General features: G+C 61.0%; 106 protein-coding genes and 3 pseudogenes (2 of these 109 running past the window's edge). 46 read left to right on the forward strand and 63 right to left on the reverse strand.

Translation table 11 applies throughout. The features are described from left to right. A protein-coding gene (locus AB0I14_RS03450) for an acyl-CoA dehydrogenase family protein (RefSeq protein WP_358015843.1) crosses the window boundary here: on the reverse strand, positions 1 to 850 show its 5' portion. It extends 305 nt beyond the left edge of the window; 850 of the gene's 1,155 nt are visible here — the first part of the coding sequence; its start codon is at positions 848 to 850; its stop codon lies beyond the left edge, outside the window. 109 nt (positions 851 to 959) lie between these two features. Next, complete coding sequence (locus AB0I14_RS03455; protein ID WP_358015846.1) at positions 960 to 1,877, reverse strand: SDR family NAD(P)-dependent oxidoreductase; 918 nt, start codon at positions 1,875 to 1,877, stop codon at positions 960 to 962. Between the two features lie 65 nt (positions 1,878 to 1,942). Between AB0I14_RS03455 and AB0I14_RS03460 the strand changes: the two genes are divergently transcribed. Beyond that, a complete protein-coding gene (locus AB0I14_RS03460; RefSeq protein WP_358015849.1) occupies positions 1,943 to 2,716 on the forward strand; it encodes an alpha/beta hydrolase in 774 nt (257 codons plus the stop codon). 19 nt (positions 2,717 to 2,735) lie between these two features. On the opposite strand, the gene AB0I14_RS03465 is transcribed toward AB0I14_RS03460, so the two are convergent. The 8 genes from AB0I14_RS03465 to AB0I14_RS03500 are packed head-to-tail and all read right to left on the reverse strand — an operon-like array spanning position 2,736 to position 11,660. Next, entirely contained in the window at positions 2,736 to 3,326 is a 591-nt protein-coding gene (locus tag AB0I14_RS03465) for a twin-arginine translocation pathway signal (RefSeq protein ID WP_358015852.1), read from the reverse strand. After that, on the reverse strand, positions 3,323 to 4,210 hold the full coding sequence (locus AB0I14_RS03470; protein WP_358015855.1) for a hypothetical protein: 888 nt from the start codon (positions 4,208 to 4,210) through the stop codon (positions 3,323 to 3,325). The genes AB0I14_RS03465 and AB0I14_RS03470 overlap by 4 nt, the downstream gene beginning before the upstream one ends. A gap of 13 nt (positions 4,211 to 4,223) precedes the next feature. Continuing rightward, positions 4,224 to 5,888 carry an MCE family protein gene (locus AB0I14_RS03475; RefSeq protein WP_358015857.1) on the reverse strand — a complete coding sequence of 555 codons (1,665 nt, stop codon included), beginning with the start codon at positions 5,886 to 5,888 and terminating at the stop codon, positions 4,224 to 4,226. Then, complete coding sequence (locus tag AB0I14_RS03480) at positions 5,888 to 7,081, reverse strand: MCE family protein (RefSeq protein WP_358015860.1); 1,194 nt, start codon at positions 7,079 to 7,081, stop codon at positions 5,888 to 5,890. Before AB0I14_RS03480 ends, AB0I14_RS03475 begins: the two co-directional genes overlap by 1 nt. Positions 7,082 to 7,116: 35 nt before the next feature. After that, the gene (locus AB0I14_RS03485) at positions 7,117 to 8,370 is read right to left on the reverse strand and encodes an MCE family protein (protein ID WP_358015863.1); all 1,254 of its coding nucleotides are present in this window, start codon (positions 8,368 to 8,370) and stop codon (positions 7,117 to 7,119) included. Continuing rightward, positions 8,367 to 9,455: an MCE family protein gene (locus tag AB0I14_RS03490; RefSeq protein ID WP_358015866.1), complete on the reverse strand. Its 1,089-nt coding sequence runs from the start codon at positions 9,453 to 9,455 to the stop codon at positions 8,367 to 8,369. The genes AB0I14_RS03485 and AB0I14_RS03490 overlap by 4 nt, the downstream gene beginning before the upstream one ends. Next, a complete protein-coding gene (locus AB0I14_RS03495) occupies positions 9,448 to 10,470 on the reverse strand; it encodes an MCE family protein (protein ID WP_358015869.1) in 1,023 nt (340 codons plus the stop codon). Before AB0I14_RS03495 ends, AB0I14_RS03490 begins: the two co-directional genes overlap by 8 nt. Further along, complete coding sequence (locus AB0I14_RS03500) at positions 10,467 to 11,660, reverse strand: MCE family protein (RefSeq protein WP_358015872.1); 1,194 nt, start codon at positions 11,658 to 11,660, stop codon at positions 10,467 to 10,469. Before AB0I14_RS03500 ends, AB0I14_RS03495 begins: the two co-directional genes overlap by 4 nt. Positions 11,661 to 11,840: 180 nt before the next feature. Here AB0I14_RS03500 and AB0I14_RS03505 point away from each other — a divergent pair, with 180 nt between their 5' ends. Beyond that, complete coding sequence (locus AB0I14_RS03505) at positions 11,841 to 12,512, forward strand: redoxin family protein (protein WP_358015875.1); 672 nt, start codon at positions 11,841 to 11,843, stop codon at positions 12,510 to 12,512. Positions 12,513 to 12,990: 478 nt separating this feature from the next. Then, the gene (locus tag AB0I14_RS03510; protein ID WP_358015878.1) at positions 12,991 to 13,362 is read left to right on the forward strand and encodes a DUF732 domain-containing protein; all 372 of its coding nucleotides are present in this window, start codon (positions 12,991 to 12,993) and stop codon (positions 13,360 to 13,362) included. A 30-nt stretch (positions 13,363 to 13,392) separates the two neighbouring features. On the opposite strand, the gene AB0I14_RS03515 is transcribed toward AB0I14_RS03510, so the two are convergent. Beyond that, a complete protein-coding gene (locus AB0I14_RS03515; RefSeq protein WP_358015881.1) occupies positions 13,393 to 13,803 on the reverse strand; it encodes a hypothetical protein in 411 nt (136 codons plus the stop codon). A 204-nt stretch (positions 13,804 to 14,007) separates the two neighbouring features. On the opposite strand from AB0I14_RS03515, the gene AB0I14_RS03520 reads away from it, so the two are divergent. From AB0I14_RS03520 to AB0I14_RS03540, 5 genes are all read left to right on the forward strand, one after another. Continuing rightward, positions 14,008 to 15,432 carry an aldehyde dehydrogenase family protein gene (locus AB0I14_RS03520; RefSeq protein WP_358015884.1) on the forward strand — a complete coding sequence of 475 codons (1,425 nt, stop codon included), beginning with the start codon at positions 14,008 to 14,010 and terminating at the stop codon, positions 15,430 to 15,432. Between the two features lie 84 nt (positions 15,433 to 15,516). Next, positions 15,517 to 16,323 (forward strand): TauD/TfdA family dioxygenase, encoded by an 807-nt coding sequence (locus AB0I14_RS03525; RefSeq protein WP_301682178.1) that lies wholly within the window; start codon positions 15,517 to 15,519, stop codon positions 16,321 to 16,323. Beyond that, complete coding sequence (gene fabG, locus AB0I14_RS03530; RefSeq protein WP_358015887.1) at positions 16,320 to 17,024, forward strand: 3-oxoacyl-ACP reductase FabG; 705 nt, start codon at positions 16,320 to 16,322, stop codon at positions 17,022 to 17,024. The genes AB0I14_RS03525 and fabG overlap by 4 nt, the downstream gene beginning before the upstream one ends. Before the next feature lie 23 nt (positions 17,025 to 17,047). Further along, positions 17,048 to 17,428, forward strand: coding sequence for a carboxymuconolactone decarboxylase family protein (locus tag AB0I14_RS03535; RefSeq protein ID WP_358015890.1), 381 nt, complete (start codon positions 17,048 to 17,050; stop codon positions 17,426 to 17,428). Between the two features lie 11 nt (positions 17,429 to 17,439). Next, entirely contained in the window at positions 17,440 to 18,336 is an 897-nt protein-coding gene (locus tag AB0I14_RS03540) for an NAD(P)-dependent oxidoreductase (RefSeq protein WP_358015893.1), read from the forward strand. Here AB0I14_RS03540 and AB0I14_RS03545 read toward each other — a convergent pair. Continuing rightward, complete coding sequence (locus AB0I14_RS03545; RefSeq protein ID WP_358015895.1) at positions 18,333 to 18,884, reverse strand: hypothetical protein; 552 nt, start codon at positions 18,882 to 18,884, stop codon at positions 18,333 to 18,335. The two genes, AB0I14_RS03540 and AB0I14_RS03545, sit on opposite strands and share 4 nt — an antisense overlap. 228 nt (positions 18,885 to 19,112) lie before the next feature. Between AB0I14_RS03545 and AB0I14_RS03550 the strand changes: the two genes are divergently transcribed. The 5 genes from AB0I14_RS03550 to AB0I14_RS03570 all read left to right on the forward strand — a co-directional run bounded on the left by AB0I14_RS03550 (position 19,113) and on the right by AB0I14_RS03570 (position 24,066). After that, complete coding sequence (locus AB0I14_RS03550) at positions 19,113 to 20,399, forward strand: aromatic ring-hydroxylating dioxygenase subunit alpha (RefSeq protein WP_358015898.1); 1,287 nt, start codon at positions 19,113 to 19,115, stop codon at positions 20,397 to 20,399. Further along, on the forward strand, positions 20,374 to 20,721 hold the full coding sequence (locus tag AB0I14_RS03555; protein ID WP_358015901.1) for a hypothetical protein: 348 nt from the start codon (positions 20,374 to 20,376) through the stop codon (positions 20,719 to 20,721). The genes AB0I14_RS03550 and AB0I14_RS03555 overlap by 26 nt, the downstream gene beginning before the upstream one ends. Positions 20,722 to 20,724: 3 nt before the next feature. Continuing rightward, entirely contained in the window at positions 20,725 to 21,942 is a 1,218-nt protein-coding gene (locus AB0I14_RS03560) for an amidohydrolase family protein (protein WP_358015904.1), read from the forward strand. 50 nt (positions 21,943 to 21,992) lie between these two features. Then, positions 21,993 to 23,441, forward strand: a complete 1,449-nt coding sequence (locus AB0I14_RS03565) for an aldehyde dehydrogenase (protein ID WP_358016757.1) — start codon at positions 21,993 to 21,995, stop codon at positions 23,439 to 23,441. A 181-nt stretch (positions 23,442 to 23,622) separates the two neighbouring features. Continuing rightward, positions 23,623 to 24,066, forward strand: coding sequence for a carboxymuconolactone decarboxylase family protein (locus AB0I14_RS03570; protein WP_358015907.1), 444 nt, complete (start codon positions 23,623 to 23,625; stop codon positions 24,064 to 24,066). Between the two features lie 29 nt (positions 24,067 to 24,095). Here AB0I14_RS03570 and AB0I14_RS03575 read toward each other — a convergent pair whose 3' ends face one another. From AB0I14_RS03575 to AB0I14_RS03625, 11 genes are all read right to left on the reverse strand, one after another. After that, the gene (locus AB0I14_RS03575) at positions 24,096 to 24,719 is read right to left on the reverse strand and encodes a TetR/AcrR family transcriptional regulator (RefSeq protein ID WP_358015910.1); all 624 of its coding nucleotides are present in this window, start codon (positions 24,717 to 24,719) and stop codon (positions 24,096 to 24,098) included. A gap of 113 nt (positions 24,720 to 24,832) precedes the next feature. Further along, positions 24,833 to 25,675 carry an SDR family oxidoreductase gene (locus AB0I14_RS03580; RefSeq protein WP_358015913.1) on the reverse strand — a complete coding sequence of 281 codons (843 nt, stop codon included), beginning with the start codon at positions 25,673 to 25,675 and terminating at the stop codon, positions 24,833 to 24,835. Continuing rightward, entirely contained in the window at positions 25,672 to 26,628 is a 957-nt protein-coding gene (locus tag AB0I14_RS03585) for a TIGR03564 family F420-dependent LLM class oxidoreductase (RefSeq protein ID WP_358015916.1), read from the reverse strand. The genes AB0I14_RS03580 and AB0I14_RS03585 overlap by 4 nt, the downstream gene beginning before the upstream one ends. 31 nt (positions 26,629 to 26,659) lie before the next feature. Next, positions 26,660 to 27,838 (reverse strand): amidohydrolase family protein, encoded by a 1,179-nt coding sequence (locus AB0I14_RS03590; protein ID WP_358015919.1) that lies wholly within the window; start codon positions 27,836 to 27,838, stop codon positions 26,660 to 26,662. 17 nt (positions 27,839 to 27,855) lie between these two features. Beyond that, positions 27,856 to 29,265 (reverse strand): acyl-CoA reductase, encoded by a 1,410-nt coding sequence (locus tag AB0I14_RS03595; RefSeq protein ID WP_358015922.1) that lies wholly within the window; start codon positions 29,263 to 29,265, stop codon positions 27,856 to 27,858. After that, on the reverse strand, positions 29,262 to 30,677 hold the full coding sequence (locus AB0I14_RS03600; RefSeq protein WP_358015925.1) for a hypothetical protein: 1,416 nt from the start codon (positions 30,675 to 30,677) through the stop codon (positions 29,262 to 29,264). Before AB0I14_RS03600 ends, AB0I14_RS03595 begins: the two co-directional genes overlap by 4 nt. Positions 30,678 to 30,709: 32 nt before the next feature. Further along, a complete protein-coding gene (locus AB0I14_RS03605) occupies positions 30,710 to 31,171 on the reverse strand; it encodes a hypothetical protein (RefSeq protein WP_358015928.1) in 462 nt (153 codons plus the stop codon). A gap of 10 nt (positions 31,172 to 31,181) precedes the next feature. Further along, positions 31,182 to 31,913, reverse strand: a complete 732-nt coding sequence (locus tag AB0I14_RS03610) for a hypothetical protein (protein WP_358015931.1) — start codon at positions 31,911 to 31,913, stop codon at positions 31,182 to 31,184. Between the two features lie 152 nt (positions 31,914 to 32,065). Beyond that, positions 32,066 to 32,866, reverse strand: coding sequence for a CbbQ/NirQ/NorQ/GpvN family protein (locus AB0I14_RS03615; protein WP_358016760.1), 801 nt, complete (start codon positions 32,864 to 32,866; stop codon positions 32,066 to 32,068). Positions 32,867 to 32,886: 20 nt separating this feature from the next. Further along, positions 32,887 to 34,416: a VWA domain-containing protein gene (locus tag AB0I14_RS03620; RefSeq protein ID WP_358015934.1), complete on the reverse strand. Its 1,530-nt coding sequence runs from the start codon at positions 34,414 to 34,416 to the stop codon at positions 32,887 to 32,889. A gap of 205 nt (positions 34,417 to 34,621) precedes the next feature. After that, positions 34,622 to 35,275, reverse strand: coding sequence for a TetR/AcrR family transcriptional regulator (locus AB0I14_RS03625; protein ID WP_358015937.1), 654 nt, complete (start codon positions 35,273 to 35,275; stop codon positions 34,622 to 34,624). Between the two features lie 103 nt (positions 35,276 to 35,378). Here AB0I14_RS03625 and AB0I14_RS03630 point away from each other — a divergent pair, with 103 nt between their 5' ends. Continuing rightward, the gene (locus AB0I14_RS03630; protein WP_358015940.1) at positions 35,379 to 36,053 is read left to right on the forward strand and encodes a DUF427 domain-containing protein; all 675 of its coding nucleotides are present in this window, start codon (positions 35,379 to 35,381) and stop codon (positions 36,051 to 36,053) included. 116 nt (positions 36,054 to 36,169) lie between these two features. After that, positions 36,170 to 36,364 (forward strand): DUF1275 family protein, encoded by a 195-nt coding sequence (locus AB0I14_RS03635; protein WP_358015943.1) that lies wholly within the window; start codon positions 36,170 to 36,172, stop codon positions 36,362 to 36,364. A gap of 615 nt (positions 36,365 to 36,979) precedes the next feature. On the opposite strand, the gene AB0I14_RS03640 is transcribed toward AB0I14_RS03635, so the two are convergent. Next, positions 36,980 to 38,746, reverse strand: a complete 1,767-nt coding sequence (locus AB0I14_RS03640) for an alpha/beta hydrolase fold domain-containing protein (protein ID WP_358015945.1) — start codon at positions 38,744 to 38,746, stop codon at positions 36,980 to 36,982. A gap of 708 nt (positions 38,747 to 39,454) precedes the next feature. On the opposite strand from AB0I14_RS03640, the gene AB0I14_RS03645 reads away from it, so the two are divergent. Beyond that, the gene (locus AB0I14_RS03645) at positions 39,455 to 40,276 is read left to right on the forward strand and encodes a mycofactocin-coupled SDR family oxidoreductase (RefSeq protein ID WP_358015948.1); all 822 of its coding nucleotides are present in this window, start codon (positions 39,455 to 39,457) and stop codon (positions 40,274 to 40,276) included. Positions 40,277 to 40,482: 206 nt separating this feature from the next. Here AB0I14_RS03645 and AB0I14_RS03650 read toward each other — a convergent pair whose 3' ends face one another. Then, complete coding sequence (locus AB0I14_RS03650) at positions 40,483 to 41,085, reverse strand: TetR/AcrR family transcriptional regulator (RefSeq protein ID WP_358015951.1); 603 nt, start codon at positions 41,083 to 41,085, stop codon at positions 40,483 to 40,485. A 182-nt stretch (positions 41,086 to 41,267) separates the two neighbouring features. Between AB0I14_RS03650 and AB0I14_RS03655 the strand changes: the two genes are divergently transcribed. The 6 genes from AB0I14_RS03655 (at position 41,268) to AB0I14_RS03680 (ending at position 46,747) form a co-directional block, all read left to right on the forward strand. Further along, a complete protein-coding gene (locus AB0I14_RS03655; protein WP_358015954.1) occupies positions 41,268 to 42,056 on the forward strand; it encodes an SDR family oxidoreductase in 789 nt (262 codons plus the stop codon). Between the two features lie 16 nt (positions 42,057 to 42,072). Beyond that, a complete protein-coding gene (locus tag AB0I14_RS03660; protein ID WP_358016763.1) occupies positions 42,073 to 43,146 on the forward strand; it encodes a dihydrodipicolinate reductase in 1,074 nt (357 codons plus the stop codon). A 267-nt stretch (positions 43,147 to 43,413) separates the two neighbouring features. Then, positions 43,414 to 44,472, forward strand: coding sequence for a dihydrodipicolinate reductase (locus AB0I14_RS03665; RefSeq protein ID WP_358015956.1), 1,059 nt, complete (start codon positions 43,414 to 43,416; stop codon positions 44,470 to 44,472). Between the two features lie 12 nt (positions 44,473 to 44,484). Continuing rightward, entirely contained in the window at positions 44,485 to 45,540 is a 1,056-nt protein-coding gene (locus tag AB0I14_RS03670) for a dihydrodipicolinate reductase (protein WP_358015959.1), read from the forward strand. Then, positions 45,537 to 45,962 carry a hypothetical protein gene (locus AB0I14_RS03675; protein ID WP_358015961.1) on the forward strand — a complete coding sequence of 142 codons (426 nt, stop codon included), beginning with the start codon at positions 45,537 to 45,539 and terminating at the stop codon, positions 45,960 to 45,962. Before AB0I14_RS03670 ends, AB0I14_RS03675 begins: the two co-directional genes overlap by 4 nt. A gap of 509 nt (positions 45,963 to 46,471) precedes the next feature. After that, complete coding sequence (locus AB0I14_RS03680; RefSeq protein ID WP_358015964.1) at positions 46,472 to 46,747, forward strand: hypothetical protein; 276 nt, start codon at positions 46,472 to 46,474, stop codon at positions 46,745 to 46,747. A 29-nt stretch (positions 46,748 to 46,776) separates the two neighbouring features. Here the strand turns inward: AB0I14_RS03680 and AB0I14_RS03685 are convergent, their stop codons facing one another. From AB0I14_RS03685 to AB0I14_RS03710, 6 genes are all read right to left on the reverse strand, one after another. Beyond that, positions 46,777 to 47,739 (reverse strand): zinc-binding alcohol dehydrogenase family protein, encoded by a 963-nt coding sequence (locus AB0I14_RS03685; RefSeq protein ID WP_358015967.1) that lies wholly within the window; start codon positions 47,737 to 47,739, stop codon positions 46,777 to 46,779. 172 nt (positions 47,740 to 47,911) lie between these two features. After that, positions 47,912 to 48,334 carry a nuclear transport factor 2 family protein gene (locus AB0I14_RS03690; RefSeq protein ID WP_301682141.1) on the reverse strand — a complete coding sequence of 141 codons (423 nt, stop codon included), beginning with the start codon at positions 48,332 to 48,334 and terminating at the stop codon, positions 47,912 to 47,914. Between the two features lie 374 nt (positions 48,335 to 48,708). After that, entirely contained in the window at positions 48,709 to 49,167 is a 459-nt protein-coding gene (locus AB0I14_RS03695) for a VOC family protein (RefSeq protein WP_301682140.1), read from the reverse strand. Then, complete coding sequence (locus AB0I14_RS03700; RefSeq protein ID WP_358015970.1) at positions 49,167 to 50,351, reverse strand: sulfotransferase; 1,185 nt, start codon at positions 50,349 to 50,351, stop codon at positions 49,167 to 49,169. Before AB0I14_RS03700 ends, AB0I14_RS03695 begins: the two co-directional genes overlap by 1 nt. Before the next feature lie 30 nt (positions 50,352 to 50,381). Continuing rightward, positions 50,382 to 51,128: an SDR family oxidoreductase gene (locus tag AB0I14_RS03705; RefSeq protein ID WP_301682138.1), complete on the reverse strand. Its 747-nt coding sequence runs from the start codon at positions 51,126 to 51,128 to the stop codon at positions 50,382 to 50,384. Next, positions 51,125 to 52,369 carry an alkyl sulfatase dimerization domain-containing protein gene (locus AB0I14_RS03710; RefSeq protein WP_358015973.1) on the reverse strand — a complete coding sequence of 415 codons (1,245 nt, stop codon included), beginning with the start codon at positions 52,367 to 52,369 and terminating at the stop codon, positions 51,125 to 51,127. The genes AB0I14_RS03705 and AB0I14_RS03710 overlap by 4 nt, the downstream gene beginning before the upstream one ends. A 483-nt stretch (positions 52,370 to 52,852) precedes the next feature. Here AB0I14_RS03710 and AB0I14_RS03715 point away from each other — a divergent pair, with 483 nt between their 5' ends. Further along, complete coding sequence (locus AB0I14_RS03715; protein ID WP_301685157.1) at positions 52,853 to 53,506, forward strand: TetR/AcrR family transcriptional regulator; 654 nt, start codon at positions 52,853 to 52,855, stop codon at positions 53,504 to 53,506. Positions 53,507 to 53,687: 181 nt separating this feature from the next. Continuing rightward, positions 53,688 to 53,866 (forward strand): annotated as a pseudogene (locus AB0I14_RS03720) (dihydrodipicolinate reductase); the annotation flags it as partial. A gap of 120 nt (positions 53,867 to 53,986) precedes the next feature. Here the strand turns inward: AB0I14_RS03720 and AB0I14_RS03725 are convergent. The 9 genes from AB0I14_RS03725 to AB0I14_RS03765 all read right to left on the reverse strand — a co-directional run bounded on the left by AB0I14_RS03725 (position 53,987) and on the right by AB0I14_RS03765 (position 69,831). Continuing rightward, positions 53,987 to 55,402, reverse strand: coding sequence for an NAD-binding protein (locus AB0I14_RS03725; RefSeq protein ID WP_301682136.1), 1,416 nt, complete (start codon positions 55,400 to 55,402; stop codon positions 53,987 to 53,989). A 749-nt stretch (positions 55,403 to 56,151) separates the two neighbouring features. After that, entirely contained in the window at positions 56,152 to 57,603 is a 1,452-nt protein-coding gene (locus tag AB0I14_RS03730; RefSeq protein WP_358015976.1) for an amino acid permease, read from the reverse strand. 203 nt (positions 57,604 to 57,806) lie between these two features. After that, the gene (locus AB0I14_RS03735) at positions 57,807 to 58,802 is read right to left on the reverse strand and encodes a LysR family transcriptional regulator (RefSeq protein ID WP_301682134.1); all 996 of its coding nucleotides are present in this window, start codon (positions 58,800 to 58,802) and stop codon (positions 57,807 to 57,809) included. A 173-nt stretch (positions 58,803 to 58,975) separates the two neighbouring features. Next, on the reverse strand, positions 58,976 to 60,406 hold the full coding sequence (locus AB0I14_RS03740; RefSeq protein ID WP_358015979.1) for a gamma-aminobutyraldehyde dehydrogenase: 1,431 nt from the start codon (positions 60,404 to 60,406) through the stop codon (positions 58,976 to 58,978). Between the two features lie 30 nt (positions 60,407 to 60,436). After that, on the reverse strand, positions 60,437 to 61,561 hold the full coding sequence (locus AB0I14_RS03745) for a Zn-dependent alcohol dehydrogenase (protein WP_358015982.1): 1,125 nt from the start codon (positions 61,559 to 61,561) through the stop codon (positions 60,437 to 60,439). Positions 61,562 to 61,598: 37 nt separating this feature from the next. Next, a complete protein-coding gene (locus AB0I14_RS03750) occupies positions 61,599 to 63,017 on the reverse strand; it encodes an aspartate ammonia-lyase (RefSeq protein ID WP_358015985.1) in 1,419 nt (472 codons plus the stop codon). Positions 63,018 to 63,019: 2 nt separating this feature from the next. Continuing rightward, on the reverse strand, positions 63,020 to 64,255 hold the full coding sequence (gene hisD / locus AB0I14_RS03755; RefSeq protein WP_358016766.1) for a histidinol dehydrogenase: 1,236 nt from the start codon (positions 64,253 to 64,255) through the stop codon (positions 63,020 to 63,022). A gap of 3,207 nt (positions 64,256 to 67,462) precedes the next feature. Beyond that, the gene (locus tag AB0I14_RS03760; protein WP_358015988.1) at positions 67,463 to 68,065 is read right to left on the reverse strand and encodes a hypothetical protein; all 603 of its coding nucleotides are present in this window, start codon (positions 68,063 to 68,065) and stop codon (positions 67,463 to 67,465) included. Between the two features lie 293 nt (positions 68,066 to 68,358). Beyond that, the gene (locus AB0I14_RS03765) at positions 68,359 to 69,831 is read right to left on the reverse strand and encodes an amino acid permease (protein WP_358015991.1); all 1,473 of its coding nucleotides are present in this window, start codon (positions 69,829 to 69,831) and stop codon (positions 68,359 to 68,361) included. A gap of 391 nt (positions 69,832 to 70,222) precedes the next feature. Here AB0I14_RS03765 and AB0I14_RS03770 point away from each other — a divergent pair, with 391 nt between their 5' ends. Continuing rightward, positions 70,223 to 71,146, forward strand: coding sequence for a LysR substrate-binding domain-containing protein (locus AB0I14_RS03770; RefSeq protein ID WP_301682128.1), 924 nt, complete (start codon positions 70,223 to 70,225; stop codon positions 71,144 to 71,146). Here the strand turns inward: AB0I14_RS03770 and AB0I14_RS03775 are convergent. From AB0I14_RS03775 to AB0I14_RS03810, 8 genes are all read right to left on the reverse strand, one after another. After that, positions 71,118 to 72,620, reverse strand: coding sequence for an NAD-dependent succinate-semialdehyde dehydrogenase (locus AB0I14_RS03775; RefSeq protein WP_358015994.1), 1,503 nt, complete (start codon positions 72,618 to 72,620; stop codon positions 71,118 to 71,120). The two genes, AB0I14_RS03770 and AB0I14_RS03775, sit on opposite strands and share 29 nt — an antisense overlap. A 37-nt stretch (positions 72,621 to 72,657) precedes the next feature. Further along, positions 72,658 to 73,929 (reverse strand): FAD-binding oxidoreductase, encoded by a 1,272-nt coding sequence (locus AB0I14_RS03780; RefSeq protein ID WP_358015997.1) that lies wholly within the window; start codon positions 73,927 to 73,929, stop codon positions 72,658 to 72,660. Beyond that, a complete protein-coding gene (locus tag AB0I14_RS03785; RefSeq protein ID WP_358016000.1) occupies positions 73,926 to 74,417 on the reverse strand; it encodes a type II 3-dehydroquinate dehydratase in 492 nt (163 codons plus the stop codon). The genes AB0I14_RS03780 and AB0I14_RS03785 overlap by 4 nt, the downstream gene beginning before the upstream one ends. A 16-nt stretch (positions 74,418 to 74,433) precedes the next feature. Then, positions 74,434 to 74,940 (reverse strand): type II 3-dehydroquinate dehydratase, encoded by a 507-nt coding sequence (locus AB0I14_RS03790; RefSeq protein ID WP_358016003.1) that lies wholly within the window; start codon positions 74,938 to 74,940, stop codon positions 74,434 to 74,436. A 53-nt stretch (positions 74,941 to 74,993) separates the two neighbouring features. Further along, the gene (locus AB0I14_RS03795) at positions 74,994 to 75,182 is read right to left on the reverse strand and encodes a tautomerase family protein (protein ID WP_065513819.1); all 189 of its coding nucleotides are present in this window, start codon (positions 75,180 to 75,182) and stop codon (positions 74,994 to 74,996) included. Between the two features lie 58 nt (positions 75,183 to 75,240). Then, complete coding sequence (locus tag AB0I14_RS03800) at positions 75,241 to 76,029, reverse strand: SDR family oxidoreductase (protein ID WP_358016006.1); 789 nt, start codon at positions 76,027 to 76,029, stop codon at positions 75,241 to 75,243. A 442-nt stretch (positions 76,030 to 76,471) separates the two neighbouring features. Then, positions 76,472 to 77,668, reverse strand: a complete 1,197-nt coding sequence (locus tag AB0I14_RS03805; protein WP_301682123.1) for an amidohydrolase family protein — start codon at positions 77,666 to 77,668, stop codon at positions 76,472 to 76,474. Next, on the reverse strand, positions 77,665 to 78,252 hold the full coding sequence (locus AB0I14_RS03810) for an amino acid synthesis family protein (RefSeq protein WP_358016010.1): 588 nt from the start codon (positions 78,250 to 78,252) through the stop codon (positions 77,665 to 77,667). Before AB0I14_RS03810 ends, AB0I14_RS03805 begins: the two co-directional genes overlap by 4 nt. A gap of 150 nt (positions 78,253 to 78,402) precedes the next feature. On the opposite strand from AB0I14_RS03810, the gene AB0I14_RS03815 reads away from it, so the two are divergent. After that, positions 78,403 to 79,137 carry a GntR family transcriptional regulator gene (locus AB0I14_RS03815; RefSeq protein WP_358016013.1) on the forward strand — a complete coding sequence of 245 codons (735 nt, stop codon included), beginning with the start codon at positions 78,403 to 78,405 and terminating at the stop codon, positions 79,135 to 79,137. A 126-nt stretch (positions 79,138 to 79,263) separates the two neighbouring features. On the opposite strand, the gene AB0I14_RS03820 is transcribed toward AB0I14_RS03815, so the two are convergent. Together AB0I14_RS03820 and AB0I14_RS03825 are read right to left on the reverse strand one after the other, a co-directional pair. After that, positions 79,264 to 79,830, reverse strand: coding sequence for a CGNR zinc finger domain-containing protein (locus tag AB0I14_RS03820; RefSeq protein ID WP_358016016.1), 567 nt, complete (start codon positions 79,828 to 79,830; stop codon positions 79,264 to 79,266). 638 nt (positions 79,831 to 80,468) lie between these two features. Further along, positions 80,469 to 80,936 carry a MarR family transcriptional regulator gene (locus tag AB0I14_RS03825; RefSeq protein ID WP_358016019.1) on the reverse strand — a complete coding sequence of 156 codons (468 nt, stop codon included), beginning with the start codon at positions 80,934 to 80,936 and terminating at the stop codon, positions 80,469 to 80,471. A gap of 81 nt (positions 80,937 to 81,017) precedes the next feature. Here AB0I14_RS03825 and AB0I14_RS03830 point away from each other — a divergent pair, with 81 nt between their 5' ends. Beyond that, on the forward strand, positions 81,018 to 82,235 hold the full coding sequence (locus AB0I14_RS03830) for an NAD(P)/FAD-dependent oxidoreductase (protein WP_358016022.1): 1,218 nt from the start codon (positions 81,018 to 81,020) through the stop codon (positions 82,233 to 82,235). Positions 82,236 to 82,600: 365 nt separating this feature from the next. Then, positions 82,601 to 83,239 carry a LysE family translocator gene (locus AB0I14_RS03835; protein ID WP_358016025.1) on the forward strand — a complete coding sequence of 213 codons (639 nt, stop codon included), beginning with the start codon at positions 82,601 to 82,603 and terminating at the stop codon, positions 83,237 to 83,239. Position 83,240: 1 nt separating this feature from the next. On the opposite strand, the gene AB0I14_RS03840 is transcribed toward AB0I14_RS03835, so the two are convergent. Continuing rightward, positions 83,241 to 83,780, reverse strand: coding sequence for a hypothetical protein (locus AB0I14_RS03840; RefSeq protein ID WP_358016028.1), 540 nt, complete (start codon positions 83,778 to 83,780; stop codon positions 83,241 to 83,243). Between the two features lie 655 nt (positions 83,781 to 84,435). Then, the gene (locus AB0I14_RS03845) at positions 84,436 to 85,584 is read right to left on the reverse strand and encodes a TniQ family protein (protein ID WP_358016031.1); all 1,149 of its coding nucleotides are present in this window, start codon (positions 85,582 to 85,584) and stop codon (positions 84,436 to 84,438) included. A gap of 85 nt (positions 85,585 to 85,669) precedes the next feature. Between AB0I14_RS03845 and AB0I14_RS03850 the strand changes: the two genes are divergently transcribed. After that, entirely contained in the window at positions 85,670 to 85,933 is a 264-nt protein-coding gene (locus tag AB0I14_RS03850) for a helix-turn-helix transcriptional regulator (protein WP_358016033.1), read from the forward strand. A gap of 333 nt (positions 85,934 to 86,266) precedes the next feature. On the opposite strand, the gene AB0I14_RS03855 is transcribed toward AB0I14_RS03850, so the two are convergent. The 6 genes and pseudogenes from AB0I14_RS03855 to AB0I14_RS03880 all read right to left on the reverse strand — a co-directional run bounded on the left by AB0I14_RS03855 (position 86,267) and on the right by AB0I14_RS03880 (position 93,793). Beyond that, entirely contained in the window at positions 86,267 to 88,261 is a 1,995-nt protein-coding gene (locus AB0I14_RS03855) for a LysR family transcriptional regulator (protein ID WP_358016769.1), read from the reverse strand. A 192-nt stretch (positions 88,262 to 88,453) separates the two neighbouring features. Then, a pseudogene (locus AB0I14_RS03860) lies at positions 88,454 to 88,816 on the reverse strand (TniQ family protein); the annotation flags it as partial. Continuing rightward, positions 88,813 to 89,928 (reverse strand): ATP-binding protein, encoded by a 1,116-nt coding sequence (locus tag AB0I14_RS03865; protein ID WP_358016036.1) that lies wholly within the window; start codon positions 89,926 to 89,928, stop codon positions 88,813 to 88,815. The gene AB0I14_RS03865 and the pseudogene AB0I14_RS03860, both read right to left, overlap by 4 nt. Continuing rightward, positions 89,925 to 92,036 carry a transposase gene (locus AB0I14_RS03870; RefSeq protein ID WP_358016039.1) on the reverse strand — a complete coding sequence of 704 codons (2,112 nt, stop codon included), beginning with the start codon at positions 92,034 to 92,036 and terminating at the stop codon, positions 89,925 to 89,927. The genes AB0I14_RS03865 and AB0I14_RS03870 overlap by 4 nt, the downstream gene beginning before the upstream one ends. Before the next feature lie 23 nt (positions 92,037 to 92,059). After that, positions 92,060 to 92,866 carry a TnsA-like heteromeric transposase endonuclease subunit gene (locus AB0I14_RS03875; RefSeq protein ID WP_358016042.1) on the reverse strand — a complete coding sequence of 269 codons (807 nt, stop codon included), beginning with the start codon at positions 92,864 to 92,866 and terminating at the stop codon, positions 92,060 to 92,062. Between the two features lie 708 nt (positions 92,867 to 93,574). Further along, positions 93,575 to 93,793 (reverse strand): hypothetical protein, encoded by a 219-nt coding sequence (locus AB0I14_RS03880; protein WP_358016045.1) that lies wholly within the window; start codon positions 93,791 to 93,793, stop codon positions 93,575 to 93,577. 185 nt (positions 93,794 to 93,978) lie between these two features. Here AB0I14_RS03880 and AB0I14_RS03885 point away from each other — a divergent pair, with 185 nt between their 5' ends. The 8 genes from AB0I14_RS03885 to AB0I14_RS03920 all read left to right on the forward strand — a co-directional run bounded on the left by AB0I14_RS03885 (position 93,979) and on the right by AB0I14_RS03920 (position 100,332). Beyond that, positions 93,979 to 94,278, forward strand: coding sequence for a type VII secretion target (locus tag AB0I14_RS03885; RefSeq protein WP_358016048.1), 300 nt, complete (start codon positions 93,979 to 93,981; stop codon positions 94,276 to 94,278). 46 nt (positions 94,279 to 94,324) lie between these two features. Continuing rightward, a complete protein-coding gene (locus AB0I14_RS03890) occupies positions 94,325 to 96,157 on the forward strand; it encodes an alpha/beta hydrolase (RefSeq protein ID WP_358016051.1) in 1,833 nt (610 codons plus the stop codon). 114 nt (positions 96,158 to 96,271) lie between these two features. Then, on the forward strand, positions 96,272 to 96,727 hold the full coding sequence (locus tag AB0I14_RS03895; RefSeq protein WP_358016054.1) for a hypothetical protein: 456 nt from the start codon (positions 96,272 to 96,274) through the stop codon (positions 96,725 to 96,727). A 192-nt stretch (positions 96,728 to 96,919) separates the two neighbouring features. After that, the gene (locus AB0I14_RS03900; protein ID WP_358016057.1) at positions 96,920 to 97,195 is read left to right on the forward strand and encodes a hypothetical protein; all 276 of its coding nucleotides are present in this window, start codon (positions 96,920 to 96,922) and stop codon (positions 97,193 to 97,195) included. Between the two features lie 112 nt (positions 97,196 to 97,307). Next, on the forward strand, positions 97,308 to 97,583 hold the full coding sequence (locus tag AB0I14_RS03905) for a type II toxin-antitoxin system prevent-host-death family antitoxin (protein WP_358016060.1): 276 nt from the start codon (positions 97,308 to 97,310) through the stop codon (positions 97,581 to 97,583). Positions 97,584 to 98,133: 550 nt separating this feature from the next. Further along, entirely contained in the window at positions 98,134 to 98,382 is a 249-nt protein-coding gene (locus AB0I14_RS03910) for a DUF2188 domain-containing protein (protein ID WP_358016062.1), read from the forward strand. Between the two features lie 78 nt (positions 98,383 to 98,460). Beyond that, positions 98,461 to 99,000, forward strand: a complete 540-nt coding sequence (locus AB0I14_RS03915) for a hypothetical protein (RefSeq protein WP_358016065.1) — start codon at positions 98,461 to 98,463, stop codon at positions 98,998 to 99,000. A gap of 132 nt (positions 99,001 to 99,132) precedes the next feature. After that, positions 99,133 to 100,332 (forward strand): hypothetical protein, encoded by a 1,200-nt coding sequence (locus AB0I14_RS03920; RefSeq protein ID WP_358016068.1) that lies wholly within the window; start codon positions 99,133 to 99,135, stop codon positions 100,330 to 100,332. Between the two features lie 450 nt (positions 100,333 to 100,782). Here the strand turns inward: AB0I14_RS03920 and AB0I14_RS03925 are convergent, their stop codons facing one another. From AB0I14_RS03925 to AB0I14_RS03940, 4 genes and pseudogenes are all read right to left on the reverse strand, one after another. After that, positions 100,783 to 101,427, reverse strand: a complete 645-nt coding sequence (locus AB0I14_RS03925) for a hypothetical protein (protein ID WP_358016071.1) — start codon at positions 101,425 to 101,427, stop codon at positions 100,783 to 100,785. Between the two features lie 3 nt (positions 101,428 to 101,430). Next, positions 101,431 to 102,014 (reverse strand): annotated as a pseudogene (locus AB0I14_RS03930) (recombinase family protein). 190 nt (positions 102,015 to 102,204) lie between these two features. Beyond that, positions 102,205 to 102,630 carry a hypothetical protein gene (locus AB0I14_RS03935; RefSeq protein WP_358016074.1) on the reverse strand — a complete coding sequence of 142 codons (426 nt, stop codon included), beginning with the start codon at positions 102,628 to 102,630 and terminating at the stop codon, positions 102,205 to 102,207. 28 nt (positions 102,631 to 102,658) lie between these two features. Continuing rightward, complete coding sequence (locus tag AB0I14_RS03940) at positions 102,659 to 103,048, reverse strand: hypothetical protein (RefSeq protein WP_358016077.1); 390 nt, start codon at positions 103,046 to 103,048, stop codon at positions 102,659 to 102,661. Positions 103,049 to 103,127: 79 nt separating this feature from the next. Between AB0I14_RS03940 and AB0I14_RS03945 the strand changes: the two genes are divergently transcribed. The 8 genes from AB0I14_RS03945 to AB0I14_RS03980 all read left to right on the forward strand — a co-directional run bounded on the left by AB0I14_RS03945 (position 103,128) and on the right by AB0I14_RS03980 (position 113,507). Then, a complete protein-coding gene (locus tag AB0I14_RS03945; RefSeq protein ID WP_358016080.1) occupies positions 103,128 to 105,317 on the forward strand; it encodes an FAD-dependent oxidoreductase in 2,190 nt (729 codons plus the stop codon). A gap of 7 nt (positions 105,318 to 105,324) precedes the next feature. After that, on the forward strand, positions 105,325 to 105,603 hold the full coding sequence (locus AB0I14_RS03950; RefSeq protein ID WP_358016083.1) for a DUF3850 domain-containing protein: 279 nt from the start codon (positions 105,325 to 105,327) through the stop codon (positions 105,601 to 105,603). 841 nt (positions 105,604 to 106,444) lie between these two features. Next, positions 106,445 to 107,044: an L-lysine exporter gene (gene lysE / locus AB0I14_RS03955; RefSeq protein WP_358016086.1), complete on the forward strand. Its 600-nt coding sequence runs from the start codon at positions 106,445 to 106,447 to the stop codon at positions 107,042 to 107,044. 92 nt (positions 107,045 to 107,136) lie between these two features. Beyond that, a complete protein-coding gene (locus AB0I14_RS03960; RefSeq protein WP_358016772.1) occupies positions 107,137 to 108,054 on the forward strand; it encodes an alpha/beta hydrolase in 918 nt (305 codons plus the stop codon). A 162-nt stretch (positions 108,055 to 108,216) separates the two neighbouring features. Beyond that, positions 108,217 to 108,570: a hypothetical protein gene (locus AB0I14_RS03965; protein ID WP_358016089.1), complete on the forward strand. Its 354-nt coding sequence runs from the start codon at positions 108,217 to 108,219 to the stop codon at positions 108,568 to 108,570. 329 nt (positions 108,571 to 108,899) lie between these two features. After that, positions 108,900 to 110,930: a toprim domain-containing protein gene (locus AB0I14_RS03970; protein WP_358016775.1), complete on the forward strand. Its 2,031-nt coding sequence runs from the start codon at positions 108,900 to 108,902 to the stop codon at positions 110,928 to 110,930. Between the two features lie 16 nt (positions 110,931 to 110,946). Continuing rightward, the gene (locus AB0I14_RS03975; protein WP_358016092.1) at positions 110,947 to 113,091 is read left to right on the forward strand and encodes a DNA gyrase subunit A; all 2,145 of its coding nucleotides are present in this window, start codon (positions 110,947 to 110,949) and stop codon (positions 113,089 to 113,091) included. An 89-nt stretch (positions 113,092 to 113,180) separates the two neighbouring features. Continuing rightward, on the forward strand, positions 113,181 to 113,507 hold the full coding sequence (locus tag AB0I14_RS03980; RefSeq protein WP_358016095.1) for an MmcQ/YjbR family DNA-binding protein: 327 nt from the start codon (positions 113,181 to 113,183) through the stop codon (positions 113,505 to 113,507). Positions 113,508 to 113,554: 47 nt separating this feature from the next. On the opposite strand, the gene AB0I14_RS03985 is transcribed toward AB0I14_RS03980, so the two are convergent. Continuing rightward, on the reverse strand, positions 113,555 to 115,024 hold the full coding sequence (locus AB0I14_RS03985; RefSeq protein WP_358016097.1) for an amidase family protein: 1,470 nt from the start codon (positions 115,022 to 115,024) through the stop codon (positions 113,555 to 113,557). Positions 115,025 to 115,164: 140 nt separating this feature from the next. On the opposite strand from AB0I14_RS03985, the gene AB0I14_RS03990 reads away from it, so the two are divergent. After that, positions 115,165 to 115,343: the start of a crotonase/enoyl-CoA hydratase family protein gene (locus AB0I14_RS03990; RefSeq protein ID WP_358016100.1), read on the forward strand. 712 nt of this gene lie beyond the right edge of the window; 179 of the gene's 891 nt are visible here — the first part of the coding sequence; the start codon lies at positions 115,165 to 115,167; its stop codon lies beyond the right edge, outside the window.

Below are 115,343 nucleotides of genomic sequence, written 5' to 3' on the forward strand. Positions count from 1 at the left end.
GCAGGTTCCCTACCGATTGGTGTTCCCAGATGGGTTTGCCAAAGCTCTCACGGTCTTGAGCGTATTGGAGGGCGTCATCAAATGCGGCTCGCGCGACCCCGGTGGCACGAGCGGCAACTTGGAGCCGGCCGACCTCCAGCCCCTTCATCATTTGTGAAAAGCCCTTGCCCTCAGCATCACCCAGCAACGCAGTCGTGGGCACATGACAGTCGGCGAAGGTCAATTCGCACGCCTCGACACCCTTATAGCCGAGTTTGGGGAGATCTTTGGAGATGTCGAATCCCGCAAGCTTTTCGACCAGCAGGATCGAGAATCCAGTGTGTGCAGGGCGCGCGGCGGGGTCTGTTTTACAAAGCAGGGCGATAAGGTCTGAACGGCGCGCGTTGGAGATCCACGTCTTGCTGCCGTTGACCACGTATTGATCGCCGGAGCGACGAGCTACAGTCCGCATGCCCTGCAAGTCTGACCCTCCGCCCGGTTCGGTGAGTGCCATCGTCGCGCGTAGTTCTCCGGTCGCCATCCGAGGCAGGTATGTCTGCTTCTGTTCTTCAGTGCCAAAAAGCAGAATGAGCTTGGAAACCACCGAGTGACCGCCCATCGCACCGGCAAGGCTCATCCAACCTCTAGCGAGTTCCTCGGCCACCTGTACATAACAGGGCATGGACACCGAACCGTACCCGTATGGCTCGGGAATGCAAAGACCGAAGACACCGATTTCCTTCATCGTCTCGATCAGTTCGTCGGGGTAGGTGTTGGCATGTTCGAGTGCGCGCGCGTTGGGTTTGACCTGCTTGTCAACGAACTCACGCACCATCTCGACGACGGATCGCTCGTCGGCATCCAACTTCATAATTTGACTCCGATCTTGTTTATTTTCAGGTGTTTTGGCTGTGCGCTAACCCGGTTACACAACGAATGCGGCCCACCTGCACCACATCTGACCTCGGTGTAGTCGAACGTCAGCATGGAAAAGTAACTCCGGTGAGCCTCTCTGACACTTCCCACAGCCGGCGTGCCAGCGGCGCGTCATAAGATCTCGCCGAGGACGTCACCAAGGTGGGATAACCCCGCTGCTGGCCAAGCCCCCTGGGCCCGAAGTACTCACCGCCGGTTACGCCGGCATCGCATGCCGCCCGCAGCGTCGGGAGAGCTCCCATCGATGCCGGCTGGAACACCACGTACTCGGCAATTCGTGCGGTGAGCTTGATCCAGCGGGGCGAATGACGGAAGAGGTCGGTTCGCGCGCTTCCCGGATGGGCGGCTACGGCTATCGTCGATGCAGTCACACAGGCTGCGAGCCGACGCTCCAGTTCGTAGGCGAACAGCAGATTGGCTAGCTTGGACCGACCATAGGCGACCATGGGGTCATAGGTGCGATCACTGTTCAAATCGTCGAAGTCGATATCGGACTTGACGCGATGACCGAGGCTGCTCACTGTCACGACCCGGGAATCAAGCACTGGAAGCATCTGCTCCAGCAGGAGTCCCGTTAATGCGAAGTGCCCGAGGTGATTCGTTCCGAACTGTAATTCGAACCCATCCTCGGTCACGCGTTTCGGCGTGAGCATGACTCCGGCGTTGTTGATTAGCAGGTCAATCTTCGAATAGGCGGCCTTGAGCTCGCTAGCGGCCGAGTGAACTGAACGCATCGATGTGAGATCCAACGACAGAATGTCGATGTCCGCTCGGCTTGTGCGCTCGCGGATCCGCGCCGCTGCCTCGGCCCCCTTGTCGCGATCCCGAACTGCTAGGACCACCCGCGCACCCTTGCCCGCGAGTGCCGCCGCGGTTTCGAAGCCGATACCGGTATTGGCACCGGTGATCACTGCAACTCGACCGGTCTGATCCGGCAGATGTCGCGACGTCCACCTCTGCATACGCACCCTATCCGTCTGATGGAACCAGTCCCATAAATATACTTTGTCGTCTACTTTAGGTTCTTGTGGATGCAGCGCAGCACTCAGACCCCGACGATGCGACCTTCCCAACCCTGGTCCTGATACACGGTGGTGCTCATGCTGCGGACTGCTGGGATCTCACGATCAGAGCGATACGACAGCGGGAGCCACGATTGCGTGTCATCGCGGTCGATCTGCCCGGCCGCGGCCGGCACCCAGGACCCGTCTCGGCGGTGACATTGAGCGACTTCGTCAACTCCGTAATCGGCGATATAGCGCGAGCGAATGTTGGTCACGTGGTGATCGCCGCCCACTCCATGGGAGGCATGACGGCGCCCGGTGTGGCGGCCGAACTCGGGCATCCCCGCATCGCAGAACTGGTCTTCATCGCCGCGTTCGTTGCGCCGCATGGATCCTCGATTCTCGACGCGCTGGGAGCCCCTCTGTCGCTGCTGGCCAAGGCGGCAGTGTCGTTGAAACGATCCTTCCCACTGCCCGTCACGGTGGCTCGCATGCTTTTCTGGAATGGGTTATCGAGAGATCAGATAACGTTCGCTCGCGCTCGCCTGTATACAGAATCCAGACGAGTCTTGACTGACGCTATCGATCTCCACGGGCTGGCCGAGGACATTCCTCGCACTTGGATCTTGACGCTGCGCGACCGAGCTTTACCACCTCGCCGTCAATTCCGATGCATTGCCGACTTGGGTGGCGTTGACTCTGTGTGCGAGATCGACTCCTGTCACGATGCGATGATCGACAAGCCGGATCGGCTAGCCCAGCTACTGATAAGCAGCTGCCACCGCCACCGGCGGTGATCCACTCCGCAGGCAACGGCTACTCAGCGGCATTGGGGTCGAAAGACGAGATCAACCACTTGTTATCGACTTTGGACAGTGTCACGAGAACACTGCTCGCTGTGGTCTTGGGCTGAGGTTTGTCTTTACTCGTCGATTCCTGATTGATGAACACCAGTACTTTGGATTTGTCCGAGGAGATCTCCGAGACGGCTGCCCGCACCACAGTCGCCCTGTTGTTGACTTGCTGCATTTTGGCTGCGGGTTCAACGAACTGACCGGTGAACTCTTCGTAGTAAGTGAGGAATTCGCCTGTCATGTGCGCTTTGGCCGTCTCGATGTCGTTGGCCACCGTAGCCGGTGTATAGGTCAGCATCGCGCTGGTTCCCTCGGTTGCAGCGCTCAACGCGGATTGGACCGCGCCGTCGTCGGTCGACCGATCAGGTAGGGCATACCGAAGACCGACGAAAACGAGCGAGCCCACAGACAACGCGACCAACATGGTCAAGACAGCTGCACTGAGATGACCACGCAGCCGGGACAGGAGTGAACGGGCAACGTTGCGCTGCTCGGATCGCGATTCGCCATCTGTGCCAATCGGGTCATCAGCGATTGAGGGTTTACTGGTCATTTCACGAAGTCAACTTTCGAGATCTTGAGGGCATCTCCATCACGGGTGACGGTGACAGCCAATCGCCACGCTCGGGGAGCATCCTTGGCCTCGTGTGGCCCGGTAATCTGAGAAGTTGCCGCCACCAAGACCACCGCTGTGTCGTCGGTCATCGACTCGACCGCGGTGGCGAATACGTGGCCTTCGCTGACGACCTTGGCCTCTTCGACGATCTTGCGGAAATCCTCAGAGCGCTTCTGGAAATCCTTCCTGAAGTCCCCGGTGGCATTGTTGAGAACACGTTGTACATCGTCGCCCGCCTTGGCGAAATCAAGTGATGTCAAGGCCATCACACCCTGCTTGGCGACTTCTTTGAAGGCCTCGCCCCGCTCAGTCCTTTCCACTGCCTGCTTGTGCTGCCAGTACAGAACCCCCGCGCTAGCAGACGCGCCAACAATCACGAGCGCTACCAGCGCCCGCTTGGCCCAGGACTTATCGACGCGCGGCAACCGCTTGTACCAGGGCGAGCCATTCGACGTTGCGACATCGGCGATCTCGGCCTCACCGGTCTCCAGCTCAGCGATGCTAGGTTCGGCGGTCGGCGACGTTTTGTCGCTGCTGCACTGTGACGTCGCAGCTCCACCGGCTATGTGGCGGCGCAGTCGGATTGCCTCAGCGCGCGCGCGGGCCGCGACGGCTTGGGCTTCTGCGGCGTCGGCATCAGCTTCAGCTTGCTCGACGAGAAGTGCTGACAACGGCACCTTTTCGCGAGTGCCGACAGGTGTGGCCGTCATGGATGTGTCTGGCAAAGCAGACCCATTGCGCACCAGATCGGTCGTCATGTGCGCGTCACCGTCAGGGTGCTCGGCGGATGGATCCTGCGCGTCATCGCTGTTCTCCTTCATGAGGGCGGTTGGCTCATCGCTGGCTCAAAATCATGTCCTGCCAGGTGCGCTTTGCTGGGCCCGTCACCAGATTTGCTTGCTGGTAGAGCTTTCCGTCTGGGCCGACATACTCGCCTGTGCGGGGGTTGTAGTTGGCGAATTGAATCCCGTCAGTCGTCGGCACGCTGCCGGAGAACCCCGCTGGTGCATTGTTGGTGCCACCGGTTGTAGGCGCGTCGACCGGTGGTGGCTGTGCAGCCGGGGTGTCGGCGACTTCCGGAGTGTCGGGCAGCATCGGCGGTGGCGAGGGCTTGTCCACGCCTCCGGCGGGGGGCGGCACCAGCATCGTCGTCGGCGGCGCTGGTGGCGGCGTATTCGGCGCGGGTGGGCCTTCCCCAGGAGCCGAGTACAACCCTTGGTCCGGGAACCAACGGCTGTCGGGTGGAATTCCCTGAGCCTCCAATCCGGGATCGCGGGGATATGGGCCGATCACCGGTTGTTTTTGTGCGACTGGCTCAAACTGTTCATCGCTGTTGCACATCTCGGCCGTCGGCGCTCGCTTGTCTGGCTTTGTCATGCATGGAATGTTGCGCACACCGCGTACGGCGATCGGCGAGTCTTGCGGTAGCTTGCAGTACAGGCCGTCGGGGGTGTCAATGGTTGTGGTGTCGTAGGTCGGCCTCCAGGATGAGGGCGGAAGGAATCCCACCGTGCACGCCGGGGGGTCGCTGACCGTGATGCGGAACGATCCCAGGCCAAGTCCTTGTGCGTTTCGGTTCGGATTGACCGCTTGGACAATGGATATCGCCGGCGGCAGGAGGACGAGGATCTGCTCTAGTGCCGGCCGGTAGGTCGCTAGCAGCTGTCCCACCGAGGTGAGATTCGCCAACAGCAATGGCATCGTCATCCGGAAGTCCGAGATCAGACGAGATGCTTCGTTGATTGAACCGGGACCCTTCTGCAGAAGTGACCTGATCTGTGGATCGTTCGTGACCACCTGATCGGTGAAGCCTCGCAGGCTACGCGTCCACGTCCGGATGGCATTGTCGGAAGCGACCTGCGTGTCCAGCAGTGACTGAGAGCCTTCGAGGAGAGTCTTCGTCTGATCTGACGATTCCTTCAGCGGACCAGCCAGTTTGGCCGTCGAGTCGAACAGCGATTGCAGATCGTAGTCGGCGCCGTCGAATCCCGCGTGCAGCTCGTCGAGCATCCGGGCGAGCTGCCCCTGCGGGATACTGCCGATCAGTGCGCTCGTCTTGTCCAGCATCGGGCCCACCGGTTGAGGAATGGTGGTGTCGGCTCTGGCGATGACCGATCCGTTCTCCAGGTACGGTGCGCCGTCGCTGCGAGGTACAAGATCGACGTATTGCTCTCCCACTGCTGAGACGCTGCGTACATGCGCGGTCAGTGCTGCCGGGATCTTCTCCGAAGTATCCAGGGACAGAGTGGCTTTCACATAGCGGTCTGAGCCGCTACGCACGACATCGACATTGGTGACACGTCCTACTTGGACACCACGGTAGGTCACGTTGCCGAACCGATACAGTGCGCCGCTGGCCGGCAGTTCCACGGTTATGGTCGTGCGCCCGACGCCTAGAAATGACTGCACCTGTATGTAGCCGAACAGCATCACGCTCACGCCGATGAGTGAGGCAACGAGAAAGACCACCAATTGGACACGGACGAATCGAGTGAGCATCAGCGGCCGCCCTCTGCCGGCAGGGGTGCGGGGGGACTAACCGGCACGGCGGGGTCAGTCGGCGGTGCTTGTGGGGCCTGAGCTCCCGGGGGTTGGGGCTGGCCCTGACCCTCGGGGAGCGGGGCCAGCCCAACAGCAAGAGGATTGCCGGTCTGTTCTGCATATCCGGGATCGCCAACAGCAGCTTGAATCTGCATATTGGGGTCCCCCCAACGCGTCCCGGCCAGCAGTTCGCGCTTGAGCCGGGGAACTGTGAGGTCGATGGTTGTCGATTCGTTGAGGAAGTCCCCGCGGACCGCGTTGTCGATCGCACTCTGGCCGTTGGGGAAAACCGTCGCGTAGGCAAGTGCTTTGTCCAGACCCTTACCGACGTCGGCGAGCGATCGGAGCGAGGGTTCTAGATGGGTGAGGTTCTCGATGAGATCAGACTTCACGGTGGTGATGACTCCGGTAGCGGTGTCGCTGAAGACACGCAACTTATCCAGTGCTGTGGTGAATCTGTCCCGCTCGGCGAGCAGAACATCCAGAGCTGGCGGGACCTTCGCCAACGCCTCGGTAAGCTCATCGCGTTGCGCGGAGAACTTTCCTGCAAGACGGTTCAACTCATGGATGGTCGCCACAACATCGGAGCGCTGGTTGTCGAAGACTCCTATGAAATTATCGATACGGGTGATGAGTTCCCTTATGGCGTCCTGGTTTCCGTCGAACGCTTCGTTGAAGGTATGGATGATGTCGCCGATCTGGCCGAGTCCGCCACCGTTGACGACCGCGGTCACCGAGGCCAGGGTCTGCTCGGTCGTTGGATAGGTCGACGTCCGGTTCAATGGGACGACGGCGCCGGGTGCCAACTGCCCTTCTGGGGCCGTCCCCACTGGGGGATTCAGCGCCAGGTGGCTGGAACCCAACAGGCTCGTTTGGCCGACGGTAGCCACGACGTTGGCCGGCACGACAATGCCGGGCTTGACGAAAATCTCGACGTTGGCGTGCCAATCCTGCACCGTGATGGCGCCGATGCTGCCGACAGTGACATCACTGATCATGACGGGTGAATTCGATTCCAGTGATGCGACGTTGGCCATCTCGATGATGAAGCGGCTCGAATCCGCGACCCGTCCAGGTGCACCCGGCAGCGGTAACGAATTCACCCCGTGCCAGGCGCAGCCGCTCACTGCTACCGAGACCACGGCACTCACCGATATCAGCCTCGCGACTTGCGAAGTCATACTCGTCACGGTGTCGGCCTTCCTTCAGCGGGCAGCAGCAGATCGGTCATCGTTGGCGGAGGAGGTGGCCCCTGAGAACCCACCACCCCAGGTATCAAGTCGGGCTCGCTATAGATCAATTGGTCGGGTGCAGGATCAGGAGCCAGGATCGGGTTGAGCGGGACCGGCAGGTAGTTGATGTTGGCGAGTAGCGCGGGATTGAACAGCCTCAACGCGGGACCGAGGTACTCTGCGCATTTCTTCACCGCACCACCGGGGTCGCCGGGTTCAACCGCCGCGAACGCCGCGCAGGTGAACGCCACGGGATTCGAATAGTTGTTCACACCAAAGGTTCCCGCCTCAGTTCCGGTCACGGGGTCGTAAATGTTGTAGAAGTTCGACAGGCTGGTGGGAAAGATGTGTAGGAGCTGTTCGAGATCCTTTTTGTGGTCGACGAGATTCTGGGTGACGTTGGAAAGCCGCTGAATCTGCTCGTTGGCTTTGTCTCGAGTACCGGTGACGAATCTCTGCACGTCTACTATCGCCACCGACAAACTCCTCATCGCGGCATCAAGGTCGGTGCGACTACCCTCAAGCACGCTAGAAACCGTGGCGAGACGGTCCTCGAACTGTACGATCTGTTCCCCACTGTCGCGCAGGGCCGTGACGAACGTCGCCAGGTTCTTGACAAACCCTACAATGTCGCCGCTGCCATCGGCGAGAATCCGTGCCACACCCGATAATTGGGCAAGCGCTTGTCGGAACTTGTCGCCATTACCGGCTAATGCGTTGGCGGTACTGTCGATGAATCGGGCAACGGTGCCGCCTTGCTCAGGTCCGAGGTCGTTGGCGATTTTCATCAACTGGTCTTTGACCTTGTCCCATTCCACAGGAACTGCAGTGCGGTCGAGCGGGATCGCCGCGCCGCTATCCAGAGTGGGACCAGTGCCGGTGTAGATCGGTGCAAGTTGGATGTAGCGGGCCGCCACCAGGTTCTGCGCGACGATGATTGCTTGCCCGTCCGCCGGTATCTGGATCCCGTGATCGACTTGCATCGTCACCACGACGTCATCGGGGTGCGGATCGATCGCAGTGATCGTGCCGACCCGGACGCCGGCGACTTTCACGTAATCACCGGCGTAGATGGCGGTAGCGCTGGTGAAGTGCGCAGTGATTGTTGTCGGCCGAAACACTTGGCGGTAACCCAGATAGGCCGCGGCTGCCAATGTTGTGACCACACACACCAGGGCTGCTGCTCGCCGCATGGTCGCCGGGCTCATCGCGGTGCCGCCGGCAAGTTCACAGGTGGGGTCTCTTCGCGGTTATAGCAGTCTCCGTCGTCGCCGCAGGTCGGGAATGGGAAGGTGCCGCGGGGCTGAATATTGAATGCCGCATCAATCAGCGGCTTAAGGAACTGCCCCTGCGGAAGGTTGGAGATGAACGCGTTGTAGAACGGGCCGCTGGATACCGATTCGCCGGTGGTCTGTGCTTGCTTGGCCAATCCGGGAATCGCTTTACCGATGTTGTCTCGGTTCTTCTCCAGCATTGCCGATACCGAGTTGAGCCGGTCCAGTGCCGGTGCGAGTTCATGCTCGTTGTCGGCGACCAGTCCTGACAGCTGGGTTGCCACAACATTGGTGTTGGCCAGTAGCTCCACGATGGCTTGGCGCCGCTCGACGAGCACGCCTAGTAACGAGTTGGCGTTGAGGATGAGTGTGTTGACCTGATCGCTGCGTTCTGCAAGAACCTTCGTCACATCGCCGGTGTAGGAAAGCAATTGGCGCAGCGAGTCGTCGCGCTCATTGAGCGTCTTCGACAGCCTGGTCAATCCGTCGAACGTCGGTCCCAGTTGTGGAGCGATCCGATCCAATGTGGCGGACAACGTGTCCAGCGACTGATTGAGCTGACCGGTGTCGGTTCCCTCGATGTTGGTCGTCAACTCGCTGACGGCATCTGTCAGTGAGTAGGGCGAGGAGGTTCGAGACAGCGGAATGGTCGACATTGCCCGCAGTCGGCCATCGCCGGCAGCCTTCAAAACCAGGATTCGTTTGCCCAGCAACGTGCCCGTTTTGATGTGAGCGGTCGTCTGAGACTTCAGCCGCACAGTGGATTTGACGGTGAACTCGGCGACCGCCTTGCCGTCGCGCAGCTCGACAGTCGAAACCGTGCCCACTTTGGTCCCCGAGACCATCACGTCACAGCCAGGTTCCAGCCCTCCAGCATCCCCGAACTCTGCGGTGTAGCGCACCGAGGTGGCCCAAGCAATGAGGCGTTCTGGCTGCAGTCCCACCGCGACGAGCAGCATCGCCAACACGATGCCGAGCACGCCAACCCTGATGAGTTTGCGACTGCGGTACTTAAGCATCTTTGCACCTGCCGTAGTCGGGCTTGAGCGTCGGCAGGACGAGCACCTTCCCAGAGGGATCGTTGAGCCGCAATGTCACGCCGCATAAGAAGAGTTGGAGGAAGTTTCCGTAGGAGCCGACACGAATCAACTTGCGGTAGTTCTCTGGTGCCTTCTGCAATGCGACATCGAGTTTGTCCTTTTCGTCGTCGAGGTTGGGGGCAAGTCGATTCAGTTGGTCCACCGTGCCGGCCAGTGGGGGGCGGGCCTGGGTGAGCAGGTCGGCCAGCGACGCGGTACCGGTCGACAACGACTGCACGGCATCGCCAATGGGATCGCGATGATCTGAAAGATGCGCCACCAGACGCTGCATGCGATCGAGGAGTGCAGAGAACTTGTCGGAGTCCTTTGAGACCGTTGCGACCACCTCTTTGAGGTCGTCGATCAGTTGTTGGATCACTTGGCTGTTGTCGGACAACGTTTGGGTGAACGATGTCGTTCGCGACATCAGCGAACTCAGGGCTCCGTCTTGGCCTTGCATAACTTGCAGCAACGAGGCCGAAAGCGCATTCACATCGGCTGGATTCAGGCCCCGAATCACCGGTTTGAGTCCGCCAAGCAACAGGTCGAGATCCAATGCAGGAGAGGTACGTTCAGGGGGAATCACCGATTGTGGTGGTAGTACGTGTGTTGATCCCGGTCCGTCGACAAGCTCCAGATAGCGATCGCCGACCAGATTGAGGTATCGAACTGCAACCTTGGTACCTGCGGTCAGGCGCACCGACTTGTCAACATCGAACTCGACGGTGACCCGGTTGTCCTCATCAAGGTTGATCCGCTTGACAGTTCCCACTCGAGCGCCGGCCACCCGCACGCTGTTACCGGTCTGTAGGTCCGAAACATCGTCAAAGATCGCCGAATAGACGTTGGTCGGCCCTCCACGGAAGTCCCCAAAAACCATGAACAGGAAGGCCGAGAGGATGGTCATAACGACGGCGAAGGCACCGAACTTCAGCCCGGCGTGAGTGTTGGTCATCCGGGTTGTCCGATCTGCGCTGAGTTTCGTGGCGGTCCGTCGATCGGACCGAAGAGAATTTCTTTGAGTCCTGCACTGTTGAGAAGCCACCCTTGGTTTCCACGTTTGAACGGATTGACGCCTGTGTCGGTAACCACGTAGGGCGGCTTCTGTTGGTATCTGACTGGCAAGACCTCACATCGCGGACCACCAGACGCAGCGACCTTCGGGAGATCTGATGGGAAGCGGTATCGGTCATGGCCCCAGGTGAAGTTGACCGATACCTGGATACCCGCCGCGGTGGTGGGAAACGCCTCGGCCACGGTGGCCAGGTCGAGCATTCCCAGCAGGCCACAGTTCAGTGCGGGATGGTAGGCATCGGTGAGCGACGTCGTGGGTAACAGGACTCGGAACGTGTCGGCCAGCGGGCCACCGGTGCTGGCCAAGAAATCGTTCCCTGTGTCGGACAGCCCAATCACGCTGACCAGTAGCGCATCGAGGTGGGACTGTTCGTCGACGATGGTCTTGCTCAGCTTCGTCGCGTTCGTCGCGGTGGAGAGCAGATCGTCGGCGGCATCGGCATAGGTATTGAGCACCTTCGGCGCCGCGGCCAGATCGTGCGACAGTGCGGGCATGGCAGGGTCGAGCGTTGCCAGCATGGCATTGAGGTCACTCAATGACTGCCCGATCTGCTTGCCGCGGCCGCTGATGGCACGCGAGATCGCACCGAGCGTCTGATTGAGTTTGACCGGGTCGATGTGATCGAGGACCTCGGTCAACTGCTGGAACACCGTGTTGGCCTCGACCGTTACGTGTTCGGCATCGAGCACTTGCCCCGCAGCAATAGGTTGCGGGGAGGGGTCCGGCGGGAGCGCCAGCTGCACGAACTTCGCCCCGAACACGGTGGTTGCCGCGATGTCGACACGAACATTAGCCGGAATGGTGTCCAGCTTGGCCGGGTCGAGCGAAAGATGCAGTGCCGCATTCCCACCAGCAAGCTGCTCGATTGACTCAACTTTGCCGACAGGCACTCCCAGCAGCTTCACCTTGGCCTCCGGGTCCATCACCAACCCAGCTCGCTGGGTAAGCACCGTCACCGGAACGCTGCGGGTGAACCCACCGCGAAACATCGTCACTGCGAACGCAACGATGCTCAGCACGGTGATGACGGCCACCAGGCCTACCAAGGGCCGCACCGCGCGGTTGGTCATCGGCTCTCCACACTCTGTTGTCGTGTCGGTATTACGTGAACCGCGATCATCAGTCCTCGTTGCCGCGCCTCGGGCCGCCATGGGTTCGACCCGCGGCTGCGGATTAAGCGAGGCGCTCATGCCGACTGAACATACGACAATCCGAACCAAAAGTATACGAGATCGTGTATTTTTTTCGGGGTGACCATCCCGCCGCGCCCACATCGGCAAGCGCCGCCCGCTTCATCGACCCGCAGACCCTCAATATATACGCCTGCGTCTACTTATCGCGCGGAGTTCGACGATCACGTTGCAGGCGATACGCGGCGTTGGAACCGTGGCCCGTGGTGGTCGATGCATGTTGCTCGCTGTCTGCTCGTGGCGATCCTGCTCACCGGCGGCATACTGTCGACCGCGGGCAGGGCCGTCGCCGATGTACCGCTGCTGGGAAACGATCAGCGCCTTCGGTTCTACGGGACCGAACTCAACGGCGCGTTGTTTGATGGACGGTCGTTGATCGGCCGCCCGGTCGTAATCTGGTTTTGGACGCCCGAGCCCAATTGCCCCGTCTGCATGCAGGAGGCACCGGTCCTGGCCAAGGCTGCCGCTGAAAACCCCGAAGTGACCTTCGTCGGTGTCGCCGGCCGATACGACGTCTTGTCATACCGGCGGATCGTGGATCGATACGGCCTAACCTTCACCAACCTCACCGACGCCAACGGGATGTTGTGGCAAGCATTCTTCGTCCCGTGGCCGCCGGCGTGGGCATTCCTGAGTCCCGACGGCAGCGGATACCTCATCAACAACATTGCGACCCCCATGTCCGACGGCGAACTCGCCGACCGCGTGCACGCGCTGACCGGGGGCCAGTAATGGCATATCTACGTGCGGCGGCCGCAACGACCGCCGTGATCACTGCGTTGGTCGGCGTCGGATCGCCTCCCACCGCCATTGCAGACGCTCCGCTGTCTGGCAGCTTCGCCGTGTCGACCGAGCCACCGTCGGTCTGGACGATCTTGAGCTCGGATTGCTTGCCGAATTGCGTTGCGCGGGTGAGCAGTACCCAACAGTGGCACGGATACGCATCCCTTCGTGACCACATCTGGACACTGTCGGTGTACCAAGGCAGTTGGAGCCGCTCGGCTTATCCTGCCGACCCCGCCAACTGCCCTTACGCCGGCTCCGACGTCCTCATCTCCCAAACGTTTCGAATTGACGCCACCTCGCTGAACGGAACTGTCACCAACGTGCGTGGCGACCAGTGCAGCGGCGGACGCACTGTCAGCGACAGCGCCCCCATCTCACTTTCCCGAATCGACTGAACCATCACTATGAGAGACCGAGGAACGACATGCCCAGGGTGATGCGCGCACTTGGCTGCGCGACCGTGACCGTTGCGTTTGCCATGACCGGCACCCTCGCAAACGCCCCGCAGGCGATGGCCGGCCCGGCCGAGGACTACTTCCTCAACGAGCTGTATAAAACACACCAAAAGTGGTTCTGGCCATTCGGGGAGGACTACATCATCGGCGTCGCCCAAGAGGTCTGCAACGCGTGGGACCGCGGTGTGGGATATCCCGAGAAAGTGGAGTCACTGGCGATCGAGAAAGGCTGGACCCACCGCAACACCCGATACTTCGTGGCGTTGTCGACAGCCACGTTCTGCCCGGAGCGCTATCTCGCGCAGATCCCCGCAGAAGCACGCTTGCCCGACGGCAAGTAGGCGGCCGCCCAGCGGCCCTGTCGGTCCGATCTAGTTATCCCAGTGATCGCCACGGATCCAACGACTATCGGCCTCACCCGTCTCCCGCAAAGCCATCCCGCACAACAAGAACAACCCGTCCGGCGCTTGGGCCATCTCGTTGTAAGGCAGCGTGCACGGTGCGTTGTACTCGCGAATGCCGGCCAGCGGAAGCGATCGGAAATAGCGCGGAGCCAAACCTTTTGCCGAATCGCAGAACACGACCCGTCCCTGCGGAGTGGTCGCGAACACGTGAAAAATGATGTTGTCACAATACGAGCCAAGCTCGACGACCCGGTTGATACCGGGCACACAGATCGGATCGTTGCACGCAGACGGGTCCACCGGATCCGCGGTGGCCACCGGGTGCGGCATCACCGCGACTAAGGCCAAAGCCACCGCTGCGCATACCTTGGCTCGCATGCAGGCAGCATAGCGCTCCGCAGCCGATTAAGTACACGTTGTTGTGTATTTTTGGGCCGCACCCCTCCATGTCGACACCCCTCGATTGACACAAGTATACGTTTGCGGGTATTTATTGGGTTCAGTCGTGGTCCGCTCACGGAGTACGCCGTCGCACCGAAACATGTGTGAGCGCTGGGACTTATCTGATGGCAAGGAGTCGAAGTGTCGATAACTGAGTCTTTCATCGGCGGTACGTCGGTAGCCTCACGCGATTTCTACGACAACATCGACCCCTCCACAGGACGGTCGCTTGGACTCGTTGCGCGCGCAAGCCGCGATGACGTCGATCAAGCGGTCCAATCGGCTCGGGGCGCGCAAAGGAGCTGGCGGCGTACTGCTCCCTCAACCCGAGCTGCAGTGCTGAACCGACTCGCGGATCTCATCACCGCCGAACGCGACCGTCTCGCCGTGCTGGAGTGCGAAGACACCGGAAAGCCATTGAGCCAGGCGAGTTCCGACGTTCTCGTATCGGCACGCTACTTCCGCTTCTACGCGCATGCGATCGACACCTACTACGGTCAATCAATTCCGCTCACCGACGACCTCCACGTCTACACGCGTCGCGAACCGCTCGGTGTCACCGGACACATCGTCGCCTGGAACTACCCCATGCAGCTGCTGTCGCGGGCGGTTGCCCCCGCCGTCGCAGCTGGCAATGCCACCGTGCTAAAGCCAGCAGACGAAACACCACGTACCGCTGTGGAGTTCGCCAAGCTGGCCCTGCGGGCGGGACTTCCCGCCGGGGTGTTCAACGTAGTGACTGGCATCGGGGCCGAGACTGGCGCCGGCCTGGCGGCGCATCCCGACGTCGACCTACTGGGGTTCGTTGGCTCCACTCGCGTTGGCACCGAGATCGCACACACTGCCGCCGAACGCGTCGCACCAGCCGTCCTAGAACTGGGAGGCAAATCTCCACAAATCGTCTTCGGGGACGCAGACTTGCCCCGCGCAGCTCAGTTCATCACCAAGGCGATTCTGCAAAATGCCGGACAGACCTGCTCGGCGGGTTCACGCCTGTTGGTTCACGAATCTGTGCACGACGCAGTAATCGACCTGGTCGCCAACCGGTTCGCACGAGTCACGATCGGCCGAGGAATCGAAGACCGCGACCTCGGCCCGCTGATCTCACACAAACAGCAAGCGCGCGTGCAAGAGTTCGTCGACGGCGTTGCGAAAGGCGAAATCATCTGCGGCGGAAGTGCTCCCCTCGACACCGCACTCGCCGACGGTGCCTACTTCTCCCCCACCCTCATTGACGGCGTCGACCCCGACTCTCTGATCGCGCAGGAAGAGGTGTTCGGCCCGGTCCTGACGGTCAACACATTCTGCGACGAGAATGAGGCGATCGCGCTGGCCAACGGCACGTCCTACGGACTTCTGGCCGCACTGTGGACCCGTGACGTGTCGCGGGCCCATCGCTTGGCCGCCGAACTCATCGCTGGTCAGGTTTATGTCAACACCTACGGCGCGGGCGGAGGTGTCGAGCTTCCGTTCGGAGGCTTCAAGAAGTCTGGGTACGGCCGCGAGAAGGGTGTTGAAGCGCTCGACGAAGTGACCGCGACAAAAACCGTGGTGGTGGCGTTGTGATCACCCCGGAAAATCCATTGGCTACGAGTCGATTCCTCACCGGCACCGACCCCGACGTCATCACGAAGAGAAGGTGAGGCCGCAATGGCCCGTACTGTTGCACTGGGCCCGGAACTGGGCGCCGAATTGGTCGACTTCGAAGATCTTTCTGATCCCGCAGTCTTCGCCCAATGCCGAGAAGCTCTCAAGTGGCGGGGTGTAGTACTGATCCGGGGCGCACATCTCGATGACGAGGCCCAGTTGACCCTTTCACGTGCACTGGGAAACGTGCTGGCGCCCAATGGGCGTGAGATCTTCACCGTATCGCTGGATCCGGCCAAGAATGCCGCTGCGGAGTACCTCAAGGGCACGTTCTGTTGGCATATCGACGACACCACCAACGCGGTACCGGCCAAGGCCACCATGCTCACCGCACGCCACGTCGCCATGGTGGGCGGCGGAACCGAATTCGCCAACACCTACGCGGCCTATGAGAATCTTCCCGACCACGAGCGCGCGCTGTACGACACACTTCGGGTAGTGCACAGTTTCGAGGCAGCTCAGCGTTTGGTGAACCCCGACCCCACAGAGAAAGAACTCGCGGCCTATCGTTCGATTCCGACCCGAGAAAGCGCTTTGGTGTGGCGACGACAAGACGGGCGTAGGTCACTGGTGATCGGTGCCACCGCCGACCATATCGTGGGTATGGAGCCGGCAGAAAGTCGACGACTGCTCGACGAACTTCTGGAATGGACTACGCAGCAACGGTTCTGCTACACCCATCAGTGGACCGTCGGGGACGTTGTCATCTGGGACAACACGGGCATGCTGCACCGCGCACTCCCCTACGACCCGACCTCGGAACGCACCATGCACCGGACCACTATCGAAGGGGATGAGCCTTGGTCATGAGGACGGCCCTCGTTACCGGTGGCGCTTCCGGCATCGGTCAGGCTATCGCCGAGCGTCTGAGAAGAAACGGCTACCAGGTTGCCACACTTGACCTTAACCCGATCGACAATCCCAATGCACATGTTGCCGACGTAACAGATCCCGAACAGATCGGTGCGGCGCTGCGCCTGATCCGCAACGAACTCGGGCCGGTGACCATCCTGGTCAACGCTGCCGGCCTGGAGGGCTACAAACGGTTCACCAACATCGGATTCGATCTGTGGTCAACAGTGATCAACGTCAACCTGCACGGGGTGTTTCACACCATCCAGGCAGTACTGCCAGACATGGTCGCTGCAGGATGGGGACGCATCGTCAACATCTCCTCGTCGAGCACGCACTCCGGTGTGGCCCACATGGCGCACTACGTCGCCGCCAAATCCGCCGTCAACGGATTGACCAAAAGCCTGGCCCTCGAGTTCGGCCCGATGGGCATCACGGTCAATGCCGTACCACCTGGATTCGTCGACACTCCGATGTTGCGCAAAGCCGAACGCAACGGCCTCCTTGGCGGCACGGTCGAGGACATAATCGAACGTACGCCCGTGCGCCGAGTCGGACGGCCTGAAGATATCGCAGCCGCATGCGCATTCCTGGTATCCGACGATGCCGGATACATCACCGGTCAGATCCTGGGCGTCAACGGCGGCCGGAACACCTGAACCAATCAGCGATCGGAGCACGCATGGACAAGCAGACATACGACAAGGGAGCCAAGATCCGCTCCGAGGTCCTCGGCGCCGACTATGTCGCCGAGGCCACTCGCAACGGCGACACCTTCAGCAAACCTCTACAGGACCTCGTCACCGAGTACTGCTGGGGTGCGGTATGGGGACGAGATGACCTCACGCTCAAGACTCGCAGCATGCTCAACCTGGCGATGATCGCAGCCCTCAATCGTCCCCACGAGTTGAAAACCCATATTCGCGCGGCGTTAACCAACGGCGTGACCCGCGAAGAGATCCGCGAGGTGTTCCTCCAAGTCGCGATCTATGCCGGCATTCCCGCCGCCGTCGACAGCTTCCGACTCGCCCGCGAGGTATTCACCGACCTCGATTCCCAATAAGGAAGGCAACCGTGAGACTAGGATTCATCGGCCTCGGCCACATGGGGTTCCCGATGGCCAGCCGCCTCGTCCAGGCCGGCCACGATGTCACCGTCTTCGACATGCGTGCTGAGGCAGTGGCCGCCGCAGTCAAACTCGGAGCCCGGTCGGCACCATCTGCACGTCGAGTTGCAGATACCACCGACACTGTCCTGGCCAGCCTGCCCTCGCTACAGGCATCGCTCGATGTAACCACGGGCATAGACGGAATCATGCACGGTGGCCAGGTCCAGCGTTTCGTCGACTTATCCACCGTAGGAAGTGACATCTCGCGCACCATCCACCACGCCTTGCAGGCCCGCGGCATCGCTGCCCTGGATAGTCCCGTCAGCGGCGGGGTCTCGGGCGCCCAAAACGGCACCCTGGCACTCATGGTCTCGGGGGCCCGCGCCGATTTTGAGGCGCTGACCGACATCCTCGAAATCCTGGGACGCCCAGTCTTTGTCGGCGAGAGCCCCGGCTCGGCACAGACAATGAAACTGGTCAACAATCTCATGGCGGCCGCGACACTGGCCGCGACATCAGAAGTGGTGGTGATGGGCGTCAAAGCCGGGTTGGATCCACGCGTGATGATCGACGTGCTCAACGCAGGCTCGGGAGCTACCCATGCCAGCAGAGACAAATTCCCCCGCGCGGTCCTACCGCGAACCTTCGATTTCGGATTCGCCACCGGCCTGATGGTCAAAGATGTAAGGCTCTACCTCGAAGAGGTGACACGCCTGGGTGTTAGCTCAACCATCGCCATTGCCGTCGCCGAACAATGGGAAGCAGCCCTGCGCCAGGAAGGCCCCGACTCCGACTTCACCTCGGTCATCAAGCCGATAGAAACCGCAGCCGGGGTCATCGTCGACGGCCGCGACCACCGCTAGCTGGCCGGCGCCAGATCCTGGGGCCACGGCCGTCGGCCCACTACTGGCCCCATCCCGAACACCTCAGTGTGGTCTATCAGCGTGCCCAAGGCCCGGGACTTAAACGCTATCGCCGCAATCGTCAACTGATGGTGCACCACCGTCAACGGGCTGCCCAGTTCGAGTGTCGGCATCTCCCCCCATAGGGTGACCTCGGTTCTTCCGGTTCTCATCGTGTCCAGCAATCCGACACGTACCCGTTCATCAGCCCTACACAACTGTGCCGAGATCGCCAGCGCATGTGGAGGGGGGCCAGAGTTCGGTCCCGCCAGTGCGGAGTCCAGCTCGACGACGTCGGCACCCACAACCTGCAATGCCCGCAGGTCCCCAAGCGTGGCCGCCACCACCGTCACATCCCACCCGTTCATCGCACGATCGCAGATCAGCCCGCCTGCCGCGCGCACTGCTTCCTCGGTGGACACTGCGAGCACCGCCAGCCGGTACCTGAGGTTTCGACGGCTTGCTCGGGCACGGGCATCGACCACTTCCACGCGATCAACGCGACGCACCGGGGCATCGTGAAAAATCATGAGGCTCCGTTCCGTTGGCGATCAGGACATAGTCCTAGGTTGACAAAAATGTACCTCGCCAAGTAGGCATAAGTACACGATTTCGTATATTTTGATGATGTTGATCTGCCCGCGTTAGTTTCGCAACAACCCAAGGTCGATGCCGCGACCTGACTGAACACGCTGCGGCCCCGCATCCATCCACGTTGCGACCAGAAAGGTGAACAGGTGACCACCACCCACTACTTCGAGAAACCGACTGCGGGTAGCTGGACCGAGAGTTACCCCGACCTCGGAACCGCTCCGGTCGATTACACCGACTCGATAGACCCCGCGCACTACGAGAAGGAACGCAACGCCATCTTCCGGCGGACCTGGCTAAACGTGGGCCGTATCGAGCAAGTCCCACGCAAGGGAAGCTATTTCACCCGCGAACTCGCGGTGGTGAGCAGTTCGTTCATCATCGTCAACGGCGGCGACGGCGAGATTCACGCCTTCTACAACATCTGCCGTCACCGCGGAAACAAGCTGGTATGGAAGGACTTTCCCGGCGAAGAAACTCACGGGAGCTGCCGGCAGTTCACCTGCAAGTACCATGCCTGGCGCTACGACCTGGACGGCGGTCTCAACTTCGTTCAACAAGAGGACGAGTTCTTCGATCTCGACAAGTCGAGGTATGGCCTCAAGTCGGTTCGATGCGAAGTGTGGGAAGGGTTCATCTTCATCAACGTCGATGACAAAGCCGCGCCGCTTCGTGACTATCTGGGTACGTTGGCGCACGGCATCGAAGGCTATCCGTTCCATGAGATGACGGAGGTCTATCGCTACCGCGCCGAAATCGGCAGCAACTGGAAACTGTTCATCGATGCATTCGCCGAGTTTTACCACGCCCCGGTGCTACACAATAAGCAATACACCAAAGACGAAGCCGCCAAGATCATGGCCCACGGCTACGAAGCCATCCACTACGAGGTCGCCGATCCGCACGGAATGGTGTCGTCTGGAGGCGGACAGTCCCCACCCAAGCGGCTCGACATTGTCAAACCAATGGACCAGGTCCTGCGCAGCGGCCTCTTCGGCCCCTGGGACAAACCCGACGTCCATGGACTCGACAACCTTCCGGCCGGCATCAACCCCGGACGATTCAAGTACTGGGGCACCGACTCCTTTCACTTCTTCCCCAACTTCATGCTGCTGTTCTGGGAGCCGGGATGGTTCATGACCTACCACTTCTGGCCGACCGCCGTGAACAGGCACATCTTCGAAGGCACAATGTATTTCGCTCCGCCCAGGAACGCCAGGGAGCGACTTGCCCAAGAGTTGGCGGCGGCCACATTCAAAGAATTCGGACTCCAGGACGCCAACACCTTGGAAGCGACGCAGACGATGCTCGAATCCCGAGCCATCACCGAATTTCCGCTCAACGACCAGGAAATTCTTCTACGCGCCCTGCACAAGTCCGCCCACGACTACGTCAAGGAGTATGAGAATGGCAGCATCCCAACTCAGCACTGATCGACTGCCTGCAGAGTTCTCAGACCTAGGCCCCTTTCTGGACTGGGACCTGGCCACCGAAGGTGAACGCTACGCCAAGCGCCTGACGTCATCGATGGAGGAGATGCAGGCGTTCTATGACGTCGCCTTCCCCCGATTGCCCGAGGCACTGGCCTTCGTCGACCGCTACGAACTCACGTCGCTGCCCGACGACGTGCGCACCCTGATGCACTTGTTGCAGTCGCTGATCACCGTCTCGTTTCCGGTCGAAGTGTGGAAACAGCCTCGCGTACCGGACAGCGGCGCGGCCTATCTCAATTGCTTTTGGGAACCGGTGATCTAGCCTGTGCTGACCCTCAAAGCTGCCGGTTTCCTCGATGTCGATGCCGGCGAGGTTCTCACGCCTGCTGTCATCCGTATTGACGGTGACAGGATCGCAAGTATTGGCTGTGCGCCTGAGGCTTCCGACGATGTACTCGACCTTGGAGATCTCATTCTCTTACCGGGATTGATGGACATGGAGGTCAACCTGCTCATGGGTGGCCGGGGTGAGAACCCAGGCCTGTCCCAGGTGCAGGACGATCCCCCGACCCGCGTGCTGCGCGCAGTGGGCAACGCCCGGCGCACCCTGCGCGCCGGGTTCACCACTGTGCGCAACCTCGGATTGTTCGTCAAGACCGGTGGATACCTGCTCGACGTCGCCCTCGGCAAGGCCATCGACGCGGGCTGGATCGACGGACCCCGCATCATCCCCGCCGGTCACGCCATCACCCCCACCGGCGGGCACCTCGACCCCACCATGTTCGCGGCGTTCATGCCGGGCGTGCTGGAGTTGACGATCGAAGAGGGCATCGCCAACGGGGTCGACGAGATCCGCAAGGCGGTGCGCTACCAGATCAAGCACGGCGCCCAGCTGATCAAGGTGTGCTGTTCCGGCGGTGTCATGTCGCTTACCGGAGAGGCCGGGGCGCAACACTATTCCGACGAGGAGTTGCGCGTCATCGTCGACGAGGCGCACCGACGCGGGCTGCGGGTCGCGGCCCACACCCACGGCGCCGAGGCCGTCAAGCACGCCGTCGACTGCGGCATCGACTGCATCGAGCACGGATTCCTGATGGACGACGAGGCCATCCAGAAGCTCGTCGACAACGACCGGTTCCTGGTCACCACTCGCCGCCTGGCCCAGGCCATGGACGTCTCGAAGGCACCGAAGGTACTGCAGGACAAGGCAGCCGAGATGTTCCCGAAGGCCGAGACCTCCATCAAGGCAGCCTACGAGGCCGGCGTGAAGATCGCCGTCGGTACCGACGCACCTGCCATCCCGCACGGCCGCAACGCCGACGAACTCGTCACGCTGGTGGAGTGGGGCATGCCACCAGCGGCGGTGCTGCGCGCTGCCACGGTGGTGGCCGCCGATTTGATCAACGTCACCGACCGGGGTCGACTGGCAGAAGGGCTGCTCGCCGACATCATCGCAGTGCCGGGAAACCCGTTGCAGGACATCACCGTGACGCGCGACGTTCGGATGGTGATGAAAGGCGGAAAGGTCTATCACCGCCGATAGCAGCCCCGCTTTGACCATCATTCAAGGGTTCTACGAAGGGAAAGCCGGTGTTGCACCAGAGCAGAGTGTTTGTCGGGGGACGCTGGATCACACCAGAATCGGCCCCTATCATCTCGGTGACTTCGCCACACAGTGGCGAAGTGATCGCCGCGGTGGCTGCAGCCACGCCCACCGAGGTCAATCAAGCGGTTACCGAGGCGCGCAACGCGTTTGATTCGGGTCCATGGCCTCGCCAAGCGCCAGCGGAACGGATCGCCGCTGTCCGGCGCCTTGCCTCGGAATATGAAGCAAACCGGGGCGAGATGGCCAAGCGAATCACCGCAGAAATGGGCGCGCCGATCACCTTCTCCAGGCGTGCTCAGGTCCGTCTGCCAATGATGGCGATGATGGCATTCTGCGATCTGGCCGACGAGTTCCCTTGGCAGGAGGCGCGACCCGGGATGTACGGTGCCGATATTCAGATCGGACGACAACCCGTCGGCGTGGTGGCGGCTGTCGTCCCATGGAACATGCCGCAGTTTCTCACCATCGGAAAATTGGTGCCGGCATTGCTGGCCGGGTGCACTGTCGTGATCAAACCCTCGCCGGAGGCCGCACTCGATGCGGTACTGCTCGCCGAGCTGCTCGAAGCCGCTGATCTGCCTCCGGGCGTGGTCAGCGTACTTCCTGGGGGCAGCGACGTGGGCGAGGCGCTGGTCAGCCACCGCGGGATCGACAAAGTGTCCTTCACAGGATCAACGGTCGCCGGACGGCAGGTTGCCCTCGCCTGCGCCGCCAATCTCAAGCAGGCAAGCCTCGAACTCGGCGGCAAGTCGGCCGCAATCGTCCTTCCAGATGCCGACCCCTTCAAAACAGCAGGAGCAATCCGAGCAGCAAGCATGTCCAACAGCGGACAGGTGTGCAACGCGCTGACTCGAATTCTGGTTCCAGAGCAGCGCCAAGCCGAGTTCATCGATGCGCTCGCCTACGAGATCGGCACGCTCATCGTGGGCGACCCAGAAGACCCTTCTACCGATATCGGACCTCTGGTCTCAGAGCTTCAGCAGCGCCGAGTCAGCGACTACATCGAGGAGGGCGTGCGCGAAGGTGCACGACTGGTCGTCGGTGGTAGCGGTACACCTGTCGACTTGGACCGCGGTTGTTATGTCACACCAACGCTCTTCGCTGACGCCGACAACAACATGCGCATCGCGCGTGAAGAGATCTTTGGACCCGTCTTGACGGTGATCGCCTACCGCGATGAGGATCAGGCCGTCGAGATCGCCAACGACTCCGACTACGGCCTAGCAGGGGCAGTCTTCACTGCCGATGTCGCGCATGGACGCGATATCGCCAGCCGTGTCCGGGCAGGTTCATTCGGCGTGAATCAGGGCTACATCATGGATCCATTGGCCCCGTTCGGCGGGATGAAGAGCAGCGGCTACGGACGCGAACTCGGGCACGAGGGCCTCGCAAGCTACCTGGTGACGCAATCGCTGTCTCAGACGACGCAAAACTGACACTCGCAGAACAGGTTTCACGATGAAATCATTCCAGCCGCTTCCGGTCGCAGAGTGGCCGCATGAGATGCACACCGCCATGGCGGCCATGAGTCCACCAAACCCGCGCCACCCCCGACCCAAACACGATGGCCGCCCAAAAGCGCTCAACATCCTGGGTGTGTTGGCCCACCATCCCGCATTGGCACAGGCATTCTTTACGTTCAACGGCCACAATCTGCGCACCACCACGCTCTCCGAACGAGAACGCGAGCTATTGGTCCTACGTACAGCCGCAGTCCGACAATCGAGTTACGAGTGGGCCCAGCATGTCGTCATGGCCCATGACGTCGGTATCGACAACGATGAGCTCAGCTGGATTGCGTGGGGGCCTGACGCACCCGCATGGTCAACTCACGAGGCCGCGTTGCTGCGGGCGGTCGATGAGCTCATCGAGTCCGGCGCCATACAACCAGATACACTCGCCGTCCTATCGGAATCATTTGACATACAACAAATCCTGGACGTTGTGTTCACCGTGGGCGCGTATGAAACACTCGGGTGGATGTTGAAGTCGTTCGGAGTCGAACTCGACGACGACATCCGGTCCTGGCTCAACCACCCACCGGAGGCTAACCTACCCTGAACGCCCCCGGGGTACGGCCGAGCCTCAGATCACCGCGGTACGACACCGCGCAAAAACAATGAAACCGCCTGCTGCAGATGTCGTTCGTTCTGCGCTTTGCTGCGATATATACCGAAATCGGCAAACCGTGCTGGAAGTGCTTCGACCATCGCCAGGAAATGCTCGGCGGCCAACTCCACGTCATCAACCTTGATCTCACCGTTGGCCTCGTGACGGCGCAGAAGCTCGGTAACCACACGTTGGCGGCCCGACCACATCATCGATTCCGCTGTCACGTTGAACTCCGGGAAACGCCCGCCCTCATTCATCGCGATGCGCTTGAGTCGTACGTTTTCCGGATTGACCGCCCGCTTGAGCGCGGCGCGACCGACAGCGACCAGCGCTGTTTCCAGGTCCTGCTCCTTGAGGAACACGTCGGAGCGGTCATCTTCGAAACGCGACAGTGCCCAAGGGATAACATCGACAAATAGCGCATGCTTATCCGCATAACGCGCGTACAGGGAGCGTTTCGTGATGCCGGCGGCCTTAGCGATCGCTTCCATGGTCGCGCCGTCGTAGCCGCTCTGGATGAAGGTCGCCACTGCCGCTTTACGCACGGTGAGATCAAGTGCCTTCGCTTCAGCCTGCGTGGGCCTGCCTCGTCGGGTCGTCACAAGAAACAAAGTATACGTTCACGATGAATTTGTCTCAGGCAGGACACAGCTCTAGCTGATGTTTGTGCGGTGGATGTTCGCGGTGGGCGGCGCCGGCTACCGCGCCACCCGCGTCATGCATCGAGTAGCGACAGCTGGCCCGTGCGCATCGCAGCAACCACTCCCCCATCGATAATGAGGTCGCTTCCGGTGATGAAACTCGCCTCAGGGCTGAGCAGGAACGCTGCCGCAGCGGCTACGTCATCAGGCGTCCCGCTACGTCCCATTCCCGCTTCGCTGACGATATGTCGCAGCCTCGACGCCGATGCGGAAGCCATTTCGCGTTTACCCGCAGGGGTGCATATCATTCCGGGACTGATCGAGTTGACTCGTGCTCCCTGCCAACCCCATCGGATCGCAGCTGCTTGAACGAGGATGTGGTTGGCCCGTTTGGCGACCGCATACGCCGCCGCAGGATCATCAAACCGCTCCGGGTCGGTGAAAGGCAGATCGAGCAACTCGTCGGCCCACACGCCAGCCAGCGACTGCTCCTGATCGCTATTGAGTCGCCCAGTCAGGTGTCCAGCAATGCTGGACACGACCACTCCCGCGCCACCGCGGCTGATGACGCTGCCGAATGACTCCAGTACCGCACCGACACCTTGCAGGTTGACGGCCAAAATCTCGGCAACGCTGCCCTGCGTCGGTGTGAGACCGGCAGCCATCACCAGTTGAGTTATCCGACCCCGCCAGCGGATCTCACGTGCCAGATCGGAAACCGCGCCGCGCACCGACATATCGACTGAGTAGCCGACGACGTCATGCCCTTCATCACGAAGGACGCCCTCAACCTTGTCCAGAGCCTCTTCGTCGCAGTCGGCCAGCACCACAGTCCGTCCTGCCCCCTGGCGACGAGCGATGGCGGTGCCAATGGCACCCGCACCAATGATCACCACCACGTCGCTGGCCTCGTTCACCGCAACTCCCTGGCGAGCGCACTGACAAGATCCCGCGTTCGTCTCTTTGACGCCACCAGTTGCTCGCGGGAATCACCGATCGGCAAGAGCCGGACCGCCAGATCCGTGACCCCCGCATCTGCAAACCGTCGAAACTGCTTGAGAATCGCCTCCGCATCCCCGGCGACACAGATGTCACCCACGTTCTCAGCGTCTCCCTGCTCGAGGAGCCTCTGGTAATTCGGTGAGACCTCGGCCTCCCCCAACACTTGGTTCGCGCGTTCTCTGGCAACCGGAATGTCGGTATTCGCGCACAGGCACACCGGAACCCCCGCGATGATTCGTGGGTGGGGCCGGCCAACGTTCTCGGCGGCTCGTGTGATGCGCGGAACCACATGGTCGGCAACCGCGCGCACATCCGCCATCCACAAGATGGTGCCGTCGGCCCGCTCCCCTGCCAGGGTCAGCATGCGAGGTCCCAGAGCAGCCAGAAGCACCGGCATCGGGTCGACCGGTTCTAAGACAAACGGGTTGTGCACGCGGAATGTTTCGTTGTCCACATCCACCGACCCCTTGCCACCCAATGCCGCCGCAAGCACGGCCAGATAATCGCGCGCGTAGCTGGCGGGCCGCTGATAGGGCAAACCCAACATGTCCGCGACCACCCAATGGTGCGAAGGCCCCACACCGAGAGCAATCCTGGCTGAGGTGGCTCCGTGTACCGATAACGCTTGGCGGGCCAGGGCAATCGGGTGCTGGGCCTGCATGGGAATCACTGCTGTGCCCAATTCGATACGCGTGGTCTTGGCGCCCATGAGCGTCAGCGCCGTCAGTGCATCGAAGTCGTTGGGCACTTGTGGCACCCACACCGTGTCGAGCATGGCGGCTTCGGCCCACTGTGCGTCGGCACACAGTCCGGTGATCTTTCTTGTCAGGTCACCACGTTCGGCACCGACCATCACTCCAACCCGCACGGATACCTCCGTTGTGCTCTCGACCGCGGCATCAGACGGTGACCAGTCGGGAGAGGTTGCCGCCCATGATCTTTGCCTGATCCTCGGTGCTGAGGTGATGAAGCGCGTCAGCGTAGTGAGCCGGCTGGGAGAGCCCTTCGGGATGGGGGTAGTCGGAGCCGTATAGAACTCGATCTACGCCGATGAGGTCGATCAGATCCGACACACCTTCTTCGTAGAACGGGCTCACGTGAATGCGAGACTTGATGAGACTCACTGGATCTCCGCCCGGGAAGCTCTCTGGCGTCTTTCTGTAGACATCGGCGAGGTTGTCGAGTAGCGGGAACAGCCACTTGGAGCCGGCTTCGATAACTGACACCTTCAGACCCGGAACTCGATACAGGGCACCGTGAATCACCCAGGACGCGACGGCATCCTGTACCGGGCGCCACTCGTTCAGCATGCTCATCGCGTGGGTTTCAAAGGGGCGATACTCCTGGTTGCCGCCGTCCCATTCCGCGTCATAGCGGGCATAGCCGCTGTCGGAGGTGTGCATTGCCACCAGGACATCGTGTTCGACGCAGCGCTGCCAGAAAGGATCGAACTCGGGTAGTGCAAACGAGCGCGGCCCACGATAGCCGGGAACAGGAGCCGGCCGGACCAAGATCACCCGTGCGCCTCGCCCGACCACCCAATCCAACTCCTCAATCGCCTTCTCCACGATCGGCAACGTGATCACCGGTGTCGTGAAGATGCGGTTGTGGTAGTTGAATCCCCAAACCTCATCCAGCCATCGGTTTAACGCATGCACCACCACGTGGCTTGCCACCGGGTCATCGCGCAGACGTTCTTCGATCAGGCTGGCCAGTGTCGGGAACATCAGCGAGCGGTCCACACCGAGCTCGTCCATCAGCTGCAAGCGTGGACCGGGCTCCCGGAACGCAGCAATGGAACGCATTGGCTCACCGAAGATCTCGCGCCGGCTCTTGCCTTCGGGGTTCCCGTTCTGGAAATAGCCCTCCATGGCGCCGGGCCGGGCGACGACCTCGAACGTGGGATTGGGGATGTAATTGCTGATCTGTCCTGCAATCGCGATCTTGGTTCGGCCATTCACCTGGACGTACTGGATCAAGTCTTTGTAGTGCTCGGGCAGGTACTTGGTCAACGACTCCGGAGTCTCATAAAGGTGGTTATCCGCGTCAAACAGTGGGTAGGACAGTTGGTTCGGCATCTCTCTCCAATGCGGAATCAGGTCAGATTGAGGGATATGTCGTCGTCGGCCATCCAGTGAACCAAACGTTGCAGCGGATACATCGCATCGTGAGGACTGCCCAGGGCGTGCGCGTTGGCGGTTCCCAGGCGACACAGACGCTGGGCACCGGCGGCCGCAAGCTGATCGCGCAGCACGACTTTGCGTTCGTAGGGATAGACGCCGATGGTCTGCGTCGCCACGTTCACGTAGCGCACCGCATCCTGCAAAGACCCCACCGTAACGATATTGGAAGTCTTATTGGACGGATGGAAATTCACTGGCGCGTCCGACAAGATCACCAGGCCACTTCCGTCGTCGCGGCCCCAGGTCTTGAGCTCACCCATCGCCGACATGATCTCGACTTCTTCACGGACCTCTGCCGGCGGCGGCAACGCTTTGGCAGAGGCATAGTCGCGATCCATCGCCAGACGCTCAGCCAGCTTGGCGCAGAAGGTCTCGACCTGTGCACGCTCCCCCTCGGCGAACACAAATCGGCTGGCAAGACAGGCCTCCTGGTTGAACACCGTGGTGTCCAACGCCAGTCGCTCGGCCACCTCGTCCATCGTCGAGTCGGACTCGAACGCCTCGCGGCCGATCATCGAGATGGAGGACTTGGGATCGAAGGACACCAGTTGTATGCCTGGGCCGAGGTAACGGATCACGTTGTTGATCGCCGGCCCGCCGCCCCACGCCACGATCTTGTCGAAATATTGAGGCCGGTACAGGGTCCGTTCGATGGCTTCGTCTCCACCCTGCCAGTACACCGCAGTCATCGATTGCACCACAGGGTGATTCGGATCGATATCTGCCATGGTGCGAAGCACGGCCACGGTGGTGAAGGGATCACTGGAGGGCATCTTGAACAGGTTGACGGCCTTAACGATCGCCCCCTGGGCAATGGACGCGATACAGCCCGCCGGCGCGTTTCCGGCCAGCATGTGCACGATCCGCGGCGGGAAGGCGCGCACCGCGAGCTTGCTTCCGAACGCGTCGACCTTCTCCACCCACCCGTCGAGCGCTTCGGGACGATCGAAGTTGGACTCCACCATGCTTTCGAGCAGTTGGCGGTTGAGATAGTAGGGCGCCTCACGGTAGAGGTTCTCGACCACTCGCCGCGGCAGCGGATTGGTCGCCGCGATGTGCTCCAGACATTCCTGCAGATAGGGATTGCGATCTAGATGCAGCCGCTCACCCACTTCGACGAGGAAATCGATGATCTCGGCGACCTTCATCCCGAGCAGCGGAGGGAGCTCCGAACGTGGGGTGACAATCGCGTCGAGGTCGATCGGCGGAGTGCTGAAGTCAGCGCCCAGGTCACGTGAGCGGTGCTGTACCGCATTGCCTTCGACGAGCGTGCCGCGAATGAAGTGCGGCGCGGCGAGTACCTGTGCGGGTGTTGAAGTCATGAAACACCCCGAACGTATGCGTCGATGCTGCCCGCGCAGCTGATCTTGTCCCCGTCCGGGAGATCGGAGAACCGCATGATCTCTCGGGCGACCGTAGGCCCCTGATGCCTACAGGCGCACTTGCCGAAATTGATCGCGATCTTGTCCCCGCTGATGATGCCGCCCCATCGGCCCTCGATGGACAGGTCCATGAATGCGGCGCGCGCCTCGACATCATCGTTGCCGACCTCAAGAAGCTGTTCGCCGCTCACGTCGAGCGGAAGAGCAATTACCCATGGTGGGATGTGGTACCGCTCGGCGCTGCACAGCGGGAACGTGGAGTTCAGCTCGCGCATGCTGTACATGTGGTACATCCGCCGCTCTGTGACGTTGAACGTTTCTAGGATGTACTCGCGGTAGTTCTCGGGAAGCACCGCACCTTTCAGGCCGCCGGCCACGAACATCGAGTTCTCGGCGTGGAAATCGCTGCCACTGTAACCCTTTTCCCGCACAGCTTCGGCAATTGGGTAGAGCTGGCCGAACATCCCACTCACCATGATGGGCTGGCTGCGCGCCGCGATCAGCGCGTCAACAGTCTCCTCCGATGAGGCGACCATTTCCGCGCCGCGCTTCGCCGCGATCTGTTCGAACTCAGCGATCTCCGAGGGCTTCGCCGTGCCATCGGCGATCTTGCGTCGCAGTACGATCATCTCGACCATTGAGCCGACGGTGATCGGCTCCGAACCGAATTGGAACGGCTCGACACCCGGTGCGATCGCCGCGATCATCTCCTCTCGGATCGCGCTCTCCCTGGGCGCGGCGAATTGCGGTCCGATGCCAAAGAACTTCCTTCTGGCATCGGGGTTGAGCCCAAGAGCCCACACGATTCCCTCGGCGTTTCCGCGAGCCGAGAAGTCGATGTCTCCTTCTGTGCCGCTCATGATCGCCGGCTTGCCGGTGGTGCCGCTCGAGCACGACAGGTAGTGCCCGACGGTTTCCATCTGTTTGATCCAGCCATCAAGAGTCTCAACGCCGTCCAGATTGACGTCCTCAACCGGGCGGGTTGAAACGGTGTTGAGCCAACGACCCATGCGGTCCCATTGTCGGTCTGTGAGCCACCCCTCTGAGTAGCTCTTGTAGGTTGTGTGGGCAAATAGCAATGGCACTAGGTCGGCTGGCTTGTTGATCGTGGTGGTGCCACCGGCTTCAGAACGGTGCCGCAGTAGTCCGATCGAATCGAACTGGCTTTCCAACCGCTCGTTGGCGGCCGCCAGCTGCTCGGTCAACAGATCGTGCGGGGCGACGTCGTAGCAATCCGACGTCCCCAGCATGGCCATCAGGCGGTCCGTTGGTGATGTCACGTGTTTCTCCTTATTGGCGCCCTCGCCGCGCGCCATGCCGGCGCGTCGGCGTTCCGCCTTAAGTAAACTCAAGCGTATATTTTTGTCAAGCCGAGCGAGCTCGGTTACGGTGTGGCGCTTTGATGGGCTGCCTCAGCAGCCTCGCGGGCGACACGCTCGTCGTGTATGCGGACCAGCTCCCGGAATCCCAGCCGCGGGTACTGCGGTTTGGGCTGCACGCCCCACTCATCGAGTGCGGTATTGATGCCTGCAGCTTCCGGAGCACTACCAAAGGGCGGGCCGGGGAAGTCGTAAGGATGCTTGCATTCCAACGAAGTGTCGTTGTAGCGCACCTTCATCAGCTCACTGCAGATGTCGCGGAACCCTAGGGTCGGGTAACCGTAATAGATCATTATGAACGGCAGAGTAAAGGCGCCTTCAATGACTAGCGCGGTGAGGCAGACGAGTATGCCGCGTTTGAGCCATTTATGCATGTTGGCCCATTGTTTGGTGGTGCCCAACGCGAGCGCTTCTTGCTTGGGTTCCCCGCTTGTCTGTTCATCAGCGGTGGATGGCGGGTTCGTCATTGAATTCCCCTTATTCCGAGAATATTTCGCGATTGACCGTGTGTAGATATGGGATGGCCAGGAACGGTGTTATGTATACGATGTCGTAGAGCCACCAGCCGATTACGGGCAGCGCGGTCCCGGTGTATCGGAGGTCGGCGTAGACGGTCATGTTCATGACGTAGCCCACCCAGATCACGACACCGAACCAGCAGGTGACGATGAGCCATTGGTAGCCCCAGCGTTTCATTTGAAGGAATGCGATGGCTGCAGCGATGCGCATGGGGAAGACGATGAGTATGAGGGCGAACTCCCAACCTTTCTCACCGGGAGCGCCGGCCCCACCGATCCACAGCTGGTTGTAATGCCAGAAGTAGCCCATGTCGAACAGGTTGCCCCAGCCGGTATAGAGCACCCGGTAGACCAGTGTGTGGTTGCCGACCATGTCGAGAATCCAGCCCTGGGTATTCAATCCCGCATCGAGGATCACCAGGTATCCGATAAGTGTCACCATGATGGGGCGCACCGAGAGCCCGGCTTGGCTGGCCACCCGCATCTTCTTCAATCCCCATAGGAATAGGGGAAATCCGAAGATCCCGGCGGCGTTGGTGCCCATCAGCAGCGTCCCGGCGATGAGCCACTTGTCTGCGCTGCGCTCAGCCTGCCTGCTTGCCTCATCATGATCGTCGTAGGAGATGAAGCGATTGCCCGACGCCGGTGCAGCTGCTTTGTCTGACTTGCGGCTGATCAGTGGAATGTTCATGTTCCTTACCCCCAGTATCCGCGGGTGAAGGACATGTGCAGTTGTATGCCGAACTGGATGATGAGATACCCGTAGACAAAGATCTGGAACGCGATGAGCGCTCGCCTCTTCTGCCTGTCTCGTTCATTCATTGGTGTTTCGCTCCCTTCTGACTAGCGATTAGCCGATGATTCGGCCGCGAGCAGGCTGGCCGCTGCGGTCTCTCTCAGCCCGTCTGTGACTGCCCCTTCGGTGCTCAACGGCGCGAGCACGCAGACATCGACTGCTTCCAGCTCATCGATGCCCGCAGCAACGAGTTGAGCGGCCGTGACCAACACGCGCGTCGAAGGAGGCTCAAAGTGGAAGGCGTCGTCGGCACCACGAATACTGTTGGCACACTTGACTAGTCGTTCTGCGCTGGCATGGTCCACACCGGTTTCGGATACCAACACCTCAACTTCTCGATCTGGAGGCAGATAGTCCATGCCGAGCGTGACGAAACGTTGCCGGAATGAGGGCTTGAGTTCCTTCAGCGAACTTCGGTAGGCAGGGTTGTAGGAGCACACCAGCATGAAGCTGTCGGGAGCGACCAGGACCTCACCCGACCGATCCAAAAACAGGGTTCGACGGTGATCGGTCAGCGAATGCAGGACGGCCAGGGAATCGTGGCGCGCCTCCACCACCTCATCGAGGTAGCAAATCGCACCCTGCTTCACAGCCCGCGTGAGCGGCCCGTCACTCCAGACCACGTCCCCGCCAGTCACCATGAACCTGCCGACAAGGTCCGAACTTGTCAGATCGTCATGGCAGCTGATCGTCATCACCGGGAGGCCAAGAAGCTCACCCATGTACTCAACAAATCGGGTTTTGCCGCACCCGGTAGGCCCGGTCAGCATCACCGGGAGCCTTCGATCAAACGCGTTAACGAAGATTTGTTCCTCGTTGCCGTTGGATTGGTATTTCACCATCGTCATCTGTTCCTCACGTGGGAAAGTCATGCAGCAACCAGTTCTCGATGCACACTGGCCAGTACGTCTGGTAGTTCGTCAATTCGCCTGATACGTCGCGATTTTCGCGGTCCGAAGACCTCCGGTAACGGGTCCACCCGTACGGGGCCTACCCCGATGTAATAAATCGAGATGCCGGCGTCCTCTGCCTCTTCGACCGCATGGGCCACGTCGGCCCACGCGTAGCGGCCTTCATAGCCCTCGTCAGATATGAGTCCGTCCCCGATCACAATCAGCAAGCGCCGTGACGACGGTTGATGGAGCAGACGACTCGACAGATGGCGCAACGGCGCCCCGAGTCGGGTGTAGCCACCTGTGCTCAAACCGAATCCACTGGGAACCACAAGGCGTGGCTCATCAAAATCTTTCAGGCAGTTGACCTCCACCCGGTGGCGGGTGTTGCCACTGAACACGAAGACACCGTGGCGTTCACGAGCCATCTTCATGGCGTGAGAAAGCGCGTCGGCACATGCCAGTTCAAGCTTGAACAACTTGCCCTGCCCCACCCCGAGAGATGAGCTGCCATCGAGAAGCAGAGCTGTGGTGACGTCTCGGTACCCCGGCAGCAGATCACGAAACACGCGGCCGTCCGAAGAATGCCCGGTCAGTGAATCTACATAGTGATCGACATACCGATCGATATCGAGTTCGCATCCGTCATCGAGGCCGTTCTTGTGCACCCTGTGCGTCTGCTCCTGGAAGTACCTACGAATGTCGGCAGATACCGGACGATACCGCTGGCTTTGGGCAGACACCTTTCGCTCGAGAACAGCGACATAACGCGGCAAGAATCGCTCCGTCCATGCGTTCCATTCCGGATACGGGATGCCCTGGCGAAGATCGTCGCGAATCTCTAGTTCCCCATCGTCGTCTGGACGACTGGGAGGTGGCAGGTTCGGATTACGGACTCCCCCCTCACCGGCAACGGGGATCGAGTACCCAACACGCAAATGAGTCTGCTTGGATCCCCAGGGCATACGTCCCCGCATACGCCGCGCCATTGCCGCGAGCCCACGCGGGGGCGGCGCGGCCGGCGTCAGCCTGCCCAATAGCGGATACTCGCCCAGAGCAATCCGCGACCGAGCGAGAACCATTGCCCTGTCGAGCATCTCCTCGGCAGAGGTATCGGCCGCAACGGGATCTAGTTCAGGGAGATGGCGTTTGCACTCCGGCAGGAGGCCGGGCCATTGTTCGGCTACCCAACCCAGCGCCACCGATCCTTCGGTGATCCGCAACGCTTGAGCCTGGCGTGCGGTGAGCTGATGTAGATCGAATCTCGCGACTGCATCTTTCGATGGTGCGCATTGCAATGCGACCCCACACGTCACGGCGCGGGTGCCCCAGTCCAGAACCGGTGCCGGATATGGCACTTCCACTACACTACGACCTTGGTTCATGCCGAATGCCGCGCGCTCACCGGAGACAAGTCGCGCACCCTGCCGTCGGCCGTCCGACAACGTGACAGCGACCAGCGCCGTTGTCCGCTCGACCGCAAGGGCCGGCGCTGCGCCTGTCATGAGGAGCCAACGCCGCAGCAGAGCACTACATGCGGTGTCAGAATGTCCCGATCCCCCGCATGATGCGATACCAGAACGCGACTAGCAGTCCCGCGCCCCCCCAACCGATTGCGATCCGAAGTATGTCCTGCCACATGGAGATGCCTTTCTATTGCGGTTGATGCTCGATGAGAGCGGCCAGAGGGAAATGAAGCGGCTGGGACCGTCACGCCGCCTCCAACCCTCGCCGCGTACTTTTGACGAATCCCTGCAGAATGCGTCCGCGCGCGGCCTTGGACTGGTGAACCGTCACCAGCAGGGAGTACACACCGAGGAGGAAAAACAGCGCGCTCTCGTCTGGATCAGCCTCGGGATGAGCAGTACCCGCCTTTTGGGCGAGCTGTATCTGCTCGCTCAGACTCGCGACAAGAGGGTGATCGGTCGATTTGGCGAAGCCCGGCGGCCTCGTTGTCGAGAAATGCAGTGCAAGCACATCTCGGAAGAGTCTCGTACCGAGACGAGTTTCTGACGCGACCACCAGCCTGACAATCTCTTCGAGAACTGACCACAGCTCAGGCTCAGCGTCGGTGAACTTGCCGAGATCAGCGGCCATCCGCACGACCAAGTCGCCTTCGGCCTCTTCGAGCACGTGCTCCTTGGTCGGGAAGTGGAAGTAGAACGTTCCTCGCGCCACGCCCGCCTCCGCCACGATGGCACCTACATCGGCATCTGCCATCCCGGACCGCTTGAACTCGGCTAGAGCAGCGTCGTAGATGCGCTGGCGCGTCTCCAGGCGCTGAGCATCGCGCTTCGTCGTGGGTGCATCTGTGTCCGTCATCACAAATAGTGTGTGCATTTCGCTGAAAAATGTCAATGACATCTTTCAACGACTGGCGTCAGTGAACTACGCTCGGCTGGGAGCCGCGACTACCACGGGCTCCCAGCCAGAACTGCGTGTGCATCAGTAAGGAGCCAAAGCCCGCATGGCACTCACTACTCCGAGCGGCCCGCTGGGCAGCAACCCAGCCGGGTGGTACTCCCAACCGCTGCCTGACGGCGTCGTATATGTGGAGCCTCATCCCCGGCGCGTCCAAGCCATCCTCGACGGCCGGGTAGTCATCGACACAGAACGGGCATTGCTGGTTCACCGACCAGACAAGTTCTTGCGGTATGCGTTCCCACTAGACGTCGTACGCGAGCTTCCGCACCGCCCTGAACCGAGTGCGCCCGGATATGCGCTTGTCCCGTGGAAATGTGTTGATTCTTGGATTGAGGAAGGACGCGTCCTGGTCAACTATCCACCCAATCCCTACCACCGTGTCGACTGCCGTCCGAGTCGTCGACGACTGCGCGTCACGGTTCCCGGTGTCACGCTTGTTGATACGGACGACACCATCATCGTCTTCGAGACGACGCTCGAACCCCGCCTGTATGTCTCGCCCGCTTTGGTCAGAATGAGCCGTCTGCGACAGTCGCCCTCGTCTAGCTTCTGCGATTACAAGGGCCCTGCTACGTACTGGTCGGCGGACGCCAATGGCGCGGAACTACGTGACATCGCATGGAGCTACGATGATCCACCGCCAGAGAGCCTTCCGATCAAGGGATTTCTCAGCTTCAATCCAGAACTAGTCCAGGTCTGCGCCGAGCTACCCGCCTAGATCGAGGGAGTAACGTTAGACCACCGACGAGACCCAAAGGCTCCCGATTACAAGAACTTTCGACAGCTCTACACGCGCCGTGGGTCCTGGCGGGATCGGCCGGGATCCTGGGCGCCGTGGCATTTGCCCATTCCGCCGGCTATTTCGTTACCTTCATGACTGGCAACACCGAACGCGCTGCGCTCGGATGGTTCCGAGGCGGCCCAGCACTCGCCATGTCTGCGGTGCTGCCAATAGCGACCTTCCTTTCTGAAGTAGTCATCGGCCCACTCGGCCGCCGGGATATGTGGTCGAAACGACCGCATGCGTGATGGTCTCGACGACCCTGCGGCTGGCGATCGCGACGATCTTAGACATCGTGTTGCGCGGATGTGGTCCGGCCGTGAAGTGCCTCTATCCCCCCATTCTCTTCATCACTTTCGGCGTCGGTTCACTAAACGCAACGTTTGCGGAAACGGCGAAATGGCGAAGTGGCGGTGCCATTGAGCTACGTCACCGGAACGCCACATCAGCGGAGGCGCGTTCTCAGACTGGCTCGACTACCTGCTTCTGTATGTGAGCTTTGTCAGCGGCGCCGCTGCAGGTGGCGTTATCAGCCTGCACATCAGCGGACCCCAGATGCTTCTGGTCGCTACCGCAGTTATCCGGCGCCACGGCAGCGTATTCACGCTGCCGTGGACCGGTCATTCGGCATTCGCCTAACACAGCCTGACTCACGATGCTCGCCCAGTGTGACAGGATCGAGCACCGGCGCCATATACCGCGCTGGTCGCGGGTCTCCTACGAGTCCGGTGCCAGTGGCCGTCAACAGCACGATGGCTCGCGAATATTACTGGCGTTCACACTTTTTGACTAGCTACAACCGAACGAGGAGTGCGGCGAAGCCAAGTCCTGTCGCCGGCCTAGCCTGGCGACGCTGGCAACATTCACGTGTTGTCGCCGTCCCCTGCTATTCCCAGGTGTTCGTAAATGCCGGGCCGTTCGGCGATGGCATCGGGCAGGAAAGCGAAGATCACCCAGTCATGGATTGCACCGTTGCGGAGTTCAAACTCGAAGTCGGTACCCGGTGTGGATGCGGCCCGCTGCTGTAAGACCAGTACGTCCGGCGCACGCATATCCAGGGACCCTGTGTAGACGGTAGTTGGCGGAAGCCCTTCCAGGGAGCCATACAGCGGGCTCGCGATAGGGTTCTTCGTACCGTCCGGATCGTCTGGCGTGCCAAGACCTGCGGCCCACAGCTTGGCGTAATTCCGCGAAGACGCGGCGCTGAGAAGTGGATCGTCAACCAGGGCGATGTTTGGGTTGGACATGCTGAGATCCAGGAATGGTGAGATGAGAACCATGTGGCCAGGCAGTGTTTGGCTTAGGCAGGTCTCATCGCCGTCGCAACGCCGCACGAGTTCTTGTGCCGCGGCCAACGCAATGGTGCCGCCCACGGAATCGCCGAGGACGCTGACGTTGTCCGCCCCGTGTTCGGCTACCTGGTCGGCAATGAAATCGGCCATGGTCGGCACGACCGTCTTGGCCGTCCCTCCGGTGCCTTCGGCGTTGGCCAGCGGATAGAGCGGGACAACCACCGTAGCGCCGGTGTCGCGCGCCATGTCGGTGTATGTCCACCACTGAAAGATGTTGACTTGTGAGACGAAAGCGCCTCCATGGACTGCGACCACGACCTTGCCGGATGGGTTGGCCGGGGTGAGCGTCCACACTTTCCATCCGTCATACTCGCTGCTGCTCACAGTGAGTCCGTGGGTCAGGAAGAAAGGCGGGGTGCCATCGGAGATGAATGGAATCGACGCGCTCGAGCCGGTCAGCTCGATTCCTGCCAGGCGAAGGATGGGGTTGACCAGCCGCAACCCGCCGACGAAGAGCTGCTCTACGAGGGAAGGCTGACCGGTGAAGGCTGGTGCGTCTGCTGCGGCGAGCGGCGAATCCGGATACGGCACACGCGCGACAATACCTAGCTGGTCGAAGATGTTCGGCTTGACGGCTTGGTGATCGACGAGTAGAGACGTCGCCCAGTCACGAATTTGGCTCCCTCCGACCATAAGAGCTCGATTGGTGTCGCCACTCTGCGTAGGAATCAAGTTGTGCAGGAGGGTGCCGTCCAGCGCGAAGCTGGACGTGCCTCCTGAGGTCCAGGTTGCCGGAAGTTCGGCGGCGAGTCCATCGACTGCTCCTGCCATGATGTCGGTGGCGTCTGCCGGGACGTGATGGATCAGATTTGTGGAGAGGCTGCTGGTTGGGCTCAGAGCTGGCCATGCAGGCACGTTCCCGCCGAGTGCAAAGTCGGTACCCGGCTTGACGATTGCTTGCCCAATCGGTGTCGCAGTATCGATAGCTACATCGTCCCTTTTCATATTCGCCCTAGATGCGGTCGGATCGAACTCGCGTCGGGCGACAGCAAGGAGAGTCCACAGCGCCGGCGATTGGGCGGGCGCTTCCGGTTTTCCGGTGACAGACAGCGCGGTCAGGACCGCCCTAGGCGGACTAGCAACTGGCGTGATGCCGCTGTTGAGCGAGGATGCTGGAGCCTGCGCGGGCAGCAACTGCGATTCAGCAGCGACTGCACTGTTTCTCACTGGTGCAGGTGGGATGACGGTTTCTGCAGGTGGTGCTTCCAGCCTGGTGAGTGTCGTCAGTACTGGGGGCTTGCCCGCCTTGATCCGGGTGGCAGAAACTGCTGTGTTCATCGCGGACTGCAGGCCCGATTGACCGCTGGCGACCGAGGAGCGCCTTGATCGTCTCTCGTTGTGAGGGGCAAGTGCTGCTGCGGGTTTCTTTGTCCAACCATGGCTCTCACTGTCACCACTGCGGGGCGGCCGGGGTCCTTGCTTGGTAGCGCCTGGTTTCGTCGGCGACCCACTGGTCGGTGTCTCACCCCCGTCATCGTTACTTAGCTCGGCCGACAATTCGGGCCGTTGCCGCAGGGGGACTCCAGATGCAGGTGGAATCGTCTTCCCAAAGCCGGGCAGGGCATTCATTCCACTCACGTTTGCCTGGACGCGCAGTGTGGGCCTTCTGGTAGTCGACTTTGATTCTGAGGGTGGCGATTTCATCTTCGATACGTTGGGCGCAGACGACGAGGACGTCTCCCCGCCGGTATCGGCCCGTGCCCAGCCGCACCCGTACCCCGTCATGACTGCGGCCCCTATACCAAGCGCAGCCGCCAGAACACCAACTCGACCAACATTCGTCGCTGCCATGTTATGGGTATATCCGAACAACGGACGGCGCATAGGTGGTTTGAGAAATTTTATATACGGTATCGTGTACTTAGTGCCGGATCGCCCACACTTGGGATCGCATCCCCTGAAGACGTCGTGGTGCTCAGTCCGGTTGTCCGCGAATCGTGCGGGCATTGCTATCGCAGCCATATCCGACCGAAGGGAAGAGCCATAGTGGCAGATCGTCTGGCGGGAAAAGTTGCCTTTATCACCGGCGCCGCACGTGGACAGGGACGCGCGCATGCGGTTCGAATGGCCCGCGAGGGGGCCGATGTGATCGCCGTCGATATAGCCGGCAAGCTGCCGCCTTGCGTGCCATATGATTCCGCGACCACCGACGATCTCGCAGAGACGGTGGAGCTGGTCGAAGCCACGGGGCGTCAGATCATCGCTTCGGTTGTCGACGTCCGTGATTTTGATGGAATGCAGCGAGCGGTTCGCGGCGGTGTTCTCGCACTTGGCCGCCTTGACATCATTGTTGCGAACGCTGGTGTCTCGGCGCCTCAGGCATGGGATGCCATCACGCCGGAGGATTTCCGTGACGTGATCGACATCAACGTGACCGGCACATGGAACACGGTGATGGCCGGTGCTTCGAAGATCGTCGAAGGCGGCAGGGGCGGGTCGATCGTATTGATCAGTTCTGCCGCGGGAATCAAAATGCAACCATTCATGGTCCACTACACATCCAGCAAGCATGCCGTCACCGGCATGGCACGAGCTTTTGCTGCCGAGTTGGGCAGGCACTCGATCCGGGTGAACAGCGTGCATCCCGGTCCGGTCAACAGTGCGATGGGTACCGGGGACATGGTTACCGCGCTGACACGGGCGAGCGAATCCAACCCGCAACTTGCCCACATGTTGACTCCGTTTCTCCCCAGTTGGGTTGCCGACCCTGAGGACATCGCCGACGCTGTCGCATGGCTCGCCAGCAACGAGTCACGAAACGTGACCGCGGCAAGCATTTCGGTCGATCAAGGCTCGACTCAGTATTGATGCCTTATCCACGAATCACGGTGGACTGCTGAACTTTTCGGGTTATGCATCGGTGCGAATGCGGGAGCACGGCAGTCCGCATGATCGGTGACCACTAACGCAGCAACGCACACGACATGGCCGGTGTCGGTGGTGTCCGGTCCGCGTTTGCGGACCGGTGTCGTAGACGGATCCCCTGTGCCATCCTCAGCAGGCTGGGGGCTCCACTAGCCGATGCCGAGACCGCATAGTGTTCGGCATACGTAATCCTTGAGCATTTCGCTCTGCGTAGGCCAGTCGTGCGTGGTGACTAACAGGGCGTAGAGGCCAAGCAGGAAGAAGACAGCGCTGTTCATCGAATCTACATGGGGTGCCGCTTCCCCGAGCGCTTGAGCGCGCTCAATCTCGCGGGCGATCAGAACGATCATTGAGTGATCCTGGGCGTGCTCGGCGGCCGGTCGTGTCGGTGAAAAATGCAGGGCAAGAAAGTCTTTGAATAGAGCCGCACCAAGTCGGTGCTCAAGGCCTCTGACCAAGCGGATTGTCTCTGTCAACTTGGCATCCAAGCTGCTGGCAGAGTTCACGTAGCGGGCGAACCGCTTGCTGATCCGCTCCTCCTCGCGCCGCTCCAGCTCCAGCAGTACATGTTCCTTCGTCGGAAAATGAAAAAAGAAGGTGCCATGAGCAACCCCGGCCGCAGAGACAATGGCGCCGACATCTGCCGCGGCCACGCCCGCACGCTTGAACTCTGCCACGGCCGCTCCCATGAGACGCTCTCGCGTCTGTAGGCGTTTGGCCTGACGCCGCGACAGTTTGTCCGCGACTACCATGAACTGCTCCTGTACGCCGTAGCTGCCAGCAATAGGGCCACGAAGGGCTGTTGACTTAAGTCAACGTAATCGTATACTTACGGCGACACTTCGCGTCGGCCAACCCCTCTCGCGTTTGGCTGATCCCAGTCAGGGTGATCGATGTACCAACAGCGAGTGCAGTCCAGAGGAGGATCGAACTCATGGCCATGGAGCAGTTCAGTCTGGATGGTCAAGTCGCGATCGTTACCGGTGCGGGAAAGGGTGTCGGACAAGGGATTGCGCGGGTTCTGGCCGAGGCCGGCGCGACGGTGGTCGGAACGGCGCGCACGGAGTCGGCCATCGCGAAAACGATCTCCGACATCGAAGACGCCGGGGGCAAAGGGCTGGCACTGGTCGCCGACGCGATGAGTCGTCCCGACGGGGAACGCGTCGTGGAGACAGCCATGGAATATTTCGGCCGCATCGACATACTCGTCAACAATGTTGGCGGCGCAACGTATTCACGCTTCCTGGACATCACCGACGACGACTTCAGGCACACGTTCGACTGGTGTGTCACCTCCGCCTTCATCATGAGTCAGCTCGTAGCGCCCCACATGTTTAATGCCGGCCACGGCTCGATCATCAACATCTCTTCGGGCTCAGCGCGTTTCGGCATTCGCGCCTTGACTGCCTACTGCACCGCCAAGGGCGGGCTCGAAGCCCTCACCCGGGCAATGGCACAGGAACTGGCACCAAAGATCCGAGTCAACGCGATCGCATTGGGTTCGTTCGCCACAGATGGCCTGCAACAGAGCTTAGACCTGATGCCCGGCTCACTGGAACAGATGAAGGAAAACACGCCACTTCACCGGCTCGGCGACGTAGAGGATCTCGGTCGGCTGACGGTCTACCTCAGCACCCGTGACTGCTACGCAACCAACGCGATCTTCCATGTCGACGGAGGCATCGAGTCCAACAACTCACCACTTCCGATTCCCGACTACTAAGCCAGAAAGACAGCAGATGCGAAGAGTGGTGCAGTTTTCCACAGGCAATGTCGGTCGCCATTCATTGCAGGCGATCATCGGCCGGCCCGATTTGGAGCTGGTGGGCGTCCATGCCGCCAGTCCAGACAAGATAGGCGAAGATGCAGCCGATCTGGCTGGCTGGTACGAGCCAACCGGGGTTATCGCGACCGATGACATCGATGCGCTGATCGCATTGGAACCCGATTGCGTGGTCTACACCGCCCAGGGCGAAACCCGGCCAATGGAAGCTATCGCGCAGATGTCGAAGTTCCTTGCCGCCGGTATCAACGTCGCAGCCACCTCGATGGTGTGGCTGGTGGCCCCTCATCAGGTCGATGATTGGCTGCGAGTCCCACTCGACGCGGCCTGTGACACCGGAAACTCCTCGCTGTACGTCAACGGCATCGATCCAGGATTCTCGGGCGATACCGAGGTACACAGTGCGCTCAGCCTGGTTACTCGCGCCAGGTCAATCACCGTCCAGGAGATCTTCGACTACTCCAATTACGACGACTATGAGTTCACCGGAAAGACAATGGGCTTCGGGATGACCGCCGACGACGACGCGCCGATGCTCTTCCTACCAGGCGTCATCACTTCAATGTGGGGCGGCCCGGTTCGCAACCTGGCCGGACAGCTCGGCGTCGAACTCGACGAAGTTCGTCAGCGCACCGAGCCGTGGTACACCGACCAGCGCATCGAATGCAAGATGGCCACTGTCGAACCAGGCCAGATGGCCGCGGCCCGATTCGCGGTAGAAGGGATCCGTGACGGAGCCCCAGTGATCACGATGGAGCACATCAACAGACTCACCCCGGCCTCAGCACCTGAGTGGGAGTACCCACCGGACAACCAGGTTGGCGTCCACCGCGTCGTCGTTGAAGGTGACCCTCGCGTCGAGATCAATACGCACGTCTCTCATCCAGTGCTCGACTCCACCGATGCGGGATGCATCTCTACTGCGGCGCGAGTTGTCAACGCGATCGACTGGATATGCTGCGCCCCAAAGGGATTGATCTCCATCGAGGACATTCCGCCGACTGACCTCATACGTGGGCTGATGTGGTGAATCAACCCTGACTCGAGAATTGTCCGGTTGATTGCGACCCATCAATAGGGAGGATTGCAATGGGTTGGGTTTGGGAGATTCTCCGTTGCGCCGCGGCCGGGGGTACAGGCCTGATCATGGTTCTGGGGGTGATGTTCTCCAGCCTCGGCACCGTCTGAGCGTTCGTCCGCGACCTCGCTGGGCTGACCGGCAGGCCTCTGCAGGTGCCGGACTCCTCACTTCACTTGCCGCTGACCCCGCGTACGAAGGAACGGAAGGAAATCCCCAATGACCTACCGCATCGTTCAATGGACGACCGGAAACGTCGGTAAGAAGTCGGTGCACGCGATCGCCGCCAACCCCACATTGCAGCTCGTCGGCTGTTACGCATGGTCGCCCGAAAAAGTCGGGCAGGATGTCGGCGAAATGTGCGGAATCGAACCGCTCGGCGTGAAGGCTAGCGACGACATCGACGCACTACTCGCGCTCAAACCCGATTGTGTGGTTTACAACCCGATGTTCGCTAACGTAGACGAACTAGTCGAGATTCTCAGCGCAGGCATCAACGTCGTGGCCACCGCGGGATTCATCACAGGACACTTCCTCGGTTCGGGCCGCGAGCGCATTGCAGAAGCGTGTGAATCAGGTGGTGCCACCATCTTCGGCAGCGGTATCAATCCTGGATTCATCCAGCTCTTCGCCATCGTCTCAGCGGGCCTTTCCGATCGGGTCGACAAGATCTCCACACTGGAATCCATTGATACGACTATCTACAACTCGCCTGCCACCGAAATTCCCATGGGTTTCGGGTACCCCATCGACCAACCGGATCTTCGCGCCATCACCGAGAGCGGTTCGGGCATTTTCCGCGATGGTGTGCTCCTGGTCGCCGACGCCCTCGGCATCGAGCTCGACGACGTGCGTTGCGACGTCGAGTATGCACAGGCCACCGAGGATCTCCATCTACCGGGTGACTGGACGATTTCCCAAGGCTGCGTCGCAGGAATCGACGTCCGATGGAAAGGCATTGTCGGCGACCGTGAGGTCATCGAGATCGGCGGGCAGTGGCGCAAAGGCCAATCCCTGGAACCGGATTGGCCACTGCACATGGGATACACCGTCGAAGTGCACGGCAGACCGACAATCAAGACGACACTGAGTTTCCTGCCGCCGCCGGACTTTAAGGGTGAATCGTTGAACGACTACATCATGCTGGGCTTGACCATCACTGCTATGCCGGCGATCACCGCGATACCTGCCGTGGTTGCCGCACCTGCGGGCATTGCGACGTACAACGATCTACCACTACTAGTTCCGCGCGGAGTGCTCCGTGTCGGCTCGAGCTAGGAAGGGCTGCCGATGGCTGAAAGACAGTACCGAGTCATCCAGTGGATGACAGGGGACGTCGGAGAGGCGGCTATACGACACTTCGCGGATAATCCAGTGTTCGATCTGGTCGGTGTGCTGGTGCACAACCCTGACAAAGTTGGCAAGGATGCCGGCGAGATTACCGGGATCGCACCGACAGGTGTCATCGCCACCGATGACATCGACGCGATCGTGGCGCTCGATGCTGACTGTGTTTTCTACACACCCCTATTAATGGATGTCAGCCAGGTGTGCCGACTGCTGCGCGGCGGCAAAAACGTCGTCACCACCAGTGGGTTCTTCCATCCGACGCCGGACTTCGCCGAGGACGGCGCCAAGATCCGCGCTGCCTGTCAGGAAGGTGCAACATCGTTTCATGGAGGCGGTATTCACCCCGGCTTTGCCGGCGACGTACTGCCTCTCACGCTCGCTCGGGTCGTCAGCAGAGTAGACCGGATCCAGGTGTACGAAGTCGTCAATGTCCTCACCGATGCACCGCTGGATCACATCGACTCGTTGGGCTTCGGCAAAGAGAAGGGTAAGTTCCTCTCAGAGCCAACGATTCTCGGTCTCGGCGTCCCGTTCTTCGCCCAGTCGATGGCCATGATCGCAGACGGCCTTCATGTGAAGATCGACGAGGTGACCTCAGGCGTGAAAGCTGCCATCGCGACGGAGGACATACCGCACAGTCTCGGAGCGATACCCCAGGGCACTGTGGCCGCTCAGCATCACGAATGGACGGCATGGGTCGAGGGTCGGCCGCTCATCGTCTTTCACGCGATCTACACCACAGCCGGTGCCGGCGCACTGGAGCCAGCCTGGGATTGGGGCAAGACACGGTACCGGATCGTGATCGCAGGAGATCCGTCGACTGAGCTGACGCTCGAAGGCACTGATCAACCGGACGGCGCTGTTGCGCATCCGGGCTACAACTGGACCGCGATGAGTGCAATCAACGCAATTCCCGATGTCTGCGATGCTGCGCCCGGGTGGCTCACCCACTTCGATCTCGGCCTGGTCAAACCCCGTGGTTTGGTGCGGAAATGACCGACACCCCCGGAGAACCGCGGCTTCATCACGTCGTTTGCGCGGTGGCGCGGCAGCAGCACGATGCAGTGGCCGAGTTGTTCACCGATCTCGGTTTCGTCTTCGAGATCCTCGAACTGAACGAACTCGGGTTACATGTCCATCTGGACTGGAAGCGGGGTATCGAGCTCGTCAGCCCGATCAGCGAATCAACAGCGCCCGTCGCCAACTCGGTGCGACAGTTCCTCGACAGCAATGGCAACGGCATCTACACCGTGGTGCTGCGACTTCCCGACGCCGCGGCAGCCGAATCCATCGCGGAACGCTACAGCGCGACCACACGCTTTCGGCAGAGCTTCTCGGGCAACGGCTCGTTCCTCGACGAGATCGACTCGTCGGTGTTCGGCCTCCCCTTGACGTTTCTGTCAACCAACGTGCAGTAATCGTCAGGCGGAAAAGGAGATACATGACAATACGAACCGCTGCGACTGCCGCATTCGACGCGCCTACCAATACTCGGCCTGCCATCCCCGGAACTCCGCGCGACGTCTGCCCCCGGGCCCGAAACCCGCGCGGTTAGGCCCGGATCGAAATCGCCCATGATGTCCGGAAGTCCTGTCCTACGCGCTCGCCCACGCCATCTCCGTGATCCCACGGCATACTCACCTGCGGAGGCAGTGTGCGTGACCGACTCGGTGCGAAGTTGGCGAGATCAACCTCACCGAGGCCCGTCAATGCTTACACCGACTGCCGAGACCGATACTCGGCACGGGCAGAGGCGCCAGTATGCCGATCGAGATCGGCACCTGCGCACGTGATCTTTTGTCACCAACGCTCGAAAGGAACACGAAAGTGAGTGCCAGCGACGTTATCGCCATCACCGGAGCCAGCGGGCACGTCGGCCCTATCGTCAGCAATCTCCTCAGCTCGGCCGACGCCAGAACACGCCTGGTTGTACAACCTTACCGGCCCGGAAGCAATAACCCTGGCCCAGGTCGCGCACACGATCACTGAGATCAACGGGCGCGCAACGACATACCAGCAGGAGACCATCGAGGAGGCTTACGCCTCGCGGCGACCCTATGGTGTGCCCGAATGGCAACTGGATGCGTGGGTTTCGACCTACACCGCGATCGCCGCCGGCGAGCTTGCTCTCGTGACCGACACCGTCGAGCGCCTCACCGGCTCTTCACCGCAGAAGCTCATGGAACTGCTCGGACGGTCATGACGCGAAGCAACGACGCGCTTCGTCTGTCGTCAGCCCACGGGCACGATCACGACCCGTCCGAACGGTCGCCCGAACTCGGCGTAGCGGTGGGCCGCGGCGGCATCGTCGAGCCGGAATCTCCGATCGATCGGCATGGTCAGGTCACCCTCTGCGGCCCGCTGCAAGCAGTGCTCGACGATGGTCCTGGCGCGCGGCAGGTGCATTTCGGTGCCAAACGAGATTCCCGAGATGGTGAGCAGGCGCGAGATTAGGTCCATGTAGGACAGGATCGGCTGCCCAGCGCTCATGCCAACTGCTGAGACCCGACCCCGTCGACGGAGTGCACCGAACAGTACAGGTAGGTCCGCCCCGCCCGCCATGTCGACCATGAGGTCGACGCCTACGCCATCGGTGATGGCCAGAACAGATGCCGGGGTGTCGTCGGTGGAGTAGTTCACCACGTGGTCCGCACCAACTCTGCACAGTTGTCGCCCTTGCTCGTCGGAGGATGAGGTGGCGATGACGCTGGCACCTGCCGACTTGGCCAGTTGGATGGCGGCGATGCCCACTCCTCCGGCGGCGCCGCGGACTAGCACTGTTTGTCCCGTTGTCAGTTTCCCAAACTCGAACAAGGCATCGTGGGCGGTACCAAAGGCCACCGGGATGGTGGCAGCGACCTCGATGGACAGATCGTTTGGCACAGCGTATACGAAATCTACTGGTACTGACCAGAACTCAGCATGCGAGCCACTCCAGTTGAAGGCCGTGACCCGCTGACCGATGACGAATCTCTGCACCCCAATACCTACCGCACGCACCACACCGGCGGCAGCGTAGCCCACCACATGCGGCTCGGCGGCTGCCACTAGTCGACGGTGGCGAATGTCACCACCTTCGACGCTGATCGCCTCGACTGCAATCAGGACATCGCCAGGTCCCACAACGGGATCGGCGATGTCTTGATACCGAAGTACCTCTGGGTCACCATTGGTCTCATAAACTGCGGCCTTCAACGTTCCTGCTCCTCGCACGTCGCAACACGGCACTGGCCGTGGGTCGAACTGACAGAGCTGACAACGCTGCACCGCTGCCGCTCGCGCACGGACATCCCAGCCAGCACGTGGTCCCCGCTGAAACCCACCCGGCTTGGGCAGACGATCTCACATAGCCTCGCTCGGTCTCCAGTCAGAATCCCTGGCCAGCACCAGTAACCGGTGGGCCTGAGTAATGGACGTGCACCAGTTTCCAGTCTTCACCAGTTGAGATGAAGACCTGACTTTCGCGGCCTCGTGTCCGAAGCGTCTCCCCGTTGTCGACTCTTAGCGCGACGAACGTCCACTCAAATTCGACGACCGCGGCGGCATTCTCATAGATGGTGATGCGTGGTTCACCGTCGAGGCGCAGCGAGCGTTGACTGAATGTGGCACCCATCGTGATGCCGTAGAAGTTCTTCGCGACCTCATGCCAGCCATACTCATGACCGCGTGGATGGATGAACGACACCCGATCACTGGTTTCCCACACCGCCTCGGCCCCCTCGGTGTCGGCCGCATCGATCGATGTCAGATACGCGTCAATCTTCCGACGAAGAACTTCCTCAGCACTCATTTGGATCCCTTCTGCGTTATAGCCCGCAGCTGCGGGACGGGGAACGGGGATGAATTGCGCAATCGCACGGTAATCCAGATCAGATGGGTACACGTCTCGGCTTGCCCCTCGGATGCTGGACATGGTCATATCGCGCGAACAATCGGGCCGTCTCGCGGCCCATTTCCATCACGAATCCAGGTCTCTAGTCGATGACGAGCTGAGATCGCTGTTGAGCAAGTTTCGTTGCACTGTAGGCGCTTCGACGAATGCGCCAGTCGCAGGCTGCAGCTGGCCAAAGCTCCGACCGCACTGCGGCAATCAATGCCAGCCTGCTGGTCGGACCAACTACTAGGCGCATCTGCCACACAACAGACAATACGCGTACCGCGCATTCACCTCCGGTCCGCGGCGGCATTGAGAAACGCAGGCCAATCTGGGAATAGTGCTCGGTTCACAAGCTCAATCCGTATGCCGGCCGGGTCGATGAAGTAAGCGAAAGAGTCGGCGATATCGCCTACCGGTTTGACCTCCAGCTTGAAGCCGGCACTCTCCAGGCGAGTGGATACGGCGGCGATGTCATCGACGAAATAGCCGAGATGGTGTGCTGGGGCTGTCCACGGCGTTCCGGGCACCTCGGCTATCAACTCGATATGCGGCGCCTGCAAGGAGTAGACGAACCGAAAGGGCAAATGGCGTTCGCCCGAACTCGTGACTACCTCAACGGTGTAGTCGATCGGCCGCGTCCACTCGTATCCCGCGCTGGCGGTCAGGCGTTGAGCCGCTACATCGATGTCGGCAGCCACGATTCCGACGTGGTAGCAGTCAGTGGCAGCCAGCGGCGATCCGAGCATCAGGAGGTCTCCTCGAGCTCGATGTCGAAGGCGGCGAGGTATTCGGCGAAAACCGGTTGCAGCTGCTCCACGGTCAGACCGTACTGATCGAGGCTGTACGAGTTGGGCGCAAACCGATTCTGCGGGTGCTCAGCGAGCCATTTGTACATCCTGGACTCAGTCTCGGAATCCAATTCGTCGCCCGCCCAGGCATAGATGCGCCGCATCACGTCCATCGGATCGGCCATCAGCTCGTGGTAATACATGTGAAAGAACCGGTCGTCGCCGATGCGCTCACGGATCCGCAGCGGACGTTCGACGTGGGACTGCATTTGACTCATAGCATTTCGACCGATGGCCGCCAGATCCATAGCGTCGGGTTTCATCACCATGCTCTTGGGCAGCTTCCACAGATTGCACAGCGATCCGGTCGCCTTGTAGGGATCCCGATGCGCCCAGATCAACCGAGCGTCGGGAAACACTGAAAGCAGAGCCTCGACGTGCACCGAGTGCGACGGCATCTTCAGGCTCCACGTTCCCGGCGCCGCCGATTGGAGAACTTGCAAATAACGCTTCTGGTACTCGTACGTGCTGGTCATGTCCGCTTCGTTGATGACCCACCGTGCATAATGCGGCGTCGAGAGGTACGAATCCCAGGACAGTCCTTTGAAATCCTGGGTGTGGATGAACATGCATTCAGTGGGTCCGTCGGCGTCTTCCCAGTGCGGCAGTGGCATATTCGCGTCCTTCACAAACTGCAGGATCTGCTGGCGCTCATCGAGTAGGGCCAAGCAGCGTGGGTCGGTCCGCAATGTGTCAGCGGTAGCTGGTGGCACCGGGTAGATGCACTCCCAGTGCAACAGTGAGCGCCGCGACGTGTCCTGGTCGAGCAGATAGCTGACAACGGTGGTTCCGGTTCGTGGCATTCCCAGCGTGATCAATGGGCGTTCGACGGGCAAGTCGAGCACCTCGGGGTGCTGCTGGATGTAGCTGTGCACCCGCAGCCGGCGGGCAAGCGTATCGACTGCGTCTCCGATGATGCTTTCGCGGCCGTGCGCGGTGAACGCGGACGAAGTGTTGACCTCTTCGAGCAGGAGGTCCAGCCCAGGGCGCCACGAATCCGAGTCAATATCGTGTAGCCCCGTTTTCTGTTGCGCCAACTTGAGGACGTCGTCCGATGATGAGACTGTGGGGAACTCGCTCACTTATCTTGCCTTTCTTGTGGGACGTGCGGCTCAGACGGTGAGGTAGCCGCCATCGACAGCGATGCTGGCGCCGGTGATATACGAGGCGGTCTCGGTGCACAGGAAGAGCACTGCGCCCACGCAATCCTCCGGAGTGCCGGGCCGACCCAACGGCGTGTGGAAACCGATTTCGATGTCGAGGACTTCGGGCATACTCATCGCAGGGTGCGTCATGCGGGTGTCGATCAGGCCGGGAGCGACCGCGTTGACCCGGATGCCGTCGTTCGCCCAGCGTCGAGCGAGATTCATCGTGAGCGCGACTAGTCCCATTTTTGATGAGGCATACCCAGGGACATAAACCGCTGAGCGGAACGCTGACATGGAAACGATGCTGACTACGCTCGCACCGCCCGGCACTCTGCTCGATTGGAGTCGTTCGTAACAGCGCATGGTCAGCCGCATCGGCCCGCACATGTTCTGAGTTACGGAGGCGACATACCCGTCAGGATCGTATTCATCACCGGCCGGATACGGGCCACCGGCATTATTGATCAGTATATCTAGGGCGCCGAGCGAATCCGTCAGGTCGTCAATGGATTTCGGATCTTGAATCTGGCACCGGTGATACGTGAACCCGGAAAGATCGGCGTCGTAGTCTGATGCTGATGCGCGGGTTCCTGTAATAGTCACGGCTGCACCGGCTTTGGCGAACGCGGTGGCGATGCCATTGCCGATACCCGAGGTGCCACCTGTCACCAGTACATCGGATCCAGTAAAATCAAAAGTAGCAGTGTTCATTCCGTAGTCCCCAATTCATTGATGGCGTTAGTGAGCCAGGCCCACTCCCAGAAGTTTTCGGTGTCCCTCAGCAACATCTGATGGGCATCGATGGCAACCCCACGCGCTTCCGGATTGGTCGGCTCCGCTGCAAGAACCAAGTCCGTCAAGTGAAGTGCTTCGACGGGTCGATTGCTTGCGACGTGCCTGCGCGCGGCCCCGATGAGGCTGTCCGCACCAGCAGCAGCCACCACCTCGTGCGCGACCGACGCCGGAGCAACGCCGTACAACTCGGTCGTGGAGCGATGCTGGAACCAGCCGGCGTACATCTCCCAGATCGCCCGAACGTTCCAAGACGTCTTGCCATAGCCTTCACCGACGTCAAACTGCTCAGGTACACGCACTTCACGCATGGCGGTGTAGACATCAGAGCCGGCCGCCATCAGCTCCACGGTGCGGTCGTGCACGGCCTGCATGGCATCACGCATCGCGGTGACCTCTTCCGCGATACGGTCGGCGCCTTCGATCGGGTTGAAGTGACCGGTGATCAGGCGTTCGGGCGCAAACGACAGCACGGTGTTTAGCGACTCGACGTAGAGGAGGGGGTCGCGGTACCGGTCACCGCGGATCGTCATCAGGTTCGGCACATGGCCGAACAGCGGTCCGAAAAGGTTGCCCGTAAAGAGGATTCGATCATCCGGCAGAAACACCACCAGCGAGTCGGTGGTCTCCCCACCAGGCGTCGATGCCAACTCGAAGCGGCGTCCGCCGTATTTCAATTCTAGGCGTCGGTCGAATGTAGTGCTCGGTTCAGGAAAGCTGAAGTCGATAGTCGCCGGATCGACGGTGCCCAAGTATTTCATGATGGCGATGGAGAACTTCTCGAACGCGAACGTCGTCTTGGGCGCCCGGTAGCCGGCGAGTAGTTCGTGGTCGCTGCGCCAATATCGGTAGCTGGAGTGCATCACCACCTCTGTGCCGTCCTCGCGTAGCGAGTTGACCGCTCCCCAGTGGTCGCCATGCCCCTGGGTGACAATGATCGCCCGCGTCGGGCCGGCCACGCCTGCGAACGCTCTCTGGCGCAGCGCTCCTTCGAAGACCAGGCCTGCGTTGACAATCACCCGGCCATCGTCGGTTCCCACGGCGTAGGAATTCGAGACACCAGGCGACATCCAGATGTCGCTGCCAAGCGATATTGCTGGGTCACCCGTGGCAATTTCGAGCGCCTCAGCGCCAGGGCGCTCCCGGTGGATTCCAGCCATTAGATCCCTCGATTCCATCCTCTAATGCGTTAGAGGTCATCCTCTAACGCATTAGAGGTGCTGTCAATGGCTGGTTTCTGCACACCGGATGCGATGGTCGGGACTGGCGCCCGGCAACACCTGGATTGCCTGGTGGGGCAGACGAGATGACCGCCGGTATCCGCGAAGTCAGCGTCGGCGTCGCAAGAAACGATTCACCTGTCGGGTGGAGGCGAGGCGGTGACCGCATCCGTCAGAATGGCGTGACACTGGCTTCACAGCCATCGACGCTGTCCACCACCGCTAGCGCGCGGCTCGATCTCAATGCCCATGCAGCAGCGAGCTTGTGCCGACCCCCCGGAGTCGGTGCGATTTGCGGTATTACACCATGGCACAGTGCCCATGCCTGCATGTGGCCGAGGAGGGCGACCAGGTACGAAACATCGTCCTCGGCACAGTGCAGCGCCACCCATAGACCGCGGTAGCCCCATTACACTGAGCGACATCGCTACACAACGAAAACGCGACGGCCAGAAACGTCGGCGTGAACTATGCGACGCGGCGGTCCAAGTACTGGCCGAGCAGGGATCGCATGGGCTGAGTCATCCCAAGGTAGACCAGCAAGCCGGAGTACCTAGCGGGACGACGTCTTACTACTACCGCACTCGCGCTGCACTGTTGCGCGGCGTCGCCGAACGCGTCGCCGAGATGGACACCGCGAATCTGCAATCGGTGACTGAAGAATCAACCAAGTCCGACTCACCGTTCGGCCGGATCGCGCATCTGGTCATGATGCAGGGCGACGGGGCCGGATTGATGCTCAACAAAGCACGCCAGGAACTGCTGCTGGCCTCCACACGTGACCCTGCGCTGGCGGAGGTTTACCAAGACTTCCTCCCCCACATCATCACCATGTGCCGCGATGCGATCGAGCAGATTCTGCCACCCGAACCGGCGTCCAATCCCGAACTGCTCGACATGCAAAGCACCGCCGTCACGACGTTTATCGGCGGAGTTTATGGCCGCCTCCTCGTCGGGGATCAGACCATCGCCAACGCAGAGCAGCTCGAACGGTTTCTGACAGCTATCGTCAGAGCAGTATCTGCTGAATACAGCGCTACGGCGGGAAAGCGAAAAAGCAAGCGGCATAGTCGATAAAATTGCGGCGACGACTTTGGCCGACAATTCCATGCGCCGATGCAACAGTCGTCGCACTCCGGGGTCTCGGCACAACGTACCTTGCTACATATCACCAACAAAGTGGGCGCAATACCACGATGCGTTCGCAACATTTTGACCAGTAGCAGCATCAGCTTCAGGTCGATGCCGCCGCAAGGCGCTGGGCTCCATTGCGCAGGCGCTCATCGTCCGGCCCGATTTGGAGCTGGTGGGCGTCCATGCCGCCAGTTCGGACAAGATCGGCAAAGATGCAGCCGATCTGGCTGGCACGAGCCAACCGGGATTATCGCGACCGATGACATCGTCGCACTGAAGTCCGATTGCGTGGTCTGCACCGCACCGCTCAGCCTGGTTACTCGCGCCAGGTCAATCACCGTCTAGCCTAAGTCCGGTTTGAGCAGGTGCAACAGTCGCCGACCGCCTCGGCGACCATCGCACCGCCCGTGAATGAGTTCGTGCTCAAACCGTCTGCGCTGTCTGAGTGTCGGAGCGGTGCGGAGCATCCATACTCTCAGGGGCTGGGCTCGCGCCTACCCGATGAAAAGTTCCGGGGGAAACCTCGATGAAGAATTCGGTGTCGTCGCTGATCACGGATAGCGGCCGATAATCCAGTAGACGCGCGACGACATACGCCGCGCTGAGACTGGCTACATCGCGGACGATGCCCAACGGAAACAACGATCGCGTCTCAGCGATCGCCTCGTGTTCACCTGCTCGGATTACGACACGGCGAGACGGAGCCACCCTCGCCACCGCAATGGCGACGGCGATGTTGTCGAGGTCGTCTGAACCGACGGCGGCGACGGCGCGGGCTCGGTGGATACCGACCTTCTCTAGTAGTCGACGATCGGTGCCGTGCCCGATGACGACAGGCAGTCGTAGAGGGCGTACCAGACGCAGATTGGCTGCGTTGCGATCGCGTTCGACGCCCACTACCGGAATTCCTAGTGAGAGCAGTTCCCGGCACAGCCGCAGACCAACCTGTCCGAGGCCGATGACGATGACGTGCCCGGAGTGCGGCACTACACGCGGACCGAGGAGGCCGTGCAGTCGAGGACCCAGGATGCGGTCCACGATGCCTGCCGTGAACATCGCCGTGAACGCGATGGCGGCAAGCATGGCTAGCGCCGCGAATACAGAGTAGGCCGGGATGTCGTGTATCTCGCTTGCCGGTCCCACTGTGGCGATCACGCTGACCGCCTCGTGGAACCCCTGCACTATGCCGCGGTGACCGCAACCGACGAGCACCGCCCAGTCGACAACGAGCAGGGTCAGAAGCCCAGCGAGGCCTGTCAGGAGTAGACGCGTGCCTTTGTCGGGGGTGCGAAGCAGACCTGTGAGGTGCGTTAGCAGGATGTGCCACCGGGGGACTCGTTGCCGTTCGGCAATAAGTGCGACGGGTTGACCATTGCGGGACTCGATGGTGCGAACGAGCCCGTCGGCGCTGCGGGATGCCGCCAGCAGCCTGCGCCGTAGACAGGGTCCGGTGAGTGGTGGTGCAGCGAGATCCGCAGGTGAGGTGACATGACACTGGGGCAGCAACGTTTTGAGCTCATCCCCGATTGTGCGGTCGAAAATAGTTACAACAAGCGGAGTATCGCTGCCAACGTGGGCGACCACAAGTGCGTATCGCAATGAGGTCACGTCGTTGTGTGTCAGCACCGCGACACCGCGGCGCCGCACCTCCAACGCTGCCCGGAGTTCATCGTCGCTGGGCGCTGGCAAGTGAGTCACTCGCCGGCGCTGACGGCGTAGCGCGGACAGAGTGCGCTTGGCGACCGCCGTATCCCCGAGGATCAGGTACGTGTCAGCGACGGACTCGCCTGCTGTTGCGATGCCGGGCATCGGATCGGTTTCACTGCAGGTGCGGGACATCGCCTAATCCTGTTGTAGGTGCGGGAAACTCGTGTCCCGTGACCGTCGCGTTCACATAGGTTTTCTGGTTGATCATCAAGGCTCCGAAAGCAGGTTGTGATGTTCAGTCCTGCAGATAGCGATTAACTATGGACACCCAGTTTTGGTGTTCCCCCCAGCGGGATAGACCGCGATGTCCGCTGGGAGTAACCTTCACTCGGTCGCCTTCTTCCGATCAGACTCGGATCGACGCGAAGTGTCTGAAGATGTCGCCGAAGCCGTCGGTGCTGGCCAACTGCGACAGCATTCATTTGGATCCCTTCTGCGGCATGGCTCGTACTGATGATGCAGCCTTGCGGTGCCGTTTGTTGGTGATCAACTCGCAATTGCGTTGCCGTCCAGATCAGATGGGTACATGTCGCCACTCACCCCAGGGTGCGAGGCACGCCACACAGCGCCAACGATGGCATCGGTATCGCAGCAATTCTCGATCACGGAGTCCGGGCCCTAGCGGGCCACTGGTGAACGAATCATCTTGCAATTAAGTTGTTTTGACGACCGCGCAGCTTCGCGTCAGCCAAGCGGTCACACCTGCCGTCCTCGCTTCCTCGCCAACAACTGGTGCCGACGGTCTGCGCGAAGGACTTCGTTCTACAACGAAGGTGACCGATTCGTATCTTCTGCAGGGCTCGCGACCCATAGGGCGGCCGACCCCGACACCGAACACAGCTCAGCCTGCTCGACCTAGGGGTCCCTATTTGCCTTCGTCGTTACTGATTTGGATGTCTTGAGCTTGCCACACCGTGCGGTCCGTCGAAGCCAGCATCGATGGAGGACAGATCGGGCATGACCAACCCGCGTGGGCCGCCCTTCTTGAGGAGCAAGTAGGCGAGATAGACCGAGCCAATGGCAACCATCAGCAGCACGTACACCCACGGGATTGTGAAGGACCGGTCGCGGAATACAGAGAGTTCATAGGCCAGCCAACACGAGGCGATCCCAACTGCGCCGAATTCGACGAATGCCGGCAGATGAAAGGCGTCGGCCGAAGCCGGCGGAAGGACCCGTCGCTTGGCGATGTACATGGCGACCGTGCCGGCGTAAATCAGTGCCGGGATCAGACTTCCGGCCGCGAACAGGATGAACAGAGCGTCAGGTTGATTGGCGAAGATAGCCAATATCAGCTGGGAAAGCACGAAGACTGTTGTCGCAGCGGCAAGAGGTGTTTGAAACTTCGGAGATAGCTTCGACAACACCTGCCATCCAGGGAATCGCTCGTCTCGCGACATCGCCCACACCAGTCGGCTGTTGCTCAGCATGATCATCAACCCGCAAGAGAAGATCGACACGATGATTGCACCGAGCAACACTCGGCCCATGAGGGACCCGAGATGTGCCGCAACCACATCGGCCACCGGCGAGGATGATTGCGCGAGTTGTTCAGCGTCGCCGGCGAGCGACGTGACCACAATCAGCAGCAGCATTCCAAGTACGCCGACGCTACCGACGGAGATCATCATGGCCTTGGGAACTGTCTGCTTCGGGTTATTGGTTTCCTCGGCCAGGTTTGCCGCTGTTTCGAACCCTACAATCGTGAAGGAGCCCAACAACGTTGCCAAAATCCAAGGCCCGACTTCTGTCAACGTTCCGATCGACAGGTACCCATCTGACGGAATTGGAGCTGTGCTCCAGAGATTCTCGAAGTGGAAACCGTGATTGATGAACCCGGCGCCGAACAAGAGGAGAATTAGCCCCACCACACCAAGCAACTCGAAGACGACAGCGATACTGTTGACCCGAAGTGACATTCGCGTGGATGTGGCCACCAAGCCGAACTGAATCACCATGATCAGGGCTGTGATCATCCAGGAGTCGCCCCCCGTCATCGGTCCTATCAACGCCGGCAGAATCGTCGAAGCAACGGTGTAATCAACCGCTACAACAACAATCGTGAGGAATGCAAACGACAGCCAGCCCATGATCCAGCCCAGCACAGGATTGGTGAGCCGGGACACCCACTGGTAGGCGTAACCCGTCATAGGTATCCGACTGGCGAGTAGCCCGAAGATGACAGCGACAGCAAACTGGCCGACGGCGACGATTATCCAGGTCCAGATCCCGGCGAATCCCGACGTCTTCAACATCGCCCCATAGGCAGTGAAGATACCCGTTGCGATAGAAACGAAGCCGAAAGCCGCTGCCCACGAACGGAACAGCCCCATCTCGCGATTAAGGTGCGGACGCGTCGAAGGCGCGCTTTCTCCGACTGCGGAACATACAACTTCTTCGGGATGTATCACGATATGTGTCTCGCTTTTTCATACACGCGCGACCGGTTGTGGCCAGGCTCGCACTTATGGACTGTGCGCCCAGTGAACAGCTGCCGCCGGTACCCGCACAACGGCCAATCTTCTTGCTTAGCTCATCAGGTTTGCTTATGCGACGAACCCGCCGAAGCCCACTGTGCGAAGCCAGTTCCCGAGGCGCTCTCCAACAATTCGGCGGTGCCTTCCGCCGAAGCCTGATGCCGGTGCAACGCATCGTATGCCAAGCGCGCGAGTTCCTTGGTCGCCGGCGACAGAACCTTCCCGTCACGCTTGATCAACGCGAGAGTGTCATAGAGAGGTTCGGAGAAGCTCACGACGTGAAGGCTTCTAGGGGCGATCTCGCTGTCGATAGCGGCGCGGCAGGCGATGGTGTCTCCAAACCCCTCTGCAACTAGCGAGAGTGCCGTCGGCAGATACTCCACCTCGATGACGGGTGTGACGCGGCGGCCGATCAGCTGCGCACGATCGTTGAGCTGGCGCCGAGCAGGATCATTGTGGGCGTAGTGCGCGTCGTACAGCACGATCGGGCGACTACACAAGTCCTCGACCGTGGCGGGAACGGCCGCCCTGGCGGCATCGGCTGTCACATAGACGACCTCATCGCGAGCGATGGGCATTACATCCAAGCCGAGGTCATCGATTGGCAGAGTGACCAGCGCCGCCTCGACCGTTCCGGTAGCGACCGCGGCAGCACTTTCGACGCTGTTTTGCCCAACCAGCCTCACCCTCACATTGGGATAGAGCTCCCGAAATCGCCGAACGAGGTCGGTGCGAAGGTAATAATCGGCATTGCGCAGTAATCCGAACGTGGCGGTACCACCGTCCAAGGAGAGTAGGGCTCGAATAGCTGCCGCACCCTCGCGGGCCGAGGACACTGAACGTTCCGCGTAAGGAAACAGTTCGTACCCAGCCTCAGTGACAACAAGAGCACGTCCACCACGTTGGAACAACGTGGTGCCGACTTCAGACTCCAACCGCCGAATCAAGTCCGAGATCGCCGGCTGGCTCATCTTAAGCGCGTCAGCCGCGGCGGTGAAGCTCTTGAGCTGCACTGCGTGCACGAAAGCTTCAAGCTGGCCAAGCGTGATCGTCATAAGTTGATCTTATGCCCGAAGGTCGTTGCTGAGGTAGTGCGCTATACCGATGCGCATTTTGCTGGCTAGTGTCGACATACAAGTTAATGCGGGAACAGAGACCTGCGCCTACCTCGACAACAGCGCCAAGAACGATGGGCTAGATCCACCGGCGGCTGACTTCGAGCCTAGCGTCACCGTTCGATGTTGGACATCACATGTTTGATGCGGGTGTAATCGTCGTAAGCGTAGCTCGACAGATCCTTGCCGTACCCGGAGTGTTTGAATCCTCCGTGGGGCATTTCGGCCACCACGGGGATATGCGTGTTGATCCATACGCAGCCGAAATCCAAAGCGCGGGACATGCGCAACGCCCGGGCGTGGTCTCGTGTCCACACCGACGAGGACAAACCATAGTCGACGCCGTTGGCCAGTAGCACGGCGTCGGCCTCGTCCTGGAATGGTTGCACGGTGACGACAGGTCCGAAGATCTCTTGTTGAACGATGCGGTCTTCCTGGCGTACGCCAGCTACCACGGTGGCCTCGTAGTAGTAGCCCTTGCCAGGTGTTGCGGCGCCTCCGGTGGTCACTGTGGCGTGTTGCGGGAGGGTAGCGATCAGATCGCTCACGTGCTGGTATTGATTCCTGTTGTTGAGGGGGCCGAACACCGTCAGTGGGTCTGACGGAGGGCCCGTGCGGGCCGATGCCTGCGTCTCGGCAGTGAGCTTGTCGACGACGTCATCGTAGATCGATTCATGGACCAGAATCCGTGTTGCGGCAGTACAGTCTTGTCCTGCGTTGAAAAACGCGGTTTCGACGACAGTCGTTACAGCACAATCGATTTCGGCATCACCGAAAATTACGACGGGGGCATTGCCGCCGAGTTCCAGGTGGAGCCGTTTTAGATCTCCTGCAGCGGACCGGGCTACCTCCATACCGGCTCGCGTTGATCCGGTGATCGAGATGAGTTGCGGGGACTTGTGGTCGACCATTGCCCTGCCCGTCTCTCGGCCACCGAGAACCAGATTGAACACGCCGGGAGGGAGATGTTCAGCCACAACCTCGGCTAGAAGGAGAGCCGTCGATGGTGTGGTTTCAGACGGTTTGAGAACGGTGGCGTTGCCAGCCGCAATCGCGGGGGCGAACTTCCAGGTTGTCATGTTGAGCGGGAAATTCCACGGTGCGATCTGTGCGACAACGCCGATTGGTTCCCGCCGGATCGATGATGTGTGGCCTCTTAGATATTCGCCGCTGGACAACCCCTCTAAGTGGCGTGCGGCACCGGCGAAGAACCGGATCTGATCAACGGACAACAGGATCTCTTCCTCAACGAGGTTTGATCGCGGCTTGCCCGTGTCAAGCGACTCGGCATCGGCGAACTCTTCGGCGCGGGCTTCGATATCGTCAGCGATCTTCAGCAAGGCTCGCTGCCGTTCACTTGGTGTCGAATCGCGCCAAATGGCATAGCCCTTCTCAGCGGCGGCGAACGCCGCGTCGACGTCCCGGGCATCCGAGTTCGGAACAGATCCGTAGCATTCCTCGGTCGCCGGGTTGATCAGATCGATGTAGTTGTCGGCGTGTGAATCCGTCCACGCCCCACCGACGAAGTTCTGTGTCTGGGACATCCGTGCACCCTTTCTCAGGAGATGGTTTATCTAAGGGATCAGTAGCTGGCGAAGCGCCGTTCCTGCCTGCAAGTCGTTCAGGGCATCGGCTGCTTCGTCCAGCGGTCGGCGATGACTGACGAGTGGATCGAGCAGCAACGTCCCGTCCATATAGAGGTCTACGAGGCGCGGAATGTCGACCGCAGGGACAATCCCGCCATAGTTCGCTCCGATGATGCGTTGGTCAAGATCGACTAGCTTCTGCGGTTCAAACTCCGCAGTGAGACCAGATTTCGGAATACCCACCATGACCGCTGCCCCACCGACTGCCAATGTATTCAGGCATTGCTCTGCCGTCTGCTTACCACCGATTGCATCAAAGGCGTAGTCGGCGCCATTTGGCAAAAGGCGCCGAATCTGAGACATCAGGCCAGCCTGCGACTGGTGGTCGCCGTCCATTGGAGCCACCAACGCATGGGTAGCACCTAGCTCAAGTGCCCTCTGAGTCTTCTCCTTGACCACATCGATGGCGACAATGGTCTTGGCACCCGCGATACGGGCGCCCTGAGCAACATTGAGCCCGACCCCGCCACAGCCCACGATCAACACAGTCGACCCGGGTCGCACCTGGGCAACATTGAGTACACTTCCTACACCCGTGGCTACCGCACATCCCACCAACGCGATGATTTCAAGCGGAGCGTCATCTCTTACCTTGATGGCGCCGCTCGCCGGCACCACGACGTCCTCCGCAAAGGAAGACACGCCACTGTAGTGAAAGAGAGTGCCCCCGTTCTGGCGGTGCAATCTGCTTGTCCCGTCATGCAGAACGCCCCCGGCGGAAACTGTGTTCGCATGGGTGAGGCACTGGGTAGGCCGACCGTCGTGGCACGCGTTGCATGCATTGCAGGGCGCGATCCACGACAACACTACGTGATCGCCTGGTGACAGATCGGTGACGTCTCGGCCGACCTCGGTTACAGTTCCGCTTCCTTCGTGTCCAAGCACCATCGGGGCGGCGATGCCGCCCCAGTCCTGCCGGATGATGTGGAGATCCGAATGGCACACTCCTGCCGCGGCGATCTTCACCCGGACTTCGTTGGGACCGGGCGCGTCCAAGGTCACGTCCTCGATCGTTACGGGTGCTTCCGCGCCGTGCCAAACCGCTGCGCGCATAGTACTTCTCCTTCGTGAAACCTGTTGTGATGCTGGTCTATCGGATTCCGGTGCTGTTATTGAGCGCGGCGCTGCCGATGACGTCGTCAAGTTCGGCAGAGGAGAGCACAGCACGGTCGAGGGCAACGTCGCGAACTGATGAACCCGTCATCAGTGCGTGTTGGGCGATCTCAGCGGCGGCGCGGTACCCGATGACACGGCTCAGGAGGGTCGCTGGAGCCAGGCTGGCTTCGACCATCAAGTTGAGACGTTCAGAATTGGCCTCGATACCGTCAATGCACCTGTCCGCCAGGATGACACAGCCGCGTTCCACACGCGCCAAGCCCTTCAACAGCGAATACCCGATGACTGGCTCAAAAGCGTTGAGCTGCAACTGGCCGGCCTCAGCGGCAAGTGTGATCGTGGTATCTGCTCCGACGACATCGAACGCGATCTGATTGACCAGTTCGGGGATTACAGGATTGACTTTGCCCGGCATGATGCTCGAGCCCGCTTGCCGTGGTGGAAGTGTGACTTCGTTCAACCCGGCCCTAGGACCCGACGAAAGCAACCGCAAATCGTTGCAGCACTTCGACAGTTTGATGGCTACACGTTTGAGCGCGCCCGACACCGTGACGAACGATCCGACGTCTTGGGTGGCCTCGATCAAGTCGGGCGCCGTCGACGTATCTACCCCCGTGATGTCGCGAAGATGGCGGGTTACAAGCTCGCCGTATCGTGGGTCGGCGTTGACTCCAGTGCCGATCGCCGTGCCACCGAGATGGTGTTCCCGCATGCCTGCCAGTGCCCGCGTCATCGAAGTCACTTCTTCACGCATCGACTCCGCGTAAGCACCGAACTCTTGCCCAAGCGTCATCAGCACCGCGTCCTGCAACTGCGTTCGACCGACCTTCACCTGACCCGCGAACTGGACTGCCTTGCGCCCGAAAGCCGCTTGCAGGTGCTGAATGCCCCTGATCAGGGCTAGGCCGTATTCCAAGACCGCCAGCTTGAGCGCCGCGGGATAGACATCGTTGGTCGATTGCCCGAGATTGACATGCTCGTTCGGTCCGACCACGTGATATTCACCGGGTTGGGCTCCGAGCCGGATCAGAGCAAGATTCGCGATGACCTCGTTGACGTTCATGTTGGTTGAGGTGCCCGCGCCGCCCTGTAGCATTTCGATCGGGAACTGGTCCAAATGGCTGCCCGCGCGAATTTCCTCGCAAGACCCGATGATAGCTGAACTCACAGACGGTGACAGCAACTTGAGGTCCGCATTCGTCTGTGCGGCTGCCTGTTTCACAGCAGCTAACGCCGCGACAAGGATGGGATATTCGCCTAACTTCTCCGACCCTGCGGTGAAGTTCTCGAGCGCGCGGTAGGTATTGACGCCCCACAGCGAGCCGGCCGGAATTGATACTTCGCCGAGGTGGTCGCGCTCTATGCGATCCTCAGCACACCGCTGGGCGCCCATCTCTAGTGCGCCCATCTCGGGCGTTGACCGGGTACGCAGGCACGGATGTCACCCGATCGGGCGTGGCCTTCGAAGTTCTCAGCACGAGCGGCTCGTCCAAGCAACTCACCAAGAGCGGCCGTGGCGTCCTGCGTGCGAACCTCTTGGTAGGTAACAGTCTTCATGAACATTCCCACCCACAAACCACCGGTGTAACGGGCGGCACCTCGGGTGGGCAGTACATGATTTGTGCCAATGACTTTGTCTCCGTACGAGACACACGTCTTGTCACCAAGGAACAGAGCACCGTAATTGCGCAGCTTATCCAGCGCCTCGCGCGGCGCAGCGGTTAGTACCTGGACGTGCTCACTAGCGAACTCGTCACTGAGTTCGAATGCATCGTTCAGCGTATCGACGACGATGATCTGCCCATGGTCGCGCCAGGCTGCCCCGGCTATAGCGCCGGTAGACATCCCCGGCAGCAACCGGTCGATTTCGACCGCGACCTGCTCGGCCAGAGGCTGGGACGTCGTAATGAGAATCGCCGGCGAATCCGGCCCGTGCTCAGCCTGGCTGAGGAGGTCGACGGCCACAACGAAAGGGTCGGCGTCAGCGTCGGCGATGATCAGAACTTCGGTCGGACCTGCGAACAGATCGATGCCAACCTCACCGAATAGTTGCCGCTTCGCCTCTGCGACATATGCATTACCCGGCCCTGCAAGGATATCCACTGGCTTGACGGTCTGTGTACCCAAGGCCATCGCGGCGACGGCTTGCACGCCGCCAAGGAGGTAGATCTCATCTGCGCCCGCGAGGTGTATTGCCGCAATGGACGCATCCGGAATCTCTCCTCCCGGAGCCGGGGTCGCTGCGGCGACTCGGGGCACTCCTGCGACCTTCGCTGTCACGATTGTCATATGTGCCGAAGCGAGCAGCGGGTAGCGCCCCCCGGGAATGTATGCACCAACCGCATCAACCGGAATATTCTTCTGCCCCAATATGATTCCGGGCTGCACCTCGGATTCGAAATCGCGCAATGACTCCAGCTGGAGTTCCGCGAACCGGCGCACATTCGCCTGAACGGTGCGGATATCTTCCAACGTCTGCCTCGGAACGCGTTTCATTACGTTTTCAATATCTTTGGGCGACAGGCGAAATGATTTAGGACCGTAGTCATCCAGACGAGCGGAATACTCACGGACGGCGTCATCGCCGCGAAGCCGGATGTCGCGAATCATCGTTGCGACGGTGGTGGCCACCTGGTCGTTGGAGCCGGCACCGACAACGTCTCCGGCGGCGGCATCCTTTACTTTGAGCACTCGGTGTCCCTTCAACGGTAGCTATGTGAGCTGTTCCAACAACGATAGAAACGTCGTGCAATAGGGACAACGCCCACTTTCCTTCGGTACCCAATAGCGAAGGCTTATGGCTATCTCCGGCCCGGGCAGCGCAGCACGGTGCAGGGCACGTGGCTAGGGGGCGTTAGCTATACCTGCTGTTAGACCGGCCACAGTCAGCGGCTCGCGGGCGATTGTGCTGCTGTGGCGCCCGAGCTTTGTAGGCCCCGCGTTGGGGCGGCAGGCGCCTCGCGGTCGTTCGGAGTTCGGTGTTTACCGTTGGAGGCGAGCGCATCTCGGCGGCGATTGAAAGCGAGTTGAGGGGTGAGGGGCTGAGCTATGAGACAGCGCTGCACGGCCTGACGACATCTATGTCCTTATCAAACTTTCACGGCTTGACCCCCCGTAAGGAGCACATACTCCTTCACAGATGTGAGAAGTCCTCCGAGGAGGCGGACCATCGCCTCGATGAAGAGGACCCGATCACCGCCCCTCCTTTAGTCACGATTCTCCGCAGCGATGTCAACAAACTCGGAGTCGGCCGGGCAACCACGCGTTTTCCGCCATCGCCATGTAGATGGCGGTCAGGCTTGACTCCCGAATGACGGAATCCTCAAACGAGATAGTGGTCCCCAAAGCGCATTGGGTTACAGAGGCCTGGTGATAAGTGTGGGTTGTGTCATCCTCGCGGAGCCGCCAGGACGCTACTTTGCCGTCAGCGACGTGGTCGCAACTCTTCTCGCGCTCTGAGCAACAAGTAGCGGTCCTCTTTGCGCACAAACTCTCTGAAACAACAGGACACGATCGCGGTAACCCGTTCCACCAGAAGATCACTGGAGATTCCGAACTCCATCCAGACATCGTCTTCTGGCGGTCCGCCGTACGGAGACCAGATCACGAACATTTCTAACATCCGGCGCTCATATCCATCGAGCTTCACAGAACATCAGCTCCCAGATCAGACCCTGACTAGGTGTGAAACAGCATGCAGCTCTTATGCTTTCCGACTGGCGGAGACTTGTCTCGCATCCATAGCGACGAGCTTGGCCGGAAATCGCACATGCCCACCCGTCGACTCTGCGTGCGCCGCCTGACAAGAAGCTCATCTCGATCCGACCCGACAACGATTGAGATCGACAGCAGACCTGCTGGGAACGCTTCCGGTCGGCGTAATCACCACGTAGCCGTTACACCGACGAGACCGTTAAGTCGCTAGGTCAGTCGAGCAGCGTCAGCGGCGTTCCCAGCGGTGGCATCCTCTCACTTGGCACAATTGACATCCCTTCGACGCTAGCTACGCGAGCCAGTTCCATTACGATAGAAACAGCACGTGGTGCCGACAACGGCCACCTTCCTTGTACGTTCGATAGCTAATGCTTATGCTCCGCGCAGGCCTTCGCACACATCGCAACCGACGACGTTGGTACCCGAGATCGAAGCGGTCGAAGCCGCCTGAACCGCAATCGCGCTCACATACCCCGAGCAAGCGGCCGCGCCGCAGACTCGCCGAGCTAGCTCCGCTTTCGTGTCTCGCTGGTGAGGTGGGACGGCGGCTTCAGGCCAAGATTTCTTTGGACACCATGCTCTCGCGTTGAATCCCTCGGCCGCGTTCCCTGGGCTCCGTGACGAATCGCCTTTGTGGAGTCCGAATCTTTGGACAGGGACGCGCAGTGGGTACACGCGTGCCGAGATATCTGGTCGAGGCGCATGGGGAAACATGGGGCGCGCTGCTCCCTCGGGCCCGGCCGCGTTGAGTGGGTCGAGGGGATCTCAGCATTGCCCGCCGAGAGATGACTCCGGATGTTCCGGCAGGCGATTCGAGGTCGTGCCGGCGCTGCTAGAAGACGTGGGCCCGTTCGCGGGAGTTACATCGGCAGGCTTTCGCCTAGCCGTGTGCCGAATTCGACATCGCAGATGGCCGTTGGCTACGCAAAATGGAAACGACAACCAGGCCCGTTGACATCCAAATATCGAAAGGCGGTGCCTACGAACGGCGGCGGATTGCACTAGGGCGGTGACGACCGAGCATCGTGCCGTCCGATCAGGCGAGTACTCACTTCGCCATCAGCATCGTGGTCGCAACTCTTCTCGCGCTCTGAGCAATAAGTGGCGGTCTTCTTTGTGTACAAACTCTCGGAGGCAACAGGACACAAGTGCGGCGACCCGCTCCAACAGAACTTCGGGCGAAATACCAAATTCGACCCAGACCTCGTCGTCTGGTGCCCCGCCGTACGGTGACCAGATCACCACCATCTCGATCATCCGGCGCTCGTGACCGTTGAGTTTCACAGAACGTAGCTTCCTGATCAGACAACTGCCTCATGTCCCATGTGCTCGGCGAGGGTTCTAGACGTGAAGCGATTGGTTCCACAAGGTAAGTAACTGTAAGTCGGGAAACGCAGCGGCACAGCAACTTTCGTTTCGCCGTGATGTGCCAACTGGGGATGCGACATTGAGCTCGATTTGTCCGATAGGCTGACCAGAGTGGTCCAGGCAGTTCAAATCGAAACAAGTTGAGGTTCCGGCCTCGCGTATCGGTGGGTTCAGTCATGAGGTAGGCACGCGAGATCAGCACGAACGAAACTACTTGCACGACAATCACTATCATGTGGCCAGAGCCAGTGACCACGCCGCAGACTCACCGAGTTCGCGCCGCCGGCGTGGCCCGTTGGGTGGCTGCCACCTTTTCTGTGCAGCAGCCAACCGATCGGTAACGTGCCAGTGCCCCGATTGCGGCACTTGTAACGAAGAGTTTGGCTCAGCCCCCTCGAAGGTGCCAGTAATTCTGACCACGCTCCGGTTCCGCCCGTCGTTTCGACATCGTCGTCGCATCTGCTGCCAGGCACCCGGCAGCACCACTACCAACTTCAAGGTCGCTTGTGCCCTGACGATCGGCACCTTCGCATAGTGGTAGATCGCTCGGGGTGCCGGGAAGATAAGACACCAACCACCTCACATAGCCGCGGCTGCGGGCGATTACCTTGTCAAGTTGGTACCGCTCGACGACACCGCGCCGGCGCCGGCGGGCGCCAGGCGCATCCTCTACTCGAGCCAGCCCGATCGAATGCGGGTCAGTGACCAGCATGGCCTCGCCGGCAGCGCCATCCGCTGCGGCCGGGCATGTCACACTCACGCCTGTACCCAGGACTCTGAGAGTGCCAACCCGGCGGATTGCGCACGGCTACCGAAGAAGTCTCTTTCCACGGCAGCTCCAGGCAACGGGGCGCCGTCCACCGTGACGTAGGCCGAGCCGGCCGGGAGGAAGACGCTGAGCATCTCGTGTCGGCCGGTACCCGATTCCGCAGCCGGTTGATGAACCGCAAACGACGCCTGCAGACGCTCCCAACGCATGGCCACCTCGACGCCGCTAAGGCTGTCCCGCGCCGTCTCCACCCTGTAGGTGTCGGTGACCTCTTTGGAGAACTCGGCATTGGTGTGCAGCTTCACCGATTCCAGTGCATTTGTCGGCCGAAACAACGCGAACTTGCTGACGAAGTCCTCGATCAGAAAGCGGGCCAGTGCCGCATTGTCGGTCAGGCCCAGGGCCGAAGCTCGTTCGGAATCATAGGGATCGGTGACCACCAGGGTCAGGTGCCCAGTGCCGTGGTCGGAGGCGGTGATCCGGAAGAACAGCGACAGCGAGGACCAATCTCCTTCGGGATCGGTCTTGAGGTAGATAAACGGGTTGTCCCCGGTCCAATCGACCTTGCCCGGGAGAACGGTGTTTGTCATGTGAGTGTCCTTTCAGCGGATTGCGGTACGAGGCGCCTAGTTCGGCGCGGGTTGAGGACTTGGTTCGTCGGCTTTGGGCCGTAGTCGGACATGTCAACTGCTCAGCGGCATGGTATTTCCCCACCAGTCAGGGGTGAGCCGATCAATATTTCTTCCAGAGGGCGTACCGTCGCCGCGGTGTGAATCGGGACCGCATGCCGTTCTGGGTTCATGGCGGAGCCACGGGAAGCGTGATTTCGGCTGCTTTCCAACGATGACCCGAGGGCTGCGTTGCAGGCTGGGACTATCAATGCTCACTTTGGAGCCTCGGAATAGAGCACTGTGTTGTCCGATTGAGAGTCAGTAGCGAGTTTCGAGTGCCGGCGCCCCCATAGGAGGTAGAAAACAACTGCCGCGCCAGCCCACGCCGTGAACCAGGCGAATGTGACCCAGTGCAGGGTGGACAGAACATATCCGCAGGCGAGGATCGCCAGGATCGGAGTGACAGGGTAACCGGGCACCTTGAATGCTCGCGGCAAGTCGGGATCGGTACGACGCAGGAGGATGACCCCAGCGGACACGACGATGAATGCCACCAGGGTTCCAATCGACACGAGGTCCGCGAGATCGTCGAGTGGGACGGTGGCCGCGAGAAGGGCGACAATGACCGTGACGACAATCGTTGCGAATACCGGTGTTTGACTCTTGGGATGTACTCGTGCAAACGCTGCGGGCACCATGCCGTCGCGGCCCATCGCAAACAGGATGCGAGTTTGTGCGTATAGCGTGACCAGCGTGACCGATGCAATCGAGATCACCGCCCCCGCGGCGATTATGGTGCCGGGCCAGGAGGCGCCCACGATGTTTTCCAAGATCTGGGAGAGGCCGGCTTGTTGTCCCTCAAACTGCTCCCAGGGTTGGGCAGCTACAGCGACCAGTGCCACGAGGATGTAGACCACCATGATGATGGCCAGGGCGTAGATGAACGCGCGCGGCAGCGTCTTTTTCGGGTTCTTGACCTCCTCGCCTGCGGTTGCCAGGGCATCAAGTCCGACGTATGAAAAGAAGATCGTTCCGGTGGCTGCGCCGATACCCGCAACACCGTGGGGTGCGAACGGGACCAGGTTGCCCGAGGTGAAAGCGGTGAAGCCAACGATAACGAATACGATTAGCACTCCCACCTTCAGTAACACCATGATGGTATTCACAAGAACAGACTCGGTGGCGCCGCGCACGAGCAATAGCGCGCAAGACAAGATCAGCACCATCGCGGGGAGGTTGATGATGCCGGGATCACCATCAAATGGCGACGCCGACAACGCTTCTGGGATTCGAAATCCGAGCAGATTCTCGATCAGCTTGTTGAGATACTGACTCCAGCTGACTGCTGTCGCAGACGTAGACACACCATATTCCAGGACGAGGCAGGCCGCGACGACGACAGCGACAAGCTCGCCCAGGGTCGCGTATGCATACGAGTATGCCGACCCTGACACCGGAATGCAGGATGCAAGTTCGGCATAACAGATAGCGGCGAGCCCCGCGGCGATACCCGCGATGATGAACGACACGATGACCGATGGGCCAGCGACTGGAACGACCATGCTGAGCACGAAGAAGATGCCGGTTCCAATGGTGGCGCCCACACCAAACATCGTGAGCTGGAACGTGCCGATAGACCGTTTGAGCTGAGTAGCGTGCGCCTCGCCGGGAATGATGTTGTGGGGCGGTTTTCGGCGACTTAGTTGGCGTGTAAGACCGACTTCGACCCGGCCGGATGGCTTCATCGCACTTCTCCCGCCGCGGCGGTCCTACACAGGGTCGCGTGCTGCATAGCTGGCGTCCTTACGTTTGATGATTCGTTGGGATGGCCGGCGGTGTCGTCACCCCAGGGACGCTGCGCGAACGCAATGTTACTGAGATCACTCACCGCCGTTCACCGATCATCTCCGCGGTTGACATTTCCAGTAAAGCGCGAAATGTCGCGGGGTATTGCTAAGAAGTTCTTCCGTATTAGCTAGGCGTATCGCACCTATTCGTCCCACCCTCCTGGCGATGCAGATATGGCGAAGCATGCGAAATACGCAGCCAGGGCCAAAGTATGCGCACACCCAAACTATCCACTCTTTCTTATGGAAAAGTCATATTTTGTCCGTTATTCTGGGGTAATATCTGGCCATGAAGTTTGACCTGCGCCGGATGCAGTTGCTCCGCGAGTTGGCGCATCGAGGGACAGTGACCTCGGTGGCGGCAGCCTTGTCTTACAGTTCGTCTGCGGTCTCTCAGCAACTCGCAGTACTCGAACGCGAGATCGGAGCTCAATTACTGGTGCCGGATGGGCGACGCGTGCAGCTGACGCCGCAGGCCGAAATTCTCGTTCAGCACACTTCGGTCATTCTTGAACAACTCGAGGCCGCCGAAGCTGAGATTGCCGCGTCGATGCAGAATGTGGTCGGGTCTGTGCGGTTGGCGACTATCCAGACCGCCGCTCTGGCATGCGTGCCGGAGATGCTCACCACCCTGGCCGCAACCCACCCCGGATTGCGTGTGCGTCTGACGCAAGCAGAACCTGATGTGGCGATACCTGGGTTGCTAGCGCGTGAATTCGACCTCGTATGCGACGAAGGGTTCGCCGATTTCCCGGCTCCGCGGTCTTCGGATACGCATCTGGAAGCGATTGCTGACGATCCGATGCGCGTGGCGTTTCGTGAACCGCCCGAAGGCCGGAATGCGTTCGACACCCGGCTCGAAGACTTCGCCGAGCATCCGTGGGTGATGGAGTTGCCCGGAAGCCCCACTCGCGAATGGGCGGTGGCCACGTGTCGCCATGCAGGATTCGACCCTCGCATTGAGCATCAAACCAGCGACAATCTCGTCCAGGCTGAGCTGGTGGCACGCGGGCAGGCCGTAGCGTTCTTACCCGACCTCTTGTGGTTCGGACGGCGGCCGACATTTCACCTGCGTTGGATGGCACGTTCACATACCCGCACAATAGTCACCACCTGCCGGGCCGGCTCGCAGGACCATCCGGCGATCGCCGCGGTGCGCGGAGCGTTTCGTCAGGCGTTCGGGGTCAACCGGCCTGCTGTGACCGACCGTTAAATCGAGTGGCAGGAAAGCTCGCGTAGCGGATATCAAGGTACTCGGCGATGCCCTCTGCGCCGCCTTCTCGGCCGAGCCCGGACTGCTTAATGCCCCCAAACGGCGCTGCCGGATTTGAGATCAGACCCGTGTTGACTGCCACCATTCCGACTTCGATGCTCTCCGACATCGTCATCGCCCGATCCAGGTCGCTCGTGTAAACGTATGCCGCTAAGCCATATTCGGTGTCGTTCGCGTACCGCAGAGCTTCCTCGTCCGAAGAAAAGCTCGAGATGGGCGCCACCGGGCCGAAAATCTCGTGATCGAGGACACCCGCTGTCACCGGTACGTCTGCAAGCACAGTGGGTCTGAAGAAGTACCCCGAGCGGTCAGACGATTGTCCTCGTGTCAGCACGCGGGCGCCGGATTCGTCAACTGCGTCCTCTACGAGTCCCGCCACCTTGTCAACGGCACGCTGATTGATCAGCGGCCCGATGTCAGTGCGAGGGTCTACACCAGGCCCGAGGCGCAGCTGGTCCATGTGGGCCGCGAACTTCGCACTGAACTCATCTACCACCGATTCATGAACAAGGAAGCGATTCGCGGCAGTACACGCTTGACCGCCGTTGCGCAGCTTGGCCTGAACCGCGCCAGCCACTGCCGCGTCAACACACGCATCGGCGAATACGATGAACGGTGCATTGCCGCCGAGCTCCATTGACGTGCGAATAACGTGTGTGGAAGCCAGCTGAAGCAGTGTACGACCAACAGGTGTTGACCCTGTGAAGGAGACTTTCCGCAACCTCGGATCCGATAGGAGCCTACGAGTCAATGCTGAGGGATCGGATGTCGGGACGATGTTGAGGACGCCGTTCGGCAGACCCGCGTCGATGAACAGCTCAGCCAGCAACAGCGTGCTCAGCGGTGTCAGCTCGGCGGGTTTGACGACCATCGGACATCCGGCGGCCACAGCTGGAGCGATCTTGCGGGTCGCCATGGCCAACGGAAAGTTCCATGGCGTGATCAGCAGGCACGGACCTACGGCACGCCGCTCGACCCATAGCCGGCTCTTGCCGTCCGGAGAGATAGCGGTACGACCGCCGACACGAACGGCTTCTTCGGCGAACCATCGTAGAAACTCTGCGGCGTAGGCAACCTCGCTGCGTGATTCGATAATCGGTTTGCCCGCCTCGAGCGTGATTATCCGGGCGAATTCCTCAGTGCGCGCAGTCAGGGCCTCGAACACCCGGCGCAGGATCTCACCACGCACTCGTGGCGGGGTCGATTGCCAGCTGTCGCGCACTGCGCACGCTGCGTCGAGCGCGGCGACACCGTCTTCCGGAGTGGCATCGGCGACTGCGGCTACCTCAACTCCTGTCGCGGGGTCTTCAACGACAAAAGTTGCGTCAGAGGCCGACCCGGCCCAACTTCCGTCGATGTACAGGCGGGCCGGGTAAGCGACTTTCACTATGTGCTTCTCCTTCAATTGCCGCATTTGGTCTCGCGATCTCGTCGAGGCCGCAACGCTGCCGTTAAGTGCAGGCCTGCCGACCTCGGTAACCGCCGCCGTAGACTCGCACGTGCTGTAGTGACTGTTCGTCCCGGTAGATCGCTTCGTATTGGCGCAACGCACGGCCCTCTAATTCGGCCGAGGCCCCCAGGCTTCCATCGAATCGTGACGCCGAAAATCCCGCCAACGAGTCGGGTCGGCGCCCCGTGATCACCCATTCCGCGATGTCTTCGCCCAGCGCGGGGGCGACAGAAAGCCCCATCACATTGCAGCCCGCTGAGAAGTACAGGCCTGCCGCCGCATCGCAATGGTCAATGATGTAGCTGCCGTCGGGGGTCATCGTGACCACCCCACCTCTCAGCTGCCTCACCGGCGACCCTGTCACCGTGGGAAAGATTCGCGCTACTTGGCTCAAGGCATCGTCAATCGCGGCCGCCTCTAGCGGCACATCTTCGGTGTGAGCGGGTAATGCCGCAGCATCGAAAGTCAGCGGGTGCGGTTCGTAGGTGCCAAACATCAGGTCGGTGCCTACGGGCCGGGCATACACCGCGTGGTCGACAACACGTACCGACGGCAGGGATGGGTTGATCCCAGGCACCGCGGTACGAATCGAGTACTGATGGCGCACATAGCTCAGCGGAAGCGACGTACCCAAGGCATCCTCCAGCAGGGGCGCTGTCCAGCTTCCCGCTGCCACGACAACTGCTTCAGACGCTAAGCGGCCCGCGGTTGAGTCGATCCCGCTGACTTTGCCCCCTGCTGCGACGATGCCGGCGACGCTCACCCCAAATCGAAAATCAACGCCGGCATCGAGCGCTGCCTGGTACATGGCTTCCACCAAAAGCGGCGGTTCAAAATAGATGTCATCTGGGGAATACCACGCCGCGGTCGCTGCCGTCGGATCAGTGTGCGGCGCAAGCTTGCCCGCATCAATGAGATCGATCATGTCGACACGCGCGCCGAGCATCCTCGCGCGTAACACTTCACGTTCCAACTGGCGCGCGGACCATTCCTGGCAGGCGTACTTGATGCTGCCCACCTGGTGGTACGGCAACGCGATACCAGTGTGAGCAGTGAAGTTAACGATACCGGCGATACTGCGGTGCATCAGCGCGCCCATTGCGGGGTCGGTCTGCGCTATGACGGATTGGCCAGCCGCGCGGGCCGAAGTCTGCTGTCCTGGTCCTACCCGGTCGACAGCGATGACACGCTGGCCTCGTCGCGCGATGTTGAGCGCGACGCTCAGTCCCTGGACCCCGCATCCGACGACGATAACGTCGGCGAGGTCGCTCATGATCGTGCCTGCTCTGCGCTGGCATCGAGGGTCGCAACCAAGGCCGCCAACGCCCCGAGGTACCCGTGGTGACGGAAGCCCATGGCCGTACCCGCCGCTGACTGGGTGAACGTCGAACGGTGGCCTGTGGCAAAGATATTGGCGAAATGCACTTCGACGAAAGGCTTTCCGGTTTGTTCCAATGCGATCCGCGTTGGAACACCGAATGCCCACAGCCCACCTGGGTTGATCAAGTAACCGTCGAACGAATCATCGGACTCGATGAAGTCGACAAGATCTCCTTCGTGATTCGAATGAAAGGCGAGCACATGGGTGCCGAGATAGCGACCCGCCTCGCTAACGAGGCTCTCCAGTTCCTGCAACGAACCGATGGTGCCGTAGACGTTCTTATCCCGACGGCCGAGGTTGGTCATGTTCAGGCCATTGAGCAATGCGATTCGCCAGGCTGGGGCGTCTGGCAGACGATTGATTTCTTTAGTAGCGGTCATATGACTCTTCCTATCGTTACTGGTAGAGCGAACGTGGGGTGCCGTGAGCGCGATTGAATTCGCTGGTTCCTCGGGGGTGCAAGAAGTCCGCATCGTCCAGCGCAAGCACCAACGAGGTCAGTGCTCCCAACACACTGAAATGCCCGAGGCCAGAGAAGATCGCCGTCACGCTGGGGGCGAAAATGGATTGCTCGCCTAGCTCGGTATTGTCCCAATGAACTTCGACGCAGGGACGTTTCGCATCCTTGAGGCAGTGGCGCAGTGATTCTCCAACAGCGGTTAACCCGCCAGGGTTGACCAGATAGCCGTCAGTGTCCGCGCAGCTGCTGTGGACGAGCTCCAAGAGCTGTCCTTCATGATTGGACTGTATGTGCCGCACTTGCACGTCGAGTGCCTGGCCCCAGCTTTCCAGCTGATCGCTGAAATCTGGCACAGATCGCAGGGCGGGCACCGTGTTTGGGCCGCTGAGGACCGCGATACTCCATTGTGTGTCGCTACGGCGCAGTTGACCTAATTTGCTCATATTGCTTACCTTTCGGTGAATGTGTGGGTGCAGGCCGGTGCCCACGCAGTTAGTTACTGTGAGTCGTCGAGCAGTTCTCTAGACTTCAGCCAGTCGCGCGCTTCGCAAGCACGGAAGATCACGTGCACCGAGTCCGGAGCCGCACCCCCCTCGTCGATCAGCGCATGCGACACCGCCTTTGCGATCGCCACCTTCTGTTCGGGTGTGCGGCCGTGGTAGAGCGTGATCTCTACGAGAGGCATTGAAACCTCCGGCGATTTGGTTGTCCCGTGTAGGTGCCACTCATGCTGGGGGGATTGGCTATTGCGTCCACGGAACGCCGCCTGCATAGGTCTTGTACGAAATACCTGCGAGCGCTCCGCTATCGATGGGCAGGAGGACTCCGGTGATGGCCTTGGCTTGATCCGAGCACAGGAAGGCGATCGCCTCGGCCACGTCCTCGGTAGACGGCAGGTAGTCCAGCGCGTGAACCTCCATGATCTTGGTCATGTCGCGTTCGCCGGCTTCGATCGCAGCCATCAAAGGCGGCGTCATCACATGAGTGGGCCCGACGCTGTTGACCCGGACTCCGAACCGACCCAGTTCCACCGCGAGCAGCTGCGTAAGTCGCTCGATGGCCGCCTTGCCTGGGTTGTACGCAGGCAGAGGCATCGGAAGTCTGCTGTGAATCGAGCCGAGAGTTACTATCGCACCCCGCTTCTGCGATGCCATGACACGGCCGAAGGACTGAGAGGCGTGAATCGTGCCGAAATAGTTGACCTTCCACATCAGTTCGTGGGCCGCCATGTCCATCTCGAGGATCGCCTCACTGTTCGGAGTCAGGCCCGCCGAGGTGACCAGCGCCTCGACCGTACCCAGGTCACGAGCGACAGCTGCGGCAGTTTCCTCTAGCGCGGCCGCGTCGGAGACGTCGACGTGGTAGTAGTGCGCCTTGCCCCCCTCGCTGGTGATCTCCGACTGCACGCGACCACCACCGGCGTCATTCACATCGAGCAGGGCGATGTCGTAACCATCGGCGGCGAGCCGTTTGGCAGACGCTTCACCAAGTCCGCTAGCACCGCCGGTAACGACTGCGACACGGTTTGCCATATTCAAAACCCCTTCCGTGGCTGCACAAGACGAAATGCCTTGTGCACTAGCAACTCTGGCCGATTAAGATCATGAAGTCTATTTACACTTTCCGATCACTAATGCCAGACCTGACTTAACGATTGCGCATTGCCAGTTTGTCGCCAGCTCATGCGATGACCGCTGCTACGGCGTTTGGAAGCAGACAAGAGGGTTCGTTACGAGAATCGACGCCGGCGTGCGGGACTCCCTCTCCGATGTACGTCCTTTGCGTCATCCCCTACAGCGCAAGTGGCACGCCAAAATGTTTGACACGCAGCGAACTACAGCCTTGGCCCAGGAAGCCCTTTTCGGTTCAGGGAGCGCGAGCGACCATATCTATATAAGACCCACACGGCTATGCCACAACAGGCCCGCGGGCTGTCCGTGGAGGGCAGCCTGCGGGCCTGTTGTGTGGATTAAGTCAGTGCGCCGCTTCGAGGTGCTCCAGACGCGGTGTCACCGTAGCGAGCCGCGCAGCACGCGGTGTGTTTCGGCTCTTGAGCGCTCGGACGGCGCCGCCGGCGATGACCGCCGAAATACCTGGAATATCACCAACCGACAGGGCTCCAACTGCATCTGGGGCTCCGGACCCCCAAGGAGCATCCATGACGACGATGTCAGCGGCGGCACCAACCCGGATAACCCCAGCTGGAAGCCCCCACGTGCGCGCGTTGTTACCGGTGGCGGCCGCCCACATCAATGCCGGATCCACCTCGGCCAGCGAGGACAATTCGGCAACGGTCTTGATAACCCCTAGCGGCATCACGCCTGTTCCAGTGGGAGTGTCTGAGCCGATGACGATGCGGTGGAAGTTGCCCGACTCCAGCGCTCGCCGCAGGATCCGGACCGATGACCGTAGGTTGCCGGCTTGCACCAGCTGCAATGCCATCTCAGTCTCATCCATGATGCGGTCCACTCCGCTTTCACTGAGCGCGGTAGGCCCGCCGTTGATGTGACCGCAGACATCGGGCGCCAGAGTAAGCAGATGATCCGGTGTGATCGGTTGACTTCCCGGAATGCTGGCCCCGCCAGAGTGGCACATCACTGTGATTCCGTGCTCCTGCGCCCATTTCACCTGGTCACGGCCTTGCGCAGGATCCGTGTATTCACCGAAGCCGAACTTCGCGAGTTTCACTCCTGCTCGCTGCAGTTCAGCGAAATCTTCGGGCTGCAACGTCGGCTCCAGCACGACCGCGCCTGCGTGTACCGACATCCCTCCGGGCCGGAAGTTGTCAAAGCATGTCTTCGCCGCGATCGCCAGCGCCTTGACGCCCACCGCCGAGTGCGGACGCCCTGGTGCGTGTATCTCACCTGGCGAAACCACGCTGGTGATCCCGCCATGGACGTAGCTCGCCAAGAAATCGACCGTCTTCTGGCGCGGCGTGTAGTCGCCGAGTACGACGTGACAGTGAGAATCGATCAGTCCGGGCGCTACGGTGCTGCCCACCGCGTCGATGACGATGTCGGCGGCCGTGAGCGACGCTTGCAGATCTTGACTTCGGCCGATCTGACTTATCACGCCGTCGGTGCACACGATCGTGTCTGCGCCGTCGATAACGGGTCCTGACATATCACCGGACAGCATCGTTGATGCGCCGGTGACGACCAGCGTGGTCATGAGTTCGCCACATTCAGAGCCTCGGAGACAGACTTGCCGCCGAGCCGGGCGTTGAGCCTGCCACGGTTGGCCACCACTGCGATGACAACAAGTTCATTCGGCTGCGGACCGTCTGGCACGGTGATCGTCATCGCGTCGTAGTGGCTCCGGACCCACACGTCGTCCTTGAAAGCCAGTGGCACGTCAACACTCACCCCGACACCGCCGACCTTGGTCACGGAGGTGATCCATGCCTCCCCGCCGCCGACCTCGGCCCGCAAGGCATCCCCGAAGACCGACGTCAGAGCGGCGTTGATGTGCTCCTGTTCTCCTGCGCTCCCAGCGATACCACCCTTGCCATAGCTCTGGACCGGTGCGGCCAGGAGCCTGGCCGCTTCAGCACCGATTTCCTTTGCAACCGCTTCAGAACCCTCAATGATCTGCGACAGGTCGGCCACGTACCCCTCGCCGGCGTAGGGATTCGTCACCACGGCGCATACTGCCACCTTGCGGAGCGGCCCCTGATCATCGGCTGTCCCGGCGACCAGCCGCGTCTCCTCGACTTGACTCCAGATTTTTCGGATTGTCAGGCTATCAGCAGACATCGTGTTCCCTTCCTATCGGCCATTTCGACCACTCGGTCCGATGACATACAAGCAACATGTTGCCGGAATGTCAACGAAATATTGGCCGTCGCTGCTCCACCGTCTACCGTGATGTCCAGCTCGATCAGAATCGTGCCGAGGAGTGAATGGATGGCCACAAGCAAAGCGTCGACTAAACAAGGGGATGGGTCGGCGACGCCTACCCGCCGCACGACTCAAGGAACGGTCGACGGACGCAGCACACGGAACTCACGCAAGGTCCCGTTATCCGAAGACGTGCGTCAGAAGATCCTCTTAGAGATCTCGACAGGGGCATTCGCGCCCGACGATGTTCTCAACACCGCTGCGCTGGCAGAGCGTTACGGCGTCTCGCGGACGCCGGTACGCGAGGCGCTCGTCGCACTCGAACGAGCAGGCGTGATCACCGTCCTCCCCTATCGCGGGCACATGGTTCGCACCCTCAGCCTTGCTGACGCCCAGGACATCTATTTCATGAGAGAAGTACTCGAAACCGCGGCCGCAGAGCGGGCTGCACAAACAATTGACGCCACTAGCCTGGCTCAGTTAGAGGAGCTGTGTACCAGTCCGATTGACCTCGATGTGCCAGCACAGACCTTCGATGAGCGCTGCTATGACTTTCATCGCATCATCGCAGGCGCCTCCGGCAGCGCGCGGCTCTCGGGCGCGCTTGAGCAGGTGTTCAGCGACAATCAGCGGCTACACTTGGTCAGCGCCGGTCTTGGATCATCAGCGTTAATCATCGAGGAACACGAGTCGATCGTTGCGGCACTCCGGACCAACGACGCAGCGCGTGCCCGTGAGGCCATGCGCGATCATCTACGGTCGATGTTCGACGGAATGCTTGCCTCGCTGAGAAGCCGGTGACTTAGTACAGCTTTCACGCAGTTCCGGCGGCGATGCGACCGCAACGGCATTTCCACGAAACTGGCGTAACAGCCGGGAAACATACCGGCGCAGCTCGTATCGCATGTCTGAAGCGGCCGGCTTCGCTTAGCGAGCACATACTTCAATCGCTGTGTGGCGTGCGCGATACGCAGCTACATGTTGTCGGTTAGCGCAGTTTCCCGTGTCGCAGAATATGCGAGACCGGTTGCGTGACAGGTCGATCAGGACCGCATCGCAGTCCGGCGCCGCACACAGTTTGAGTCGGCGCAATTCGTCCCCACGAATCAGGTCGGCGAAGGCCATAGCCATCTCCGCACCCAGGCGGGTAGCCAATGGCGCATCCGGAGCCGCCAGGTGCAGGTGCCACTGCGGCATCTCGGCGTGCCGAGTTAACCATGGCGTTGCGCGCGTTTGCCGCAGCAGCGCATTGACGAGTTCAACCGCGCGTTCATCCTCGGGCGCGGCGGCCCAAATACGACCTACCGCTACGCGGAGCTTCCTGACCGCCTGAAGTTCGCGATCGTCGTGGTCACGGTAACCCGTCATGCCGAACTCGGTTAGGTACTCGTCGAGCTGCGATTGCTCGCTTAGCTGGTCACCATGGGTTCGGCCGGTGTTGACTAGCACGCAAGCAGCGCGGAGGACGAATTCCGTGTCGTGTGCCATCGCCATGCGCCAACCCTACATATTCCAATCCTGACACCCACCCCGTGACTGCGGAGTGGGTGTCAGCTTGTCCTTACTGCCACGAACGATACTGACGTATGTCGATTTCGCAATCACACAGGTCAGGAACTTTCGCTTAGGAAGGACTGGCGTAGTCAGTTTTCATGTGATCGTCTAAATCAGCAGTGCTACAACATGATTCAAAGACTATCGTCAATCGCGAAGTCTGTGGAAGCAGAACAAGCGCCATCTGTCTCATACCGGCAAGCCCCATCGTCCCGGACTCAGGGAGCTAGCGACCGGGGCCGACTTGTCAGCTTGTCGGTAGTTGTCCGAATTGCTGCGGGACAGGGCCAGGATCAGCCACTCCGGGTGAGAGCCGATTCAAATCCATTGTCGGATAACCGAGTCCATTGCTGCCCATATGACAGACGCCCCCCGCGTGCGTTTTTCAGTGGAGACAAGGCGAAGGAGGGTACGTAGCCGGGGACATTCCAAAGGTGAGGTTTCCCTGGTTCATTCAAACATCCAACCGCGCTGACGTCATCGGCCACACGTAGAGACTATGGCTTGTCCAAGATTGCTGGCCGTGGTGAGGAATGTCGATGATCCCTACAGTTGGCGATGCTCAAGCGCTCGTCCGGCTAGTTGCCTTGCCGCCGAATCCGCATCGTGTGTTGGTCTTGCAGATCGGCAGTCCGAGTGAGGAATTCGCAGATTAAGGCGAGATCGGACTGGTTGTAGCCGCCGAGCAAGTTGTTTCCGTCGGCAACCAATGGGGCTATGAGTTCATCAACCCGGCTCACCGCATGAGGAGTCGGTGCGACGATCACTTTCCGGCGGTCATCTGGATGTGGCTTCCGTTGCACATAATTCAGTTTCTCCAGCCTGTCCAGCATCGCCGTCACACTCCCAGTCGTGAGCCCGAGACCATCAGCCAGATACCGCGGCGTCGCGTCACCGACCTCCCGGATCAGGATCTCCAGGCAGCGCAGATCAGTTTCGTTGACTCCTAGGACGCGGGCGCACTCGCGGTCGAAGTCGTCGACCGCAGCCTGATAGCGGGCGATCGCCTCGGGCAGGTCAGTCCGAGCCCCAACTTGTCTTGACAATCAAGCAACTCGACTTTCATACTAATTTTCACTTGATAATCAAGGTACGTTATCCAACTCCTTGTGGGAAGGCGGCCGGCCATGACGCGTGCGATCGTGATCGGAGGTGGCGTGGCCGGACCGGTACTGGCAATCGCCCTCAAACGCGTCGGCATCGAAGCAGTGGTATACGAACGGGAAACATCGCCTCAGCGAAACCGAGGTTCGTGGTTGACATTTCAAGCCAACGGCATGGATGCGCTACGAGCAATCGGGATCGCCGAACCGATCGAATCGCTGGGATTCGACCTGGAGACCATCAGCTTCATCAACGGAAAGGGGCGACACCTGGGTCGGATGCCGTTGGCCGCGCCGCGCGATGATCAACAGCTCTCGCAGATGATGCGCCGTGACGAGCTCTACACCGCACTGTCGGATATTGCGGCCGGCGAGGAGATCGGCATCGTGCACGACAAAGAACTTATCCACGCCGAACGCACACCCCACGGTGTTGAAGCACGTTTCGCCGACGGTGGCCGGGCAACCGGCGATCTGCTGATCGGCTGCGACGGCATCCACTCCCGAACCCGTATGTTGATCGATCCCGCCGCAATCCCGCCGCGATATGTTCCGGTCCTCAACATCGGCGGCTACATTCCCAATTTCCCCATCGACATGCCCGCCCGAGAATTCCGGATGCAGTTCGGCACGCGCTGCTTCTTCGCGTGGATGGCCGTACCCGATGGCGGAGCGGTGTGGTTCGCCAATCCACCGATGGACCGGGAGCCGGCCAACCGCGTCACGGCAGGAATGACCGATGGACAGTGGCGCTGCTGGTTGCATGAACTGATGGACGGCGATGTGGGTCCTGCGCCGGCCATCATCGACGCCGCGCCCGGGCCGATGTTCGGTTGGGCGACATACGACATGCCGGTGGTCCGGCGTTGGCGCAACGATCGGATGCTGATCATCGGCGACGCCGCCCACGCGACCGCGCCCTCGGCGGGACAAGGTGCTGCCATGGCTGTTGAGGACGCGGTGATCCTCGCCAAATGTCTGCGGGACAGCGCGGATGTCGAACCGGCGTTCCGAATGTTTGAATCGGTGCGCCGGGCGCGGGTGCAACGCATCGTCAAACACGGAGCGCGCTCAGCTACCACCAAAGCCGCCGGCCCGGTGGCGCGGATCTTTCGGGATGCGTTGCTGCCCTTTGCCTTCAGGCGAGCCGCCCGCGACGGCGCGCGCTCGATGCACTGGCTTCAAGGGCATCACATCGACTTCGACGAGCCGATGATGCAGGCCGGCTTCACGCTCAGGTGACCGGTCAGGATCTCGTGGTTGCGATGATCAGCCGCCAAAAGCCTCAGTGAGGGACGTGATGAAGCGAGAGAAGCGACACATCAGCTGAGCTGCCGGCACTCCAGCCCATCGAGGCAACAGCGCATCCAGGTCGCGGCCACCACGATTCCCAGTCGGGCGGTGTCGGCGCTTTTTCGACCCGGATGCCAGGCAGGTGCCCGAGGTTGCCTAAGATCCAGGTCACCGTGCCGTCAGGAACGCAGCAGTGTGCTGGGTTCGATGCGGTTACTAGGAGTTGCGGTCCGCTCGGGAGATGCCGCCACTATGGATCGATTGACGATCTTGACCCTGTTGTTGCTTGCGTGGGCTGACGTTACCGTTACGAGATGCCGACGATGACCCATCTGCTCGCGTTCGCACTGATTTCGTTTCTGGTGATCGTGATTCCGGGCCCGAGCGTGTTGTTTACGGTCGGTCGGGCGCTGACGGTGGGCCGACGCGAGGCGTTGCTGACCGTCGCGGGCAACGCTATGGGCGCCTATATACAAATCATCGCTGTTGCTCTGGGCGCCGGAACACTGGTGCAAACCTCATTGTTGGCGTTCAACGCGGTGAAGTGGGCTGGCGCGGCGTACTTAGTGTTCTTGGGAATTCAGGCTATTCGACATCGGCGACGGATGAGCGAGATGCTGGCTGCCGGGCACCCATCTGCACGACCAGGCAGGGTGATGGCCGACGGCTTCGTGGTCGGAGTGACGAATCCGAAGACGATCGTGTTCTTTCTCGCCGCGCTGCCACAAGTGGTCGATCCGGCCAGCGGGCATGCGGTCACGCAGATGCTGGCCCTCGGCAGCGTCTTCCCGGCAATTGCGCTGCTCTCCGACAGTGTCTGGGCACTTCTCGCTGGTACCGCTAGGAACTGGTTCGCTCAGTCACCCCGCAGAATGGCTGCGATCGGAGGCGCTGGCGGGCTGGCCATGGTCAGCGTCGGCGTCACCCTCGCAGTCACCGGGCGCAGAGAATGAATCACACAGTCGCTGGCCGGAATTCACCCGCGCACGTTCCGGCCCACTCCGTCCGGTCGGCCACACCCTGCATCGTCTCGATTTTCCACATCCCCCAGGTGGCTGACATGTTGCGGCCGAGACATACCACCAAATGAAGTCCGAACACCGCCCGATCGCGATCACCTGGAAGGCCCTCTGCCTTCACCACCTCATACACCACCGTGTACTCGAGACCGATTTCGCCGCCGACCCGAGACCGATCACCCCACGCGATACCGGCAGAGCGAGGTAGGTACGAGCGACCGCCGCAGGCCAACGAAACAAAAGCCATCGTAAGGAACGTTGCCGTCGACAACGCGCTTACCGCCGTCGCGGAGAGATTCCACTGCGTCCGTGAGAACGGCGCTCCATAACGCGCGTTGTACTGCTCAATCACGTTGAACAAACTGCCTGCAGCAACCAAGAGGAAGAGTCGGAGGTGAGCAGAAGTCGTTGGGATGCGCTCGACAGCAGCGTCGAGCTGCGCATATAGATCAGCTGTTCGCCCCGTAGTGGACATGGACCAATCCTTCACTCGCCCGGTTGGAAACGCGAACCGGTCCGGTGTCGACGCGTCAAGTCATTGCGCCTATAAAGGAGCTCCCAGTACCACTGAACGCCCACTCGCGGTACCACCTTCACCGCAACGTAGAGATGGGGTTGGCACTACTGCGACCAGCAATCAGTACCAGTCGCCCGCCAAAGAGTCCTTGACCACCACGGACCGCAAACACAGTGCCATGATGGTGCGGCGTGAGCGGTTCAGGGGATCTGGGCGCCCCCTCGATGACACGGTGGACACAATCGAAACTGCCGTGAACACGCAGTGCATGCGGCTCCCAATAGCGGAATCTCCGGTGTTTCCATCGTATTTCGGGCGATTGTCAAGAGTTTGGGGAACAACCCCCGCATGATTCAGGCGATCTTTGTCGAGGCTCTCGGCCAGGTGGCCGCGTCGCTTCTAGCCGAAACAGGTGATTGAACGCTCCGCTGCCGACTTCTTCAAGTAGTCGGACCCTGGCCTTCGCAGGCGCCGTGTCGGGCACTTGGTTCTCCTGGGCCTCGACTTTGCTTCGGACGAGCTCTGCGATTCCCGTTGGACCAAGTTTCCATGATCGCCTCCGTCAGTCTGCGGCAGCCCGTTCCCGTTCCGCATTTCAGTCGAGTTCGACAGCTCAACGCGCGCAATATTGTTGGGCTTTGCCGAGTCGCCTTTCGCCCGGAACAGGCGCGGGGTCGTGCAGGTTATGCCTGGCAGCCGATGTGCTGAAGCGCCGACGAAGTTTATGCTGCGCGTTGGCATCAGCGTAAGCGCGGCTGTGAGCCGAGCGAATGCTTGGAATGAGCGCGCCTTGGTCAGATTTCGTCAGCCGGTGGATACGTCCGTGGCTGGCCGCGATCATAAAGTCTCGCCAGGTGTGCGCAGCTTGGGTTATATTGGGCGCGTTAAGGATTGATAGCGCAGTAACGATACTAGCGGCCGTTTGGGCAGCTGCATTCGGAGCCGCTCGACCAGAATAGGGCGCCATGAGGTTGGGGAGCCCAGATTCACCGGCCGCTAGAACGGTCTGCGGTTCCAGTTGAGCGTAATCAATCGTCTTGGCGACCCACCTGACGAGGACTCTCAAGGTGGCGAGTGCGGCGAGCGGCCCGTGATCATCTTGAGGAGCAACCGGTGCCGCAGCCAGAAGCATGCCCATCACTTGTTGCTGCGCGTCAACGAATATGGGGCTATTGGAGAGACTGATCGGTTGCACGGAGGCGAGATGCGCTTCGCAGGTGTGTAACGCTCCTGTCGTATCTCGTTGGCGCACACCGCGACACAGGCCAGGATGTGGGATGTGACTCATGGAGTGCGCAATTCGGCGTTGGTCACAGTGGCACTCCGGACACGCGTCGGCCAGCAGGCAGTTGTGGTCGAGACATGCGAACGTCCAGTTCAGACGCCACACGAGTTTCCATCGCCCACCGTTGCCGTTGAGGCAGTGTGGGCAGTATCTGGAGTTTGCCCGCCAGTCCCAGGGTCCGGACGGCAAATTCCTCGCCAGACGCGTGCTCGTGCCCGTCCGCGCTCCAGGGTTACGAGGCAGAGCCATCGCATCAATATCGCAGGGGCTGAAGCCGGTCACGTCTGCGATACGCCCGAAGGTGTCGCGGTCGAGGAGGCGTACCCAACCACCGGGGCCCGTGGATGCGATGCCGCACCGGTGGAGCACATCACCGAAGTACACGCCGTGGCGTTGTGCGAGGGCTTCGAGCCAGGAATCCAGAGCCTCCCCAGGTAGGGGCTCGACCCGGAGCGGCAAGGTTCTGCCTGCGCCCATCAAACCAATGTACTGCTAGCGTTACGTTTTTTTCTGCGCTTCTAGCGGTGCAGACTTCTATGCACGTGTAGGTCCTACTAGTGGGATGCCGACACGCGCCCCGGAAAACGACCCGCATCGGGGCGAACAGTGGCAGCGTCGCCGCAAACTCATGGGTCATCGGATTCGGACCCTGCGGCTTGAGCGGGGGTTGTCGCAGGAGAGTCTTGCTCTCGAGTCTGGGATTGCTCGCAATCAGTTGATCCAGATGGAGCATGGACGGCGCGGGATTCTGGCCGAGCGGCTGTATGACATCGCGGAAGTGCTCGGGGTTTCGGTTGGCGAGCTTCTCAGTGAAGACGACGCGTAAAGGCGCGGATCCGGGGTGCGGCCATCATTGGGGCGTACTTCGATCGGTACATCCCGGGAAGGCCAGGCGTTTCTAGCTCCACATAGGCAGCATTTTCGTCACGACGTGATTCAGTTAAGCGGGTTTGGACCCTGCATGACGACTGTCCTGAAATGACGAGTCGATTGCCTCGCTGTTTGATCAGGGCTGTGCGGCCTCTACTCAGCTCCACATCGCCGGCGCCCTTGCACTACATCTGCAACTCAGCCAGTGCGGATACCACTGGCATGGGGCCCCCACATGCTCATCGTGCTGCCGTGGAACTCGGTCTCGAACCACCAAACGCAAGCGCAGCTATTCCAGGCCGATGGTCACCCGAACCGCTTCGGCGAGTCGGATCCCGTCGGGCGTCGGTCGCTGTCCCATCCCTCTTCGGGCGCGCTGGATCAGGCCGGTACCGTACCGGCGTTCGACGGCGTGAATCTGTTTCCGTAAGTTGCCTTCGCTGATGGCCAGCGCATCTGCTGCCGCGTGGATAGTTGGATAGTCGAGGGCTCGAGCAAAGTGGCGCAATTCGCGTCGTTGTAGATCTGTCATGGTGCCTGGGCTGAGAAGTGCCCGTGAAGTGCGCACCCCAATTTGGCGGTGTGTGATCGCCGGAAGTGGTGGCCAATCCGGTTTGACTCGCTTGATCCAATGCCGCACAGTGACTTCACCTACACCTACCTCAGTGGCGATGTCGCGGCATGTGCGCCGCTTCACTGCGTACTCCGTGAAGAGCCAGTCGCTTGTACGGGTGGGACGGCCCCGCAACGGGATGCCGTACATCTCTGCGAGTTTCCTAACGAGCGGCGGCCAGACACCGAAGCTTCGCGCGATGGCACTGAGCGAATGTCCTTGTCGTACATAGCGGTCCTCAAGGATCGCCGGCGTGAGTTCGGTGCAGAGTCGGTCGCGAACGGGATGGGGCGAGATATGGTACGAGGCAGCGGTAGTGCTTGTCTTGTCGATTTCGACGTCGAGCAGACAACGAACCGCCGCGGTACTCGTGTTGAGGCGGCGCGCGATGCGCCCGATTCGGGCGGTGTGTCCCTCATTGAGAGCACGACTGAGGTCGCTCCGGCCAAAACGTTCAAGATCGATGCCTGGTAGGGTCAGGTCGTGTATGAGGGTGAGTGGCGGATGCCAGACGAGAGGTTCGTCAACACCCTTGCTAGACAGGAATTGTCGGGCTTCGCCGAGCAGAATCGACGCGAACGGCGCGGAGGCTTCAGCCGGGAAGTTGAAGACCCGTAACCAGAAGCCGATCGTGCTCTTGGTGTGAGCCATGAACGTGGCGGTCCTCGCCGGGAGCCCGCTGATCTTTTCATAGAGGTAGAGGCGGGCAATTTGCCGTCGCATGCCGTTTCCCGGCAACTCCCCTGTTTCCCGGCATATTTCATTCCACCGGTCTTCTGTGAGGAGATCCTCATAGTCGAGTCGGCGCCTACGCGCATAGTCGATCGGAGCAGGGTGGGTGGCGAGATAGTGCGCGACCCTGACCAGCACAAGGCAAACGTCATTCCACTGTGGCAGTGGCTGTAGGGCCATGAGGTGCCGACCTACGGTAGCGCCATTAGTTGCGTGGCCCAGCAACCGGGCTGCATCGCTAGGATTGCAGGTGGTGCCCACGAGTAGCACCGCGCACGACAACGCGAGTGGGAGCGTGTAACTCCCTGTATCAGCAGGGGTGAGGCGTACTGCCCAGGCAGGCCAAAACACCGCTGGCACACGCTCTGCCAGGCGTTGCAGCCAGTCTTGGCTTTCGCTGGGAACCACCGGGAACGCCAACGGCGATTTGTACCGCAGCTGTGTGCAAGGTCCTCGACGGGGAGCGAAGGCCTTGATCAGTATCGCGGCGACCAGCGGACTTTCCTGTGCACAGGTATTCAATTCCTTCGGGTAGCACGGGCGCACTCGTCGCTCATCCATCCACGCGGCATGCTCGCCGGCGTCGGCAACGTTGCGCTCACGCAGGATATTGAGCGCCGCAGTGATCGCCACGGCAGCTTCAACAGCGCGGGCTGGCGCTATGTTGGCTCGATTGCTGTTGTACCTCGTTGACCGTCTAGGCGGCGGATCATGCTGCGCCCCTTCGCCCACCAGCGTTGGCGGTGTAATTGCCGATAGACCATGACGATTCGCGTACATGAAGGCGCGGACGGCGAGAGCTTTGATATCGCGCAGCGCGTCGCGCGCATGGCATGGGCCGTCGCGGTAGACGCCAAATTCGGCACGGTCCGCGTCGATGATGTCGAATATCATCCGCTGACTGCGAACAATCTGGTCTGTGTCTGTCAGAGTGATCACTGGTGCGTCGGTAAGGTCGGCGTTGCACGGTCCAGTGCGATTCGAGTGCAGGCATCTGTTCGGGTAGGGCACTGTGAGCCAGCGTGACTGGGTCATCCGCTGGGGTTGGCCGCATCGGGGGCAATCGTCAACTAGCAGGCAATGGTGACGGACGCAGGCAAATGTCCACCCCAAGCGCCAGCATAGTCGCCAGCGGCCACCCGACTCTTTAAGGCACAGTGGACAGTAGCGCGACCCGGCGTGGCGGGTGAAGGGAAAACTTGGGTTCAAAAGTGCTTTCGTGTAGTTGATTTCGATAGCTCGGTGGTCAAAGATGCTCAGCGTGCAGCGCACAACACCTTCGGGATCGATCCCGGTGGCTTCGGCAATATGACGTCGCTCATCGGCGGATACCCAGAGGAGCCAGCGGGGGCGGCGATCTTGCTGGTGTGGTAGGCCGAGCTGGCGGCAGATGTCTCCCAGCGGGACGTCGAATCTGACGGCGAGCGCTTCCAACCAGGAATCCAGCGCCTCGCCGGACTCGGGCCCCACCCGCAGCGGCAGGGTCCGTGTCATTGCAGTTGCAGCTTGGTGGTCCGGCGGCGGGTTCGGAACGCCGCAGCAAGTTCTTTGCGCGCCTTTTCGGCCGCGCTGTCGATCCGAACTTGTTCAAACAAGGCCTTGTTCAGTGCCTCGGTGTTCTTGCGGATCGCTCTAACGCACGCACGTCGGATGAGTTCCATCAGCGATCCGATATACCCCCCGGTACGGATGTACAGATAGTCAGACAGGTCTTCAGCCAGCATCCCTTGATGTTTATCAGCGAGAACCAAGCGTTCCTCGATCGTGACCAACAATGTGTGCCACTGTCGGCGCTGTGTTTCGGTGTCGAGTTCGAAGATGCGCATCTCGGGCATTGTGGTGCGTCGCAGCGTTTGTGCGAGGACTTCGTCGAACGATGCGTCAGCCAGAAGCACTCCGCGCTCGCCTAAACCGATCCCGATCGACAGCAGTGTGACGGGAAAGTCGTTGGCGATGTACTTGAAGTGGTTGTTGATTTCGATACCGCCGTGCTGCTGCCAGTGCAAGAAGTGCAGATCATCGATGATGAGCAAGCGAGTCTCGCATTTGAGCACCAGGTCTAGGGCATACCGGCCTAGCTCGTCGGCAGAGCCGGCACGTATACCGGGGTGGGCGTAGAAGTCGCACATTGCGCGGTTGAAATCCTTCATGCTGGTGTTGCCTCGCATGCCGATCCGGCAGACTGGCCATCGCTCATCTCCGGTACGGGTGAATTGACCGTGGCGCCGCACTTCGCGTCGGTGGAACTCTTTAGCGAAGGCCTCGACCGCGGTGCTCTTACCCAGGCCGGGATATCCGTCGAGGGCGATGGCTCCTTTGACGCGGTCTCCGTCGCGATCGTTGCTATCCATGATGTCCCACAATGTGTCGTGTAGCGTCGCAAGTTGCGGCGTCTGCAGCGGGCCAATGTTGTTGTGCCAGTCGTTCCGTCGCTGGTTGTAGATGTCAGCGGCGGATTCGCTCAAACGGCGGATGTCTGCTCTCGTCAACGGCTCCGGGCGCTCCCGTTTGGGTGCTTCGACGGTTTCGCGCCAGCCCTCTTTTCGAGACAACGTGAGGTTATCCAGGTTTGATCGAACTCCAGGCAGGACAGCTGCGGCACTCATAAGTCCTCCCACACGTCGTCGTAGAAGTGTTCCTGGTCGATACGCGGGTCCTCATCAAGACCGTCGGCGAGGGCCGCCGCATTGTGGCCATCCTCGCCTGCGTAGGCTTCGTCGCCGTCGAGAGGCTGGATCACCGTGGGTAGTCGGGGTGTCTCGTCGGCGGCACGCGCATCCTGGCTGAGAGTGGACTGTTCACGGGAAAGCCGCAGTGCGATGCGTCGCTCGGCCGGTGTGCGGGCTTGGCTGAGATGATGGTGTTCGAGGAACTCGGCCAGCGCCAATTTGTCGTCGAAGTAGCGGTGCTTCTTCATTGCCCGAGCACGAGCCAGTTCCAGCCCATCCTCACTCATCGGCCCATCGCACACCTCGGCTTCAGTCCACACCAGGGTGTGCCATTGCTGAGTGTTCTTCTGATCGAAAAAGTACAGATACCGCACATCGTCAGGGTCAATGTGGAAGGGCCACTGTCCCTTTTGCCCCTTGTATGAGCTTTCCTCGCCAGCGGCATAGCCGCCGAGGCACTTGCCACGGTAGACCCGATTGTCGACTTGGATCCCGTAGGGCTGGATGGTGCGCCATTCCACCTTGAGAAATTGGTAGGCCAAATGTGGATCACGCGGCGCTTCAATGTAGCCGGCGCGAGCGAGGCCATGCTCGAACATCTGAATAGGTGAGAAGCCAAGTGCCCATAGTCCAGGTTCACCGATCCCGCGGTGTCCCTTGCGGTGATAGATCGTGGCTACCCATCGGCGTAGGCGAGCTTCCAGTTCGTCGATGAAGAAGAAGGCGTCCTTCTCTGGATCCAGGCCCCGCGAATAGACGTCTGGGCCCTTGTAGCCCGGCAGCTCTTGCAGGACACCTTCGCGGATCGTGCGAAAAAATCGCTCGACTGGACCCTTGTCTTGACCTTTACGTAGGCGGACCGGTTGGATCGAGATGCCCAATTGTCTACAGGCACTGGTCAAGTGCTCTCCCACGTAGATCTTGCCGTGGTCGATGACGATTGTTTCGGGAACTATCGCCGGCGATGCCGTGCAGGCGCTCGCGGGATCGAGCGCCTCTCCTTCGACGAGCACAGATCGGGGTACCCCGTGTGGGGGCCACACCGCATCCTCGGGCCAGTCCGGCCCTGCCGGAGCCGGTCGATAACACTGATACAGCACTGCCGCTGCGTCGATTGCTTTGGTGGATGACGGCGTCAATCGCAATCCCGTGATGCAGCGGGTATACCAGTCCATCGCCACTGTGAGGTCCACCGATGTCCAGCGCAGCGTGTTGGGATCCATCGCGAACACGTCCAGCCGCGTGGTGTCCATCAGCAAGTACTCACCAGGCCGTGCCGGGTGAAGTTTCCCATACGGCTGCTGGGAACGAGAGGCGATGTCCCGATTCCGCTTGGCACTGCCATGAAGGACCGGGTGCACGCGCTCGAGCTTGTTGACGATCCGGTACGCGGTCGCGGTGGAAGGTATCGGCACGGCATTGGCGCCGTAGTCGGCTATTAATCGCGCCCGGGCATGCGAGATGACGAACTGCGCATTCGGTTTGGACATCTCTACGTGCTCGCGCATCACGTCGAGTGCAGCTTGCTGAAACAGCTCAAATGTCTTGCTGTCAAGGCCTGGTCGAATCGCCCTGGCCGATATTAGGCCGACTTCGCCACCAGTCTCGAAGTTTCGCACCCACCGCTCAAGTGTGCGTTGAGAAACGTGAAGCTCCTTGGCTTTCGCGGATAGTCTTGCCTGCTTCGGACGAGTCAATCGGTAGCGCGCCCGCGGCTCCCCAGGCTGCGCCGTCTCCGCACATCCCGATCGATAGCCGGTCAATACTTCACGTACATGAGCAGCGCGACCACGTGCTTCTACCCTCGCGGATTCCGTCGCTGCCGACCACTTTACAGCCGTGGTGTCACCGCCCGCAGTGTTGTCATCAGCCGCTAGATCGGCGCCGAGGAGACGGGCCCTCGGGGAATACATGAGTTCACCCAGTGCGAACCGGCGCACCGTTTTGGTTCGCAGATCGCAGGTAATTGCCTCCGGTATTCCGTCAACCGAGTGCAGTTCCATGATCTGGACGATCTCGCCGTCGTAGGCGAATCGCGTTCCCATGCCAACTCGCGCTCCTGCACGTTTCATGGTCTCGCCTCTAATCGTGTTGATGGAGAAAGTGATTGGTTCAGATCGACGGAATATTCGTGAATCCACAAAAGATGCATGAAAGCGGCGCGCACCAGCGGCTTAGGAAACTCCTTCATCGACGCTTCGGCATCTCTGATCGGCAGCCCGACGAGCTCCTCACGTCGAGCTCGAATCTCATTCAGAATGTCCTGCCGGAACAGCCAGTCCCGCCGATACCCGGCGAGGAATCGTATGTTGGCCAACCGGACACGATCCGGCTCACTGACGACCGCATATGTCCAGCCCCGCGACTCGACGACCGCCCTCGTCCACTCACACAACTTGGCGACTTTCGGTACGGCGAGCCGCTCAGCACGGACCACATCAACGACCACCGGTCCATCGTCGCTGTCCCACAAGTAGTCCAAGATGTGTCGGCTGGGCTTCCCGTCCACGCGAGCCACCAACATGAAAGGCTGCGCCGCGATATGCCTCACCGAAGGATCAAAATCGGCCAGCAGCAGGTTTGCGAGTTCCAACCGGGACTCGTAGATCACGTGGTCGCGCTCAGTAGCCGACCAGTACGTGCCCGAATAGTGACGCTGACCCAAATACCAACGGAACGTGCGCCACGGATACCCGCCGAACAACGCAGCAGGAGACACCACCCTAGCGGGCACCGATCGCTTTGCCCCAGCTGCAGGCCGATACATGACGACCGCGGATTCCACTTCGACATCAACGGCCATGACGGTTCGCCCCACCATCACATCCGAGAATGCCCGAAACCACGAGCTCCACATGCGAATGAGCAGGCCCACGCGTGGACAGTCGCTTGGCGCCGATAGCCTTAGGTGGGGTTGCTGTCGCTACTCGACCTGCAGGAGTGCCGGTAATCATCAGTGCCCCCGTTCCGAGTTTGATCTCAGGGCCAAGTATCCGCCTTTAGGACCGAACCATCGACGAGCTAACTAAATTGTCATTGCTGCTAATTTGAAATGCAAATATCACTACGATGCTAGTTAGCTTCCGCAGCGGAGAACCCAAACATAAGCCGCTACTCACTACTTCGACTTGTCACATTCTCCTGCAACATTTCAATAGATTTTGCGCAAATATATATCACAATGGTTTTCATTGGCTTCTACCCCTATATAAGCATGTAAACGGCTTTAGTTGGCGGAATTAGCGTGGATGTGAATCATGGTCAGCAAATTACGCGGCCCCGTTTGAGAAGCCGACACCTAACTCCTGCAGAACTTTCTCCGATCAGAGTTTTGTTCAACACCAGGAAAACCCCTCAAAGGGTACGACTACCAGCGCATATCCGCAATATCCGCACTGCAAAATAGACCGCCGATTTTGTACCGCAAATCGGTTGGGAGCTACTTCTTACCGGGACCTCGCTGCAGCAATTGACCTGAGCAACTGTTCGTCGGCTTGATCCAGGCGCCTGGGCTGCATATGCGCGACCAGTCACAGCCCGCGAACCGTGGACGGGCCGATGAGCCTCACGCAGACCGTCTCACTCACGCGCGCACCCAAACAAGGGGGTAACGCCCGTCACGATCACGGATGGGTGCAACACCGACCACCAGGCCCGTCATCGGGCCCAAGATCGGGTCATCGGCGAGCACCCGATTCCACATCGCCGCTTGATGATCGGCACTCGCCCGCTTGACGTAGTGAAACTCGTCGGAGTTGAGAGGATCTCCCAGGCGTGGTGGGTTCACCGGCGGAATTCGCATCCGATCACCTGCTCGACTGAGGCGCACATCTCAGACGATCGTAGGACTGATGAAACCGTGAACCAAGCCTAATGCTCGGCGCTAGCTGCACGAGACTGGGCATGTACTAGTCAGCTCTGCGACCTGGTTCTCTTCCCTGAGATATGTGCGTTCCAAGCGTTGCCGACACGCTTAAACTCTTGTTCATGGGAGGGACGTTGCGTGTCAATCCAGAGTCGCTGCGCAATGCTGCACGTGCCCAGGCTGACGTGGGCGAGTTCGTCTCCGGTCTGGGCGCCGGCCAGTCGCTGGATAGTGCGGGCGCTGGGGTAGCTGGTCTGCTCAGTGAAGGCGCATGTCAGTTCGCCGGCTCGACAGTCGATACCGCGTTGAGCGCAGTCCGCGATGACCTGACAAAACACGCCGACAAGTTGTCAACCGCTGCCGATCGCTATCACGGCATAGACGAGGAGTTCGGGCGCCGCTTACGCAGGTTCACCCAGTGAGCGCGAGCTCCGCGGCGCGATCACCATCCGCCCGAAGGCTCACGCCGTGACGGTGACGATCCCCCAGGTTGAGGGATCGCACCCCGAGACGTTGACCGCTTCTGCGACCGAACTTGGCCAGAAGGCAACGGGTTTGGCCTCCCGAATCGACAGTCAACGCGCCAACATCGACGGGCTGCGGTCAGGTTGGCAAGGCACCGCGTCCGACGCGGCGATCGCAAAAGCGCAACCCACGTTGGCGCGCATGCGGCAGATTCACGACGCCCTGAACCGGGCTCAATCCGTCATGCAACAGGGCGGCGCTGCCCTGACTCAAACCCGCACCAGCCTGCTCGGGGCCGTTGACCAGTTGAAGTCCAAAGGCTGGCAGGTCGCACCCGACGGCACAGTCTCGGTACGGCCCGGAAGCGAGCTGGAAAAGTACGCCAAGATGAGTCCCGCAAACGCTATGAAACTTCGGCAGCTCGCCGCCACCAACTCGGCGGGCCTCAAGACACAGTTGGCGAATTTCGACACCGCCGATCGGCAACTCAACCAGAATCTGCGCACCGCAGTCGGTGGGCTGGATTCCGCACCGCAGAACTTCGGGCCCGGCGGTCCCCCACAAGCTCCGCCATACGACACCGGCGCTGAGATCCCGGTCGGCAAGAGCGCTGAAGAGGTCAACAAATGGTGGGACTCGCTGCCGCCAGACAAGCGGCGGCAACTCATCGATGACTGGCCCGAGAAGTTGGGCAACCTCAACGGGATACCGATCCAAGACCGCAGCACGGCGAACCTGTCCATCATGATGCAGGATCTCAATCGTCCCGCCGAGGTGGCTAAAGCTCGTGGCGTGACGAAAGAGGAAGTCCTGGCCCACCCCGAAAAATACGGGATGGCGGGACAGATGATGACCCGCTACAACAATGCGGTCAAGGTTGCCGAAGGCTTGAAGGCAGATGCCGACAACGCCGTAGACGCCAACGGCAACACGCCTGAGGTCCTGCTGATGAAGTACGACCCCGAGGCTTTCGACGGTGAGGGTGCAGCGGCGATCGCGATCGGTAACCCCGACACCGCCGCCAACACCACCGTAATGGTGTCGGGCCTGACCACCTCGGTGGCCGGCGGAACGTTGTCCGACGGGACCGGGGTCAACGTCTACAACGAAGCGAACAAAGCAGACACGCACAACTCAACAGCCGTCGTCCAGTGGATGGGCTACAACGCCCCGGACCTGGATGCCGACCTGGACACCAACATGATAGGAGTCACCGAGCCCTTCATGGCACGCGACGGAGCGCAGCTGCTGGCGCCCGACGTCAACGCCCTCGACGTCACCCACGAAGGAAACCCCGCGCACACCACCGTCATCGGCCACTCATATGGGTCGACGACGGTCGCCGACGCCGCTGCCGGGTATGGGATGCGCGCCGACGACATCGTCCTGGTCGGGTGCCCCGGAACAGATCTGGCCCAGTCGGCGGCCGATTTTCACCTACCGCCCGACGGTCACCTGTTTGTGGGTGCGGCATCAACTGACTTCGTCACCGGCATGGGGCGCGAACACGTCAACATCCCTGGAGTCGGCCTCGGTAACGACCCCGCCATGGACGGGTACGGCTCGACCCGATTCCATGCCGAGGTAGCCGGGATCAACCTCGATCCGCGCGACATCCTTGATGAGCACACCTCGTACTTCAAGAAGGGGTCGGAGTCGCTGTTCAGCATCGCCGACATCGTCTCCGGACACGGCGACGCGCTCCAAGAGCACGGAATGACCGCTCCCCACCGCGTGCAGACTCCCGGGTTGCCATTCCCCATACCGGGTGTCTCACCGAAGGTGGGGTTCGATCCGGAGCTGGTGCACAAGTCCAACAACGACCACTATCACTGAGGTAGTTAGCCATGACGACCGAGAGAAACAGGGCAGCGACCATTGAGACTCACACGGGCACGAATCGCCGGGACGCTAGCGGGGCTGCTCTGCCTGGTCGGGTGCTCTGGCGCCGTGGATAATCCGATTTCCCCAGAGGAGGCTCGCCGCCAAGTCATCGACGTGTCGCGCCAGGTGATTGCGGATCTTGGCGCCGAGGTGGCTGACGCGAAGTTCGGTTACGACTCGTGCAACGACTACGGCAAACCACCGTTCCAGGGCCACAGCAGGCTCAAGCTATGGATGCCCGGCTCCGATCGATCTCGCGAGGTCTCATCGGACTCCGTGCTGAATAGATTGCGCCAACGTGGTTGGCAGGTCGATCCCGAATTCCATTCTCACGCCACCACATTCAAGCGCAACAACGTGGACGTGAGCGTGTGGGTGATCCCACCGCCCAAGCCCGACAAACCACCCGTCGCTCACGTGATGATCGACGTCTTAGGCGAATGCCGCGACACCTTCGACCACCGCAGCAACCAGACAAACTCGCTCTCTGAAGACGTCAAGGGCGACCTCGCCTCCAGTTAGCGGCAAAAAGGATCCGCTAGCGCGCATTGGATCAGTACCTGAACCTCAGAGACGGCGTGCGATGGCTCGGAAGCAACAGCACCGCCGAGCCGCGGACTACGTTCAGAGTCTCGGGATGAAATGCGTTCGAATGCACGCAGTGGACCCGTTGGTCGGCCACGTGCGCGCACGTGACGGAAGGATGGTCTCGAGTTGACGGTCGGCCGCTCGCTGGAATTCACCGTCGGTGAGTTGGCCGACATAGAAGGCAGTTTCGAGGGCATCCCCGTCGTCGGCGAGGTAGGCGTCGGTAGCGACGCCATCGATTCAGGCCACCTGGCCGAAGCTGTATCGCCATCCAGAGAGTTACTCCATCATCTGCTCTGCGGCGACGATGTCAGCGGTGCGCTCGACGGATACAACGTCGAGCTGGGCGGGGTCGTCCGCGATGTGGCGCAGAATACGGTGGATAGAGGCCTGAGTGGCTAAAAGCGCACCCTGGGACCGCTTATCCACTCACTAGACGACGACATTCCTTGCGGCCCACGCCTCCTGCAGAAATTCGATGGCAAAAGGAGCAGCTGTGTAGCACATTGGTGAGGTGGGCGACGTTTCGATCCGAATGCTCAGTCAGGAGACCGAGAAGGTGTTGGCGCGAGTCAGACAGGGTGAGGAAATCACCCTTTCCGACTGTGGCGTGGTCGTCGCCCGCCTCGTTCCCGCCAAGCCACGCCCGCTGGATCGGTTGATCGGCGCTGGCAGGGTGACTCCGGCGCGAACCCGTGGGCCCGCGCCGCGTCCGACGGTATCGATGCGCATAGGCGATGAAGAGGCCGCCATGTCGATCGCACGGTTGCGCGCCGAGGAACGGGCTTAGTGAGCAGGTGTCACGACCGGGAACGCGGTGAGAGCCACGACCTGTAACCAGAACCACGCGGCGAACAACTCTGGGGGGGGCTTCGCGGGAAACCTAGCCCTCTTGTAAAACTTCGTGGTACCTGCCCGAGTCGGGGCTACTTCCAACATTGCCAAACTCGGCTCGCGACACGCCCGGGAGTGAGACAAATGCGCAGGAATTTATCCCCAACAAATTACACTAATGGGATTCAGCCGCAACAGCGTTGATCTGCGCCTTTGCTGCGGCATCCCCAATTCCCACAGGGACCCATCAAAAGTTATCCACACGTGATGCAGCGGTGACCGGTTCGCGGTCCCCGCTGACGTCGGCACCCCCGCTTATGATCAAAAGGTCCAGACCAGCCGGTTTGGACCGGAGTTCTGGTCTGGAACCTCTTGGCTGCTTCGCACGCAGGCCTTGACGGTAACACCGGCGTACGCCGGGGGCAGCGGCAACCCGCTGATTGCCCGACCTCGAGCTTTGCCGTGCACGGATAACACCGCGCCTAGCCAAGTGCGAGGAGCACAACATGGCAAAAAGTAAGACACCCAACAGTAGGCACGTCGTTCCGAATCCGAACGGCGGCTGGGACGTCAAGAAACCAGACGCGACTCGCGCCAGCGCCCATACCGACACCCAGAATCAAGCTGCTCAACGCGCGAGCGACATCGTCCGCAACAGCGGTGGGGGTGAAGTCAGAATCCACGGCCGTGACAGCAAGATTCGCGACGCCAATACAATCGCGCCCGGCAACGATCCTTACCCGCCGAAAGGCTAAGGCATGGCAGATCCCAGGATCAGCCTCGGCGGCTTCGTCGAGTTCGCTTCGTCGATGTCGAGTGGGCGAATCACCGCTGTGCGCAACGTCATCGCCAACGAGTTCGGTCACTACGAGCCCAGCCACGACTTCTATCGCCAGTTCCGCGTAGCCATCACCGAGGGCATCGCCAATGGCGATGACGAATTGCGGGTGCGCCGCGCCGTTGACGACTGCATCCCTAAACGCCGACCTCACTACGAAGCGCTCGCCACCGGGTGGAACGACTGGCGGGGTGGCAAGAAGTTGGAGGTGTTCTCCCGTCCGGCGCTTTGGCATGACAGCGGCCTCGACGTCCGAGTGTCACCGCAGTTCACCTTCCAGAGCAACCGCGAAACACTGCTGGTGTGGCCGCACTTCAAGGACGCCGAACTATCTCGCGATGGAATCCAGGCCGCCATCCGGCTGATGGAACTCGCCTATCCAGAGGTCGACGCGGCCCCAGCCGTAATTGACGTCCGGCGCGCGAAGCTTCATCAGGCACCAAAGCGGCCACGGCGCAAAGGGTTCGATGCATGGCTTTCCGGTGAAGCGGCCGCGTTCCTCGCCATGATCGACTCGATCAGAAACGTGGCTTGATATTGGGTGCGGTGCGGGGACACGGCGCAGGATTCCCGCACCGCATGGGACTCGGTGTCATGCAGGACGCTCAATCGCTTCCCGGGGGCATGTTCGACAGAGCCAACCATCGAGCACGGAAGGTGACCTGCGATGGCACGGTGGTGGAAGCGCCAACGAGACGATGTCGTCTCGCAAAGCCTGGGCGAGCGCATCGCAATATCGTCACAGCGAGATTCAGCGCGCACTCTGGAATCAGTAGACCTCAATGTGGTCGATAGGCCGCACATGAGTTATATCTCGCAGACCAAAGTATCGAATCTCCACGCCAACCTCGGCAGTACGCGTACGGCGCCGAAGAATTCAGTCTCGAGCGAAGCCAGCGTCAACCTGTATGCGATCCAGGCAAAAGTAGCGAGCAGCCGCGAGTCCACACGGTCGCTATCCCCCCATCACATGGCCCATGACTGGACTCGGTGGGCAGCCGACCATCGTCATCTCCGGTCGCTACCGCACGCTACAGCCGGAAGCTATGTGGCAGTACGGATGCCGATGACATGTGGGACATTGATGGTCGGCAATCAACACTATCCGGAAACCTTGTGGTGGCAGGGCCGCTACGGCGGATTTGGACTTTTCCTCACGGGCCATAGGCAACATCTATTGGCCGGCAGCTTCGACACGGTTGCCTCTGCAACGTGGATCCCGTCAGGAGAAGGAAGCGCAGGTCGCATCCTGAAGGCATTGGTTGCCGACAGTCTCCGCGATGAGGCCGAGTGGAGCCAACGGCAAGAACTCGCAGAAATCGACACCGACTGGGGAACCCACCTCGACATTTTGATGTCCGATAGCGTCTGCCGCGGGCAACACCTGTGGGCACAATGGGCCGATGCCGTGTTCCGTTGCGACGGCCGCATCAACGACAACTACGGCACCCCAATCATCTGTGGCTCCCCAGTGTGGGTGAAGAAGATCACCGACCCCGGCTACGGTTGGTACCGCGTAGTCCCCGACGCATATCGGAATCTCAATCAGGAACTCCTGCCCCACTACTACGCGGAGTGGTCAGGTAAACAGTGGACCGGCGTCATCGGCTGCAGTGCGGCACCGAATCAGATGGCGCACCCGGAGGCCCTACGTCTTCCATCTGCTCCACCGTCGTCAATTCCCACCTCGTCCTACTGGATCACTGACGAGGTCGACAGCCGCCAAGCAGCGGAGGCAGAAGGGGCCGAAGAGTTGGAACGCCAACGCCTGGGCCTAGCGCCCAGGCCCGTGCGCATTCTGGACACGGCTACCAGTCGCGGCATGCCCGTAAGTCGCACCGTCTACAAAATTGCCAGAGTGCGATGAAGGGTCATGAATCACCGAATCCGTTGACGTAAGCCCCGATTATCGGTGCAATACAGGACGCTATGTCAGCAAGGCTGAAACGCTACTAGAACGGCACGGATCCGGGCTTTAAGGGCCGGCATGCAGGCGGCGCATCGTGCGAAAATCGACACGTTCTGAAGTGGTGCTGGACTCAGCCCGGCACTACAGCTGCGGCGGCGATGTTCGTCATCAAGGCCGAAGTAACAGTTGTAGATGCGGTGAGCATCTGACTTCCAGTGCGGTTAGCGGTCACACGCATCGCCTCCTTTCGCTTGCCATCTCGGAATAGAGAAACGAGCGCTGGTACGACGTTGAGCAGTACAGCCACCACAACCATGATCAGTGCCAGACCCGGAGTTACCGGGCTCAATCCAGCCTTGTCATTCTAACGAAGTGAATCGGTATTGCTGCTGCAGCTGAGGTCGACCGTCAGCGGCTGAGGAGTTCGCGGAGTTTCTTGGCTCCCCGGTCAGATACAGACTGCGATGACAAGGCGTAGGCGGCGGCCTGGTCGGGGGTGAGTCGGCCACTGTTGATGTAGCCGCTCAAATACCGTCTTACCTGGGCCTTTTCATCTGCACCGGTCCATCCGTTGCGGCCGCCGTAGAAAATCACCGAGTCGAGATCTTTACGAGCGTCCGCCGGAACCTCGGACGTGGTGGTCTGGCCGGTCAGTAGGTTGATCGCTGTCGCGCCGGCGGCCCATTCGGTCAGAGACAGCACGGAACCCTCGACCACAGCAAGGGAGTAGCCGCGCGCCACACCCATTGCGAAGTGCAGCGATCGTTCGTCTGGCACGAACGCTAGAACTGGTCCTCGATCGGGGCGGGTACGGCTCTTCGGGGTGGCGTGACCGCCCGCCTGGATGATTTCGTCGAGGTCGGCGTAACCGAAGCTCGCGGCATTTTGCGCATTGCTCACCAGCATCGGCGCTAGTCCATCGTCTTGGCTGCGTTCCCAAATCCAATCTGCGGCGAGAGCGATGGCTTCCTCCCACGGCCGATCTTCGACGTCATCGGGGACCCATGCCGCGGCACGTAGATGAGTGGATGGGTGCAGGTCAGCGGTGGTCATAACTCAACTTCCCGATTGATCGTTGGGCTTGGCAAGGTAGCGGTAGGCGGTAGCACGTCCAATCCCGAAGGCAGCAGCGAGTTCTCGCACGGGTTCGCCGGTAGCGGCCAAGCGACGAAGTTGTTCCTGCCGATCGGGGCTGAGTTTGGGCGGCTTGGTGGCCGGCAGTTGGCGGGAGCGCCGGGATTCTCGTGATGCTGCGCGGCGCTCACGGCCGAGCTCCAGTTCAAGCTCGGCCAGTGTGGCCATGATCGCAGCGACAGCGCGGCCGGTAGGTGTCTCGGTGTCGATACCTTCACGCAAGGCGCGCAACACGATTCGCCGGACGCCGAGTTCGGCGATGGTGCGGGTGACTCAGCGACCGAGCGGCTAAGGCGATCGACCGCGGCGACGATCACAGTGTCGCCGGCGCGGGCATAGTCGAGCATGGCGGCCAGGCCGGGCCGCTCGGTGTTCACCGCGCCTGAGAGCTTGTCGGTGAACACCCGATCCACGTCGTCGACGCCGGCGGCAGCGAGCACAACGAGTTGCACGTCGAGGTCTTGACCGCTTGTGCTGACGCGGGCATAGCCCAGGATCGCCGTCATATCGATGACTGTCTCATTACCCACCGACGACCAGGATCTGAGACAGATGGTGTGAGACAAGAAATGAGACACCGCGACCTGGCGGGATGCTCCGGGGCGGCGGCGGTTTGGAGCCTGTCTCGTTTTGTCTAGAAACGAGACAGCATCGCGATACGGATAAAGTGCGGGCCCGGCCCGGCTGGTGGCGGGCTTAGCTGTCGTCGACGAGAACGTTGATGATGTCGGTTCCGTTGCCGGGTTGGGTTTCTTGGGTGAGCACGCGGATAGGTATGGAGCCTGTCCGCCTGAGCGGGACGTGGTGGTGATAGTCCGCGATTGCCAGGATGCTGCCGAAGGTGAGTTCGGGTTCGGGGAAGTTCAGCGGTGTGTCGAAGACAAGTCGGCCTAGGCTGGTGGTGTCGGTGCCGCGGTAGACGTAGATGTCGACAGTGCGATCAGCGTGTTCGTCTTGGTCGTCGGCGAAGGTGAAAATGTTGACGCTGGATTCGTCGGCAATGAACTCCACGGGGTATTCATCACCGAGTTCGGGAACCTCGTCCCAACCCAATGCCACGAAAGAGATTTGGTGGTAGTCCGGGATCATGGTGGCTTGAGCGAGTAGTTCGTTGCCTGCCATTGCGGTCGGTCTCCTGCTGGTTTCAGGGTCAGTTGGGTTTTTTGTGGTGTTGTTTGCTCTTCTTGTCTTTTTTGGGTTTCTGCTTCTTCTTCTGATCGTGGTTCTTGTTCGATGACGCGGAGTGGTTGCCGTTGTCATTGTTGCGGTTTTCGCGGGCGGAGATGACCCCGGCCTTCTGCACAGCATTGAGGTGTTGACGGTTGGTGACGGTGCTGACCCGGTTGGCGTCGATGGCGCGTAGTTGGGCGGGGTTGGAAGGACGTAGTTGTGGTTGTCGTTTGAGCAGGTCGCGCTGTGCGCAGTCTCTGCAGCTGAGCTTGCCCGCGCCGTTACGGAACACCACTTCGGCTTTATCGCCAGGTTTAAGTTTGTACTTGCGGTCGAAACACTCTCGCCCGTTCGTCGGTGACGTGCACACCCTAGAGTTAGTACGCCGCCACCGCGCTCGTACGTTGAATCCTCCGAACGTGGGCACCTCTGCGCATACGATCTGACACGTGAGCTCGCCAATTACGCCCCCGCTAGAGGCTGAAGATGACCTCCGCCGCTTCCGGTTAGCACCGAACCTTCCGATTTATATGATTGGGAGCTTCGACACCGGGATTACCGTGTACAGCCAACAGGTTCGGGCTCTTAACCTCGCTTGGGACTTGATTCGGTCGGAGACGCTGGTGACCGACCCAGGGTCCTTACCCGGCCAGAAAATTGCAATCGTCGGCGGTGGATTCGCCGGCCTCACGCTGGCCGCAGCGTTGGTACAGAAGAAGGTACCGGCTTCAATAACGCTATTCGAACGCCGAGATACAGTCCTTCCGCTTCAACGAGGCTGTGACTCACGTTGGCTACATCCACATATCTACGACTGGCCTCGTGCCGGCAGTGAGTCGTACAGCGCAGCCCTGCCAGTAATGAATTGGACGGCTGGCCGTGCCTCCGACGTCGTCGTGGAAGTTCTCGAGTCGTGGCGGGATGTCATGAAAGGAAGGTCACTCAGCCAGGATGTTCGCATCTTCTGCAACACACAACACTTGCAAGTGTCTACCGATAGCGTCAAACCGCGCCGCCTGTTGTATGAACCGCGGACACGGAGAAGAAACAATCCCGGTCGCGTAGATATTGAGTGGGTCGGCTATCCGCGAAGCGCGGTAGATCCGTCAGTTTCTATTACACCAAGGGCTCAGCGAGCAGTCGGAGGGCAGGAGCATTTTGACCACGTCATTCTCGCCGTTGGATTCGGTTTGGAGAAGGGATTAGACCCAGGCGACGCCGACGGCTCCCTGTCGTACTGGCGAAACGAGTCGCTGGCTCAGCCCCACCTCGGACAAGCACGCACCACGTATATCGTGTCTGGCTCAGGCGACGGAGCGCTGATTGACCTTTTCAGGTTGCGCATTGCGAACTTTCGTCAAGACCGAATCCTAAGTGAACTATTTTCCGAACATTCAACCCTTGTACAGCGGCTACGCGAAGTCGCAGCACTAGATAGCCCAGACAATACCTACGATATTCTCGACAAAATCTGGTCAAATCGCGATATGCGTGATCAGGTGAAGAACGTTTTGAGCAACCTCCGCAATCGTTTACGCAATGACACGACCGTCTACCTCCACCTTCGGAGACCCAGCTTTACTCGAATATTCGCAGAGACTAAAACTTCGTTCCAGAACCGACTCTTAGCATTTCTGTTGTACAAATCCGGCGGTTTCTATCCGTCGAATATTGATATCGATAACCTTGCCGCCGAGCATGCTGTGCCGCCCGACCGAATTATCGTAAGGCATGGCACAAACAAACTGACGGCCATAAGGAGTGTTCTTTCGGAAAACCTCCATCCGGCTCTTGAATTTGCGGCGAAGTCGAATATCCATCGTCAGCCCGACAGTATTCGATGGACCGGAGGATACTTCAGTGAGCCTTGTCGCTCGGAGAACGTTACCCAAGACCGACTCAAAGCGAACTGGCGAAAAGAGTACCTTCCCAGCCCTGTCGAGTCGATTTCTAGTGCATTCTGCTCTGCAGTTGCCGGCTACTTGTCGCTAGATCATCCACCGGACAAGAGACTGCGAGTAGCCCTCCACCGGAGGCTTGTCGTTGGCGGCGAGGTCGTCCTCCAGCAATGCTGCGAATACTCGGGCCTAAATATAGATTTCTCGGAGAGCACAGCCGGCAGGACCTTCTTGGCCGACACGGGAACTATAGGCATTGCTTTTTGCCACAGTAGAACTGTACGAACCAAGCGACAGGTATCTAAGCGAAATCTGCGGTCCGACATGCAGAAACTCGACGTCGCACTAACTTCTCGTAGCATGTCTCTGAGCGTTCACTCAATTGCAGCCATTCCGCTGATATCTGTTAATGCGGAGGTGGAAACTTCTCGCGTTTTGGCCGTTCTCTATATGGACAGTGACGTAGCCGATTACCTGAGCAGCAATCAACGTATCCGAACCGTCGCAGCCATGGCCGCAACATTCGCAGAGTCGTTACAAAGAGCTGACCGCACCCAGGCAGGTCGCTTGGCTAACACATATTTCTGGGGCGAAGAGGGTACACCGACTCTCAGCGGACCAGCAGCTACCACTACCGAGCGTGACTGGAGTACGCTTGAGTTTGCAACCGACGCCGCTCAGTGTTCGAGCGACATTCGTCAATTCAATATGGATTTCTCAGATTTCGAGCCGGTCGAATAGGGCAGCCATGGCACAAACGCATTCACTTAAGAGTTGGCCCCAGTTCTTCCATGCAATCGTCGCGGGAGACCGCACGCACGAACTCCGGCGTAATGATCGTAACTTCCGCGTAGGCGACCTCCTTGTTCTTGCAGAATTCGATCCGCTTGTGGAGGAATACACCGGAGCCACGTGTACGGCCGAAGTGACATCTATCACGTCGTCGGATATCGAGTGCGCGGTATCGAAGGAGGCGCTTCACCCCGATTTCTGCATTCTGAGTGTCAAAGTGATAGCGACTGTTTGAACCGATTGCACGACGTCGCTGTAGAAATGTGGTCGGTTTCAAGAGTCACCTGCCGCGCGAAACATCGTTTTGCTGCCACCGCAGATGCTCTCGTCGGGCGTCTCACCAGATCTCGGATATCCCCATCCGGCTTTACTTCACCGCCTAGCCCACTTGTGATGGGTCGCCAAGTGGCCAGGCAGTTCTGCCAAGTAAATCGTCCGCAGAACTCCGCCTTCGAATTGCGCTGTCTGATGCAGCCACTCGCCGTCGCGCAATCACATCCCGATGCCACAGCGCGGAGGTCTTCTATGTCTAGTGCGGGACTAACTCGGCCCGCATCCCGACCGGCCGCAGCCGGCCGCGTCAGCTCTGCAGCTAGTGACAAACACAAAGGTCACGAACCATTTCTAGTTCGTGACCTTTGCCTCGGCAGTTCGTAGAACCGCTCTACCATGGCGAGGCGGGACTTGAACCCCGAAGTCCCCACCTGCATCGGAACAACATCCAGGCTCTGAAGCCGACGCGGTCAGGCCCGATCTCTGTACTCGGCGACGCTGAAGGGCCGCCACCATCCGTCACGTCACTCGGCAAGCGGCCACCGAGCGGTCAGCGGCCCGGGTCCAGGTTGGTCGGGTAGATAGCTTGGCGGTTAGCCATGCATTCCGGGCGAACCGTTCTCATCTTCATGTCGAAACCGACATCCGCGCGACATCAACTTGAGAATTCCGACACGGAGATTGAGAACCTACAGCTTTGGTGCCGTGGAACCGGAAAAACGCCCGGTCCGAATAAGTGCAACTAATGCACATGAAGAAACATTAGCTGTACTTGATCACCGCACGTCCATAGCCTCGGACGCATGGCTTCACCCGTGCTCATCGGATTCCTCACCACCATGGCGCTGATCGCCGCGATCGGCGCGCAGAACGCCTTCGTCTTACGTCAAGGCATCCGTGGGGAGCACATCGTCGCCGTCATCGCGTTGTGCACGGTCTCCGATCTGATCCTGATCGCCGCCGGCATCGCCGGGGTCGGCGCCCTGATCACCGCGCACCCCGACGCCATGACGGTGGCCACGTTCGGCGGCGCGGCGTTCCTGATCGGCTATGGCTTGCTCGCCGCGCATCGCGCGTTCCGGCCGTCGACCCTCAATCCGTCCGAACGCACCCCGGCCCGCCTGGCCGAGGTGCTGGTCACCTGCCTGGCGTTGACCTGGCTGAACCCGCACGTGTACCTGGACACCGTGGTACTGCTCGGCTCGCTGGCCAACGAACACCACGAGCAACGGTGGCTGTTCGGCGCCGGCGCGGTGGCCGCGAGTGCGGTGTGGTTCACCGGCCTGGGGCTGGGCGCCCGCCGACTGGCCGGACTGTTCGCCACCCCGATCACCTGGCGCATCCTCGACGGGCTGATCGCGGTGATGATGATCGCGCTCGGCACGAGCCTCGCGGTGTCCTGAGCGCCGGCCGCCGCCACCTCGGCGCTGTCAGAATTTGTCAGGCAAGTGTCGATCGGATCCAGGGCATGAGACAGAATTGCGAAGTGAGTCCCATGTTCCGGCGTGAACCGTCCCCGGCCCCGCACCCCTTTGCGAATGCCCCGGCATGGTTCACCTCCGCCCTGGAACAGACACCCGAACACTCGACAATCGACGTCGACGGCTGCGCCATCCATGTACGGACCTGGGGCGATCCGGACAATCCGCCGTTGGTGTTCGTCCATGGCGGCGGTGCCCACTCCGGCTGGTGGGATCACATCGCTCCGTTCTTCGCCCGCACCCATCGCGTCGTCGCACCCGACCTGAGCGGGCACGGCGACAGCGGCACCCGCGCCGAATACGCCCTGTCGATCTGGGCCCGGGAGGTCCTCGCCGCATCGGAGGCCTCCGGGTCCTCGGCGCGGCCCACGATCGTCGGCCACAGCATGGGCGGCTGGGTGGGTGCCTCGGCCGCCACCCGCTACGGCGCGCAGATCGACAGCATCCTGGTCATCGATTCGCCGCTACGCGATCGCGCCCCGGAGGAGGTCCGGTTGCGTAACCGCCGTCGCGACACCGCCGGATACCCGACCGAGGACGAGATCCTGGCCCGATTCCGTGCGGTACCGAAGCAGGACGTGACGCTGCCCTACATCGGTCACCACATCGCCGTGCAGTCCGTGCGCAAAACCGACGACGGATGGGTGTGGAAGTTCGATCCGGACATCTTCGGCGGCCATCTCATGGACGAGACGGCCACCGACGAAGAGCTGCTGGAGAACACGTTTGCCCGAATCCCTTGCCGGGTCGGGTATTTGCGGTGCGAGGACGGGGTGGTCCCGCCCCGGATGGCCGCCCAGATCCGGTCGATGCTGCAGCTTCGCGGTCCGTTCGTCGAGCTCGCCGAGGCCGGCCACCACCCGATGCTTGATCAGCCCCTACCGCTGGTGGCGACCATCCGGACCCTGCTGGAGTTCTGGTCGATCACCTGAGTGTGTGCGCTGCAGGTCCTCCCAACTGACGTCGTACCGCGACATCGCCGGTTCCTCGACAAACTCAAGTAGTCGGCTACGCGCGCTCCGGCGCGGCTGGCGGAAATACCGTGGGAAAGAAGCTCGTCGGCAACACTGACCAGGCAGGAGCCCACGCAAATGATGACTGAACACAACGGCCTGATGCTGTTCCCCGCGGATGAGGATTTCTCCGATCACCCGGTATTCAACGACCTGAAATCCGTCTCACTCGGCGCGGTGCGCTTCCCCTACGGGTTCTTCGTCAAGGAGGACGACGGCGAGAAATACGTAATTCCCGCCACACCAGAAGAGCGGGCTTCGATCCTGCTCGAAGCATTTCCCGACATGACGGACGAAGACGCCTCGTCTCCGGGATGCGGCCCCTACAGCAGTGGACGGTGCCTCGGCGGGTGCTCCGGCTTCCCCTTCCGCTGTCTGAAGATCTTTTCTTCTGCGAGCGGCTTCTACAGCTGCGTCTGCAGAAACGTGGGGTAGCCCGGCACACTGCGTTGAATTCGCTTGGGGCGTCAAGACTGTCACCCGACGTCTGCGACGGGCGGGGTCGGCAATCCAGAGGCCACACCCATGTCAGACCGGCCACAGCTCATCAAGGACGACGGTTGATCGGGTCAACATCGGCTCCTGATGAGATGACGTCAGGGGTGTGCGTTATCGGGCCGGCGCAATCCCGAAGCGATAACTCTCTCGCATCGGACATGTCTCGGCGTCCATTCCTTCGACCGCGCCGGTGGGTCCCTGTCTGCCGCTCAAGGCAGAATGCTTAGGCCGCCCGCCGATCGGGGCGGTTGATGGAAGGGACAGCAGTGAGTTACAACGCCGCAGACATCACCGAGCTCGACGATGTCCAGCACACCCGCCTGCGGCCGGCGGTGAACCTGGGCCTCGACGTGCTCAACACGGCGCTGCGCGAGCTGGTGGACAACGCGATCGAAGAGGTCGCCGATCCCAGCCACGGCGGGTCCACGGTCACCATCACCCTGCATGCCGACGGCTCGGTCAGTGTCGCCGACGACGGTCGCGGCCTGCCCGTCGACTCCGACCCCACCGGCAAGAACGGCATCGTCAAGACCCTGGGCACCGCGCGGGCCGGCGGCAAGTTCTCCGCCCACGCCGACGCCACCAGCACCGGTGCCGGCCTGAACGGCATCGGCGCCGCCGCCGCGGTCTTCATCTCCGCGCGCACCGATGTGACCGTGCGCCGGGCCGGAAAGACCTATCTGCAGAGTTTCGGCGGCGGCTACCCCGGCACCTTCGACGGCAAGGACTTCGATCCGGACGCGGAGTTCACCCGCTCGGACACGCAGAAACTGCGCGGCACCGGCAACCGCAAGCCCGACGCACACGGCACCACGGTGCGCATCCTGTTCGACCCGGCCGTGGTGCCGGACTCGACCGTCGACATCGGTGAGGTACTGCTGCGGGCGCACGCCGCGGCGCGGATGTCGCCCGGGGTGCACCTGGTCGTCGCCGACGAGGGCTGGCCCGGCGAGGAAGTCCCGCCTGCCCTCATCGAACCGTTCAGCGGCCCGTGGGGCACCGACACCCTGCTGGATCTCATGTGCACCACCGCAGACAATCCCGTGCCCGGCGTGCGTGCCGCCGTGGAGGGCCGCGGTGAGTACACCACCGGCCGCGGCACGACCCCGTTCCGCTGGTCGCTGACCGCGGGCCCGGCCGAACCGGCCACCGTGGCCGCGTTCTGCAACACCGTGCGCACCCCCAACGGTGGTTCGCACCTCACCGCCGCGATGAAGGGACTTTCCGAGGCCCTGGCCGACCGCGCGTCCCGCATCCGCGACCTCGGTCTGGCCAAAGGTGAGGACGGCCCGGAACCACAGGACTTCGCCGCCGTCACCGCCCTGGCCGTGGACACCCGCGCACCGGACGTGGCCTGGGATTCGCAGGCCAAGACGGCGGTGTCCTCGCGGTCACTGAACGTGGCGATGGCCCCGGACGTGGCGCGCAGCGTCACCATCTGGGCGGCCAACCCCGCCAACAACGACGCGGTGTCGCTGTGGACGAAGCTGGCGCTGGAATCCGCCCGGGCGCGGCGCAGCGCCGAAGGCGCGAAGGCCCGGTCCCGCGCGGCATCGAAAGCCAAAGGGCTGGGGACGAACCTGTCGCTGCCGCCGAAGTTGCTGCCCAGCCGAGAGACCGGCCGCGGCTCGGGCGCCGAATTGTTCCTGTGCGAGGGCGATTCCGCACTGGGCACGATCAAAGCGGCGCGCGACGCCACGTTCCAGGCGGCCTTCCCGCTGAAAGGCAAGCCGCCCAACGTCTATGGGTTCGCCCTGAGCAAGGCGCGGGGCAAAGACGAGTTCGACTCGATCGAACGCATTCTGGGCTGCGGCGTGCGCGATCACTGCGATCCGGAACTGTGCCGCTACGACCGGATCCTGTTCGCCTCCGACGCCGATCCCGACGGTGGCAACATCAACTCCAGCCTGATCTCGATGTTCCTGGACTTCTACCGGCCACTCGTCGAGGCCGGGATGGTCTACGTGACGCTGCCGCCGCTGTTCGTCGTCAAGGACGGCCAGGAGCGGATCTACTGCCAGGATGAATCCGAGCGTGACACCGCCGTGGCGCAGTTGAAGGCCACCTCCAAACGCAAAGTGGAGGTGCAGCGCAACAAGGGTCTCGGTGAGATGGATGCCGACGATTTCTGGAACACCGTGCTGGATCCGCAGCGGCGCACCGTGATTCGGGTGAATCTCGACGACGGTGAAGCCAAGCTGCACCACACTCTGTTCGGCGGACCACCGGAGGGCCGGCGCACGTGGATGGCCGATGTCGCCGCCCGCGTCGACACCTCAGCGCTCGACCTGACCTAGGACGTAGGAAAACACTGTGACTGCCACCCTGGACCTCCCTGAGCAGAATCCCGACCTGGTGCTCGACCAGAGCGCCGACGACTATTGGAACCACTACCAGCTGACGTTTGCGCTCTACAGCGTCAGCGACCGCGCCATCCCCTCTGCGTTCGACGGCCTCAAGCCGGGCCAGCGACGCCTGCTCTACCAAATGCACGACTCGAAACTGCTGCCCGGCAACAAGCCGCAGAAGTCCTCGAAGATCTGCTCGGCGGTCACCGGCAACCTGCATCCGCACGGCGGCGCGTCGATGTACGGGGCCGCGGCGCTGATGGCCGCGGAGTTCCAGCGCGTGAAAGTCATTGACGGACAGGGCGCGTTCCCGCGTATCCAGGGTGACATTCCCGCCGCAGACCGTTACACCGAGATGCGGCTGTCGGCTCCCGGTGCCGCGCTGACCGCGGAACTCGACGATCACGCCGTACCGATGGTGCAGACGTTCGACGGCGAGTGGACCGAGCCGACGATGCTGCCGGCCCAGTGGCCGGTGCTGCTCTGCAACGGCGCCATGGGCATCGCCGAAGGGTGGGCCACCAAGGTGCCCGCACACAATCCGCGTGAGGTGATGGCCGCCTGCCGGGCCCTGCTGGCCAGGCCGAACACGACCGACGACACGTTGATGAAGCTCATCCCGGGTCCCGACTGGGGCTGCGGGGCCACGGTTGTCGGCGCGAGCGGCCTGCGGGAGTACATCACCACCGGCCGCGGCCAATTCACGGTGCGCGGCACGGTGTCGGTCGACGGCAAGAACTGCATCATCACCGAGCTACCACCCGGCGTCGCCAGTAACACTGTGCAGGACCGGATCCGGGCAATGGTCGAGTCCGGTGAGCTGTCCGGCGTGGCCGACATGTCGGACCTGACCGACCGCCGCAACGGGCTGCGCATCGTGGTCACCGCCAAACGCGGGCACAGCGCCGAGACCATCCGCGAGCAACTGCTGGCGCTGACACCGCTGGAGTCGACGTTCGCCGCCAGCCTGGTCGCCCTCGACGAGGACCGGGTGCCGCGCTGGTGGTCGGTGCGGGAACTGATCTCCGCATTCCTGCACCTGCGTGACTCGGTGGTGCTGCACCGCAGCGAGTACCGGCTGGAGAGGGTCGCCGCGCGCCGCCATTTGGTGGCGGGTCTGATGAAAATCCACCTGGACATCGACGCCGCCGTGGCCGTGATCCGGGGTTCCGACACCGTCGACGACGCCCGGCAGGGCCTGCAGGAGCGGTTCCAGATCGACGAAGAGCAGGCCAATTACGTTCTGGCGCTGCAGCTTCGACGGTTGACCAAGCTCGATGTGATCGAGCTGCAGGCCGAAGCCGACAAGCTGGACGCCGAGTTCGCCGAGCTGACCGAACTGGTCTCTGACCCCGATGCGCGCCGAAAGGTGATCGACAAGGAGCTGGTGGAGACCGCGAAACTGTTCAAGGGTCCCGAGTTCGACCGTCGCACCGTGCTGGACCTCGAGGCCACCCCGACGACTTCGGGTGCCGACGAGGACGGCCCCCGTGAGCGAAAGGTCAACGCCTCCTGGCGCCTTGACGACCGTGGTGTGTTCTCCGACAGCCACGGTGACCTGCTCACCGCGGGTCTGGGTTGGGCGGTGTGGACCGATGGCCGGGTCAAGTTCACCAACGGGAACGGCCTGCCGTTCAAGATCCGAGATATACCGGTGGCGCCGGACATCACCGGGCTACTGCGTTCCGGGGTGCTGACGCCCGGCTACCACCTGGCACTGGTGACCCGACGCGGAAAGATCCTGCGCATTGATCCCGCCGCGGTGAATCCGCAAGGCGCGGCAGGCAACGGCGTGGCCGGCGTGAAGCTGACCGCCGATGACCCGGGTGACGAGGTCATCGCGGCGCTCCCGATCAGCTGCGAGAACGGGGAGGCCATCCTGTCGACCTCCGAAAAAGGTTGGAAGGTCACCGAAGTCGCCGACATCCCGGTCAAGGGCCGCGGTGGCGCGGGCGTCGGGTTCCACCCGTTCGTCAACGGCGAGGATGCAGTGCTGTCGGTGTCGATCTCGGCAACCGGGTTCGTCCGCAGCGGCAAACGAGTGCCTGCCGAGAAACGCGCGAAGGCTTCGGTCAAGAGTGCGGGAGCGGGTATCACGCCGGCGACGTAGGAGTTGGTGCCGGCATTGGCCGGCCACAACCATGCCTCCCGGTAGGCTGCCGGAGCGGATACGCAGGCGCGATCGGAGGTCCGTAACCCGTGCTCGACGCTGACGATGTGCGCGGCATCGCTCTCTCCTTCCCCGAGACCACCGAGAAGGAGCGCTGGGGCCATCCCACCTTCGACGTGGCGGGCAAGATGTTCGTCACCGTACCCGACGACGAGACCTCATTTGCGGTGCGCTGCCCCCGGTTTGACCGTGAGGAACTGATCGCCGCCGAACCGCACAAATTCTGGGTCCCACAACACGAGGCCGCCTCGGCCTGGGTGCGGGTGCGGTTGGCTGAACTAGAGGGTCGGCAAGAGCTCCGCGATATTCTGCTCGACTCCTGGCGGCAAGCAGCGCCGAGCCGGCTGACCGAGTAGCTACCTGCTGCCGTACGGGTATGGCGAGGGCCGGATGACGCAACCAGTCAGATCGGCGCGAAGCGACCGGCCCAGGGCAACGCTTGCTCGAGCTGGGCCGCCAGCTTGACCAGCAGCGATTCACCGGCAAGCGGTGCGACGAACTGGACGCCGAGCGGCAGACCTTCTGCCGTCCAATGCAAGGGCAGCGAGATCGCCGGGCGCCCAGTGATATTCGCCAGTTGCGTGTACGGCACCCAGCCGAGGTTCTTGTCCACCATGTCGTCGACGATCTTGGTGTAGCGCAACAGGCTTGCGGTACGGGTCTTGATCAGCGCGTCGGCAGCGTGCTGCAGCACGACCGGGAGATCGAACTCGCCGATCCGCGGCGGCAGGGTGGCCAGGGTGGGTGTCAACAGCAGGTCGTAGGACTCGAAGTACGTGCTCAGCCGCCGAGTGTGTTCGTGGCGCCGCTGCACCGCATCCAGGTAGTCGAGACTGCTCGTGGCGCGGCCGATCGCCGCCATGATCAGCGTGTCACGTTCGAAAGAGTCGTCACCCGCGCCGGTCAGCCGCTTGGCCTCGGCCAGCTCCCATGCGCTGTAGACGAACCAGGTCAGCAGGAAGTCGCGGGCAAGCGCGGCGTCGTCGAACGGCGCCTGGGGCAGTTCCTCGACATGGTGGCCCATCTCGGTCAGCGCGGCCGCCGTTGCCTCCACGGCTGCGAACGCCTCGCGGTGCGGCGCCGGGTTGATCGCCGTCGGCACCCGCAGCCCGATCCGCAGCTTCCCGGGATCCGCCCCCACGCAGGACGCGAACGCCTCAGCGGGCAGGCCCGGCACGTACGGCCCCCAGGGCTCGCCGCCGCTGAGGACATCGAGCATCGCCGCGGTATCACGCACCGTCCGCGAGACGACGCCCTGAACGGCCGCGCCGTGCATGGATTCTCCGGTCACCGGACCCGACGGCGTCAGCCCGCGGCCCGGTTTGAGCCCGACAAGCCCACAGCTCGCCGCCGGAATGCGAATCGATCCGCCGCCGTCGTTGGCGCCGGCGCAGGGCACGATGCCCGCTGCAACGGCAGCCGCAGATCCTCCCGAACTGCCACCTGGCGACCTGTCCAGAGCCCAGGGGTTGCGGGCCGGCCCCCACGCCTCCGGCTCGGTGATTCCCTTCGCGCCGAATTCGGGGGTGTTGGTTTTCCCGAAGATGACCAGGCCCGCGTCGATCCAGCGTTGAACGACCGTGGCGTGCTCGGCCGCGTTCAGCGACATGAGGGCACGTGAACCGGCCGACGTGGGCAAACCCGCGTAGTCCTGCGCAAGGTCCTTGATCAGGAACGGGACCCCAGCGAACGGACCAGTCAGATCGTCCGTCGGCGAAGCCGGTACGTCGCGCACGATGGCGTTGATCTTCGGGTTTACCGCCGCCGCCCGCTCCCGGGCGGCGGCGAGCAGCTCAGACGCTGAAACCTGTTTGTCAGCAACCAGTTTCGCCAAGGATGTGGCGTCGTGCGCACGGTACTCGTCAAAGTCCACCCCACGAAGGTAGTCCGTGGTGGCGTTGCGCGGTGGTCTACCGCCGACAACGAACATTTGACCCGGCATGTGGGGGCCCGTTGCCGCCAGAAACCCGCTTTGGGCAAGCTGAGTACCAACCGACCCGAGAAGGAGCATCCGTGGACTTCACGACGATCCGGCACGAGCTCGACGACGGGATCCTCACCGTCGTCCTCGATCGCCCGGACAACCTCAATGCCTTCACCGTCGAGATGGCCGACGAGTTGGAGCAGACCTTCGTGGCGGTCAACGACGACGACGCGGTGCGTGCCGTGATCGTGACCGGCGAGGGGCGCGC

It is taken from the genome of Mycobacterium sp. NPDC050441 (genome assembly GCF_040655355.1).
Classification (GTDB): domain Bacteria; phylum Actinomycetota; class Actinomycetes; order Mycobacteriales; family Mycobacteriaceae; genus Mycobacterium.

Coding starts and splice junctions, on each gene's coding strand:
- AB0I14_RS03455 (WP_358015846.1), bottom strand. CDS start 1,877: ATGCAGAGGTGGACGTCGCGACATCTGCCGGATCAGACCGGTCGAGTT.
- AB0I14_RS03465 (WP_358015852.1), bottom strand. CDS start 3,326: ATGACCAGTAAACCCTCAATCGCTGATGACCCGATTGGCACAGATGGC.
- AB0I14_RS03470 (WP_358015855.1), bottom strand. CDS start 4,210: ATGAAGGAGAACAGCGATGACGCGCAGGATCCATCCGCCGAGCACCCT.
- AB0I14_RS03475 (WP_358015857.1), bottom strand. CDS start 5,888: ATGCTCACTCGATTCGTCCGTGTCCAATTGGTGGTCTTTCTCGTTGCC.
- AB0I14_RS03485 (WP_358015863.1), bottom strand. CDS start 8,370: ATGAGCCCGGCGACCATGCGGCGAGCAGCAGCCCTGGTGTGTGTGGTC.
- AB0I14_RS03490 (WP_358015866.1), bottom strand. CDS start 9,455: ATGCTTAAGTACCGCAGTCGCAAACTCATCAGGGTTGGCGTGCTCGGC.
- AB0I14_RS03495 (WP_358015869.1), bottom strand. CDS start 10,470: ATGACCAACACTCACGCCGGGCTGAAGTTCGGTGCCTTCGCCGTCGTT.
- AB0I14_RS03500 (WP_358015872.1), bottom strand. CDS start 11,660: ATGACCAACCGCGCGGTGCGGCCCTTGGTAGGCCTGGTGGCCGTCATC.
- AB0I14_RS03510 (WP_358015878.1), top strand. CDS start 12,991: ATGCCCAGGGTGATGCGCGCACTTGGCTGCGCGACCGTGACCGTTGCG.
- AB0I14_RS03515 (WP_358015881.1), bottom strand. CDS start 13,803: ATGCGAGCCAAGGTATGCGCAGCGGTGGCTTTGGCCTTAGTCGCGGTG.
- AB0I14_RS03525 (WP_301682178.1), top strand. CDS start 15,517: ATGGCCCGTACTGTTGCACTGGGCCCGGAACTGGGCGCCGAATTGGTC.
- fabG (WP_358015887.1), top strand. CDS start 16,320: ATGAGGACGGCCCTCGTTACCGGTGGCGCTTCCGGCATCGGTCAGGCT.
- AB0I14_RS03535 (WP_358015890.1), top strand. CDS start 17,048: ATGGACAAGCAGACATACGACAAGGGAGCCAAGATCCGCTCCGAGGTC.
- AB0I14_RS03555 (WP_358015901.1), top strand. CDS start 20,374: ATGGCAGCATCCCAACTCAGCACTGATCGACTGCCTGCAGAGTTCTCA.
- AB0I14_RS03590 (WP_358015919.1), bottom strand. CDS start 27,838: ATGCCGAACCAACTGTCCTACCCACTGTTTGACGCGGATAACCACCTT.
- AB0I14_RS03595 (WP_358015922.1), bottom strand. CDS start 29,265: ATGACTTCAACACCCGCACAGGTACTCGCCGCGCCGCACTTCATTCGC.
- AB0I14_RS03605 (WP_358015928.1), bottom strand. CDS start 31,171: ATGACGAACCCGCCATCCACCGCTGATGAACAGACAAGCGGGGAACCC.
- AB0I14_RS03610 (WP_358015931.1), bottom strand. CDS start 31,913: ATGAACATTCCACTGATCAGCCGCAAGTCAGACAAAGCAGCTGCACCG.
- AB0I14_RS03615 (WP_358016760.1), bottom strand. CDS start 32,866: ATGACGATGGTGAAATACCAATCCAACGGCAACGAGGAACAAATCTTC.
- AB0I14_RS03620 (WP_358015934.1), bottom strand. CDS start 34,416: ATGACAGGCGCAGCGCCGGCCCTTGCGGTCGAGCGGACAACGGCGCTG.
- AB0I14_RS03625 (WP_358015937.1), bottom strand. CDS start 35,275: ATGTCATTGACATTTTTCAGCGAAATGCACACACTATTTGTGATGACG.
- AB0I14_RS03630 (WP_358015940.1), top strand. CDS start 35,379: ATGGCACTCACTACTCCGAGCGGCCCGCTGGGCAGCAACCCAGCCGGG.
- AB0I14_RS03640 (WP_358015945.1), bottom strand. CDS start 38,746: ATGAACACAGCAGTTTCTGCCACCCGGATCAAGGCGGGCAAGCCCCCA.
- AB0I14_RS03650 (WP_358015951.1), bottom strand. CDS start 41,085: ATGGTAGTCGCGGACAAACTGTCGCGGCGTCAGGCCAAACGCCTACAG.
- AB0I14_RS03655 (WP_358015954.1), top strand. CDS start 41,268: ATGGCCATGGAGCAGTTCAGTCTGGATGGTCAAGTCGCGATCGTTACC.
- AB0I14_RS03660 (WP_358016763.1), top strand. CDS start 42,073: ATGCGAAGAGTGGTGCAGTTTTCCACAGGCAATGTCGGTCGCCATTCA.
- AB0I14_RS03665 (WP_358015956.1), top strand. CDS start 43,414: ATGACCTACCGCATCGTTCAATGGACGACCGGAAACGTCGGTAAGAAG.
- AB0I14_RS03670 (WP_358015959.1), top strand. CDS start 44,485: ATGGCTGAAAGACAGTACCGAGTCATCCAGTGGATGACAGGGGACGTC.
- AB0I14_RS03675 (WP_358015961.1), top strand. CDS start 45,537: ATGACCGACACCCCCGGAGAACCGCGGCTTCATCACGTCGTTTGCGCG.
- AB0I14_RS03690 (WP_301682141.1), bottom strand. CDS start 48,334: ATGAGTGCTGAGGAAGTTCTTCGTCGGAAGATTGACGCGTATCTGACA.
- AB0I14_RS03695 (WP_301682140.1), bottom strand. CDS start 49,167: ATGCTCGGATCGCCGCTGGCTGCCACTGACTGCTACCACGTCGGAATC.
- AB0I14_RS03705 (WP_301682138.1), bottom strand. CDS start 51,128: ATGAACACTGCTACTTTTGATTTTACTGGATCCGATGTACTGGTGACA.
- AB0I14_RS03710 (WP_358015973.1), bottom strand. CDS start 52,369: ATGGCTGGAATCCACCGGGAGCGCCCTGGCGCTGAGGCGCTCGAAATT.
- AB0I14_RS03725 (WP_301682136.1), bottom strand. CDS start 55,402: ATGTCCCGCACCTGCAGTGAAACCGATCCGATGCCCGGCATCGCAACA.
- AB0I14_RS03730 (WP_358015976.1), bottom strand. CDS start 57,603: ATGGGGCTGTTCCGTTCGTGGGCAGCGGCTTTCGGCTTCGTTTCTATC.
- AB0I14_RS03735 (WP_301682134.1), bottom strand. CDS start 58,802: ATGACGATCACGCTTGGCCAGCTTGAAGCTTTCGTGCACGCAGTGCAG.
- AB0I14_RS03740 (WP_358015979.1), bottom strand. CDS start 60,406: ATGTCCCAGACACAGAACTTCGTCGGTGGGGCGTGGACGGATTCACAC.
- AB0I14_RS03745 (WP_358015982.1), bottom strand. CDS start 61,561: ATGCGCGCAGCGGTTTGGCACGGCGCGGAAGCACCCGTAACGATCGAG.
- AB0I14_RS03750 (WP_358015985.1), bottom strand. CDS start 63,017: ATGGGCGCCCAGCGGTGTGCTGAGGATCGCATAGAGCGCGACCACCTC.
- AB0I14_RS03760 (WP_358015988.1), bottom strand. CDS start 68,065: ATGACAAACACCGTTCTCCCGGGCAAGGTCGATTGGACCGGGGACAAC.
- AB0I14_RS03765 (WP_358015991.1), bottom strand. CDS start 69,831: ATGAAGCCATCCGGCCGGGTCGAAGTCGGTCTTACACGCCAACTAAGT.
- AB0I14_RS03770 (WP_301682128.1), top strand. CDS start 70,223: ATGAAGTTTGACCTGCGCCGGATGCAGTTGCTCCGCGAGTTGGCGCAT.
- AB0I14_RS03775 (WP_358015994.1), bottom strand. CDS start 72,620: ATGCGGCAATTGAAGGAGAAGCACATAGTGAAAGTCGCTTACCCGGCC.
- AB0I14_RS03780 (WP_358015997.1), bottom strand. CDS start 73,929: ATGAGCGACCTCGCCGACGTTATCGTCGTCGGATGCGGGGTCCAGGGA.
- AB0I14_RS03785 (WP_358016000.1), bottom strand. CDS start 74,417: ATGACCGCTACTAAAGAAATCAATCGTCTGCCAGACGCCCCAGCCTGG.
- AB0I14_RS03790 (WP_358016003.1), bottom strand. CDS start 74,940: ATGAGCAAATTAGGTCAACTGCGCCGTAGCGACACACAATGGAGTATC.
- AB0I14_RS03795 (WP_065513819.1), bottom strand. CDS start 75,182: ATGCCTCTCGTAGAGATCACGCTCTACCACGGCCGCACACCCGAACAG.
- AB0I14_RS03800 (WP_358016006.1), bottom strand. CDS start 76,029: ATGGCAAACCGTGTCGCAGTCGTTACCGGCGGTGCTAGCGGACTTGGT.
- AB0I14_RS03805 (WP_301682123.1), bottom strand. CDS start 77,668: ATGACCACGCTGGTCGTCACCGGCGCATCAACGATGCTGTCCGGTGAT.
- AB0I14_RS03810 (WP_358016010.1), bottom strand. CDS start 78,252: ATGTCTGCTGATAGCCTGACAATCCGAAAAATCTGGAGTCAAGTCGAG.
- AB0I14_RS03815 (WP_358016013.1), top strand. CDS start 78,403: ATGGCCACAAGCAAAGCGTCGACTAAACAAGGGGATGGGTCGGCGACG.
- AB0I14_RS03820 (WP_358016016.1), bottom strand. CDS start 79,830: ATGGCGATGGCACACGACACGGAATTCGTCCTCCGCGCTGCTTGCGTG.
- AB0I14_RS03830 (WP_358016022.1), top strand. CDS start 81,018: ATGACGCGTGCGATCGTGATCGGAGGTGGCGTGGCCGGACCGGTACTG.
- AB0I14_RS03835 (WP_358016025.1), top strand. CDS start 82,601: ATGCCGACGATGACCCATCTGCTCGCGTTCGCACTGATTTCGTTTCTG.
- AB0I14_RS03840 (WP_358016028.1), bottom strand. CDS start 83,780: ATGTCCACTACGGGGCGAACAGCTGATCTATATGCGCAGCTCGACGCT.
- AB0I14_RS03845 (WP_358016031.1), bottom strand. CDS start 85,584: ATGGGCGCAGGCAGAACCTTGCCGCTCCGGGTCGAGCCCCTACCTGGG.
- AB0I14_RS03850 (WP_358016033.1), top strand. CDS start 85,670: ATGCCGACACGCGCCCCGGAAAACGACCCGCATCGGGGCGAACAGTGG.
- AB0I14_RS03865 (WP_358016036.1), bottom strand. CDS start 89,928: ATGAGTGCCGCAGCTGTCCTGCCTGGAGTTCGATCAAACCTGGATAAC.
- AB0I14_RS03870 (WP_358016039.1), bottom strand. CDS start 92,036: ATGGGAACGCGATTCGCCTACGACGGCGAGATCGTCCAGATCATGGAA.
- AB0I14_RS03880 (WP_358016045.1), bottom strand. CDS start 93,793: ATGCGAATTCCGCCGGTGAACCCACCACGCCTGGGAGATCCTCTCAAC.
- AB0I14_RS03885 (WP_358016048.1), top strand. CDS start 93,979: ATGGGAGGGACGTTGCGTGTCAATCCAGAGTCGCTGCGCAATGCTGCA.
- AB0I14_RS03910 (WP_358016062.1), top strand. CDS start 98,134: ATGGCAAAAAGTAAGACACCCAACAGTAGGCACGTCGTTCCGAATCCG.
- AB0I14_RS03920 (WP_358016068.1), top strand. CDS start 99,133: ATGGCACGGTGGTGGAAGCGCCAACGAGACGATGTCGTCTCGCAAAGC.
- AB0I14_RS03925 (WP_358016071.1), bottom strand. CDS start 101,427: ATGACCACCGCTGACCTGCACCCATCCACTCATCTACGTGCCGCGGCA.
- AB0I14_RS03935 (WP_358016074.1), bottom strand. CDS start 102,630: ATGGCAGGCAACGAACTACTCGCTCAAGCCACCATGATCCCGGACTAC.
- AB0I14_RS03950 (WP_358016083.1), top strand. CDS start 105,325: ATGGCACAAACGCATTCACTTAAGAGTTGGCCCCAGTTCTTCCATGCA.
- lysE (WP_358016086.1), top strand. CDS start 106,445: ATGGCTTCACCCGTGCTCATCGGATTCCTCACCACCATGGCGCTGATC.
- AB0I14_RS03960 (WP_358016772.1), top strand. CDS start 107,137: ATGTTCCGGCGTGAACCGTCCCCGGCCCCGCACCCCTTTGCGAATGCC.
- AB0I14_RS03965 (WP_358016089.1), top strand. CDS start 108,217: ATGACTGAACACAACGGCCTGATGCTGTTCCCCGCGGATGAGGATTTC.